103 protein-coding genes, 1 tRNA gene and 1 riboswitch (1 of these 105 running past the window's edge) are annotated in these 113,435 nt (G+C 60.6%); of the genes, 50 read left to right on the top strand and 54 right to left on the bottom strand.

Annotated elements, in window-relative coordinates; genetic code table 11:
- On the top strand, positions 1-311 hold the 3' portion of the coding sequence (locus H6M51_RS10220) for a hypothetical protein (RefSeq protein ID WP_185809760.1). The gene continues 241 nt to the left of window position 1, outside the view; only the last 311 of its 552 coding nucleotides appear in the window; the start codon falls outside the window, past its left edge; the stop codon is at positions 309-311.
- A 27-nt stretch (positions 312-338) separates the two neighbouring features.
- Here H6M51_RS10220 and folK read toward each other — a convergent pair whose 3' ends face one another.
- From folK to folP, 3 genes are read right to left on the bottom strand one after another with little or no spacing between them, the layout of a single operon-like run.
- The gene (gene folK / locus H6M51_RS10215) at positions 339-863 is read right to left on the bottom strand and encodes a 2-amino-4-hydroxy-6-hydroxymethyldihydropteridine diphosphokinase (protein WP_210314790.1); all 525 of its coding nucleotides are present in this window, start codon (positions 861-863) and stop codon (positions 339-341) included.
- Entirely contained in the window at positions 844-1,215 is a 372-nt protein-coding gene (folB, locus tag H6M51_RS10210; RefSeq protein WP_185809758.1) for a dihydroneopterin aldolase, read from the bottom strand. Before folB ends, folK begins: the two co-directional genes overlap by 20 nt.
- Positions 1,215-2,012, bottom strand: coding sequence for a dihydropteroate synthase (gene folP, locus H6M51_RS10205; protein WP_407073575.1), 798 nt, complete (start codon positions 2,010-2,012; stop codon positions 1,215-1,217). Before folP ends, folB begins: the two co-directional genes overlap by 1 nt.
- Before the next feature lie 180 nt (positions 2,013-2,192).
- On the opposite strand from folP, the gene H6M51_RS10200 reads away from it, so the two are divergent.
- A complete protein-coding gene (locus H6M51_RS10200; protein ID WP_185809756.1) occupies positions 2,193-2,819 on the top strand; it encodes a DUF922 domain-containing Zn-dependent protease in 627 nt (208 codons plus the stop codon).
- A 291-nt stretch (positions 2,820-3,110) separates the two neighbouring features.
- Here the strand turns inward: H6M51_RS10200 and H6M51_RS10195 are convergent, their stop codons facing one another.
- Both H6M51_RS10195 and H6M51_RS10190 read right to left on the bottom strand, forming a co-directional pair.
- Positions 3,111-3,431, bottom strand: coding sequence for a 2Fe-2S iron-sulfur cluster-binding protein (locus H6M51_RS10195; RefSeq protein WP_185809755.1), 321 nt, complete (start codon positions 3,429-3,431; stop codon positions 3,111-3,113).
- Between the two features lie 115 nt (positions 3,432-3,546).
- Complete coding sequence (locus H6M51_RS10190; RefSeq protein WP_407073574.1) at positions 3,547-3,930, bottom strand: Hpt domain-containing protein; 384 nt, start codon at positions 3,928-3,930, stop codon at positions 3,547-3,549.
- 466 nt (positions 3,931-4,396) lie between these two features.
- Between H6M51_RS10190 and H6M51_RS10185 the strand changes: the two genes are divergently transcribed.
- On the top strand, positions 4,397-10,231 hold the full coding sequence (locus tag H6M51_RS10185; protein ID WP_185809753.1) for a hypothetical protein: 5,835 nt from the start codon (positions 4,397-4,399) through the stop codon (positions 10,229-10,231).
- 110 nt (positions 10,232-10,341) lie between these two features.
- Here H6M51_RS10185 and H6M51_RS10180 read toward each other — a convergent pair whose 3' ends face one another.
- The 5 genes from H6M51_RS10180 to H6M51_RS10160 form a co-directional block, all read right to left on the bottom strand.
- Positions 10,342-10,971, bottom strand: a complete 630-nt coding sequence (locus H6M51_RS10180) for an ABC-type transport auxiliary lipoprotein family protein (RefSeq protein ID WP_246780485.1) — start codon at positions 10,969-10,971, stop codon at positions 10,342-10,344.
- A gap of 26 nt (positions 10,972-10,997) precedes the next feature.
- Entirely contained in the window at positions 10,998-12,371 is a 1,374-nt protein-coding gene (locus tag H6M51_RS10175; RefSeq protein WP_185809751.1) for an MlaD family protein, read from the bottom strand.
- A 3-nt stretch (positions 12,372-12,374) separates the two neighbouring features.
- Positions 12,375-13,181: an ABC transporter ATP-binding protein gene (locus H6M51_RS10170; protein ID WP_185809750.1), complete on the bottom strand. Its 807-nt coding sequence runs from the start codon at positions 13,179-13,181 to the stop codon at positions 12,375-12,377.
- 11 nt (positions 13,182-13,192) lie between these two features.
- Positions 13,193-14,344: an ABC transporter permease gene (locus H6M51_RS10165; protein ID WP_185809749.1), complete on the bottom strand. Its 1,152-nt coding sequence runs from the start codon at positions 14,342-14,344 to the stop codon at positions 13,193-13,195.
- 172 nt (positions 14,345-14,516) lie between these two features.
- On the bottom strand, positions 14,517-15,371 hold the full coding sequence (locus tag H6M51_RS10160; protein ID WP_185809748.1) for a UDP-2,3-diacylglucosamine diphosphatase: 855 nt from the start codon (positions 15,369-15,371) through the stop codon (positions 14,517-14,519).
- 212 nt (positions 15,372-15,583) lie between these two features.
- On the opposite strand from H6M51_RS10160, the gene H6M51_RS10155 reads away from it, so the two are divergent.
- The 4 genes from H6M51_RS10155 to H6M51_RS10140 all read left to right on the top strand — a co-directional run bounded on the left by H6M51_RS10155 (position 15,584) and on the right by H6M51_RS10140 (position 20,654).
- Positions 15,584-17,899: an NADP-dependent malic enzyme gene (locus tag H6M51_RS10155; RefSeq protein ID WP_185809747.1), complete on the top strand. Its 2,316-nt coding sequence runs from the start codon at positions 15,584-15,586 to the stop codon at positions 17,897-17,899.
- A gap of 115 nt (positions 17,900-18,014) precedes the next feature.
- Complete coding sequence (locus H6M51_RS24840) at positions 18,015-18,728, top strand: helix-turn-helix domain-containing protein (protein WP_210314789.1); 714 nt, start codon at positions 18,015-18,017, stop codon at positions 18,726-18,728.
- Between the two features lie 103 nt (positions 18,729-18,831).
- Positions 18,832-19,473 (top strand): acyl-homoserine-lactone synthase, encoded by a 642-nt coding sequence (locus H6M51_RS10145; RefSeq protein ID WP_185809746.1) that lies wholly within the window; start codon positions 18,832-18,834, stop codon positions 19,471-19,473.
- A gap of 8 nt (positions 19,474-19,481) precedes the next feature.
- Positions 19,482-20,654, top strand: coding sequence for a DUF2865 domain-containing protein (locus H6M51_RS10140; protein WP_185809745.1), 1,173 nt, complete (start codon positions 19,482-19,484; stop codon positions 20,652-20,654).
- Here H6M51_RS10140 and bluB read toward each other — a convergent pair.
- The 4 genes from bluB to H6M51_RS10120 form a co-directional block, all read right to left on the bottom strand.
- Positions 20,611-21,348, bottom strand: coding sequence for a 5,6-dimethylbenzimidazole synthase (bluB, locus tag H6M51_RS10135; RefSeq protein WP_185809744.1), 738 nt, complete (start codon positions 21,346-21,348; stop codon positions 20,611-20,613). The two genes, H6M51_RS10140 and bluB, sit on opposite strands and share 44 nt — an antisense overlap.
- 40 nt (positions 21,349-21,388) lie before the next feature.
- Positions 21,389-21,578: riboswitch (cobalamin riboswitch) on the bottom strand.
- A 39-nt stretch (positions 21,579-21,617) separates the two neighbouring features.
- A complete protein-coding gene (locus H6M51_RS10130; RefSeq protein WP_185809743.1) occupies positions 21,618-22,460 on the bottom strand; it encodes a PD40 domain-containing protein in 843 nt (280 codons plus the stop codon).
- Entirely contained in the window at positions 22,460-23,050 is a 591-nt protein-coding gene (locus H6M51_RS10125; protein WP_185809742.1) for a hypothetical protein, read from the bottom strand. The genes H6M51_RS10130 and H6M51_RS10125 overlap by 1 nt, the downstream gene beginning before the upstream one ends.
- Positions 23,051-23,053: 3 nt before the next feature.
- Positions 23,054-24,733 carry an NAD+ synthase gene (locus tag H6M51_RS10120; RefSeq protein ID WP_185809741.1) on the bottom strand — a complete coding sequence of 560 codons (1,680 nt, stop codon included), beginning with the start codon at positions 24,731-24,733 and terminating at the stop codon, positions 23,054-23,056.
- Positions 24,734-24,903: 170 nt separating this feature from the next.
- Between H6M51_RS10120 and H6M51_RS10115 the strand changes: the two genes are divergently transcribed.
- Both H6M51_RS10115 and H6M51_RS10110 read left to right on the top strand, forming a co-directional pair.
- A complete protein-coding gene (locus H6M51_RS10115) occupies positions 24,904-26,865 on the top strand; it encodes an LTA synthase family protein (protein ID WP_185809740.1) in 1,962 nt (653 codons plus the stop codon).
- Between the two features lie 198 nt (positions 26,866-27,063).
- Positions 27,064-27,954 (top strand): hypothetical protein, encoded by an 891-nt coding sequence (locus H6M51_RS10110; RefSeq protein ID WP_185809739.1) that lies wholly within the window; start codon positions 27,064-27,066, stop codon positions 27,952-27,954.
- A gap of 6 nt (positions 27,955-27,960) precedes the next feature.
- Here the strand turns inward: H6M51_RS10110 and H6M51_RS10105 are convergent, their stop codons facing one another.
- Both H6M51_RS10105 and H6M51_RS10100 read right to left on the bottom strand, forming a co-directional pair.
- Positions 27,961-28,359: a GFA family protein gene (locus H6M51_RS10105; RefSeq protein ID WP_185809738.1), complete on the bottom strand. Its 399-nt coding sequence runs from the start codon at positions 28,357-28,359 to the stop codon at positions 27,961-27,963.
- A gap of 82 nt (positions 28,360-28,441) precedes the next feature.
- Positions 28,442-29,818 carry a class II 3-deoxy-7-phosphoheptulonate synthase gene (locus H6M51_RS10100; RefSeq protein WP_185809737.1) on the bottom strand — a complete coding sequence of 459 codons (1,377 nt, stop codon included), beginning with the start codon at positions 29,816-29,818 and terminating at the stop codon, positions 28,442-28,444.
- Between the two features lie 342 nt (positions 29,819-30,160).
- Between H6M51_RS10100 and H6M51_RS10095 the strand changes: the two genes are divergently transcribed.
- The gene (locus H6M51_RS10095; RefSeq protein WP_246780466.1) at positions 30,161-30,922 is read left to right on the top strand and encodes an alpha/beta fold hydrolase; all 762 of its coding nucleotides are present in this window, start codon (positions 30,161-30,163) and stop codon (positions 30,920-30,922) included.
- 463 nt (positions 30,923-31,385) lie between these two features.
- Here the strand turns inward: H6M51_RS10095 and gor are convergent, their stop codons facing one another.
- From gor to rpiA, 3 genes are all read right to left on the bottom strand, one after another.
- Positions 31,386-32,774 carry a glutathione-disulfide reductase gene (gor, locus tag H6M51_RS10090; protein WP_185809735.1) on the bottom strand — a complete coding sequence of 463 codons (1,389 nt, stop codon included), beginning with the start codon at positions 32,772-32,774 and terminating at the stop codon, positions 31,386-31,388.
- A 115-nt stretch (positions 32,775-32,889) separates the two neighbouring features.
- Positions 32,890-33,426, bottom strand: coding sequence for a DUF2059 domain-containing protein (locus H6M51_RS10085; protein ID WP_185809734.1), 537 nt, complete (start codon positions 33,424-33,426; stop codon positions 32,890-32,892).
- 17 nt (positions 33,427-33,443) lie between these two features.
- Positions 33,444-34,145, bottom strand: coding sequence for a ribose-5-phosphate isomerase RpiA (rpiA, locus tag H6M51_RS10080; RefSeq protein ID WP_185809733.1), 702 nt, complete (start codon positions 34,143-34,145; stop codon positions 33,444-33,446).
- Between the two features lie 146 nt (positions 34,146-34,291).
- Between rpiA and H6M51_RS10075 the strand changes: the two genes are divergently transcribed.
- Positions 34,292-34,963 carry an HAD family hydrolase gene (locus H6M51_RS10075; RefSeq protein WP_185809732.1) on the top strand — a complete coding sequence of 224 codons (672 nt, stop codon included), beginning with the start codon at positions 34,292-34,294 and terminating at the stop codon, positions 34,961-34,963.
- Between the two features lie 68 nt (positions 34,964-35,031).
- Here the strand turns inward: H6M51_RS10075 and H6M51_RS10070 are convergent, their stop codons facing one another.
- Positions 35,032-36,906, bottom strand: coding sequence for a murein L,D-transpeptidase (locus H6M51_RS10070; RefSeq protein WP_185809731.1), 1,875 nt, complete (start codon positions 36,904-36,906; stop codon positions 35,032-35,034).
- A 442-nt stretch (positions 36,907-37,348) separates the two neighbouring features.
- Between H6M51_RS10070 and fumC the strand changes: the two genes are divergently transcribed.
- Entirely contained in the window at positions 37,349-38,737 is a 1,389-nt protein-coding gene (fumC, locus tag H6M51_RS10065) for a class II fumarate hydratase (protein ID WP_185809730.1), read from the top strand.
- Between the two features lie 46 nt (positions 38,738-38,783).
- Here the strand turns inward: fumC and H6M51_RS10060 are convergent, their stop codons facing one another.
- A complete protein-coding gene (locus H6M51_RS10060) occupies positions 38,784-39,656 on the bottom strand; it encodes a diguanylate cyclase domain-containing protein (protein WP_185809729.1) in 873 nt (290 codons plus the stop codon).
- 167 nt (positions 39,657-39,823) lie between these two features.
- On the opposite strand from H6M51_RS10060, the gene H6M51_RS10055 reads away from it, so the two are divergent.
- Both H6M51_RS10055 and H6M51_RS10050 read left to right on the top strand, forming a co-directional pair.
- Entirely contained in the window at positions 39,824-41,431 is a 1,608-nt protein-coding gene (locus H6M51_RS10055; RefSeq protein ID WP_185809728.1) for a fumarate hydratase, read from the top strand.
- A gap of 217 nt (positions 41,432-41,648) precedes the next feature.
- Entirely contained in the window at positions 41,649-42,713 is a 1,065-nt protein-coding gene (locus H6M51_RS10050; protein ID WP_185809727.1) for a GGDEF domain-containing protein, read from the top strand.
- A 12-nt stretch (positions 42,714-42,725) separates the two neighbouring features.
- Here H6M51_RS10050 and H6M51_RS10045 read toward each other — a convergent pair whose 3' ends face one another.
- The gene (locus tag H6M51_RS10045; RefSeq protein WP_185809726.1) at positions 42,726-43,334 is read right to left on the bottom strand and encodes a pyridoxamine 5'-phosphate oxidase family protein; all 609 of its coding nucleotides are present in this window, start codon (positions 43,332-43,334) and stop codon (positions 42,726-42,728) included.
- A 68-nt stretch (positions 43,335-43,402) separates the two neighbouring features.
- Positions 43,403-44,332: an alpha/beta hydrolase gene (locus H6M51_RS10040; protein WP_185809725.1), complete on the bottom strand. Its 930-nt coding sequence runs from the start codon at positions 44,330-44,332 to the stop codon at positions 43,403-43,405.
- A 46-nt stretch (positions 44,333-44,378) separates the two neighbouring features.
- Here H6M51_RS10040 and H6M51_RS10035 point away from each other — a divergent pair, with 46 nt between their 5' ends.
- Positions 44,379-44,870 (top strand): MarR family winged helix-turn-helix transcriptional regulator, encoded by a 492-nt coding sequence (locus H6M51_RS10035; protein WP_185809724.1) that lies wholly within the window; start codon positions 44,379-44,381, stop codon positions 44,868-44,870.
- Here the strand turns inward: H6M51_RS10035 and H6M51_RS10030 are convergent.
- Positions 44,851-45,213: a gamma-butyrobetaine hydroxylase-like domain-containing protein gene (locus H6M51_RS10030; protein WP_185809723.1), complete on the bottom strand. Its 363-nt coding sequence runs from the start codon at positions 45,211-45,213 to the stop codon at positions 44,851-44,853. The genes H6M51_RS10035 and H6M51_RS10030 overlap by 20 nt on opposite strands.
- 312 nt (positions 45,214-45,525) lie before the next feature.
- On the opposite strand from H6M51_RS10030, the gene moaA reads away from it, so the two are divergent.
- Positions 45,526-46,512, top strand: coding sequence for a GTP 3',8-cyclase MoaA (moaA, locus tag H6M51_RS10025; protein WP_246780484.1), 987 nt, complete (start codon positions 45,526-45,528; stop codon positions 46,510-46,512).
- 28 nt (positions 46,513-46,540) lie between these two features.
- On the opposite strand, the gene H6M51_RS10020 is transcribed toward moaA, so the two are convergent.
- Positions 46,541-49,075, bottom strand: coding sequence for a HAMP domain-containing methyl-accepting chemotaxis protein (locus H6M51_RS10020; protein WP_185809935.1), 2,535 nt, complete (start codon positions 49,073-49,075; stop codon positions 46,541-46,543).
- Between the two features lie 229 nt (positions 49,076-49,304).
- Here H6M51_RS10020 and H6M51_RS10015 point away from each other — a divergent pair, with 229 nt between their 5' ends.
- From H6M51_RS10015 to mobB, 4 genes are read left to right on the top strand one after another with little or no spacing between them, the layout of a single operon-like run.
- Entirely contained in the window at positions 49,305-50,210 is a 906-nt protein-coding gene (locus H6M51_RS10015) for a DMT family transporter (protein WP_185809722.1), read from the top strand.
- Between the two features lie 29 nt (positions 50,211-50,239).
- On the top strand, positions 50,240-51,445 hold the full coding sequence (locus tag H6M51_RS10010) for a multidrug effflux MFS transporter (protein WP_348644449.1): 1,206 nt from the start codon (positions 50,240-50,242) through the stop codon (positions 51,443-51,445).
- Positions 51,446-51,449: 4 nt separating this feature from the next.
- A complete protein-coding gene (mobA, locus tag H6M51_RS10005; protein WP_185809720.1) occupies positions 51,450-52,076 on the top strand; it encodes a molybdenum cofactor guanylyltransferase MobA in 627 nt (208 codons plus the stop codon).
- Complete coding sequence (gene mobB / locus H6M51_RS10000) at positions 52,073-52,594, top strand: molybdopterin-guanine dinucleotide biosynthesis protein B (protein WP_185809719.1); 522 nt, start codon at positions 52,073-52,075, stop codon at positions 52,592-52,594. The genes mobA and mobB overlap by 4 nt, the downstream gene beginning before the upstream one ends.
- A 66-nt stretch (positions 52,595-52,660) precedes the next feature.
- On the opposite strand, the gene H6M51_RS09995 is transcribed toward mobB, so the two are convergent.
- Positions 52,661-55,075, bottom strand: a complete 2,415-nt coding sequence (locus H6M51_RS09995; RefSeq protein ID WP_185809718.1) for an OmpA family protein — start codon at positions 55,073-55,075, stop codon at positions 52,661-52,663.
- A gap of 360 nt (positions 55,076-55,435) precedes the next feature.
- Here H6M51_RS09995 and H6M51_RS09990 point away from each other — a divergent pair, with 360 nt between their 5' ends.
- The 4 genes from H6M51_RS09990 (at position 55,436) to H6M51_RS09975 (ending at position 58,390) form a co-directional block, all read left to right on the top strand.
- The gene (locus H6M51_RS09990; protein WP_185809717.1) at positions 55,436-56,209 is read left to right on the top strand and encodes an ABC transporter substrate-binding protein; all 774 of its coding nucleotides are present in this window, start codon (positions 55,436-55,438) and stop codon (positions 56,207-56,209) included.
- A 112-nt stretch (positions 56,210-56,321) separates the two neighbouring features.
- Positions 56,322-57,125, top strand: coding sequence for an ABC transporter permease (locus H6M51_RS09985; RefSeq protein WP_185809716.1), 804 nt, complete (start codon positions 56,322-56,324; stop codon positions 57,123-57,125).
- Positions 57,122-57,952, top strand: coding sequence for an ABC transporter permease (locus tag H6M51_RS09980; RefSeq protein ID WP_185809715.1), 831 nt, complete (start codon positions 57,122-57,124; stop codon positions 57,950-57,952). The genes H6M51_RS09985 and H6M51_RS09980 overlap by 4 nt, the downstream gene beginning before the upstream one ends.
- A gap of 171 nt (positions 57,953-58,123) precedes the next feature.
- The gene (locus H6M51_RS09975) at positions 58,124-58,390 is read left to right on the top strand and encodes an usg protein (RefSeq protein ID WP_136541530.1); all 267 of its coding nucleotides are present in this window, start codon (positions 58,124-58,126) and stop codon (positions 58,388-58,390) included.
- A 2-nt stretch (positions 58,391-58,392) separates the two neighbouring features.
- On the opposite strand, the gene H6M51_RS09970 is transcribed toward H6M51_RS09975, so the two are convergent.
- Positions 58,393-59,130, bottom strand: a complete 738-nt coding sequence (locus H6M51_RS09970; RefSeq protein WP_185809714.1) for a DUF2270 domain-containing protein — start codon at positions 59,128-59,130, stop codon at positions 58,393-58,395.
- A 126-nt stretch (positions 59,131-59,256) separates the two neighbouring features.
- On the opposite strand from H6M51_RS09970, the gene H6M51_RS09965 reads away from it, so the two are divergent.
- The 3 genes from H6M51_RS09965 to H6M51_RS09955 all read left to right on the top strand — a co-directional run bounded on the left by H6M51_RS09965 (position 59,257) and on the right by H6M51_RS09955 (position 62,673).
- Positions 59,257-60,069: a methyltransferase domain-containing protein gene (locus H6M51_RS09965; RefSeq protein WP_185809713.1), complete on the top strand. Its 813-nt coding sequence runs from the start codon at positions 59,257-59,259 to the stop codon at positions 60,067-60,069.
- A gap of 101 nt (positions 60,070-60,170) precedes the next feature.
- Entirely contained in the window at positions 60,171-61,709 is a 1,539-nt protein-coding gene (locus H6M51_RS09960; protein WP_185809712.1) for a hypothetical protein, read from the top strand.
- Between the two features lie 94 nt (positions 61,710-61,803).
- The gene (locus H6M51_RS09955) at positions 61,804-62,673 is read left to right on the top strand and encodes an NAD(P)-dependent oxidoreductase (RefSeq protein WP_185809711.1); all 870 of its coding nucleotides are present in this window, start codon (positions 61,804-61,806) and stop codon (positions 62,671-62,673) included.
- Positions 62,674-62,700: 27 nt separating this feature from the next.
- On the opposite strand, the gene H6M51_RS09950 is transcribed toward H6M51_RS09955, so the two are convergent.
- From H6M51_RS09950 to H6M51_RS09940, 3 genes are all read right to left on the bottom strand, one after another.
- A complete protein-coding gene (locus H6M51_RS09950) occupies positions 62,701-63,189 on the bottom strand; it encodes an Lrp/AsnC family transcriptional regulator (protein WP_185809710.1) in 489 nt (162 codons plus the stop codon).
- Between the two features lie 66 nt (positions 63,190-63,255).
- The gene (locus H6M51_RS09945) at positions 63,256-63,900 is read right to left on the bottom strand and encodes a uracil-DNA glycosylase family protein (RefSeq protein ID WP_246780482.1); all 645 of its coding nucleotides are present in this window, start codon (positions 63,898-63,900) and stop codon (positions 63,256-63,258) included.
- A 38-nt stretch (positions 63,901-63,938) separates the two neighbouring features.
- Entirely contained in the window at positions 63,939-64,511 is a 573-nt protein-coding gene (locus H6M51_RS09940) for a thermonuclease family protein (RefSeq protein WP_185809708.1), read from the bottom strand.
- Between the two features lie 118 nt (positions 64,512-64,629).
- On the opposite strand from H6M51_RS09940, the gene H6M51_RS09935 reads away from it, so the two are divergent.
- Entirely contained in the window at positions 64,630-66,165 is a 1,536-nt protein-coding gene (locus tag H6M51_RS09935) for a HAMP domain-containing sensor histidine kinase (protein WP_185809707.1), read from the top strand.
- Here H6M51_RS09935 and H6M51_RS09930 read toward each other — a convergent pair whose 3' ends face one another.
- Positions 66,166-66,585, bottom strand: coding sequence for a diacylglycerol kinase (locus tag H6M51_RS09930; protein WP_185809706.1), 420 nt, complete (start codon positions 66,583-66,585; stop codon positions 66,166-66,168).
- Entirely contained in the window at positions 66,578-67,600 is a 1,023-nt protein-coding gene (gene cobT / locus H6M51_RS09925; RefSeq protein ID WP_185809705.1) for a nicotinate-nucleotide--dimethylbenzimidazole phosphoribosyltransferase, read from the bottom strand. The genes H6M51_RS09930 and cobT overlap by 8 nt, the downstream gene beginning before the upstream one ends.
- 124 nt (positions 67,601-67,724) lie before the next feature.
- Between cobT and H6M51_RS09920 the strand changes: the two genes are divergently transcribed.
- Genes H6M51_RS09920 through H6M51_RS09910 form a run of 3 tightly spaced genes read left to right on the top strand, consistent with a single transcriptional unit; the run spans position 67,725 to position 69,465 of the window.
- Entirely contained in the window at positions 67,725-68,510 is a 786-nt protein-coding gene (locus H6M51_RS09920; RefSeq protein WP_185809704.1) for an adenosylcobinamide-GDP ribazoletransferase, read from the top strand.
- Positions 68,511-68,545: 35 nt separating this feature from the next.
- Positions 68,546-68,767, top strand: a complete 222-nt coding sequence (locus H6M51_RS09915) for a DUF1289 domain-containing protein (protein WP_185809703.1) — start codon at positions 68,546-68,548, stop codon at positions 68,765-68,767.
- On the top strand, positions 68,764-69,465 hold the full coding sequence (locus tag H6M51_RS09910) for a TIGR02281 family clan AA aspartic protease (RefSeq protein WP_185809934.1): 702 nt from the start codon (positions 68,764-68,766) through the stop codon (positions 69,463-69,465). Before H6M51_RS09915 ends, H6M51_RS09910 begins: the two co-directional genes overlap by 4 nt.
- A gap of 10 nt (positions 69,466-69,475) precedes the next feature.
- On the opposite strand, the gene H6M51_RS09905 is transcribed toward H6M51_RS09910, so the two are convergent.
- The 8 genes from H6M51_RS09905 to H6M51_RS09870 all read right to left on the bottom strand — a co-directional run bounded on the left by H6M51_RS09905 (position 69,476) and on the right by H6M51_RS09870 (position 77,576).
- Positions 69,476-70,237, bottom strand: coding sequence for an ABC transporter permease (locus H6M51_RS09905; RefSeq protein ID WP_185809702.1), 762 nt, complete (start codon positions 70,235-70,237; stop codon positions 69,476-69,478).
- Positions 70,234-71,160 (bottom strand): ABC transporter ATP-binding protein, encoded by a 927-nt coding sequence (locus H6M51_RS09900; RefSeq protein ID WP_185809701.1) that lies wholly within the window; start codon positions 71,158-71,160, stop codon positions 70,234-70,236. The genes H6M51_RS09905 and H6M51_RS09900 overlap by 4 nt, the downstream gene beginning before the upstream one ends.
- Before the next feature lie 78 nt (positions 71,161-71,238).
- Complete coding sequence (locus H6M51_RS09895) at positions 71,239-72,561, bottom strand: diguanylate cyclase (protein WP_185809700.1); 1,323 nt, start codon at positions 72,559-72,561, stop codon at positions 71,239-71,241.
- Between the two features lie 86 nt (positions 72,562-72,647).
- On the bottom strand, positions 72,648-73,472 hold the full coding sequence (locus H6M51_RS09890) for a response regulator (RefSeq protein ID WP_185809699.1): 825 nt from the start codon (positions 73,470-73,472) through the stop codon (positions 72,648-72,650).
- Positions 73,473-73,623: 151 nt separating this feature from the next.
- Positions 73,624-73,896 (bottom strand): hypothetical protein, encoded by a 273-nt coding sequence (locus H6M51_RS09885; RefSeq protein ID WP_185809698.1) that lies wholly within the window; start codon positions 73,894-73,896, stop codon positions 73,624-73,626.
- Positions 73,897-74,005: 109 nt separating this feature from the next.
- Positions 74,006-76,585 (bottom strand): DUF3772 domain-containing protein, encoded by a 2,580-nt coding sequence (locus H6M51_RS09880; RefSeq protein WP_185809697.1) that lies wholly within the window; start codon positions 76,583-76,585, stop codon positions 74,006-74,008.
- Between the two features lie 120 nt (positions 76,586-76,705).
- The gene (gene hutX, locus H6M51_RS09875) at positions 76,706-77,227 is read right to left on the bottom strand and encodes a heme utilization cystosolic carrier protein HutX (RefSeq protein WP_185809696.1); all 522 of its coding nucleotides are present in this window, start codon (positions 77,225-77,227) and stop codon (positions 76,706-76,708) included.
- Positions 77,228-77,231: 4 nt separating this feature from the next.
- Positions 77,232-77,576 (bottom strand): antibiotic biosynthesis monooxygenase, encoded by a 345-nt coding sequence (locus H6M51_RS09870; RefSeq protein WP_185809695.1) that lies wholly within the window; start codon positions 77,574-77,576, stop codon positions 77,232-77,234.
- Between the two features lie 248 nt (positions 77,577-77,824).
- Between H6M51_RS09870 and H6M51_RS09865 the strand changes: the two genes are divergently transcribed.
- The 7 genes from H6M51_RS09865 to H6M51_RS09835 all read left to right on the top strand — a co-directional run bounded on the left by H6M51_RS09865 (position 77,825) and on the right by H6M51_RS09835 (position 84,666).
- Positions 77,825-78,703, top strand: coding sequence for a hemin ABC transporter substrate-binding protein (locus tag H6M51_RS09865; RefSeq protein WP_185809694.1), 879 nt, complete (start codon positions 77,825-77,827; stop codon positions 78,701-78,703).
- Positions 78,704-78,723: 20 nt separating this feature from the next.
- Positions 78,724-79,794 carry an iron ABC transporter permease gene (locus H6M51_RS09860; protein WP_210314799.1) on the top strand — a complete coding sequence of 357 codons (1,071 nt, stop codon included), beginning with the start codon at positions 78,724-78,726 and terminating at the stop codon, positions 79,792-79,794.
- The gene (locus tag H6M51_RS09855) at positions 79,794-80,585 is read left to right on the top strand and encodes a heme ABC transporter ATP-binding protein (protein WP_185809692.1); all 792 of its coding nucleotides are present in this window, start codon (positions 79,794-79,796) and stop codon (positions 80,583-80,585) included. Before H6M51_RS09860 ends, H6M51_RS09855 begins: the two co-directional genes overlap by 1 nt.
- 716 nt (positions 80,586-81,301) lie before the next feature.
- The gene (locus H6M51_RS09850; protein WP_185809691.1) at positions 81,302-82,750 is read left to right on the top strand and encodes an APC family permease; all 1,449 of its coding nucleotides are present in this window, start codon (positions 81,302-81,304) and stop codon (positions 82,748-82,750) included.
- The gene (locus tag H6M51_RS09845) at positions 82,747-83,124 is read left to right on the top strand and encodes a hypothetical protein (protein WP_185809690.1); all 378 of its coding nucleotides are present in this window, start codon (positions 82,747-82,749) and stop codon (positions 83,122-83,124) included. Before H6M51_RS09850 ends, H6M51_RS09845 begins: the two co-directional genes overlap by 4 nt.
- A 7-nt stretch (positions 83,125-83,131) precedes the next feature.
- On the top strand, positions 83,132-84,052 hold the full coding sequence (locus tag H6M51_RS09840) for a carbon-nitrogen hydrolase family protein (protein WP_185809689.1): 921 nt from the start codon (positions 83,132-83,134) through the stop codon (positions 84,050-84,052).
- Between the two features lie 14 nt (positions 84,053-84,066).
- Entirely contained in the window at positions 84,067-84,666 is a 600-nt protein-coding gene (locus tag H6M51_RS09835) for a TetR/AcrR family transcriptional regulator (protein WP_185809688.1), read from the top strand.
- Positions 84,667-85,036: 370 nt separating this feature from the next.
- Here the strand turns inward: H6M51_RS09835 and H6M51_RS09830 are convergent, their stop codons facing one another.
- From H6M51_RS09830 to H6M51_RS09815, 4 genes are all read right to left on the bottom strand, one after another.
- Positions 85,037-86,050, bottom strand: coding sequence for an acyltransferase (locus tag H6M51_RS09830; RefSeq protein WP_281418943.1), 1,014 nt, complete (start codon positions 86,048-86,050; stop codon positions 85,037-85,039).
- Positions 86,047-87,333: an O-antigen ligase gene (locus H6M51_RS09825; protein WP_185809687.1), complete on the bottom strand. Its 1,287-nt coding sequence runs from the start codon at positions 87,331-87,333 to the stop codon at positions 86,047-86,049. Before H6M51_RS09825 ends, H6M51_RS09830 begins: the two co-directional genes overlap by 4 nt.
- 6 nt (positions 87,334-87,339) lie before the next feature.
- Positions 87,340-88,608 (bottom strand): polysaccharide biosynthesis/export family protein, encoded by a 1,269-nt coding sequence (locus H6M51_RS09820; RefSeq protein WP_185809686.1) that lies wholly within the window; start codon positions 88,606-88,608, stop codon positions 87,340-87,342.
- 64 nt (positions 88,609-88,672) lie between these two features.
- The gene (locus H6M51_RS09815) at positions 88,673-89,350 is read right to left on the bottom strand and encodes a sugar transferase (RefSeq protein ID WP_185809685.1); all 678 of its coding nucleotides are present in this window, start codon (positions 89,348-89,350) and stop codon (positions 88,673-88,675) included.
- Positions 89,351-90,089: 739 nt separating this feature from the next.
- Between H6M51_RS09815 and H6M51_RS09810 the strand changes: the two genes are divergently transcribed.
- Both H6M51_RS09810 and H6M51_RS09805 read left to right on the top strand, forming a co-directional pair.
- A complete protein-coding gene (locus H6M51_RS09810; protein ID WP_185809684.1) occupies positions 90,090-90,380 on the top strand; it encodes an exopolysaccharide production repressor protein in 291 nt (96 codons plus the stop codon).
- Between the two features lie 130 nt (positions 90,381-90,510).
- Positions 90,511-91,527 carry a glycosyltransferase family 2 protein gene (locus H6M51_RS09805; protein WP_185809683.1) on the top strand — a complete coding sequence of 339 codons (1,017 nt, stop codon included), beginning with the start codon at positions 90,511-90,513 and terminating at the stop codon, positions 91,525-91,527.
- Here H6M51_RS09805 and H6M51_RS09800 read toward each other — a convergent pair.
- Both H6M51_RS09800 and H6M51_RS09795 read right to left on the bottom strand, forming a co-directional pair.
- Complete coding sequence (locus H6M51_RS09800; RefSeq protein ID WP_185809682.1) at positions 91,518-92,471, bottom strand: polysaccharide pyruvyl transferase family protein; 954 nt, start codon at positions 92,469-92,471, stop codon at positions 91,518-91,520. The genes H6M51_RS09805 and H6M51_RS09800 overlap by 10 nt on opposite strands.
- A 74-nt stretch (positions 92,472-92,545) precedes the next feature.
- A complete protein-coding gene (locus tag H6M51_RS09795; protein WP_185809681.1) occupies positions 92,546-93,511 on the bottom strand; it encodes a glycosyltransferase family A protein in 966 nt (321 codons plus the stop codon).
- A gap of 118 nt (positions 93,512-93,629) precedes the next feature.
- Between H6M51_RS09795 and H6M51_RS09790 the strand changes: the two genes are divergently transcribed.
- The 9 genes from H6M51_RS09790 to H6M51_RS09750 all read left to right on the top strand — a co-directional run bounded on the left by H6M51_RS09790 (position 93,630) and on the right by H6M51_RS09750 (position 105,036).
- The gene (locus H6M51_RS09790; RefSeq protein WP_185809680.1) at positions 93,630-95,108 is read left to right on the top strand and encodes a lipopolysaccharide biosynthesis protein; all 1,479 of its coding nucleotides are present in this window, start codon (positions 93,630-93,632) and stop codon (positions 95,106-95,108) included.
- A gap of 424 nt (positions 95,109-95,532) precedes the next feature.
- Positions 95,533-96,630, top strand: coding sequence for an acyltransferase (locus H6M51_RS09785; RefSeq protein WP_185809679.1), 1,098 nt, complete (start codon positions 95,533-95,535; stop codon positions 96,628-96,630).
- A complete protein-coding gene (locus H6M51_RS09780; protein WP_185809678.1) occupies positions 96,627-97,418 on the top strand; it encodes a glycoside hydrolase family 16 protein in 792 nt (263 codons plus the stop codon). Before H6M51_RS09785 ends, H6M51_RS09780 begins: the two co-directional genes overlap by 4 nt.
- Positions 97,419-97,448: 30 nt before the next feature.
- Positions 97,449-98,663: a glycosyl transferase family 1 gene (locus tag H6M51_RS09775; RefSeq protein ID WP_185809677.1), complete on the top strand. Its 1,215-nt coding sequence runs from the start codon at positions 97,449-97,451 to the stop codon at positions 98,661-98,663.
- Positions 98,653-99,675 (top strand): glycosyltransferase family 2 protein, encoded by a 1,023-nt coding sequence (locus H6M51_RS09770; protein WP_185809676.1) that lies wholly within the window; start codon positions 98,653-98,655, stop codon positions 99,673-99,675. Before H6M51_RS09775 ends, H6M51_RS09770 begins: the two co-directional genes overlap by 11 nt.
- Entirely contained in the window at positions 99,672-100,613 is a 942-nt protein-coding gene (locus tag H6M51_RS09765) for a glycosyltransferase family 2 protein (protein WP_185809675.1), read from the top strand. The genes H6M51_RS09770 and H6M51_RS09765 overlap by 4 nt, the downstream gene beginning before the upstream one ends.
- The gene (locus H6M51_RS09760) at positions 100,610-101,581 is read left to right on the top strand and encodes a glycosyltransferase family 2 protein (RefSeq protein WP_185809674.1); all 972 of its coding nucleotides are present in this window, start codon (positions 100,610-100,612) and stop codon (positions 101,579-101,581) included. Before H6M51_RS09765 ends, H6M51_RS09760 begins: the two co-directional genes overlap by 4 nt.
- Before the next feature lie 36 nt (positions 101,582-101,617).
- Positions 101,618-102,523 (top strand): UTP--glucose-1-phosphate uridylyltransferase, encoded by a 906-nt coding sequence (locus H6M51_RS09755; protein WP_185809673.1) that lies wholly within the window; start codon positions 101,618-101,620, stop codon positions 102,521-102,523.
- A gap of 125 nt (positions 102,524-102,648) precedes the next feature.
- The gene (locus H6M51_RS09750) at positions 102,649-105,036 is read left to right on the top strand and encodes a polysaccharide biosynthesis tyrosine autokinase (protein WP_281418941.1); all 2,388 of its coding nucleotides are present in this window, start codon (positions 102,649-102,651) and stop codon (positions 105,034-105,036) included.
- 220 nt (positions 105,037-105,256) lie between these two features.
- On the opposite strand, the gene H6M51_RS09745 is transcribed toward H6M51_RS09750, so the two are convergent.
- The 6 genes from H6M51_RS09745 to H6M51_RS09720 all read right to left on the bottom strand — a co-directional run bounded on the left by H6M51_RS09745 (position 105,257) and on the right by H6M51_RS09720 (position 109,640).
- A tRNA-Lys gene (locus H6M51_RS09745) sits at positions 105,257-105,332 on the bottom strand.
- Positions 105,327-105,506 carry a hypothetical protein gene (locus tag H6M51_RS09740; RefSeq protein ID WP_185809672.1) on the bottom strand — a complete coding sequence of 60 codons (180 nt, stop codon included), beginning with the start codon at positions 105,504-105,506 and terminating at the stop codon, positions 105,327-105,329. The genes H6M51_RS09745 and H6M51_RS09740 overlap by 6 nt, the downstream gene beginning before the upstream one ends.
- Positions 105,481-106,398, bottom strand: coding sequence for a PhzF family phenazine biosynthesis protein (locus H6M51_RS09735; protein WP_185809671.1), 918 nt, complete (start codon positions 106,396-106,398; stop codon positions 105,481-105,483). The genes H6M51_RS09740 and H6M51_RS09735 overlap by 26 nt, the downstream gene beginning before the upstream one ends.
- A gap of 76 nt (positions 106,399-106,474) precedes the next feature.
- Positions 106,475-107,212 carry an NUDIX hydrolase gene (locus tag H6M51_RS09730; protein ID WP_185809670.1) on the bottom strand — a complete coding sequence of 246 codons (738 nt, stop codon included), beginning with the start codon at positions 107,210-107,212 and terminating at the stop codon, positions 106,475-106,477.
- Positions 107,209-108,318 carry an endonuclease/exonuclease/phosphatase family protein gene (locus H6M51_RS09725; protein WP_185809669.1) on the bottom strand — a complete coding sequence of 370 codons (1,110 nt, stop codon included), beginning with the start codon at positions 108,316-108,318 and terminating at the stop codon, positions 107,209-107,211. Before H6M51_RS09725 ends, H6M51_RS09730 begins: the two co-directional genes overlap by 4 nt.
- 98 nt (positions 108,319-108,416) lie before the next feature.
- Entirely contained in the window at positions 108,417-109,640 is a 1,224-nt protein-coding gene (locus H6M51_RS09720) for a PLP-dependent aminotransferase family protein (protein WP_185809668.1), read from the bottom strand.
- Positions 109,641-109,833: 193 nt separating this feature from the next.
- On the opposite strand from H6M51_RS09720, the gene H6M51_RS09715 reads away from it, so the two are divergent.
- Positions 109,834-111,021, top strand: a complete 1,188-nt coding sequence (locus tag H6M51_RS09715; protein ID WP_185809667.1) for a GGDEF domain-containing protein — start codon at positions 109,834-109,836, stop codon at positions 111,019-111,021.
- 140 nt (positions 111,022-111,161) lie between these two features.
- Here the strand turns inward: H6M51_RS09715 and ilvC are convergent, their stop codons facing one another.
- Both ilvC and H6M51_RS09705 read right to left on the bottom strand, forming a co-directional pair.
- On the bottom strand, positions 111,162-112,181 hold the full coding sequence (ilvC, locus tag H6M51_RS09710) for a ketol-acid reductoisomerase (RefSeq protein ID WP_185809666.1): 1,020 nt from the start codon (positions 112,179-112,181) through the stop codon (positions 111,162-111,164).
- Positions 112,182-112,204: 23 nt separating this feature from the next.
- Positions 112,205-112,891: a TetR/AcrR family transcriptional regulator gene (locus tag H6M51_RS09705; protein WP_185809665.1), complete on the bottom strand. Its 687-nt coding sequence runs from the start codon at positions 112,889-112,891 to the stop codon at positions 112,205-112,207.
- Between the last annotated feature and the right edge of the window lie 544 nt (positions 112,892-113,435).

The following is a 113,435-nucleotide window of genomic DNA, read 5'->3' as shown; positions in this document are numbered from 1 at the left end:
GCCGGGTCGGCGTCTTCAGTCAGCCGATGTCAGCCGTCATTTCTCAGGCTGGTGGCAGCTACAAGGGCCAATTCCTCGACGGCGCAGACGGCAAGGGGCTCGATATCGTCTCCGGTACCGTCACCGGCAACCGCGCCGTCATGGGCATCAATCGCGCCAAGCTCAACGGCGCCATGGTCGCTCGCCTGGAACAGGACGATGCGATGAACATCACCATTTCGGTCAAGGTCGAGGATCGTATGATCCCGGTCATCGGACTGAAGCTCAACCGCCAGGCAACCGCCATGGCCGAGACCGCAGAAAACGACTGAACAAGCAAGACCACGATTGTCTTGACGTCAGCCGCGCCACCAGGCGCGGTTTTCGTTTGCGACTGCAATGCCCGAACGGTCGGCGCTGTCGAGCCACATCGCGACGGTCTCCCCCTTGACGACAAGCAAAGGATCGATGTCAGCCAGCGGCATCAGCACGAAGGCGCGCTCCGTCATGCGCGGATGCGGAACCTTCAAGTGCTCGGCATCAATCGTCCAGTCGGCAAATGTCAGGATATCGATGTCGATGGTGCGCGGCCCCCAGCGTTCAACACGCACCCGCTTCATCGTCCGCTCGATCTCGAGACAGGCCGCCAGCAGTTCCTGCGGCGCAAGCAGCGTCTCGACAGCGGCACAGGCATTATAGAAATCGGCCTGGTCCGTCTTGCCCCAGGGCGGCGTGCGATAGAGGCGAGAGACCGACGTTACGCGACAGTCCACGCGTTCATCGAGGCGACGCAGGGCGTCGGCCATTGCCGCAACGGGATCGCCGATATTGCCGCCAAGTCCAAGCGTTGCCGCCTGCCAGCCCTTAAACGCGGGATTGCTCAACACTCACCTGTACATGGTCGAGAATGCCGGCGATCGGGGCGCTCGGCTTGCGCACCGTGATCCGGCAGCGCAGGATTTCCGGAAACCGGTCGAGAAGCCCCCGGGCGATCGCGAGCGCCAGTGCCTCGATGAGTTGCCGCCGGCTGCCCGTGACGATGTCGCGGATCACCTCGAAGGCAATGCCGTAATGCACCGTTCCTTCCAGAGTGTCCGTCTCGGCAGCCTGGATTGCGTCCACATCGAATTCCGCGTCGACAAAGAAGCGTTGGCCGAGCACGCCCTCTTCAGGGAATACGCCGTGATGGGCGAAGAAGGCGCAGTTCTTCAGGGTGATGGTGAAAACACCGCTCATCAAATCATTTCCTTTGCCGCAGCATGGCGCCGCTCGGCGAGAAGCATAGCATCCGCGACCAGCAGTGCGTCGCGGTTGATCGCGACATTGTGGACGCGGAAAACGGAGGCCCCCTTCAATCGCAGCGCCACGGTCGTCGCGGCGGTCGCGACATCCCGGTCCCGCGCATCGCGACCGGTCAGGGCACCGAGGAAGCGCTTGCGGGACGTGCCCGCAAGCAGCGGCAATCCCAAACAGTGCAACTCTTCGAGACGCGCAATCAGCTCCATGTTTTCCTCCGTGGTTTCCTTGGCGAAACCGAAACCGGGATCGAGCATGATTGTTTCGCGCAAAACACCGGCGCGTTCGGCGATGGCGAGCGAGGTTCCGAGGAAGTACTTCTGGTCGGCGATCGGATCGGCGAGCTTGTCCCGGCCACGACCGGTGTGCATGATGCAGAGCCCGGCACCATGCTCCGCAGCAACCCTGGCAATATCAGGCTCACGCTGCAGCCCATGCACGTCATTGATAATGTGAGCACCCGCCTCGATCGCCGCCCTTGCCGTCGCGGCACGATAGGTATCGATCGAAATCAGCGCATCAGTCTCCTGGCGCAGTTTCGAAATGACCGGGACAACACGACCGATTTCCTCATCCACGCTGACCTCCGCAGCGCCGGGTCGCGTCGACTCGCCACCGATATCGAGGATGACTGCCCCCTCGTCGATGCAGACCAAGGCATGGCGTACGGCCGCATCGACCGTGCCATGCAGGCCTCCGTCGGAGAAGGAATCGGGCGTGACATTGATGATCGCCATGATCGCACCGCGCTCTGTCAGGTCGAGCGCCCGACCCTGACCTACACGCCAAATTGTCTGATCAACTCTGGCCACCTGACCCCTGTATCCCCTCGACGGAAAACCGCGAAGCTGCGATAGTGATGACAGGGTCTGGCTATGCCCGAAGGGCGCGACGAATACAACATTGCGGAAAAAAGAATGAAGCACATCCGCCGTCTTCGGACCGCCATCATTATGGCAGTCTTGACCGGCCTCTCACTGCCGCTCTCGGCAAGCGCCGAAGTCGTCGTGCAGAAATCGACAACCTACTTCAAGATCGGTGGTCGCACGGCCGCAGAACTCGATGCCGAAATGGCCCGCAAGGGACCATTCACCCAGGCAAGCGGCAGCCGTCATCCGGGCGCGACCCAGATCCGCTTCGGCGGTGACCTCACCTATACCCGCCGCGGCAATCGCTGCGCCATCGACGACGTGCGCGTCACCGTCGAGACCAAGCTGATACTTCCTCGCTGGAAGAACCGTAAAACAGCCTCGAAGGACATGGCGCTGCTCTGGGATGCACTGGCGGCCGACATCAAGAGGCACGAGGAGCGGCATGCCGAGATTGCCCGCCAGCATGCCAAACAGCTCGAGCAACGGCTGAAGAAGCTTCGGCCGGCGCGCACCTGCGAGATCCTGCAGGATCAGGTCTCAGTAGTGACCGATGAGGTTACCGTCGCTCACGACCAAGCGCAGATGCGATTCGACCTGGTTGAATCCCAAAACTTCGAGGACCGCATGCTCCGGATCCTCAGATATCGGCGCCAAAGCCTTGAGAACCAGTAGAACTCATCCATGAAACATAGGGGTTCGTGTTGCCCTCTTGCGGCGGCTTGCGTCAGGCTTGTGGCCGCGCCTGTGAATAACCGGCAATTTCTGGGCGTGGCTCTTGATACAAATCTGAAATATAAGTGTCATCGAATACGTTGATTAAGCGTAACCGATTTCCCCGTTCTCCCGGCGCGTCCTGGTGCCACAGGTGCTTCCTCCCTCGCCTGTTTGGCGATGCGCCCCCTTGCCCCGCTTTCGCTAACCCGGAAGCGGGGCTTTTTTGTCCGGTAGCGCTGACAACCGTGATCAGCCCTGGCGTTCGGGGACGTGAACCACGAGCCCTTCGAGGGCGGCGGTCACCTTGATCTGACAGGAAAGCCGAGAAGTTGGTCGAACGTCGACGGCAAAATCCAGCATGTCTTCTTCCATCGCCGATGGCTGACCGACCTTCTCGGTCCAGGCATCGTCGACATAGACATGACAGGTGGCGCAGGCACAGGCGCCACCACATTCTGCATCGATCCCCGGGACCGAGTTGCGCACGGCATTTTCCATGACCGTGGAGCCGTCGGCTGCCGCGATGTCGAAACGTGTGCCGTCGAATGCGATGATGCTGATATTTGCCATGAGTTCCTGTCCAGACTTCGCCTTTGTGGAAAAACCGGCGAAGTCATCCCTTAAATCGGATAGTCAGTCAACTCACGCCGAAGCGACCACCGGGTTTGCCACGCGCCCACCGAGATCAGCGCGCAAGCTTCAAAATGAAGTGCTCGGCTTCAAGGACCGCTGCGGAGATGGAGGCTAGCGTGTCGGCGTTGGCGCCCCTGGTCTCGATGAGATCGGCCGCCGAGGCAACCCTGAGCGCTCCTACGGCCATGGCGGCGTTGCGCAGCCGGTTGGCTGCAGCCTTGGCTTCCACCTTGCTGCGCTGGGCGGCAAGAGCGGCAAGGCAACCGCGCGCCTGCCGGGCGAACATCTGGAGGATCTCGACTTCCAGGGCCTTGTCCCCTTTGGTCTGGGTGGCGAGATGCACCAGATCGATCGGCCGATGCTGCGACGGGGTGAGACCATTCAGATTATCGGGGGCTTCGAATGCGATATTGACTGCAGCAGCCATGACAGTGATCCTTCTTTTCTTGTTCTTGGTGGTTGCAATTTGCGGCGGTGCAGTGGGCATCGCGTTAAAAATGCTGCGGACGGCACGAAAAAGCTCGCACTATGGTTAACGCGAATTAAACCCCGGCGCAGACTGGCTTTTCGGTCGAAACCTTGATTGAAATACTGTTAACAAGAGGCGCGACCCCGAGAGCTCCGGGAGCGCATTAATTGTATCGCATGACCAAATGTGTCAGTACGATACGGTTGATTGGGTCGAGGCGTGTGTACTCCGTCCCGAAGCCAGTCGGTGCGAGGACTTCCGGCGGGAACGCCGGTGGCGCCAGCAGCCGTACTGCAAGAAGAAGAAGACTCGTCTGACGTGGCGGAAGACGGATTTTCAAGTGAACGGCGGGTGCCGGACGAAGCGCAGCGATGAGCGGCATCGCAACTTCAGCCAGACCAGCCGAGAGTAAGCGGTAACGAGGCGTAACCCTATGGCGAACAAGAAGACCGACTCGATTGACGAGAACGCGTTCCAGGCTCTCGAGGCGGCCCTGAGCATCGATTTCGACGGTGAGGAAGCCGCCGCGCCTGTCAAGGCACGGTCTCAAGCGCGCGCCCCGGAGGCACCTGTGTCAGATAGTATCCCGCGTTCCGCCTCGAAGAAGACAATCGAGCGCCGCTCCGCGCGCGCCGGCGAACTCAATCCGGAACCGGCTCCGAAGGCACCGTCCTTCGCACCTGCCAATGACGGCTCCCGTCGCACGCCCTCAGCCATCCTGAAGTCTCTCGACGGCGCCTCCCTCGCATCAGCGCTGCGCAACGCCGCCATCGTCTCCGCACTCTGGGTGCTTGGCGCATTCGGTTTGACGCAACTGCTTTACGGCGGTGCGATCTGGCAGGCGGTTTCGCTCGCAGAGATCGTGTCGATGCCGGGCGTCGTCGCCATCGTGGTCGGCACCTTCCTGCCGATCATGTTGTTCTTTGCGTTCGCCATCATGATGGCGCGTGCCCATGACTTGCGCAACGCTGCGCGCTCCATGGCAGAAGTCGCCCTTCGTCTTGCCGAACCGGAGACCATCGCGTCCGAGCGCATCATGACCGTCGGCCAGGCCGTGCGCCGCGAAGTCTCGGCCATGAACGAAGGCATCGAGCGTACGATCGCGCGAGCGACCGAACTCGAGACGCTGGTCCATTCGGAAGTCACCGCGCTTGAACGCAGCTATACTGACAACGAATTGCGCGTCCGCGGCCTCGTGCACGAGCTTGGCGCAGAACGCGACGCAATCGTCAATCATGCAGAGCGCATCCGTTCATCAATCGTCGGCGCCCATGAGCAACTGAAGGAAGAACTGTCTCTGGCAACAGAGGAAATCTCGGTTCGCCTGCAGACATCGGGTGAAGCGTTCGCCTCGATGATCGACATGCGTGCCGCCACCATCATGGAGAAGTCCGACGCGGCCGTTACGGCCCTGGGCTCATTGCTGGCGCACAAAACCGAAAGCATGGTCCAGACGCTTGCGGCCTCGGGCATCTCTCTGACAAGCGAGTTCGACACCAAGCTGCAGTCGCTGACCTCGACATTGAGCCAGCGCGGCCGCGAACTGCTGGGCGAATTCGAAACCCGCGCCTCGACGCTGGATGCGAACACCGAAAAGCTCAACGCCGCTCTCAACGAACGTGCGCGCCAGTTGAACGAAACGCTGGTCGAGCGTACCCGCGACATCGCCGAGACCCTGAAGGGCAGCGAGAGCGCGATTACCTCCTCACTCGACGACGTGCTGTCGCGCCTCAATAGCTCTCTTGACGAGCGCGGTCGCAGCTTCCGCCAGAGCCTGCAGGCAAGTGCCGATGACGCGATCGTCGATCTCGATCTGCGCTCCGGTCTCTTCGAAGATCGCTTCCAGACGACCATCGGCCAGATCAATGCGACGTTTGACCAGCGCGTGGCGGAATTCGCCAGCGCCTTCGATCAGCGTTCCGGCTCTCTCGATTCGAAGCTGATGGAAAGCCTCGCGCGCATCAACGAGACCGTGAACGGCGGCACCGATTCCATCTCCGGCATCCTCAATTCCAGCATAGAGCGCCTCGGCTCGACATTGACCGACCAGTCGCTCGCGCTCGCGATGACGCTGAGCACCAGCCAGGAAATGCTGGACAGCTCCATGTCGGAACGGGCGCAGGAAATCGCCGATGCGATGTCGGCGCGCGCCGCGGCCCTGACGGAAAGTCTCGAAACCGCACAAAAGCGCATCGACCAGGTCATGGAAGAGCGCAGCGGTTCGCTCTACAATGCACTGTCCGACAACGAGGCTCGCTTTGAGCAGACGCTGTCCAGCCGCGCCGAGCACATCGTAAACGCGTTGGAAGCCAATCAGGATCGTTTCGCCGAAACCCTCGACACCAAGGCGCGCGGCATTGCCACCCTGGTCGAAGGCCAGAGCGAACAATTGATCGATGCGCTCAATACAAAGACTCTGGAACTCGACCTGACGCTCACGGCGCGCACCCAGGATCTCTCTGAGACCTTGAATGACAGCCAGCGCCGCATCGACGAAACGCTGAGCCAGCGCGCATCGGCCATCATCGAGACCGTCGCCGATGCAGACCGCCGCATCGATGCAGCCTTTGCCGAAAAGGCCGAAGCCATCCGCACGGCCTATGGCGACAATCAGGAGCGCCTGGAGCTGTCTCTTGCCAGCCATACGTCGTATCTTTCGTCTACCCTGGAGGATGCGACAGGCGATATCGAACGCAGCCTTGGCCAGCACTCCGGCCGAATTGCAGAAAGCGTGGCCACCGGCATTTCGGATCTCGAAACGCGCCTGGGTGCAAGCCAGCAGCAGCTGGACAGCGTCCTGACGAACGCCTCGAATGCGATCTCGAACACCGTTGCCGACAATGCCAGCCAGATTGCTGAAACGCTGCAGAGCGGGGTCAATGCCATCGACGGGCGCATCGCCGAGACCGGCGCATATCTGCGTTCCAGCCTGGACGCCGCAACCGGCGCGCTGGCAACAACGCTCGGTGAGAATACCGAGCGGATTGCCCAGACCATCGATCAGGGCGTCAGCACCATCGATGACCGTCTGATCACCACCCATGAGCGGATCCGCGCCACACTCGAAGACCGCACACAGGCGATCACCACTGCGATCGGCGATGCACGCGACGCACTGGAAACGAGCCTCTCAGAACACGCGACGTCCATCGGTGCCTCCGTGGCGGCCAGCGCCGGCATGCTCGAAATGAGCCTTGAAGACCACCAGGACAACCTCCGCAAGGCAATCGACGATTCAAGCCGAGCACTGGATGAGCGCCTGCGCGGCACGGCCGGGGCTTTGACCGAACAGATCCGGGAAGCCGCGGATGACATCACCCGTTCGGCCCAAGGCTTCTCCGGCACCGTCGAGCAGTCGGTGACAGGCATGACCAGCCGGCTTGATGAGACAAGCACACGCATCGAGCAGAGCCTCGGCACTCTGGAAGACCGCCTTCGCAATGGTCTTGACGGCGTCGATGCCCGCGTCAACGATGCCGGTGAAAAATTCGCTGCCCGTCTGGACGAAAAGGTCTCGGCGATCGAGCGCGTCAGCGACGAAGCTTCAATGCGAGTGGCCCAGGCTCTCGATGAAGGCACAAACCGGGTTGCCGAGACCTTCGATACCCGCACGCCGGTCATCGAAGAGCGGCTGGCGACCATGGACCGCGCCCTCAACATCGGCCTGGAAAACGTCAACCGCACGATCGAAGGCAAGGCCGCAGGTCTTGCGACGGCACTGAGAAGCGCCGTAACGGAGGCAGCCCGCGATCTCGATGCCGAAGCCCAGCGTTCCGTAGATCGCTTGACCGAAACGACCACGCAGTTCGCAGAACAGATCGGCGAGCGCAGTGCCGAACTCAATCGGACCGTCGAAGAGCGATCGGAGGAACTTGCCAAGCGGATCACCGACACCCAGAACCGGCTCGCCGGCCAGGCGGCATCGATCGCCCAGACCTTCTCTCAGGCTGGCGACGTCATTACCAACCGGGTGACGCAGGCCGAGGCGCTCGTCAGTGCCCAGGTTGCTAACCTGTCCGGGACGCTGTCGGACGTCAGTGCGACCCTCGAGCAGCGCGCAGCCGCCATCCGTGACGCGATCTCCGGCAATACCCAGGAGCTCGCCACCACCATGAATGCGGTGGAAAAGGCGCTCGAAGCGCGCGGCAATTCGATCCGGTCGGTTCTCGATGATCGCACCCGCGAACTGAACTCGATGCTGTCGACACGCTCGGCTGAACTGTCGCGCCTGATCGACGAAAAGGCCGCTCCCGTCGTTAACGCCTATGCGGAAACTGGCCGTGCAGCCGCCGAGCAGATTGCGGCCGCCGCCGAACAGAGCGCAGAACGCCTGCGCAACGAGAATGCCGCGCTGGTCGATGCCATCAGCCAGCGCACGGAGCGCGCTGTCGCCACGCTTGGCGCTGCCGAGCACAACCTTGTTGCCAGCGCCTCGCAGCTCATAGATCGCCTTGGCGACAGCAATGCCGGGCTGTCTTCGATGATCGATCAGGCGGTCCAGAGCATCGGCTCGCTCGACAGCCGCCTCGGTGCAACGGCCAACCGCTTCAGCGAAACGGCCAACCAGGCGACCGACATGCTCTCCACGTCGAACCGACTGCTGGACGACAAGCTCACCCGTTTGACCGCCGTTTCAGGCGAAACCCTGCAGCAGGTCTCTTCGATCGTCAGCCGCTTCGGCGACCACACCCAGGTTCTCGGCAAGGCCTCGGAACTTCTGTCCGCCGCCCAGTCGAACCTGGTCGGCACGCTTGAGGAGCGCCAGCAGGCTCTGCGCGATCTCTCGATCGGTCTCGTGAAGCGTTCCGAAGAAATCGAAACGACGATGCAGGCGCTCGGCAAGATGGTCGAAACGGCCTTTGACCGCGCGGAACAGCGCTCCGGCCAGATGGCTGGCAATCTGCGCCAGAGCGTTCAGGCCTCGTTCTCCGATATCGGGCAGATCCTCGGAGAGACCGAGAAGCGTGCCCAATCGACGGCCGAAAACATGCGCAACAGCGTTCAGGCCTCCATCTCGGATATCGGCCAGATCCTGGGCGAAACCGAAAAGCGTGCCCAGTCCACGGCCGACACCATGCGCAACAGCGTCCAGGCCTCCTTCTCGGATGTCGGGCAGATGCTGGGCGAAACCGAAAAGAAGGCGCAGATTACCGCTGCCAACATGCGCAGTGCCCTGCTTTCTGCAGAACAGGAAGCGCAGACCTCCATCGACAAGACGCTGACAGAGGCCGAGAAACGGTCCGGCGAACTGGCGAACCGTCTGCGCGGTGGCCTGGCAATCTCGCTCAACGACATCGACCACCTGCTCGGCGAAGCCGGTCGCAAGTCGGAAGGCGCTGCCGCGGCACTCCGCCAGGCCATGCAGGAAGCAGTCAACGAAGCTGTTGCGCGCTTCACGGGTGCCACGGACGAGATCCGTCGCTCGGCCGTCGACATCCGCAAGGAACTCGACCTGACACGGACCGAACTGAAGCGTGGCGCTTTCGATCTGCCGGAGGAAGCCAAGGAAAGTGCGGCCCAGATGCGCCGCGCCGTGGCCGAGCAGATAAAGGCACTGCAGGACATCTCGCAGCTCGTCGGCCGCACCAGCCAGACGCTGGAAATCTCCGAACCGGCAGCCCGCCGACTTGCAGAGGCTCAGACCGAGCCGGTTCGCCGCCAGCCGGCAGCTCCGCAGCCTCAACCGGCGGTCCGCCAGACCGAGAGTCTCGGACTGCGCGGAAGCCTCGGAGCGACCGATCCATACGCCCAGTCGACGACAGCAGCCACGCGTGCGGAGGGCGGCGGCTGGATCAGCGACCTCCTGCGCGGCGCGTCGCGAGAAGAGCCTGCGGAAGCCGCCCCGGCACGTCCCGCCCCTGCCCCGCAGCGTCCGGTCGCCGAAAGCCAACCCCCGCGCCAGAGCGACACGCGCAATCCGCGCCACATGGTCGAATCCCTGAACTCGCTCTCGGTCGACATCGCTCGTGCCATCGACCACGACGCTTCGGTGGATCTCTGGCGCCGCTATCAGCGTGGCGAGCGCGACATCTTCACCCGTCGCCTCTATACGCTGAAGGGCCAGCAGACCTTCGACGAGATCAAGCGCAAGTACGATCGCGAACCGGAATTCCGCGTTGCTGTCGATCGCTACATCGCCGATTTCGAGAAGCTGCTGCAGGACGTCGCTCGGACGGACCGTGACAAGTCGATCACCCAGTCCTACCTGACCTCGGACACCGGTAAAGTCTACACGATGCTCGCCCATGCGGCAGGCCGCTTCAGCTGACGAGACCAGGAGAGCCGGGCATCGATCGCGCGGCTATTGAGACAAAGAAAGACCCCGGATCATGAGAGTGATCCGGGGTTTTCTGTTGTCGAAAGGCTGAAGCCTGAAGTTCAGATCGACTGGAGCGTCCAGGCCACGATGTCGGCCGTGACACGAGCAAAAGCGCGATCGAGTGCGGCGACATAAGCGCTGTTACCCGAACCCGAGGAGGGCACCTCCGCGCGGAATACACGTTGCGCTTTGACGGTGCCATTGCGATCATTGAGCAGCTTGGCAGAAATTTCGACCACACCCCGATCACCACCTTCGGCGGAGATTTCGAAGGCTCGCACATCGGTGATGAGCTGGAAGTCGATGGCAAGGCCCTGCCCCGGCTTGCCCACACCGCCCAGTCGGCCGGTGTTCTCAAAAGCTTCGACCAGTTTGGACTGGACAACGCGCGTCAGGCGGTCACTCCATTGCGACTGGGATAGATAACGGATCTCCGCGCCGGAGACACGCACCAGAATCTGCTCGCTGTCGAGTGCCTTGAGCGCCGAAGGGTCTGCCACCAAAAGCTGGCGGTTACGGGCGCTGGCGGTCGTCGTGACCTCGCTGACCGACGCCGTCAGATCGAAGGTGTCATTGACGGCGCCGCTGCCACAGGCGACGAGCCCGAGCCCGAGTGCCGGGGCTACAATCGCAGCCGATATCCACCGCGGAAGCCACGCATGAGAGAGAGGCGCTCCGTACCCTTGCATCCTGTCGTCCTTTCCGGAACCTGTCGTCATCGGCGGGTCCGCCCGTCAAATTCCTTGACCGTGTCGCCGCCGAAGAGCAGGCGCTGCGGATCCTGATCGAAATTGGTGATCGCATCATTGAGGCCGCGAACGGTGTTGCGTGTGTCGTTCACCAGCGTCTGGATGTCACGCAGCCCGGTGGCCGAGAAGCGCTGCAGGTTGGCCGCGATCGGACCGATCTGCGCATTGAGGTTCTCCGCCGTCACGCGGATGGCCTCCAGCGTCTTGCGCGCCTCGACGCTGAGCGAATTCGCGTCACCCGAACCGAGGAAGGAGTCGACCTTCTTGAGGATCCCGTCGACCTGCTGGGACGAGGCATTCAGGCGGTTGGCGAGCTGGGTGAAGTCGTCGATCGCGCGGTCGATGTCGTCCCTGCGGCTAGTGATGCTCGTTGACAGATCCTTGAAGCCCGCGATCGCCTCGCGCGCATCGGCGGAGGCCACCGAGACATCGTCCACGACGCGCCCGATCTTCTGGCTGTCCACGGCATCGATCAGTCGTGATACCTTCGCCAGCGTCTGGTCGGCATTGTTGCCGAAACGCTCGAACGTATCGGCGGTTTCGCGGAAACTGTCGATCGCCGGCCCGATTTTGTCGGATGCATCTGCGAAACTCGCCGTCGCCCGCTCGGTATTGGTCAGGATCTGGTCGATCTTCTCGGAATTCAACGCCCTGAAGAGATCTTCGGCCGCTGCCAGTGTGGAATCCAGGCGACCGGAGAGACCGGAGACGGAATCGGAGAGCGCGCTGACACTCTTGAGAAACTGGTCGATGCCCTCGGCATTATCGGCAAGCGATTTCGAGAAGGTCTCTGCATTGCGAACAGTGTTGGTCAACGGCGCTCGTGCATCTTCGATGAAACCCTGAAGTTCAGCCACGGCCCCATCGGCACGTTGCAGGATGCGGTCGGCAGTTGAAAGCAGGTTCGTCACACTCGACTGCTCGGCCGTCAGGATTGCCGGCTCGCCGGTGTCGATCGCCCGCCTCAGGATGGCGTCACCGGAGCCCGGTCCACCGCCGGACAATTCGATATAGGCAGCCCCTGTCAGACCCTGGATCTCAAGCACTGCCTTCGTGCCGGACGTGACCGGTGCATCGGCACGAACTTCCGTGAAGGCGACCGAAAAATTCGGATCTTCATTGTCGATGTAGAGATTGCGGACCGAGCCGACGGAAATGCCGTTGAAGCGCACCGGCGAGCCGATGCTGAGGCCGTTGGCGGAACCCGGTATGCGGATGGCCAGCGGCGCCATCGGGCCGCCGCGGCCATATTCGGCCATCCAATAGACGAATCCAAAGGCGGCCCCGATGACCAGCATCGTGAAAAAACCGACTATGGCGTAATTGGCTTTGGTTTCCATGGCTCACTCTACCGGATGTCCGACGGAAGGCTCCGCGCGGGGAATGGAACGGGCACGCTTGCCCCTGAAATAGGATTGGACCCACTCGTCATCGAAGGCGAGCATGTCATCCAGCGTACCCTCGACGAGAACCCGCTTCTGCCCCAGGACTGCGATACGGTCGCAGACGGAGAACAGGCTGTCGAGGTCGTGGGTCACCATATAGACGGTCAATCCAAGGGTATCACGCAGTCGCGCGATCAATTCATCGAATTCGGCCGCTCCGATGGGATCGAGGCCGGATGTCGGCTCGTCCAGAAAGACAAGATCGGGGTCAAGGGCCAGCGCACGCGCCAAGGCCGCACGCTTGATCATCCCGCCCGAGAGTTCGGAAGGGTACTTGTCTGCGGCATCTGGCTTCAGACCGACCAAATCGATCTTCAGATAGGCGAGTTCGTCCATCAGCCATTGCGGCAGGTCAAGGTATTCGCGCATCGGCAGCTGGATATTCTCCTTCACGGTCAGTGCAGAAAATAGGGCGCCGTGCTGGAAAAGAACCCCCAGGCGCGTATCAAGCGCCATGCGTTGCGCGTCATCCACCGCATCATAGTCTGCGCCAAGGATTTCGATCGTTCCGGAACGCCGCGGCAAGAGCCTGAGAACCGTACGCATCAGCACGGACTTCCCCGCACCCGAGGCACCGACGAAACCCAGGATCTCGCCGCGATAGATATCGAGGTTGAGCTTGTCGAGAACGATCTTGTCGCCGAAACCGACGGTCAGGTCCTTCACAGACAGAATGGTCTCACGCTCGGTGGGTGGTCTCGTCATCTGCCCTTCCCTTAGAAATTGATGGCCGCGTAGAACATGGCAAACAGCCCGTCCACGAGGATGACGACGAAGATCGATTTGACCACCGACGCGGTGACATGACGCCCGAGCGATTCGGCACTGCCACCGACTTTCATGCCCTCGACCGCCGCGATGATGCCGATGATCAGCGCCATGAACGGCGCCTTGATCATGCCCGTCGCCAATGTCGAATAGTCGACCGCGTCATGCAGGCGGGTGATGAAGACGTCAAAGGTAATTCCGGAATAGGCCCAGGCGACGACGGCGGCACCATAAAGCGCCGAGAAATTCGCGACGATGGTCAGCAGCGGCAGGGCGATGGTCAGCGCCACGAGCCGTGGAAAAACGAGAACACCGATCGGATTGAGCCCGATGACCTTCAGCGCGTCGATCTCCTCGCGCATCTTCATGGAGCCAATTTCAGCGGTGATCGCACTGCCCGAACGGCCGGCGATCATGATCGCGGTCAAGAGGACGCCGATTTCGCGCAGCTGGAGAATACCGACGAGATCGACGACGAAGACTTCAGCGCCAAAGTAACGCAGCTGGAAAGCGCCCTGTTGCGCAATGATCGCCCCGATCAGGAAGGACATCAGAACGATGATCGGCACGGCGCGCACGCCCATGTGGTCGAGCTGGTTGACGACCGAGGCTGGCGAGACACCAGCACCCCGACCAAGCTTGGTCTGCGCGCCCCGCACGGCAGAGCCGAGCACGAACATCATCGCGACGACATCGTCCCAGAGGCTCAGGGTCATGCGACCGACCGGCTCGAAGATGCGTTCGAAGAGATTGCGCCGATCCACAGGCGTCTCGGGGGCTGTTACGGCCTCTGGCAGCGCATTGATCAGCTCGCGCATTTCGGCCGTTCCACCGACAATCTCGATGGACCCGCCGCGCGCACGTCGTTCTGCGACGAATCGGCGGATCAACCAGGCACCGGCCGTATCCATGCCGGACACATCGTCGATGTCGATGGTCTCCTGCCGCCCGTCGGTTGTATCGACCAGCGGACCGGCGGACTTGATCATGTCGCTCAAACTGTTGTTTTTCCAGCGCCCGACAAGCTTGATCAGCCGAACGTTGCCGTCCGGCTGATCCTCGATTTCGATACGGGCGTTTTCGGGCTCAACCGGATTCAATGTGGCGACAACTTCCCCATGCGCGCCCGGGCGATCCGGATCGGCAAATCATCAAACAGATGGCTTCACCCTATAACCATCGGGGTCCGGGAACAAATGCTTTACAAGCGGTTAATTGTTTTTTCCTGCGCGAATGGCGTGCACCATGACCGCTTTGCAACAAATCGTGAGCTCAGGCCGCGCGCACGCCATCGTCCTGTGACGGCTCCGAAAGAGGTTTCGGCAACAGTATCGGCACCAGCTTGCCGGCACGCTTGCCGGTCGGAGCTTCGCTGACCTTGTGTCCCCAGGAAATAAGCTCGAGACGTCCATCCGGGTGTTCGCCGATGGCCGTGCAGCTTTCCACCCAGTCGCCGGTGTTGACGTAATAGATCCCGTCGATGTCCTCCATCACGGCATGGTGGATGTGGCCGCAGATGACCCCGTCGACCTCGGCACGCCGCGCCTCGTCGGCCACGACGCGCTGAAATTCACCGATGAAATTGACCGCATGTTTGACCTGCAGCTTGGCCCAGGCCGAGAACGACCAGTACGGCATGCCGAGACGACGGCGAACGGCAGCAAGCACGACATTGATGGCAATCGCCGTGTCATAGGCCCAGTCGCCGAGATAGGCGAGTAGCCGGGCATTGCGCACGACGACATCGAATTCGTCGCCGTGCAGCACGAGATACTTCTTGCCATCCGCCATCTCGTAGGTGATGCGCTGCTCGACCTCGATGCCGCCGAAATGGATGCCTGGGAAATCCCGCATGAATTCGTCGTGATTGCCGGGAATGTAGATGATGCGGGTGCCCTTGCGGGCCTTGCGCAGCAGTTTCTGCACCACGTCATTGCATTGCTGGGGCCAGTACCAGCTGCGCTTCAGCCGCCAGCCATCGACGATGTCGCCGACCAGGATGATCGTGTCTGCTTCGTGCGTGCGCAGAAAATCGAGGAGAAAGTCCGTCTTGGCGGCCTTCGATCCCAGATGCACGTCCGAGATGAACAGGGTCCTGAAATGGCGTGTTTCGCTGACGTCTTCCACGGCACGGTCCTCTTCGCTGTCTGCCCAGCGCTTAATCAGACTCGTGTATCAGGAAGATGACATGCCCGTGATCAGGCCGATTCCGGCTCGCTGCGCCCTGAAAAGTCGGGGGATCCAGGCTGGGCATTGACGGAACTAAAGTCTACCACTCCCAGTCATTTCGTGTATGACGGGCAGACCAGATTTGATGACCAGAAACTGCCGGTGAGCTGATGAATTCCCAGGACAAGAACACGCCACAAGCTGTAAACCCGACTGCCGATCTCGACGAGCAGGCACTTTTCTATCATCGTTACCCCCGTCCCGGGAAACTGGAGATCCAGGCCACAAAGCCGCTTGGCAACCAGCGCGACCTCGCACTCGCCTATTCTCCCGGCGTTGCAGCGCCCTGCCTTGCCATCAAGGACGATCCCGCAGCCGCCGACGACTACACCGCCCGCTCCAACCTCGTTGCCGTCATCTCCAACGGCACGGCCGTTCTCGGGCTCGGCAATATCGGGCCGCTTGCTTCCAAGCCGGTCATGGAAGGCAAGGCCGTCCTGTTCAAGAAATTTGCCGGGATTGATGTGTTCGACATCGAAATCGATGCCCCGAGCGTTGATCAGATGGTCTCCACCATCTCGGCATTGGAGCCGACCTTCGGCGGTATAAACCTCGAGGACATCAAGGCACCTGAGTGCTTCCAGGTGGAAGACCAGCTGCGCGCCAGGATGAACATTCCGGTCTTCCACGACGACCAGCACGGCACGGCAATCATTGTGGCCGCAGCCATCCTCAACGGACTGGAGCTCGCCGGCAAGCAGATCTATGACGTCAAGATCGTCGCCTCGGGCGCCGGTGCCGCAGCGCTGGCCTGCCTCAATCTGCTCGTCATCCTCGGCGCGAAGCGCGAAAACATCTGGGTCCACGATATCGAAGGTCTTGTCTACAAGGGCCGGAACGAGCTGATGGATCCCTGGAAGGAAGTCTACGCCCAGGAGACCGACAAGCGCGCGCTCTCCGAAAGCATCGACGATGCCGACGTCTTCCTCGGCCTGTCCGCAGCCGGCGTCTTGAAGCCCGAACTGCTCGCACGCATGGCGCCGAAACCGCTGATCATGGCGCTTGCCAATCCGAAACCCGAGATCATGCCGGAGGAAGCGCGTGCCGCCCGTCCGGACGCCATGATCTGCACCGGCCGCTCGGATTTCCCGAACCAGGTCAACAACGTCCTCTGCTTCCCCTACATCTTCCGCGGGGCGCTCGACTGCGGTGCGACCACGATCAACGAAGAGATGAAGATGGCGGCGGTACGCGCGATTGCCGCGCTCGCCCGCGAAGAGGTCTCGGAAGTCGCGGCCAGAGCCTATTCAGGTGAAACGCCGACCTTCGGCCCGGATTACCTGATCCCCTCGCCCTTTGACCCGCGCCTGATCCTGCGCATTGCACCTGCGGTTGCCAAGGCCGCTGCCGAGAGTGGCGTCGCCCGCCGCCCGATCGCCGATTTCGACACCTATCTCGATCAACTGAACCGCTTCGTCTTCCGTTCCGGCTTCGTGATGAAGCCGATCTTCGCAGCCGCGAAGTCAGCGGCGAAGAAGCGGGTGATCTTCTCCGAAGGCGAGGACGAGCGTGTCCTGCGTGCCGCTCAGGTCCTCCTTGAAGACGGCATCGGCCAGCCGATTCTGATCGGCCGCCCGCAGATCATCGAAACACGCCTCAAGCGCTACGGCCTTCGCATTCGTCCGGGTATCGATTTTGAGCTTGTGAACCCTGAAGACGATCCGCGTTATCGGGACTATGTCGACGATTACTTCGCGCTCGTCGGGCGTGCCGGCATCAATCCGGAAGCGGCCAAAACCATCGTGCGCACCAACACAACGGTGATCGGCGCGCTCGCCGTGAAGCGCGGCGAAGCCGACGCGCTGATCTGCGGCGTCGAAGGCCGATTTGACCGCCATGTCCGAGACGTCCGCCAGATCATCGGCAAACGTCCAGGTGTGCGCGACTATTCGGGCCTCAGCCTCCTGATATCCCAGCGGGGCGCGATCTTCTTCACCGACACTTTCGTGACGGATGATCCAAGTGCAGAAGAAATCGCCGAGATGACAATGCTGGCCGCGCAGGAAATCCGCCGTTTCGGCATTACGCCGAAGGCGGCACTCCTGTCACATTCAAACTTCGGCTCTCGTCCGTCAGCCAGCGCATCGAAGATGCGCCAGGCCCTCGACATCATCCGCAAAGCTGCGCCCGACCTTGAAGTGGACGGCGAAATGCAGGGAGGCTCCGCGCTGTCCGAAACACTTCGCAAGCGCGCCATGCCGGACAGCACGCTGACGGGAGAAGCAAACCTCCTCGTTTTCCCGAACCTCGACGCGGCAAACATCTCTCTCGGCATTGTCCGCACGATGATGGACGCGCTGCATGTCGGCCCGATCCTGCTGGGTGCCGCCCTGCCCGCACATGTTTTGTCGACTTCGGTCACCTCGCGTGGTGTCGTGAACATGGCGGCCCTTGCAGTGGTTGAGGCTTCCCAGCCGACAGGCTGACAAGGACGAGCGCAAGCGGCGAACGGCTTCGCCGCTTGCTTCACGAAAGCTGCCCTCTGGACAAGGTGAAGCGCTAACCCCGACACTGCTTCCCTGGAAATCTAGGGCATGGTTAATGGGCGGGTCTGAAGCGTATTACGATCTGTTGGATTGGTTGGACCGACCGGCGGGCCCCGATCCGACATCTGTCATATCAAAGCTCCAGGCAGCGTATAGGACCGGCCCGATCATCTATCTGAATGGAGTGATCGCAGGCGGACGGCTGCGTCCCCACAACGTGTTCCACAGCCAGAGACGGAATTCGCCACAGTTGATCCGGGCGCTGAACCGCAAGCCCGCCCTGGAGCAGATCTCCGGTGTCCTTGCCGCGCTTGAGCCGATCGAATTCATGTCCTTGCACCGAACCGCACACCGCACCGCAAAGATTATCGGCTATCCGCTTGCCGGTCGGCAGAGCTGTCTGCTGGTCGAGATGCCTTTGGGCCAAGATGATCTGTCGGCCTGGCGCCGAACGAACGATAGGGACATTTTGAGCCTTGCTACCGTTCTGAATGCGCGTCTTGCCGGGGCTTCGGTCAGCGACCATCAGGAAAAGGCCCGTGCTCGTCCTTTGACACGTCGCGAACGAGAGACGCTGGCCTGGATCGCCGCTGGCAAGAGCTATTGGGAAACCGCGATCATCCTCGGCATTTCCGAACGCACCATCCGCCACTTCATGGCCAACGCACGCCAGAAGCTCGATGTCGTCAACAATGCCCAGGCCGTCGCAGAGGCGGTGTGGCGGGGTCTCATTCCTCGCCTTGCCGAGCCGTTACAGCAAATCCCCTGATCATATCACAGATTGCAATTGCTGAAGCTGGCGCCACCGTCAGTTTAATCCAGCGCCATTGAACTGCATCTTGCCTGCTCCGTTCTGCAAGAAGGAGCAAAGCATGATCAGGATCATCAATGGTAGCCGCAAAAACCAGTTCCCGGCCGATATCGACGCCATGCACAGACTGCGAAAGCGGGTTTTCCACGACCTCCTTGGGTGGGAGGTCCAGGTACGCGAGAGCTGGGAAATCGACGAGTATGATCGGGCCAATCCGCTCTATGTCCTCTCCTATGGTGACGAGGGAAAGCTGAGGGGATCTCTTCGTCTGCTGCCGACTCTGGGCCCCAACATGCTCGACGACACCTTTCCGATCCTCCTCGGCGATGGGCCACAGATCCGCAGCGCGGCGATCTGGGAGTCGAGCCGTTTCTGCATCGATCCGGAGATTTCGCAGGATCGGGCCAGCAACCAGGTGACGATCGCTGCTGCTGAACTGATGTGCGGCGTGGGTGAGCTCGGCCTCGCCTCCGGCCTCAGCCACATCGTCACCGTCACCGACGTATTTCTGGAACGCATGTTCAAGCGCATGGGTTGCCCGGGAAGTCGGATCGGCGAACCCCGCCGCATCGGCGTCGTCCAGGCCGTCGCGGTATCCTGGGAGGTATCCGAAGACCTGCTCGACAGGATGAAGGCCGTTGCTGCCATCGACGGCAGCGTTCTGGAAAGACCGATGACACTGACGGCTGCACAGGCCGCGTGATTCACCGCATGGCGGATGGCAGCGCGCGCATCCGCCATGCGTCATTTCCATTTCGTCGGCACTCGGTTATTCTGGCCCTCAAGGATTTTGAGTTCGGCCTTGCAAACGACCACTGGGATCCGGATGTGCCGCGCAGGATAATCAGTTCCATCGCTTTGTTGGTTGCGTTCGGTGCGCTCGTGCCGAGCGCCACCGAAGCATCGGCCCTGTGCGAACGTCTGCGCGACCGACTGGTGCTGGTCGAGCAAGGCGGCTCCTCCCCGGAGATCAACAGCTATGCCAGCGCGATTGCCCAGCAGAACATCGAACTGCGCAAGGCACGTCAGGATCAGCGAAGGCTCCGCTGCCTGACTTCGTCGATTGTCCAGATTCGCCCCGATGGCGGCAACGACTGCAGTGATCTGGCGACGGCGATTTCCCGCATGGAGGCCAATCGCGATATCCTGACTGCTCGGCTTGCCGATCTGCGGGAGAACCGGATCGCCGATTCCCGGGCTGCACTGGTAACGGCACTCGAAGAAAACGGCTGCGGTCCGGACGAGGCAGTGCTTCCCGAACAAGACCGACGCATTCCCTATCTCGACACGCTGGCAGAACCCTACCGCCCCGACCGCGCGGCGGAGGCCGCCTATTCCGAAACGCCGCCACCGATCCCGATGCTGCCGAGCGGCAATGTCCGAACGCTCTGTGTGCGCACCTGCGACGGCGGTTTCTTTCCGATTTCGTCTCAGACGTCGGCGATGAACTTTGCCCGCGACGCGGCGCAATGCCAGCAGATGTGTCCGGGGACTGAGACAGAATTGTTCTTCCACGCGCCGGAACGAAGCGAGACCTCGGACATGGTGTCGGCGGCGACCGGGCGGGCCTATCGTGATCTCCCAAATGCCTTCCTCTACCGCAACCGCCGCAGCGATGCGGAGCCCTCCTGCGGCTGCAATCTGCAGCAATACTATCAGCGCATGACCCCGCGACCGGCCGTTCCCGACTACCAGTCGTCAATCATCGATGTGAAGCCGAAAAAGGCGAGGACCGAGGCGGTACCATTGACCGCTTCGGAACGAGAACTGGACGAGGCGAGCCTGAACGTGAGGCAGGTGGGTCCGGTCTTCCTGCCATCGGACAAGGGAACGATCGACCTCACGAACCCCGCAGCGCCGGGACCGCAGCCGCTGCAGGAATGACCGGGGGCTCCGACTTTTCGCCCCAGCGATTTTCGAAAACCAGATCGTCGAGCGACAGGCGCCGGCGCCAGCCCTTCACTTCAAGCTCGGGTGTTGCATAGAGCTCCTCCACATAGCCAAGGCAGAGATAGCCGATGATCGCTATGCGATCCGGTATCCCGAGGATCGCCTTCAACTCCGCCTCATGGAAGATGCTGACCCAGCCGAGGCCCACCCCCTCGGCCCGGGCGGCCAGCCAGAGGTTCTGGATGGCGCAAACGGTCGAAAAGGCATCCATTCGCGGATCATGGGTCCGCCCGAGCACGACCGGCCCCGCACGATCCGGATCGCAGGTGACGCAGATGTTGAGTGGCGCCTTGCGAATGCCCTCGAGCTTGAGTGCCCGATAGGCGCTGCGACGCTCCTGCGGAAACATCGCCTCGGCCTCCTCATTCGCCCGGCTGAACGCCTGCCAGACCGCTTCGCGGGTCTGAGCATCGCGGATCAGCAGGAAACTCCACGGCTGCATGAAGCCGACGGATGGCGCCGCATGGGCGGCTTCGAGAAGCCGGCGGACGAGATCGTCCGGCAGCGGATCGGGAAGGAACTGGTCGCGCACGTCACGGCGCGTGTGGATGGCCCGGTAGACGGCGTCTCTGTCCTGTTCGCCAAAGGGCGCTGTCCGGACGAGAAACTCGTTCGGTCTGTCGTGCATCGTAATCCCCACAATGCGCAACCACCCGCCGTCCACGCGGGTTCGGTCTATCTCGCCAGGCCGGTCTTCTGACTGGGCATCATCCGCAACGCGCGCCTTCCCGGATTGCTCCAGTGGTCGGGTTTCCCCTGCGCATCACGTCCGCCTCACAGCGTTGGGCACGTGCCGGATTTTCACCGGCTTCCCGATTCTCCCACCTTGCGGCGGGCACCTGACGGCTCTGTTCTAGCGTAGGAGCGACCGCAGCGACAGACCCAAAAGCGCCGACCTCAATCCCGTGATGGGAAATAGCGCACGAAGGCGAAAGCTGTACCATCCGGCGCCCAGTTCGGCACATTGATCGATCCCTGCCCGCCGAAGAACTCGATGAGCGTCTCGACATTTCCGCCATCGGCATCCATGAGCCGAAGCCTGACTTGCTTGTCACGCGGATGGCCGGTGACATCAGCATCGTAGGAGAGGAACAGCACCTTCTTCCCGTCTGGTGACGGATGCGGGAACCAGTCGCCGTAGCCGTCCGAAGTCAGCTGCTCAAGGTCGCTCCCGTCCGTACGCATCCGCCAGATCTGCATCGCGCCGGTGCGGCTGGAGTTGAAATAGATCCACTGACCGTCAGGCGAATAGTCGGGACCGTCATTGTGCCCCTCGCCGTTGGTCAGGCGCCGCTCGGGCCCGCCTTTCGTGGAGATCGTGTAGATGTCGAAGATACCGCCGCGATCACCGCAATAGGCAAGTTCCTTTCCGTCCGGCGACCAGCCATGCCAGTAGGACGGCATCTTGTCGGTAACCTGACGTGGCTCATCATCGCCATCGCCCAGCATGTAGATGCAGGACTTGCCGTAGAGCGTATGGTCAGAAAAGGCGATCGAGGCACCGTCGGGTGAAATGCCGTGGTCATTGTTCAGCCGGACGGCAAAGCCGGTATCGATCAGTTCCGGCTCGGGTTCATCCTCGTCGAGCGGCAGCGCGTAGAGCAGCCCATCACCGTTCACGACGAGAAACGCGCCGTCCCGCGACCAGTTCGGCGCCTCGACGAGGTCTTCCGTCTGCCAGACGACCTCGCATTCGCGGGTCGTCATATCGTAGATTTCGACTGAACTGCGCTTAGTCATCACACTCTACTTTCGCTTGCGTCGAGAACATCTTGGAATGCGACGCGAATCAGCTGACGCAAAAAAAGATGTCGGCCTGGCTCAATTTCATCGAGACTTACATCGATTCCGTCAAAGTCTGGGTTGGTAGGAAGCTCTATGTTCTTGATCCACCACCGCTCGATTTTGACGGATAGAGACAAGGCTTGTATCAGCATTTCCAGATCAAGTTCGGGCTCGTTATCGTCTAGCATTATCCAATACAAACGATGAGCCACCTCACCTCTATAGCTTATGAACTTGACTATAAATTCTTCGTCCTCTGAAGAGGTAGCACCAAACTCGCGAAGAAAATCACGACAAGCCTTAAACTTCGACTTACCCCGAAGAAGAGTTCGATATTCTTCAGAAAGCTCAGTCGGCAGCAGTTTTCCATCGACTAGTTCCCAATCATTCGCAAAGAACCCGGTTACACGCTGCTCGATGGTATCCCTCAGATCCTCATATATAATCATATACATGGAGGCCACACGTAGCTGCAATGAGATGTGCAGGTGATCTCCCTCAAGAAGCTTTTTTAGCTTTTTGAATGGAAGATCATCCGATTCCATCCTCTACCGATCCCGGAACCGGTTCGTGATCGGATAGCGACGATCGCGTCCGAAATTCTTCTTGGTAATCTTCACGCCCGGCGCCGACTGGCGGCGCTTGTATTCGGCGAGATAGAGCAGATGCTCGACCCGATGCACGGTCGCGATGTCGTGCCCGCGCGCAACGATCTCGTCCACGCCCATCTCCTTCTCGACCAGGCATTCGAGAATGTCGTCGAGAACCGGATAGGGCGGCAGCGAATCCTGGTCGGTCTGGTTCGGCCGAAGCTCCGCCGAGGGGGCCTTCGACAGGATGTTCGCCGGGATGACCTCACCCGAGGGCCCAAGCGCACCCGGCGGCACATTTGCATTGCGCCAGGCCGAGAGCGCATAGACCTGCATCTTGTAGAGGTCCTTGATCGGATTGAAGCCACCGTTCATGTCACCATAGAGCGTGGCATAACCGACCGACATTTCCGACTTGTTGCCGGTTGTCACCACCATCGAGCCGAACTTGTTGGAGATCGCCATGAGGATCGTACCGCGCGTACGGCTCTGCAGGTTCTCCTCGGTGATCCCGCTCTCGGTGCCCTCGAACATGTCCGAGAGCGAAGACAGAAAGCCCTCGACCGGTTCCTGGATCGGCACGATGTCATAGTGGCAGCCGAGCGCCTTTGCGCAGGCCTCGGCATCGGCAAAGCTTTCCTGCGAGGTGTAGCGGTAGGGCAGCATGATCGTACGCACCCGCTCCTCGCCGAGCGCATCCACCGCAATCGCTGCGCAGATGGCGGAATCGATACCGCCGGAGAGACCGAGCACGACGCTCTTGAAACCGTTCTTGTTGACGTAATCGCGGAAGCCGAGCACGCAGGCGCGGTAGTCGGCCTCTTCCTTTTCCGGGATACGCGACATCGGTCCCTCGCCGCAGCGCCAGCCATCGGCCGTACGTCGCCAGGTCGTGACCGACAGCGTCTCCTCGAACTGGCTCATCTGGAACGCGAGCGACTTGTCGCCGTTGAAGGCGAAGCTTGCGCCGTCGAAGACCAGCTCGTCCTGACCGCCCAGCTGATTGGCGAAGATCAGCGGCAGCCCGGTTTCGATGACCTGACGCAGCGCCACCTGATGGCGGACATCCACCTTGCCGCGATAGTAGGGAGAGCCATTCGGCACAAGCAGGATCTCGGCCCCCGTCTCGGCCAGCGTCTCGCAAACGCCGAGATCGTTCCAGATCTCCTCGCAGATCGGCACGCCGATGCGGACACCACGAAAGTTCACGGGTCCCGGCATATCGCCTTCGACGAAGACGCGCTTCTCATCGAACTCGCCATAGTTCGGCAGATCGAGCTTGTCGCGGAAGGCGAGGATCTTGCCGCCATCCAGGATCGCCACGGAATTGTGCCGCCCCTTCTCGCCCTGACGCGGGAAACCGACGATCACCCCCGGGCCACCATCGGTGGTGTCGGCGGCAAGCGCCTCGACGGCCTGCAGACAAGCTTTGAGAAAGGCGGGTTTGAGCACCAGATCTTCCGGCGGATAACCGGAAATGAAGAGTTCCGTCAGAAGCAGGAGATCAGCGCCCTGCCCGGCTGCCTCGGCGCGCGCAGCGCGTGCTTTAGCAAGGTTGCCGCTGACGTCGCCAACCGTCGGATTGAACTGTGCCACCGCTATGCGCAGGACGTCGGAGATCTTCTTTGCTTCGCTCATGACACCGATTTAGCCGCTCGTCAGCACTATCGCAACGCCGCTTCTATGGCATGCGCTTCATATGGTGCGCCTGCGCTAACCAAACCACCGGAATTTCTGGGAACAAAGGTTCTCGGGCATCGGTTCATGTAGCATTCATGACACTTATGTGACACCTATGCGAAACTTTCATGATACCTGCACATGACCTGGAGTTCGACGTGGTCCAGACCAGCCCGAAATCGCTAGTCGCGAACATTTTTACCGCCTTCGGCGCGGGGCGCGAGCGCGAGCTTGGCGGGTCCTCTCTCGTCCAGTTCCTGGTTCAAGCGGCCAACACGGCGCTCATTGCTGCGGCGATCGTTCTTCTGAGCGAGGTCCTGGCCCGCGGAAGCATGGTCGATGTGGTGGAATACGTGACCTCGACAAGTCGTCCGGGCCTCGTGGCAATCGGTATCGTGTTCCTCATCCTCGCCTTCGCAGACGCGATCATCGGCAAGGCCTATCAGTCGACGTTGCTCGTCGGCCCTTTGCTGCTGCTGCCGGCATTCTTTTCCGGGCAAAAGCAGCTCTTCCTGTCAGATCCGCTTTTCCCGAGCGACCTGCTTTTCGGTCGTCAGATCATGCAGCTCATGCCGGCCATGGTTGCGGCCGAGCCGTTGAAGGCGATCGGGCTTGCAGTCGGGGGCATCGTCTTCATCCTCGGCTTCATCACGCTGCTGTGGAAGAGCCGCAAGGTCTTCCCACGTATCAACCTGGCCGGTCGCGGTGTCCGTCTGGCGATTTCGTTCCCGCTTCTGGCCGGATTCGTGACACTGATGGATCCCATGGCGTTCTCTGCGTTCCGCGACCGCCTGAACATCGTGCCCATGATGTGGGACCAGAATGAAAACTATCGCCACAACGGCTTTCTCCTGGCGTTCGCATTCAACGTGCCGATGGCCAACGTGGCGGCGCCCGACGGATACAGCAATGTCGCAGTCACTGACATCCAGACCGATCTGCTGCCGGCCTCCTTCTTTTCCGGTCGCCAGGCCGACGTGATTGTCGTCATGAGCGAGTCTCTCTGGGATCCCACTCGCATGAAGAGCGTCGGATTTTCCGCAGATCCCATGCCGACCATCCGTGTGAGCCAGTCAGGCAACGTGTTCTCACCGGAATTCGGCGGCATGACGGCCAATGTCGAATTTGAGGCCCTGACCGGATTCTCGAATGCCTTCCTGCCCTACGGCAGCATTCCATATCAGCAATACATCCGCCGCCCGGTGCCATCTCTTGCCACCTTCTTTGAATCGAAGGGCTACGTGACCCAGGCCTTCCACCCCTTCCAGGGCTGGTTCTGGAACCGCAACAATGTCTATCAGTCGCTCGGCTTCCAGCAGTTCCATTCGGAAGAGAACATGCCCGCGATGGACAAGCGCGGCATCTTCGCCTCCGATGAAGCCTTGACGCGCTACATCATCAAGCAGGCAGACAACACCGAAAAGCCCTTCTTCTTCTTCGCCGTCACGCTGCAGGGCCATGGCCCCTACGAGCGCAACCGTTACGTCAAGAACACGATCGAAATCGACGCTCCGGCCTTGTCGGATGCCAGCGCAAGCGCACTTGCGACCTATGCCCAGGGCGTCAAGGAATCGGATCAGAGCCTGAAGGCGCTGATGGACTGGGCGAAGAAGCGCCGTCGCGAAACCATCATCGTGCTGTTCGGCGACCACCTGCCGCCGCTGAACGAAGTCTATACCGAGAGCGGCTACATGGCCAATGTCGTCGCCACGCGCAAGGCATCGGTCACGACCATGAAGCGCGAACACGAGACACCGCTGGTCGTCTGGTCGTCCAAGCGCGGCGGCCAGAAGGATATCGGCTCGGTCAGTCCCTCGCAGCTTCCCTATTACATCGTCCGCATGGCGGGCTACCGTCACCCCTACTATACGGGCATGCTGGGTCGCGTTTCGGAACGCTACTCCGTGATTGACCGTCATCTGCTGATTGGCCGTAACAACAAGGCACAGGCCGACTGGGCCCTGTCGGGACGCATTGACCCGCTGATCCGCGACTATCGCCTGCTGCAGCACGATGTCATGTTCGGCGAAGGTTACGGACTCGAACGCTTCTTTCCGGAGCAAGCGAACAGACTTCAGCCAAGCAGTTGAAGCAGAAGTCACCTCGCGCGGTTAAACATCGGCAGCTTTTGGACTGGGGGCACACTTGCGGTGACCCCAATTTTCCGTCATAGACTTTTTTTGTTCGACAATCCGTGATGCTTGACAGTCAGTGCGACAATCGTTCTCACGACTGTATCCCTCGCAACCATTATGTAATATTTCAGAGTTCACATCAGAGCTATTGCCATGCTGCCCATGACGCGCGCTGAAATACTTGCACATCCGCTTTATCCGGCCATCGAAAAGCAGATAGCCCAACATCTGATCGGCATCCACATACGCACGCCGCGCATGTCGCGTCTGAAGGCATCGCATCGAAAATGGCTGATGACTCAGTCCCTGTTCTCTCTCGCCCTCAGACGCACGCCTGATGATCCGTTATCGGGGCTGACGGCGACGCGCTTCGTGGAAACGGTGATGAAGCTGGGTGCGGCAAGCCGCAACACGGCGACAGGCTTCCTGGCCGAATTGGTAGCCTACAAGTTTCTGCGCGACGTTCCTGACGTGCCTGACAAACGGGTCCGTGTTCTCGAACCCACCGAACTCAGCCTGAACGGCATGCGCAGCTGGTTTCATGGGCATCTCGCCTGCCTTGATCGTCTGGACGGCGGAAACCGCGAAATGACGTCCCTGGCGGATGACCGGATCTTCATGATGGCCCAGCCGATCGGCGCAGACATCATGCTGAACGACAGGATTTGGCGCGACCCTGTGGACACTATTGGACACTTCCTGTGGTCCGATCTTGGCGGCATTGTCCTGCATGACCTGATGGCGAGAGTGGAGGAGATCGACCGCAGCGCAGCCTTTCATTCCTGTGGCCCCGTCAGTCTGACCGATCTCAGCGAAACCTATCAGGTTTCAACGACCAACCTGAAGCGCATGTTCAAGAAGGCAGAGACCGACGAACTCCTGCATTGGGACCTGCCGCGCCGCCGCGGGAACCTGCTGCTCACCAGCCGCTTCGTCGAGGACTATTTCAGTTGGCAATCTGCAAAGTTTGCAGCCGTCGACCAAGCCTTTCACCAGGCACTGGCAACGCTCGGGCTTAAGACAGGCAAGGCCGAAGCGGCCTGAAACTCGTCAACCGCTACTGGCAGCGTATTGCGGAAGTCCATCATTGATCGCATAGAAGTCGCCTTTGTCGGCACAGAAGATGTGATACGCGGCCCTCAGACCCGTGGGGTTTGGGAACAGCCCCGCCATGATGGAGATGCGTTCGCCATCGTCCTGCTTCCAGTAGAGCGGCGATCCGCAGTCGCGGCAAAAGGCGCGTTCAGCCTCGGGGCTAGCACGAAAAGTGCCGATGCTCTCCCGTCCGTCGATCACGACGTCGTCAACCGCTGCATCTGTCGTTGCATAATAAAGTCCGGTCTGACGCCGACACTGCGAGCAATGGCAGAAGCTGACAGGCCCGAGCTTGCCCCTCACCGTGATCGTCACCGCGCCGCACAGGCAGCGCCCCGTCTTTTCCTCATTCATCTCAACAATCTCCCAAACGAGAACCGGGCGAGCCTCACAGAGGCCCGCCCGGTCGTCAAACTCGCAATGCTGAACTTAAGTTTCAGCCGTTTGCAACAAGCATCCGCTTCTCGTCGCGGCCGCTCTTCATGCGCTCCGCAAGGAGGAAGGCAAGTTCGAGCGCCTGGTCGGCATTGAGGCGCGGGTCGCAATGGGTGTGGTAACGGTCGGCAAGATCATTGCCGGTCACCGCGCGCGCGCCGCCCGTGCACTCGGTCACGTCCTTGCCGGTCATCTCGATATGGATGCCGCCCGGATGTGAGCCTTCCGCGCGATGGATCTGGAAGAAGCTTTCGACTTCCGACAGGATCCGCTCGAACGGACGGGTCTTGTAGTTGTTGAGCGTGATCGTATTGCCATGCATCGGATCGCAGGACCAGACCACCTTGCGGCCTTCGCGCTCCACGGCACGAACGAGACGCGGCAGGTGCTCGGCAACCTTGTCGTGACCGAAGCGGCAGATCAGCGTCAGGCGGCCGGCTTCGTTCTGCGGGTTCAGGATGTCGATCAGGTTCAACAGATCGTCAGCCTGCAGCGACGGGCCGCATTTCAGACCGATCGGGTTCTTGATACCGCGGCAGTATTCCAGATGCGCATGGTCGGCCTGACGCGTCCGGTCGCCGATCCAGATCATATGGCCGGACGTGGCATACCAGTCACCCGAGGTGGAATCGACGCGCGTCAGCGCCTCTTCATAGCCGAGAAGCAGAGCCTCATGGCTGGTGAAGAAATCCGTCTCGCGCAGGCTCGGATTGTTGTCCGAGGTAATGCCTACGGCCTTCATGAAGTCCATGGTTTCGGAGATGCGGTCGGCGAGCTTGCGATAACGCTCGGCCTGCGGGCTGTCCTTGACGAAGCCCAGCATCCACTGGTGCACGTTCTCGAGGTTGGCATAGCCACCCATGGCGAAGGCGCGCAGCAGGTTGAGCGTCGCAGCCGACTGGCGATAGGCCATCAGCTGGCGTTCCGGGTTCGGAATGCGGGCTTCCTCGGTGAACTCGATGCCATTGATGATGTCGCCACGGTAGCTCGGCAGCTCGACGTCACCGATCTTCTCGATGTCTGACGAACGCGGCTTGGCGAACTGGCCGGCGATACGACCGACCTTGACGACCGGCAGTTGCGCTCCGAAGGTCAGGACGACGGCCATCTGCAGGAAGGCACGGAAGAAGTCGCGGATATTGTCGGCGCCATGCTCGGCAAAGCTCTCGGCGCAATCGCCACCCTGCAGCAGGAATGCATTGCCTTCCGCGACCTGGGCCAGCGACTTCTTCAGGCGACGGGCTTCACCGGCAAAGACCAGCGGCGGATAGGTCGAAAGCTGCTGCTCGGCAGCCTTCAATGCGTCGAGGTCCGGATACGCCGGAACCTGCTTGATCGGCTTCTGTCTCCAGCTGCTCGGGGTCCAATTCTGCGCCATGGTCGTCACCTGTTTTACACTAGTTGCGGCAACCTCCCGGCCGCATCGGATGGGGGCTTATAAACGGTTAATCACCGCTTGGAAAGCCGAAGTTTAGGGACTTTAGGAGCTGCAACGGACATGCGGCAAAGACGCTCCGTCACGCAACAGACGACTGCAAGACCGGCGAGCGAACCACCATGCTTGATATGACCTGCACGTAAACGTAAGATCTAGTCCGGGATCCGGAACGGGAGGTTCGGTTTGGCGCTGTATGAGATCGAAAAATCGGAGATCCACTTCGAAACGGCGGATCACTTTCCATTGCACGGGACATTGATCCGCGGCCTGGGACAAGGCCCTATGGCACTGATCTCATCCGCAGCAGCCGTCCCTCGTGGCTTTTATGCCCGCTTTGCCGAGCACTTGGTCAGCCATCACGGCTTTCGTGCCGCCCTCACCTACGACTATCGCGGCGTGGCCTCGTCTCAAGCGCCCCGGACGTGGAAGCGACCTATGCTGATGCGCGACTGGGCGCATTTCGACATGCCGGCGGCCTTGCATCGGCTGGAACAGGAAGGCCGGGACCACCCGATCGTCGGCATTGGCCAATCCTTCGGCGGGCAGGTCCTGGCGCTCGGCGGCCGGTCCGAGCGCTTCAGCCGCTACATGATGGTGGCAACCATGACCGGCTACTGGGGCAATACAAAACCGCGCTACCGCGTCTTCAGCCAGATGAACCTGGTGGGAGTACCCCTCGCCGTTCTGCTCGGCAAGGTGCCGGGGCAGATCGGTCTCGGGCAAACCTTGCCCGGCAGCATATTCCGCGAATGGGCCCGCTGGGGTCGGCACCCCGAATACTTCTTCGCCGATCCTACGATGGATGCCGCCCGCCGCTTTGCGGAAGTCCGCACGCCGATCCTCGCTATCGGTTTGACCGACGACCCCTGGGGAACGCCGCTGGCTCAGCACGCACTGCTGAAATACTACAATCGCGCCCCCACGGAGATCCGGTGGATTTCACCTGAGGAGGCAGGCGCTCCCGTAGGGCACCTCGGTTTCTTCCGGTCCGCCTTCAGGGACACACTCTGGAAGCCCGCTATCGAATGGCTGCGGCAAGGCTGAGTTGTTGCACCGCATCGGAATTACCCACAGAATTCACAGGATCCGGAGCCGGGACAAATAAGCTTCCCCTTGAAAAGAAAAATGTTGGTGCCAGCATGAATAGGCTTCGAGGAAACGAGGAGACAATCATGGATCCGGCTGACGGCAAGCTTCGCGCAAGCCACGGCCTCTACCCCGCCAGGCGGGGGCGTAGCGTGGAGTCTGGGAAGTTTTGGCTTCCCACTTGATCATGAGGATCGTGTGATGGCGTATGATTGGACCGGAGTACAAACCCGCAAAACCCGACGAGTTCGAATTGCCGTTCTCACTCTTCTGACGCTGGCGGCGCTTTCGGCGCCCGTTCTAGGCTTCGACCTGTTGTCAGGTTTCTGAGCAAAGCTTATGCCTCGTCACCCCTGCGGACCTGATGATCCGCAGGTGCTTTCAACAAGTTCGTGGTCTAAGCGGAGGGCTAGGCAGCCCCTCACACCCGCTCGCCATTCCGGATCCGGTAGCTCGGAGTGTACATCGTCACCAGTTCCTCCGCTGCGGTCGGATGGACGGCCATGGTACGGTCGAAGTCATCCTTGGTGCAGCCGGCCTTCAGCGTGATCCCGAGCAGCTGCGCCATTTCGCCTACATCGTGACCGAGAATATGGGCGCCCACCACCTTGCGGTCTGCCGCATTGACGATCAGCTTCATGATCATCTTCTCCGCGCGCCCGGACAGCGTCGCCTTCATCGGGCGGAACTGCGCGCGGTAGACCTCGATCTCCTCGAACTTCTTGGCCGCCGCCTCTTCCGAGAGACCGACAGTGCCGATTTCCGGCTGCGAGAAGACGGCGGTAGCGATCAGGTCGTGATCCGGAGCGATCGGATTGTTCTTGTACTCCGTCTCGATGAAGCACATCGCTTCATGGATTGCGACAGGCGTCAGTTGCACGCGGTCCGTGACATCACCGAGAGCAAAGATGCTCGGCACATTGGTTCGAGAATATTGGTCGACGATGATGGCACCACGCTCATTGGTCTGAACACCGGCGGCTTCCAGACCGAGCCCGGTCGTGTTCGGATCCCGCCCGAGCGCCAGCATCACCTGCTCGACGACGAGGCGGCCGTTGTTCATGGTCTCGACGTCAAGATTGCCGGCCGCCGACCTGCTGACCTTCTGGATATGGTCATGGCAGAGAATCCGGATGCCCTTGGCTTCCATCGCCTCATGCAGGCCACGGCGCATGTCCTGATCGAAGCGACTGAGGATTTCCGCCCCCCGATAGATCAGCGTCGTCTCGACACCGAGTCCATGGAAGATATTGGCGAACTCCACCGCGATATAGCCGCCTCCGGCGATCAGGATCGACCGGGGAAGGCTCTCCAGATGGAAGGCCTCGTTTGAGGAGATGCACAGTTCATGGCCCGGCAGGGCGGCGTGCGGATTGGCTGCGCCACCGACCGCCACCACGATCCGCTCGGCGGTCACTTCCTTGCCGCTGGCGACCAGGCGCACACTGTTCGGTCCGGTCAGGACAGCGCGTGTTTCGAGGATCTCGGCGCCGGCATTCTCCAGCCCCTTGCGATAGAGCCCTTCAAGCCGCGCGATCTCCTTGTCCTTCGCCGCAATCAGCGACGGCCAGTCGAACCGGCTTTCGCCGACAGTCCAGCCATAGCCAGCGGCGTCCTCGAAATGCTCGTGATACTGAGAGGCATAGACGAAGAGCTTCTTCGGCACGCAACCGCGGATGACGCAGGTCCCGCCGAAACGATATTCCTCGGCGATCGCCACCTTCTTTCCGAGTGACGCCGCGACCCGCGCGCTGCGCACCCCGCCGGACCCGCCACCGATGACGAAGAGGTCATAATCGAACTGGCTCATGGCAATCTCCTGCGCGGTTGGGCTCTCGCTGAAACTGCGCCTGATATAGGTGGCGCAACGACCAAAAGAAAAGCCCGGTACGATGACCGGGCTCAACAATTCAAAACAGATCGGCTTACGGCTTCGGCGCTTCGGCTGGAGCGGCCGGCTGGACCTCGGCGAGCAGCGCGTCATTGGCCTGCTTTTCCAGGTCGCGCGCGATACCGGCAGTCCAGATATCGGCAGCCTTCAGCAATTCGCGCGTCGCAATCGGTCCATCCTTCAGCAACTTCTTGCCGGTTTCGCTGGTGTAGAATGCGGTCATCTGCTTCAGCTCATCGGCGGTGAACGCCTTGGCGTAGACAACGGCGGCTTCCCGCTCGAGATCGGCGCGGCGGGCCGCAAGCTTCAGGGCTTCTGCCTCGACCTTGGCGGAGATGGTGTCCTGCAGGTTCGGATAGGCCTGGATGAGCTGGGAGGTCAGACGGTCCATGATGTTCGGCAGGATTGCGTCGAATCGATCGGTCACGCCAAGCGCCGTGATCGCCTCACGCGCCGCCTGGAGGTGTTCTGCCGGCACATCCTGCGCCTTGGCGGAAACAGCACCCAGCACGAGGCTGCCGGCGATGACGGCGATCGAGGCGAAACGGCCCATACCCGTAAAGCTGATCATGAAATTCTAAGCTCCTGTTAGTTCTTCGGGTCCATCACCCGCGCACCAGCCTGTCCGGCGATGATTGCGAGCGACGCCAAGTTTATGAAAAGGCCGTGTTCCACCACGCCGGGGATCTGGTTGAGCCGGCTCGCCAGTGCGTCTGCATCAGGAATGCGGCCAAAAGATGCGTCGAGGATGAGATGTCCGCCATCCGTCGTGAACAGGCTATCGTCGGAATAAGTCCTGAGCTTCATCGCCCCGGTAAGGCCGAGTTCCGACGCTAAGCGCTCGATGGCGATACGCGTCGAGGCCTGCCCGAACGGGTTGATCTCGATCGGCAGCGGGAAGGCCCCGAGGGTCTCGACCAGCTTGGTCTCGTCTGCAATCACGATCATGCGCTTTGAAGCCGCAGCCACGATCTTTTCACGCAGCAACGCACCGCCACCACCCTTGATCAGCCGGAATTGCGGATCGATTTCGTCAGCGCCGTCAATGGTCAGGTCAAGTTCGGGCAACTCGTCGAGCGACTTCAAGGGCACTCCGAGTTCGAGGCAAAGCCGCGCCGTGCGCTCCGAGGTGGGCACACCCTGAACCTTCAGGCCTCCCGCAACCTTCTCCGCCAGCAAGCGGACGAATTCTTCTGCAGTCGAACCAGTTCCGATCCCAAGTCGCATGCCATCTTCGACATGCTCCAGTGCCGCGGCGGCGGCCTTGATCTTCATTTCGCGGGCGTCCATGCGCCGTGAGCTCCCATCTGTTTCGTCGCAAGCTGTTTACACGCCTCCTCGGCGGAGTGAAAGCCCTGCGCCGTCCTGCAAGATTGCCTTTTCAGAGGATTTCCCCTACCCCCGGCACGCCACAGATCTTGCAAGGGAGTCCCGTCTTGAGTGCCACGACCATCGTCTTCGACCTTGACGGAACACTGATCGATACCGCACCCGACCTCGTCGAGAGCCTGAACCACACGATCGCCGCACGCGATCTGGCACCGGTCAGCTATGAAGATCTCACCCATCTGGTCGGCCAGGGGGCGCGCGTGATGATCCAGCGCGCCTTTGCCCTGCGCGGTGCGCCGCTGGCCGAAGACGAGGTCCCCGCCCTGCTCGACCGTTTCATCGACCACTACGAGGCCGGCATGCCCGGCAAGAGCCGCCCCTATCCAGGCCTGATCGAGGCACTCGATCGGCTGAAGGATGCCAGCTTCACGCTTGCCGTCTGCACCAACAAGATGGAACGGCTCGCCGTACCCCTGCTCAATCGGCTGGAGCTCGCCTCCTACTTCGCGACGATTGCCGGCGGCGACACCTTCGCTTTCCGCAAGCCGGACCCGGCACATATCCTCGCCACCGTCGAGCGCGCCGGTGGGAGTCCAGACAAAGTGCTGATGGTCGGTGACAGCATCAATGACATCCTGGCAGCCCGCAACGGCAGCATTCCCTCAATCGCGGTGCCCTTCGGCTATTCGGATGTATCCGTCGAGACGTTAGGTGCCTCGCATGTCATCAGCCATTTCGACGAATTGACCGTAGACCTGGTCCAGCGCTTGATCGACTGAGACCGTATCGGAACGAAAATGGCGGACCGGGGCCCGCCATCTGTCATTTCGGAATTGGGTTTCAAAACTCAGGCGCGCGGTGCGCGCGCATCCGTTGTCGCCTTGAAGGCCTTGGCCGTATGATCGTCACGGCCATACACATCGTCGAAATACTCGATGACGCCGTCCTTGTTCGGCCAGGCGGTGAAATAGGACACGTAGACCGGGATCTTTTGCGGAACCTGAACCGCACGGTTCTGACCCGAGGCGATCTGCTTGCCGATCTCCTCGACCGTCGTTCCCATCACCGCGGCGGCCATGACACGCGGCTCGGCGAGACGAACGCAACCATGGCTCAAGGCGCGCATGTCTCGGCTGAAATAGCTCTTCGACGGCGTGTCATGCATGTAGATGGCATGCTCGTTCGGGAACAGAATCTTCAACTCGCCGAGCGCATTGTCACCGCCGGGCGGCTGGCGCACATCGACGGAGTGGGTGACGTTCCAGTCAACTTGGCTCGACGCCACCTTGCGGCCGCCATACGACACCTCATAGCCGAGGCGATCGAGATAGGACGGGTCGGCGCGGAGCTTTGGCAGCATTTCGTTGACGATGATCGACTTCGGCACGCCCCAATAGGGATTGAACTCCACCGTCTCGATCTGGTCCTGGAAGAAATAGGTCTGGTTCGCCCTCGAGCCGACCACGACGCGCATCGACAGCTGTTCCTTGCCGTCATTGACATAAGTGGCCTTGAAGGCCGGGGCGTTGATGAAGACGTGACGCGCGCCAAGATCGGCCGGAAGCCAACGGATCGCCTCCATGGCCACCTGCAGCTTGGCAATCTTCTCTGCATTGCTGTGGCCCGTCATTGCACGGATTGTCGCCGGACCGACAACGCCATCCGGCTTCAGACCCTTTTCCTTCTGAAAGGCTTCGACCAGGGCGACCAGGTCAGGGGTATATTCGGGCGTTCCGGCGTAAACGGCAAGCGTTGCCGAATGCTGGGTCAGGATCGCCTCCGATGCGACTTGCTTCAGCGCACCGATCACCTGCGCAACCTCGGGCTTGCTCTGGCCAGGCTTGAGCAACGTGCCGGGAGCGATCGTGATCGGCTTCGTCTCGGCCTTGGCATCCTCGGCCTTCAGGCGCGCAAGCTCGTCCCGCAATGCGATGAATTGAGGGCTCTTCGGGTCCCGGTTGCGCAGATAGGCCGCGACGTCGGGGCTCATGCGCAGCATGTCGAGCACCGGGGCTATGTTCACGCCCTTGCGCTTGAAATCATAGTAACCGGAGATCTTGTTGGGATCGATGCGACCGCGGACCGTGTCCTGGACATAGGTAAGAACCTTGGCGGACAGTGCCACTTCGAAAGCCATCAGCTCGCGCTGGCGCTTCTCCGGATCGGCCGGATCAGCCGTTTCCGCCGGCATAGGCACCAGATAGTCGTCTGGGGACAGGCCGACCGTATCGGCTGAGGACAGCGCCGAGATCATCGCACGGCCACGTTCGGAAATACCCTGATCATCGGTCCAGATCAGCGGCTTGTTCAGATTGCCATAGTAACCTTCGATGCTCTTGGCCACCTCGTCGGTCGCGCGGACACTGACCTCAGAGAGAAAACGGCGGGCACCGAGCACTTCCGGGGTCGCCTGAGCCTCGGCCGAACCGGCGACGGGCTCCGAGACCGGCAGCTTGATCTTGATCGCGCGCTGGGCCTCCGGCTTGTATGTGTAGTAACGCGGGCCGGTGACCTTCGGCAGCGGCTCCGGGTCACCCATTTCGAGTCCACCCTGGGCCTGGCTCTCCAGTGCGGCCGGTGCCGCCTGCTGCTTGACCTGGCGACCCGGTCCGCCGCGGAGAAGATCGAGAAGCGTGGTGGCGGCAGCCTCGCCCGGCAGGGTTCCGGCCGCTGTAGTCGCAGCAAGCATTGCGGTGACTACGAATTTCCTGTTTCTCGTCATTCTCTGTTCCATTTCCCGGTCCAAATCCGCTGGGGGATTTGCAGCACGTATTTGTCTTGCGCGGATCACTAGCGGATCGCCATTTCATTGAAAAGTTGGACAATGCGCTACGGGTTCGTCTGCCAGCCTCAACTTTGTGTGACTCGCGAGCCACCCACCACGTCCGCTCCAGCGCAAACTAAATGGAAATATTCGTTAAATTTTGATTGACGTTAACAAATTGTACAAAGCCGCGCCTGTCGATCGCGATCAAGCCACACACAAATAGTCGTGAGACGTGCTGCAAAGGACACAGGGCCACTCTTCAGGAGTGGCTGACAGACAGAATATACTTGACTGTCTTTATCATCTTATATTGATCGGCTTGCATCGGTTGCACCGCTCCCTAAATCAGACCAAGCCCTCCCACCGCCACGGCAAACGTCAAAAGGCAGGAAATTCCATGACCCATCGCACAGAAACCGACACCTTCGGACCGATTGAGGTTGCCTCCGACCGCTATTGGGGCGCCCAGGCCCAGCGATCCCTCGGAAACTTCAAGATCGGCTGGGAAAAGCAACCTCTGCCGGTGGTGCGGGCACTCGGCATCGTCAAGCAGGCAGCAGCCCGCGCCAACATGGCGCTCGGCAAACTCGACGCTGAGCTTGGCGAGGCGATCGTCGCAGCTGCGCAGGAAGTGATCGACGGCAAGCTCAACGACCATTTCCCGCTGGTCGTCTGGCAGACGGGCTCCGGCACCCAGTCGAACATGAATGCCAACGAGGTGATTTCGAACCGCGCCATTGAAATGCTCGGCGGAGAAATGGGCTCGAAAAAGCCCGTCCACCCGAACGATCACGTCAACATGAGCCAGTCGTCGAACGATACCTACCCGACTGCCATGCATATCGCCGCAGCCGAACATGTGGTGCTGCATCTGCTTCCGGCGCTCAAGCATTTGCATGCGGCTCTCGATGCGAAGGCGAATGTCTTTGCCCATATCATCAAGATCGGCCGCACCCATACCCAGGACGCGACACCGCTCACCCTCGGCCAGGAATTCTCCGGCTATGCAGCGCAGGTCGCCTCGTCGATCAAGCGGATCGAAATCACCCTGCCCGGCCTCTACGAACTCGCCCAGGGCGGCACCGCTGTCGGCACGGGTCTGAACGCGCCGATCGGCTTTGCCGAAAAGGTCGCGGAGGAAATCTCCAAGATCACCGGCCTGCCCTTCATCACCGCGCCGAACAAATTCGAGGCCCTGGCCGCCCATGACGCCATGGTCTTTGCCCATGGCGCGATCAACGCGGCAGCCGCGGCCCTCTTCAAGATTGCCAACGACATCCGTTTCCTCGGCTCAGGACCCCGCGCCGGCCTTGGCGAATTGGCGCTGCCGGAAAATGAACCTGGCTCGTCGATCATGCCGGGCAAGGTCAATCCGACGCAATCAGAGGCTCTGACCCAGGTCTGCGCCCATATCTTCGGCAACCATGCGGCGATCACCTTCGCTGGCAGCCAGGGCCATTTCGAGCTCAACGTCTACAATCCGATGATGGCCTACAACTTCCTGCAGTCGGTGCAGTTGCTCGGCGATGCCGCCGTCTCCTTCACCGACAATTGCGTCGTCGGCATCGAGGCCCGCGAAGAGAACATTCGCAAGGGCGTGGAGAATTCGCTGATGCTGGTGACGGCGCTGAATGGAAAGCTCGGTTACGACCTCTGCGCCAAGATCGCCAAGACCGCCCACAAGAACGGCACGACGCTGCGCGAAGAAGCCGTCGGCGGCGGTTACCTCACCAATGAGGAGTTCGACCAGTATGTGCGGCCCGAGCTTATGATCGGTCCGCAGTGACGGCTGAACGGCTGGAGAGTGCGGGCGCCGCTTGCGCGGAGCCCGTTCAGGCCTTGAGAGTTTCGAGACCCGTACGGTTCATGTCTTTGGCCCTGAAAAGAGCCATATCGGCCTTGTGCAACAGATCTGCCATCGGCTCGCTTGCCTGACGCTGGGCGAGACCGAACGTGACACGCAGACTGCCCGCCGCCAATGGGCCAATTTCGAGCGCGGCGACGCTCTGACGGATCGCGTCACAGCAGGCAAGCACGACATCCGGGGGATCGCCGCTAAACAGAAGCACGAACGTCGTGCCCGACACCCGCGCCGCAATCTGGCGCGGCAGGAAATGCCGCCGCACGAGATCTCCGACCGCGACCAACGCCAGGTCGGTGATGTCCCGCATCTGGCTGCCGCCGAGCGCTTCGCTGGCCTGCAGCTCAAAAAGCGCAACCATGATGTTGAGACCATTCTCGGTCGGCTTCGGCGGCCGCTCGAGCTGTAGGCGATGCACAGCGCTGCCGTTCAGGAGACCGGTCAAAGGGTCAAGTCCGGGTTGGCCGTCTGCACGCTCTGCAAGCGCCGTGATTTCGCTGACCATGCCGCAAACCGCGCGGGAAACGACAGCAATCTCGTCCACGCCATGCTTGTTGAGTTGCTCTTCGGCAAAGGCACCGCCCTCTCTATAGCGACTGATCACGCGTGCGAGATTGCGCAGCGGAAGCGTCAGCCACCACATTGTGGCCAGACAGGCGATGGTTCCGATGAGGGTTGCGACCAAAACCACCAGGCCGACGGACCACGCGTCGGAACCTCTCCCGGTACCATAATTCAGCACCAGCGCGATCAGCGGGACATGGATGCAGACAAAGCAGACGACGAATATCTTGGAGACGATCGAATGGCGCAGACCTACTTCCTCGGACAGATTGAACGCCATAACGGATCTCCAAATCGGTCTCAACAGAGACAATAAAGGAGTAGAGCTTTTCCAGATTGATACCGCGCGTGTCAACGCTCGACACTTCGGCTTTCGGCGGATTGAAATATTAAGATCGACCGCTTAAACCACCGGCAATTCCAGCTTTTGCCGCGAAAGGCTCCGTGATGGCAGACGATCTGTTCCCAATTGGCGAAGATACGACCCCCTACCGCAAGATCACCTCTGACTTCGTTTCGGTCGAGAGCTTCAAGGGCCAGGAGATACTGACGGTCGAGCCAGAGGGGTTGCGCCTGCTCGCCGAAACGGCGCTGTCCGATATCAACCACCTCCTGCGCCCCGGGCACCTGAAACAGCTCGCCTCGATCCTCGAAGACCCCGAAGCCACCGACAATGACCGTTTCGTTGCCTTCGACCTTCTGAAAAACGCCAATATTGCCGCCGGCGGTGTCCTGCCGATGTGCCAGGACACCGGCACCGCGATCGTCATGGGCAAGAAGGGCCGCCGTGTCTGGACCGACGGCCATGACTACGAAGCGCTCGCCGAAGGCGTGCGCGATGCCTACGAGCGCCGCAACCTGCGCTATTCGCAGCTCGCCCCGATCAAGATGTTCGAGGAAAAGAACACCAAGACCAACCTGCCCGCCCAGATCGACCTCTACGAAGAGGGTGAGGATGCCTACAAGTTCCTCTTCATGGCCAAGGGCGGCGGCTCGGCCAACAAGACTTTCCTCTATCAGGGAACACCCTCGCTTCTGACCCACGACCGGATGATCGACTTCCTTAAGGAGAAGATCCTGACTTTGGGTACGGCAGCCTGTCCCCCCTACCATCTGGCAATCGTCATCGGCGGCCTCTCGGCCGAGATGACGCTGAAGACGGTGAAGCTTGCTTCGGCGCGTTATCTTGATGACCTTCCGACCGAAGGATCGGAGAGCGGCCACGCCTTCCGCGATCTGGAGATGGAAAAGGAAATCCACAAGCTCACCCAGTCGATGGGTGTCGGCGCCCAGTTTGGCGGCAAGTACTTCTGTCATGACGTGCGGGTCATCCGACTGCCACGCCATGGCGCCTCGCTGCCGATCGGGCTGGGTGTCAGCTGTTCCGCCGACCGCCAGGCCAAGGGCAAGATCACCAGGGACGGGATCTATATCGAACAGCTGGAAACCGATCCGTCGAAATACATGCCCGATATCGACGAAACAGCCCTTTCCTCGTCGGTGGTCAAGATTGACCTCAACCAGCCGATGTCCGCGATCCTCGCGGAATTGACCAAGCACCCGGTCAAGACCCGCCTGTCGCTGACCGGCACCATCATCGTTGCCCGCGACCTTGCCCACTCCAAGATCCGCGATCGCCTCGAAAAAGGCGAAGGCATGCCGGAATACATGAAGAACCATCCGGTCTACTACGCAGGCCCCGCCAAGACCCCGACAGGCTATGCCTCGGGCTCCTTTGGTCCGACGACCGCTGGCCGCATGGACAGTTACGTCGACCAGTTCCAGTCTTTCGGTGGTTCGATGGTGATGCTCGCCAAGGGCAACCGGTCGCGGGCAGTCCGCGAAGCCTGCAAGAAGCATGGCGGGTTCTATCTGGGCTCAATCGGCGGCCCGGCCGCTCGCCTTGCCCAGGACTGTATCAAGAAGGTCGAGGTGCTGGAATATCCGGAACTCGGCATGGAAGCCGTGTGGAAGATCGAAGTCGAGGACTTCCCGGCCTTCATCGTCACAGACGACAAGGGCAACGACTTTTTCCAGGAATTCAATCTCGGCTGAACTTTTTTCTGGACGAAACTGATGCCGTTGCGGAATCGACAATCTGCAACGGCAAATTTCTATTTGTTTTACAAGGCTTTGCGAATGTGAACGCGAACCGCTCATTTTGCGCCCGTCACTTCTCGCTGCGTGAAGATTAAACATTTTCCAATCATTTGACGCTAATTCTTTCATTGGACCTTTAATGTCTCGAGTGACGACCACTGGAGTTCGCCGAATGAGCACGGCAACACCGCCAAAGGCGCAGACCCCTGACGTCGCGGCACAGATCACATACGCCATGCGCTCCATGGGGGTTGCCCCCATCCCGCGCAATTACGAGCTGTTCTATGAAGCCTATATCGGCTCGAACCCGTCACTGACCCGCGAACTGGCGGCGCTTGGCAGCCGCGCGACCCAGGACGAACTGGATGCTCTGGGCGAGCAGTATTTCGGCAGTCACCAGACCAGGGCCATCGAAAACGCGCACGCCAAGCTGATCGGCGAGCTCGACGGCCTGCTACGCCTCCTGCAGCAGGAGCAGACCTCGCTGCAGAGCTATAACCGGCTCCTCGGAGAGACCTATCACCGCATCAATTCCAAGAGCACCAACAGCGCCGACATCCTGCGCAGTGCCATCAATATCCTGACCGAGGCCACCGGCTCCACCATGGCACATGGTGAAGAGACGGTCGTGCAGATGTCCGAGCGCTCGAAGGAAATGGACGAGGTCCGCCGCGAGCTCGACGAATACAAGCGGATTGCCAATACCGACTCGCTGACACGCATCGCCAATCGCCGTGCGTTCGACGAGAAGCTTGCCGCCGTTTACACGAGCGGCACGAAGCCGCTGGCCGGACTGGTGCTGGCCGACATCGATAATTTCAAGAAGGTCAACGACGCCTACGGCCACCCTGTCGGCGACAAGATCCTCGCGACGGTCGCGACCGTCATTCGCAACAATGTCCGCAAGGACTGCTTCGTCGCGCGCACCGGCGGTGAGGAATTCGCGATCATCATCGAGGGCAACACAGCCGAGGAGATCTTCCAGATCTGCGAACGCACCCGCACTGCGCTGGAGGCGACGCCGTTCAAGAATTCCAAGACTGGCGTAAACTATGGCCCGATCACCATTTCACTCGGTTTTGCCATGGCAAGTGACGCCGAAGACGCCGGCGAGCTTTATGCCAAGTCCGATATCGCCCTTTATTGCGCAAAGAATGCGGGCCGAAATCGCACCAAACACTACGAAGACGGAATGAAGAAGGACTTCACCAAGAGCTGGCTCATCTATAAGCGATGACCCCTTATCGGCTCACCACATCGTCTTCGCAGCCCGCGCTGGCCATTCGCGGTCATATGTCTCCTGGTCGAAACTCTCCTTGGCCGCCTTGAGCATCTCGCCCGGCGTCGGCAGGTCGTCTGCTGCAACCTGCCGCTTGACGTTCCACAACTCCGCCCGCATGACGGCGCGTGCACACTGGAAATAGGCCTCCTGGATCGAAACGATGATAACGCTTCGCGGGTGGCGCCCCTCCATCTCGAAGCTTTCGAGCAGATCCGGCGCGATCGAGACCACGGCCCGACCGTTGATCCGCATCACGCTGTTGGAGCCGGGGATCAGAAACATCAGCGCCACGCGCGGATCGCGGACGATATTCAGGAGCGAATCGACGCGGTTGTTGCCGCGCCAGTCCGGTAGCGCGAGCGTCCTGTTATCCTCGATCCGGACAACAGCGCCGAGATCGCCGCGCGGCGAGCAATCGAGCCCTTCCGGACCCACCGTGGCAAGCGCCACAAACGGAGAGCATTCGATCATCTGCCGATAGGCCGGCGTCAGCGACGTCGTGACCTTGGCCGTCGATGCCTCGGAGACCTCGCCGTAAATCGCCTTGAGGTCTCCAACCGTGGTGATGACAGTCATGCTTTTTGCTCCCGCTTCTACATCCGACACTAAACACCGGTCCGAGGTAGGCAAGAGCGATGACGCGACTATGACACCCGGCGCTCATCGGACTGTCCCGCCAGCTCCGCGCCAGTCAGGAAGGATGCAACCGCGGCAATGACGTCGGGTGCGCTGACGATTCGCCGATGTCCGTGGCCATTGGCCCAAAGATGCCGGACATGCGGCGAGACCCCGATGTAGCGCTGCGCGTGCCCAACATTCACCTCCTTGTCGTCCTCTGCGTGAACGACCAGCAGCGGCCGGTCGATCCGGCGGGCAACGCTGACACCATCGAGGTCCTCCACCCGTGCGCCGGCAATCTCCACAGCCCTGTTGCGCATTGCGCCGACGCTGCTCCGGCCGAGACCGACCATGGTTGCAAAGCCGTTGAATACCTCGCCCATGCTGGAGGGAGAACCAATCAGCGCGATCCGGGCCGCCTTCAGGCTCTGCAGATCCGAAAACACGCCGCCTGCCGCCATCATCACGGCGGCGCCGCCAAAGGAATGACCGACCACGCCGTCCAAACGTCCGAAATGCCGTTCTGCGGCAACGATGGCTTCTGCCGCGATCTTCAGATCGAGCCGCCGCCCGCTGGAGGCACCGTGCCCGGGCAGGTCGAGCACGATCACGTCTGCGCCGGTCTGCCGAAGGCCCCAGGCGAGGTCGGACAGATATTCGGCGCGGGAGCCCCAGCCATGCACGACAAGGATCCTGGGCCTGCCCGCTTCGCCGCTGCCATCCACCGGCAGATGATGCGCCGCCGCCATGCCCCGAGACAGAGCGAGCCGCACCAGCGAAGCCTGCCGCAGACGATTGCGGCCAACCATGAAAACCTCCCGCGCCTTTGCACCCTTGGGCCTGCGGCTCGGTGTTCGGCAGAAGAGTTCAAACGCAAGCCGCCCCGCCATCCCAGGGGACAGCTTTTCCAGCTGCGCGAAAGCCAGGCGGGTGACCTTGAGCGGAAACGATGGCATAGTCGGATTCCCTAGACTGTTCAATGCTGAACAATAAAGTACAAGAATGAACGAAAAGCAAGCCTTCCCCTGGGATCATCCTCGATTTCGCAGCTGGATTTCTGTTGCCCGCGCCTGCCAGCTGATGCAGCAAGCCCTCGGCCGCGCGCTCGCACCGCTCGACATCAAGCCACCGCATCTCGATATCCTGGTGAACCTCTACCGCTTTGAGGGAATTTCACAGCAGGAACTCGCCCGCAAACTGCTGGTAGGCCGTTCCAATATGAGCATGCTCCTTCCACAGATGGAGAAGCGCGGGTTGCTGGAACGGCGCCCCGATCACCGGGACAAGCGCGTATTGCGGCTGTTCCTCACGGCAGACGGACGCGCCTTGAGCGAAAAGGCCATGGGAATTCAAACCGATCTCATCGAGCGTACGCTGTCGGCGACACCCATCGCCGAATGCCAGCGTCTCGCCGAAAACATGGACCTGCTGATCCAGCGCATGCTGGCGGCCGATGGCTTGATCGATGCCGAACTCAGCGAGGATCGCGACTGAGCCGCTTTTCTGCAAGCTCGGCCTCGTAGGCCGCGAACTTCTCCGCACCGGTTTCGCCCAATTCGCGCAGATAGAGCCAGGTAAAAATGCCGGTGTCGTGCCCATCGTCGAAGCCGATTCGAACGGCATAATTGCCCGTCGGGGTCATCTGGCGGATTGCCACATGTCTCTTGCCCGGCACCGTTACCTTTTGGCCCGGACCGTGCCCCTGAACCTCTGCCGATGGCGACAGCACTCTCAGCATTTCGGCCGGAAGCGAGGCAACGACACCGTCGTTGAAGCTGACGGTCAAGAGCCGTCGGTCCTTCGACACCTTGAGTTCGGTCGGCCAGATCTCGCTCATGTTATCCTCGGATGGGCTTTGTTTTCAGATGCAGCAGATCCAGATCATGTCCGGTGAAAACTGGATCATCTGAAATGCTCAATCTGTTTGCTTTTACGCAGTCCGGACGCAAAACCGCTGACGCACTTTTGCTGGACCTGCTCTAGGGCCAAGTGCTGAGCTTTGCAATCCGTCTTGATGAAGTCGTCGCCTGTCAGCTTGACGCTTCAAGGGCTTGGCCCCACATTGGACGAAACGGACAGGAGAGATCTGTTGGACCAGACCCCCGCCGATTGGCGCCATGCAGAACCGCTCGGCGAGCGGACGAACCCGATGATCGACCCCTTCGGACGGGCCGTGACCTATCTGCGTGTCTCCGTCACCGACCGTTGCGACTTCCGCTGCACCTATTGCATGGCGGAGAACATGACCTTCCTGCCGAAGAAGGATCTCCTGACGCTGGAGGAACTCGACCGGCTCTGTTCCGCCTTCATTGCCAAGGGCGTTCGCAAGCTGCGCTTGACGGGCGGCGAACCGCTTGTGCGCAAGAACATCATGCATCTGGTGCGCGGCCTGTCCCGGCATATCGGCCAGGGCCTGGATGAGCTGACGCTGACCACCAACGGGTCTCAGCTCGCCCGCCATGCCCAGGAACTTGCCGATTGCGGCGTCAGACGCATCAACGTGTCCCTCGACACGTTGGACCCGGACAAGTTCAAGAATATCACCCGCTGGGGCGAATTCGACAAGGTGATGGAAGGCATACGCGCAGCCCAGGCCGCCGGCATCCGCATCAAGCTCAATGCTGTCGCTCTCAAGGATTTCAACGAGCACGAGATCCCGGACCTCCTGCGCTTTGCCCATGGCGAGGGCATGGACCTCACCCTGATCGAGACCATGCCAATGGGCGAGACCGGCGAGGATCGTACGGACCAGTATCTCCCGCTATCGAAGGTACGCAAGATGCTCGAAGAGCAGTTCACGCTCGACGACATCCCCTACCGGACCGGTGGACCGGCACGCTATGTCGAGATACGCGAGACCGGCGGCCGTCTCGGCTTCATCACACCCCTCACCCATAACTTCTGTGAAAGCTGCAATCGTGTGCGCCTGACGTGCACGGGCACGCTCTACATGTGCCTTGGGCAGGATGATGCAGCCGACCTGCGTACTGCTCTTCGGGCGTCCGATGACGATGCCTTTCTGTCGGCGGCCATCGATGAGGCGATTTCACGCAAGCCCAAGGGTCACGATTTCATCATCGACCGTGCCCATCGCAAACCGGCTGTCGCGCGCCACATGAGCGTCACCGGCGGCTGAGCGCCGCCGGCTTTCGTCTCAGTAGTCCTCAAGCCGAACGGCGATAGACCTGCTGGATTGCGCGCTGGCTGTCGGTGCGGAAGCGCGAGATCTTGTGCATCAGGATATCGACGCGCTGGCGCAGGCCCTGGATCTCGGCATTGTTTTCCTCGACCATGGCAGCGTTCTGCTGGGTGATCAGCTCGACATCGCGCACGGCCGAGGTGACTTCGCTGATACCCGTCGACTGTTCGCGGGTGGCGGCCGAAATGCCCTCGACCAGTGACTGCACTTCCTCGACCTGATCGATGATCGCCTGCAGTGCGACGCCCGTGTTTTCGACAAGTTCGACACCCGATTTGACTTGGCTGCCACTGACAGAGATCAGCGTCTTGATCTCCTTTGCCGCATTGGCGCAGCGCTGAGCGAGATCACGCACTTCCTGTGCAACGACTGCAAAGCCACGACCGGCTTCTCCGGCACGGGCCGCTTCGACCCCGGCATTCAGTGCCAGCAGGTTTGTCTGGAAGGCGATCTCGTCGATGACGCCGATGATGGTCGAGATCTTCTCCGAGGATCGGTTGATCTCGGCCATGGCCTCCACTGCTCTCTTGACCACTACGCCGGACTGGCGGGCGTGATCGCGGGCCGACTGGACGGACTGGGCAGTGCGCCCTGCCCCATCGGCCGTCGTCCGCACGACATCGCTCAGGTGCGAGAGCGCACGTACGCTTTCTTCCAGCGCTGCCGCCTGCTGTTCGGTGCGGCGTGCAAGATCATCGGCAGATACGGCGAGATTTTCTGTGCCCGCATTGATGTCGACACTCGCGGCCCGAACCTCTTCGAGCGTGGCACGCAACGCCTCAACGGCCTGGTTGTAGGTCGATGCCATCGCGACAAAATCTGCCGGCAGATCATCGCGCATGGAAACGTCGAGTTGACCGTTGGCGAGCGCTTCGAGCACGGACGACAGGGCTTCAAGTGCTGATCGCTGGTCAGCTTCAACACGGGCGCGTTCCTGTTGACGCTGCGCGCTTTCTTGCTCGGACCGGGCACGGGCGGCCTCCGCCTCTTCCTCAAGGCGCCGGTTTTCCAGCGCCGCATCACGAAACACGGTGACCGAACGAACCATGTCGCCGATCTCGTCACCTCGGTTGCGACCTTCGATCGGAACCGAGAGATCGCCGCTGGCCAGACGCGCCATGACGCTTGTGATGCGTTTCAGCGGCGCCCGCAGCGTTTCAATGAGCATCAAGCCTCCGATGATCGCAAGCAGCGTGCCGACCACCATGGTGATGACGGAGATCGTCGCCGAGCGCTCGCTATCCTCGCGGCCGATTTCCTGGGCCTGGGAGACGAAGTTGCGCAGCGACCCCATGCCCGCGGAAACGGCGGCACCGGCTGCCAGACGCTGCTTTTCCCAGTCCTGCCCGGCATCGAGGCGCGCCTGCGACATCTCGGTAATGGCGGTGAGCTGTGGTGCAATCTTCTGCGGAAAGTCGCGCAGCGCGCTGTTCTTGGCGCCGAGCTCGGATATGCGGGCCGCCATGGTCTGGAGGGCCTCGATCTCCTTCACGACCACGGCGCGGCTCTCGTCGTTAAGGGCACCGAGCATCTGCTGTACCCGCAGTTCCACCGTGGCGACGTTCAAGGCGGCCTGATCAACGAGCGCCATGAGTTCTTTCTGTTCAGCAACCAGCTTGTCGAGCTTCACGAAGCGGTCGGCGGCAATGTCGCTGTTCTTGGCAGCCTGCAGCGTGATCTTCTGTTCGATTTCGACCAATTCGGCGAGAACCCGACCGAGCTCCTGAGCCTTGGCGTCATCGGATGACGACTGTGCAAGGATCGCTTCGATCTTTCCGATCGCCGTCCCGACCTCTGCGACCAGCCCCTTGCCCTTCTCGGAGGCGATCGCATTGGCGTTCTTCAGATCCTTCTGCATCGGCCCCAGATAGAGCTTCGCCTCCGCAAGCTGCTCTTCCGGCGTAAACGCCATTTGCACGCCAACCCGCAGCTTGCCGAGTCGGTCGATCAGCGACTTGAACGCGGACGCATCGAAGAGCAGCTCCTTGGCGAAGCGCTCCTTGCCCGAGAGATCTTCGCGGACGAAATCGACCTGCTTGACGATCTGCTGGCTTTCAGCCTGAAGGGCGGCAACGGCGGAGTTCAATCCGGCGTCCAGCTCGTCACGCTTCGTCTTGTTGTCCCAGAGAGCGGCAGTTTGGGTGCGCATCTCTGCCGGAAGCTGCGTCAGCGCGGAGAGATCCGCCGACTGCGCCTGTTTGGCAAGGACGCCATTGAGAACATCGAGTCCCTTCTCCTGGCCATCGATGGCAGCGAGCAGTGCCTGCCTGCTCTCCTCGCTTGGGTTGAGACTGAACTCCTGCAATCCCTGCTGAAGCGTCTCGAGGTCGCTGATATTGCCAATCGTGGCGCGGGTGACCGTCATATGCCCGTTCAGCGTGGTGGCGGTCCAATAACCCAAGAGACCCACCCCAGCCATCAGAAAGACCAGAGGGACGACAAACAACAAAACTTTGGTGACGATCCTGCGGCTTTGCAGGAGGCGATCGATAAAACTCATCAGACCCTCGAGAAGGTCGAAACCCCGCGACATCATCGCGCGGGATTGCAATGGCGGATCCGCCTCATGCAGTTCCATGGGCGAGCTTCGCCCCGGGAGTTTGAGCAAAGGTTAATTGCGCACCAAGTTTTTGGCACTGCGGCATCGTTAAAGGAGGGCAACAGGGGAAATTCAGTTTGTCGTGCCTGCCGCTTGGTTTAGAACCATCCGATACGCATGGGAATCGAGCATGGCATTATCCGAGAACACCCGAGGCGCCCTGTTGATGGCGATCTCGATGGCGGGCTTTACTTTCAATGACGCTCTGACGAAATCGGTGACTGCGGAGCTGACCGTTGCCCAGATCATGTTCGTGCGCGGTGCGTTCACGGCGCTTCTGGTCTATGCGGTCGCTCGGCGCATGGGAGCGCTCGACCATATCGCCAACATCCTGCAGCCATTGATCCTGCTGCGCATTGCCTTTGAGACGGTGGCAGCCGTGGCCTTCCTAGCTGCCCTCGGCCAGGTGCCGCTCGCCAATGCCTCGGCGATTCTGCAATCGCTGCCGCTCGCCGTCACATTGGGTGCTGCGATCTTCTACAAGGAGCCTGTCGGATGGCGCCGCTGGACGGCGATCGGCCTTGGCTTCATGGGCGTGCTGGTGATTATCCAACCAGGGCCGGAGGGTTTTACGCTTGCCTCGCTTTACATTGTGCTCTGCGTGATCACCGCAGCCGGACGCGATCTCGTGACACGTCGGATCGATCCGAATGTCTCGTCACTGACGGTCACGCTCTTTACGGCCGCCTCGATTTCCTTTGCAGGCCTGCTGCTTGTCCCGGCCTTCGGAGGCTGGCAACCGCTCTCGGGCAGTGCGCTCGGCAGGCTCGCTTTCGCCTCTGTTTTTCTCTTTGCGGGTTATCAGGCGATCATCATGGCCATGCGCACAGGGGAAATCTCCTTTATTGCGCCGTTCCGCTACACGAGCCTGCTCTGGGCCGTACTGCTCGGCATGATCTTCTTCGGTGAGACACCTGATATCTGGATGATCGTCGGCTCGGCCATTGTCATCGGCTCGGGGCTCTACACATTCTATCGCGAGAGCAAGCGCAAAGCCGCCCTCGCCCGCCGCGCCGACCCTGCGTCACCCGGCTGATCGCTTCATTCATGCAAGGACAACCGAGCGTGCAGCAGCAGTCCCGCTTTCTGGACAGAACGACGGCACCCCATATCGTCAGCCTCGTGGCGATTGCGGGTCTCTCGGCGCTGACGATGAACATCTTCCTTCCTGCACTCCCGGCAATGGCCTCGGATTTGCGGGTCGACTACGACCGGGTGCAGGTCCTTGTCTCGGGCTACATTGCAATGACAGCCGTCGTGCAACTGGTGATCGGTCCGCTCTCCGACCGCTACGGCCGCCGCCCCGTGATGATCGGCGCGCTGCTGATCCTGATTGTCTCCTCCATGGTCTGCATGATCGCGACATCGATCGAGCTCCTGACGTTCGCCCGCATGGTCCAGACCGCCGTGGTTGCTGGACTGGTCCTCTCCCGTGCGATCATCCGTGATATGGTGCCCATGGACGAAGCCGCCTCGATGATCGGCTATGTGACCATGGGCATGACGCTGATGCCGATGATTGGACCGACGCTTGGAGGCGTGTTGAGCGACACCTTCGGCTGGCGCTCGAACTTCGCCGCGATCCTTGTTGCAGCGCTCGCGGTGCTTCTGCTTGTTTATCGGGACCTCGGCGAGACCAACCGCTACAAAATCGGAAGCTTCTCCGAGCAGTTCCGTGCGTGGCCACGGCTTCTCGCCTCCCCGCGATTCTGGGGCTACACTCTGGCGGCCACCTTCACATCAGGCGCCTTCTTCGCGTTTCTCGGTGGCGCCCCTTTCGTCGGCGGAACACTGATGGGCCTCACGCCCAGCGTGCTCGGCCTGCAGTTCATGTTCATCGCAGCCGGTTACATCGCCGGGAACTATCTCTCTGGCCGGTTCGCCCGTCGCCTGGGGATCGATATGATGATGCTGATCGGCGGCGTGGTCGCCCTTGTGGGTGCCGCAATTCCCATGCTTTTCCTTTCCCTGGGCTATGTTTCGCACATCGCATTCTTCGGGCCGCAGATCGTCGTCGGCTTCGGCAACGGATTGTCGCTGCCAAGCACCAATGCCGGCATCGTCAGCGTCCGACCGGAACTCGCTGGCTCCGCCTCCGGCCTCGGAGGGGCGATCACCATGGGCGGCGGCGCTTTTCTCTCCTGGCTCGCGTCCCGAATTCTCTCGATGGAAACGGGCCCCCTGCCGCTGGTGCTCGTGATGGTCGCCTGCTGTGTTCTGGCGCTTGTTGCGCTGATTTTCCTGCGCTTTGCGCCCGGTGATGAGCGATGAAGGCATGAGCGATCAGATCCGCCCTCCCGCCGTCATTCTTGCAGGCGGACAATCACGCCGGATGGGCCTCGACAAGGCCGGTTTGAAACTGGGAGCAGAGCCGCTCGCCCTCCAGATTGCCGAGCGATTGAAGCCTCAGGTCTCCGCAGTCTATCTCAACGCCCCGGAGCGGCACCCGCTGGGGAACCGTATCCCCCTCCTCTCCGATGCCCACCCGGACCGGCCTGGTCCGCTCGCTGGCGTGCTTGCAGGACTGAAGCGGTTTGCCGAAGGAGCTGGCGGCGTCACGCATGTCCTCACCACTCCCTGCGACACGCCCTTTCTGCCCTCGGATCTGGTTGAACGCCTCGTTGCAAGCGCCGAACGCGGTACCATCGTGATGGCAAGCTCCGGCGGTCGCACCCATCCGACCACCGCGTTATGGCCTCTCACGCTTTCGGATGACCTGGAAGAGTGGCTCGCCGATCCGGCCCACCGCCGGGTGTTCGACTTCGCGGCCCGGCATCCGGCAAGAGCCGTGGACTTCCCGCCCTTCGAAGGTCCTCTCGGGCTTGTCGATCCATTCTTCAACATCAACACGCCGGAGGATCTTGCAACCGCGCAAGCCATCCTCGGATCAGGTACAGCATGACGGAAAGCCCACGCATCTTCGGCATTGCCGGCTGGAAAAACTCCGGCAAGACGGGTCTGGCGGTACGCCTGGTCGAGGAATTCACAAGACGTGGCTACAGGATCTCGACGATCAAGCACGCTCACCACGACTTTGACATCGACAAGGTTGGAGCCGACAGCTATCGCCACCGCGAGGCTGGCGCTCATGAAGTCGTCATCGTATCCGGGACACGCTACGCCATCATGCACGAGTTGCGCGGGAACCCAGAGCCTAGCTTTGAGGACATACTCGCCCGCATTGGCCCCTGCGATCTCGTCCTCATCGAGGGTTACAAGCGCGAACCCGTACCCAAGATCGAAGCCCGGCGGGAGGCAGCGGCAAAACGGGAGCCGCTTGCACCGACCGATCCGCATATCCGGGCGATTGCTGCCGACCACCGGGTCGAGGACACGTCCCTTCCGGTCTTTGATCTCGACGACACCACGGCGATTGCCGATTTCATTGCATCAGTGACAGAACTTCCGCCCCGCCGCTGAGACACGCAAAAAAGAAGGCCGCCGGAGTGATCCGGCGGCCTTCGTCATTGTCTGGTTCGCAGCCAATCAGTCGTTGCTGGCGACCCCTGCCGGGCGAACCAGAGTGGTCACGCGGCGGATGGCAACACGACGGTTCTGCTGCTCGGCGGCTTCCGTGCGGATCTTCAGGAAGCGCTCGCCATAGCCCTGTACCGACATGTTTTCCGGCGGGATGCCGTAAACTTCGGTCAAGAGGTTGGCGACCGTCTCGGCGCGCTTGTCGGAAAGCACGAGGTTGGACCGATCTGAACCGACGGCGTCCGTATGGCCTTCGATCAGGAACACTTCACCCGGATCCTTCTCCAGGAGTTTGCTCATCGCCTGGGCCACCTTGCGCAGGGTGCGGGCCTGCTCCAGCGGCACCTCGGCCGAACCGGACGGGAAGGTGATCGTATCGAGGTCGATACGACGGACCTTGTCGCGGATACGGGCAGACGACTTCACCTCGTCGATTGAATAGACGCGTTCGACGCGCTCGACCGGCGGACGGGCGAGGAAGTCGTAGTAGTCACGATCAGGCGAACGGGTGGTGCTGACGATGTAGTCGTCGACCGGGATGGTCAGACGCATCGGCGGCAAGGACAGACCAACGTCAACGAATACGCGCGGACGTTCGCTGTCGGCTTCCGGCGAGTAGAGGAGCACATATTCCCGACCGCTCGGGGAAATGCGCGAACGGATGATGATGTCGCCATAACGGTTGTAGACCGTCACCAGCTTGCTGCCATCAGCGCGTTCGATGGTCTCACGCGTGCGGCCACGCGGGAGCTGCTCGTAATAGGTCTCGTCCGCATCCCAACGCAGGCGCGGCCGGTCGTCGCTACGAACCACGATCTGGTCGCCGACATTGATGACGGTGCGGTTGTCCACCTGCTCGATGACCCGGATCTCGGTGACCTGGTTGACCACGTTGTTCTGGATAATCGTGTTGTTCGTCACATTATTGGTCACGTTATTGTTCGTCACGTTGTTGGTGACGTTGTTCGTGACGCTGCTGTTGGTGACATTGGTGACGCTGGTCGGCACGTCGAAGGTCGGTGCAGCATCGAGCGTCGTTCCTTGCTCGGCAATCGTCGCCTGGATGGTCTGCGGATCCACGACAACGCTGTCGGCCTGTGCCTCGGCATCGGTTTCCGGCGGAGGAGCCACGTCTTCCTGCGCTCTCAGCAGTGTGCGCTGTTCGCGAGCATCCTGCCCGCCGGCATTGTCGGCGTCCTTGTCGCTGTCGAGTACGGCAGCCCCATTGTCCACCGGAAGAACCACGGTTTCAGATGTCTGGGCCGGATCTTCAGCGATCGCCTCTCTTTCCTCCGCAGAACGGGTATCGGTGATTTCTTCGACAGGCTGATCGACCGGCGGCTCGACGGCAGGCACGAGAACCTGCTCGCCCTCCGGCTGCTGCGCGTCGGCCGGAACCTCTTCACCGGTTGCCTGCTCATCCGCCGGCTGCTCGCTTGGCGGTGCAACAGCGCATTCGGCCTCAGTCGCGGCCTGCGAACCATCGGCGCAAGTTACGCCCTCGGCCGGCTGCTCCTCAGCGGGCTGTTCGGCCGGCTGGGCTTGGCCATCTGCGGGAGCCTGTTCCTCAGTCTGTTCAGGAGCGGCCTGCTCCTCAGCTGGCTGTTCTTCCGCTGGCTGTTCTTCAGTTGGCTGCTCCTCGGTCGGCTGCTCAGCTGGCTGCTCCTCGGCCGGCTGCTCTTCCGCTGGCTGTTCTTCAGCGGGCTGTTCCTCGACAGGCTGCTCTTCCGGGGTTGCCGGAACGGGGCACTCCGCTTCCGATGCCGCCTGGGAACCGTCGGCGCACGTCACGGCAGCCTGCTGAGCCTCCTCGGCGGCGCGCTGAGCTTCCGCTTCAGCTTCTGCCTGGGCCTGGGCCTCTGCTTCAGCCTGGCGCTGGGCTTCCGCCTCGGCCTCGGCCTGAGCCTGCGCTTCTGCTTCGGCCTGGGCCTGCGCCTCGGCCTCTGCCTGGCGTTGGGCTTCCGCTTCGGCCTCGGCCTGAGCCTGCGCTTCTGCTTCCGCCTGGGCCTGCGCTTCGGCCTCTGCCTGGCGCTGGGCTTCCGCTTCGGCCTCGGCCTGAGCCTGCGCTTCTGCTTCCGCCTGGGCCTGCGCTTCGGCCTCGGCCTGGCGCTGGGCTTCCGCTTCGGCCTCGGCCTGAGCCCGTGCTTCTGCTTCCGCCTGGGCCTGCGCCTCGGCTTCCGCCTGGCGCCGGGCCTCTTCTTCGGCCGCCTGCGCCGCCCGTGCGGCGCATGTCTCGGCATCCGGTGCCTCGGATCCATCTTGGCAGGTCACGGCCTGTGCAAGCTGGATGAGTTGTTCCTCGGCCTGCCGGGTTTGAACCTGTCGTTCGGGGTGTCCGGTAATCGAAGCCGCGACCGGCTTTGCCAGCACCGCGACGGACAGGACCGGGATTGCCACCGTATTGAGCAATCTCTTCTTGAACATGCCTTGCGTTTCCTTCCCTGCGCATGGACCGGTGAGAGACACCCACGCCGCCATGCTGTTGAATGCGTGCTCGATTACGCGAACCGAAGCTTCTGCCAAGCTAGTTTTCGCATAATTAACCGTGGCTGAACGAGTTAGAAGGAGTTTTGCTCCACTCAACCAGACCAGATGGAACAAAAAAACTTGGCGTGATGCGTCCACCGTTTTTAAAGTGGCAAATTTGACCGGTCACGCCTTTTGTTGTTGATTTCAGCCAGAAAAACAGACGATTATTGGGTCCAAGTGTGGTCGATCGCGCCACACGATCACGGACAGCCGCCTTACAACAACAAACGGCATCCACCCAACAGAGAGGATCCTATGCGTATTCCGACACGTTTTCTGGCCGCAGCATCGATCGCTGCCCTGTCGCTCTTTGCCGGTTCGGCCATGGCGCAGGAAAAGCTGATCATCGGCACCGAAGGCGCCTACCCGCCCTTCAACAACCTCGAAGCCGATGGCTCGCTGGTTGGCTTCGACATCGACATCGCCAAGGCACTTTGCGAAGAGATGAAGGTAACCTGCGAATTCGTGACGCAGGATTGGGACGGCATCATTCCGGCCCTCCAGGCCAAGAAATTCGATGCCATCATCGCTTCCATGTCGATTACCCCTGAGCGTCTGGAGAAGGTCGACTTCTCCAAGAAGTACTACAACACCCCGCCGGCCGTCGCCGTGCCCAAGGATTCGACGATTACCGATGTGGCTGGCCTTGCCGGCAAGACCATCGGCGCTCAATCGTCGACGACGCATGCCAACTATGCCGAAAAGCACATGGCCGACAGCGAGCTTAAGCTCTATCCGACGGCCGACGAATACAAGCTGGACCTCGAAGGCGGCCGCGTTGACGCCGTAGTCGACGATATCGTCGTGCTTTCGGAATGGCTGAAAACCGACGCCGGCGCCTGCTGCAAGATCCTGACGCCGCTGCCGGTCGACGTCGAAATCAACGGCCAGGGTGCAGGCATTGCCGTCCGCAAGGGCGAAACCGCGCTGGCCGACAAGTTCACGGCCGCCATCGAGGCGATCCGTGCCAGCGGCAAATACGCAGAAATCAACAAGAAATATTTTGATTTCGACGTTTACGGCAACTGAGACAGGGATATCCTGATGAAATCGAGTGGCGGAAGTCGAACACTTCCGCCATTTTGCATTTGAACGGCATGAACATCAAAAATGGCGGGAGAAACCGCCAAGGGGGAATGGCATGGGCGGATTCTCTTCCGCACTTGGCTCGCTCTGGGCCTGGATCAGTTACACCTTGGATCCATTCTGCGGGCCGGTCGGGATCTTCAACCTGCTCGCATCCGACACGCTGGTGGGCTGTGGCGATCAAGGCTGGGGCGATGAGATCGCGTTCGGCGTGAAGGTCACCCTCACCCTGTCCCTTGCAACGCTGCCAGTCGGCCTAGCTCTCGGCTTTCTCATCGCGCTGGCGAGACAGTCCGGCGAATGGAGCCTGCGTGCCGCAACCGGCGTCTACACCACGATTTTTCGCGGCCTCCCTGAACTGCTGACCCTCTTCATCGTCTATTTCGGATTCCAGATACTGGTTCAGTCCGTACTGTCCTGGTTCGGCATCGATCAGCGGGTCGAGATCAACGCCTTCCTGGCAGGCATGATCGCCCTGTCCGTTGTCTTTTCATCCTATGCGTCCGAGGTGCTTCTCTCAGCCTTCCAGGCCATACCCAGGGGCCAGTATGAGGCGGGAAGTGCTGTCGGCCTCAGCCGGCGCAAGACCATGTGGCTGATCATCGTGCCGCAATTGGTCCGCATCGCACTGCCCGGCCTCAGCAATCTCTGGCTCGTGCTCCTCAAGGATACGGCCCTTGTCTCCGTCATCGGCCTCGCCGATATCGTGCGCCAGACCGGTGTGGCAGCACGCGTCACCAAGGAGGCCTTCCTTTTCTATGGCATTGCTTGCCTTCTCTATCTCTTGCTCGCAACCCTGTCTTCGATCGGTCTCAACGCCATCGCGCGTTGGGCCAATCGCGCGGAGGTCAGCCGATGAGCCATGCCGTTGAGATGATCCCTCCCCGGCCTGCACCGCCGGTCAAGGCGCGCCGCATCAGCGGCGCACGGATTGCCGGTTATGCCATTCTCACCCTCTGGGCCGTGCTCGGGCTGGCTCTCACATGGTACTTGGCTTCGAGCTGGGATCCGGAAAAGATTGAGCGCTATGGCTGGCGCTATCTCGACGGGCTCGCCACGACCCTCATCCTGACATTCGGATCGATCACCCTCGGCGCCGTGCTGTCGTTTCCCGTCACCTTCGCACGCATGGCGAAGAACCGGTTGCTCAACGCCGTCGCCTATGGCTACGTCTATGTCTTCCGCAGCACGCCGATGCTCTTGCAGATCTTCCTGATCTATTATGGTCTCGGCTCGTTCCGGCCGCAGATCGAAGCGGTTGGTCTGTGGTGGTTCTTTCGTGAAGCCTGGTACTGCGCCCTCTTCGCCATGACGCTCAACACCGCCGCCTATCAGGCCGAGATCCTGCGTGGCGCGATCGAAAGCGTGCCGCGCGGCCAGACGGAGGGTGCAAAGTCGCTCGGGCTTCCGGCCTCGGTCACCTTTTGGAAAATCATCCTGCCCCAGGCCCTGATTGTCGCCCTGCGCCCTTACGGCAACGAGATCATCTTCATGATCAAGGGTTCGGCCGTCGTCGCCGTCGTCACCGTATTGGATCTGATGGGTCAGACGCGCTACGCCTTCTCGCGCACCTTCGACTACCAGACCTATCTCTGGGCAGCGATCTTCTATCTCGCCATCGTCGAGGCGTTGCGCCACACCTGGGGAGCGATCGAAGCGCGGCTGACCCGACATCTGAAACGATGATCGCGAGTGGGGCGGCGGCTGCACGGCTCCGCGCCTCATTAGAACTTCCTTTACCACACGGTGTTTCCATCGTCTCAGGGCCCGCGTCGGTCGCGGCCCCGGTCGGTCGCGGAAGCGATGACACCGTCCGCGTCGATCCGTCTTCAACGAGAACACGGGGAACGCTGGCACATGAACAGCGAAATGGAACTGATGCTGAAGGGTTACGGGCTGACCACCGCCCAGATCCTCTACCGCCTGCCCGATCATCCCTCGCTGCTGCAGACCTACATCTGGCAGCACTACGATCTCGCACCTGACTTCCCGGAAATGCGCGGCTTTCTGCGCTTCTGGCAGGACAAGATCGAGGGCCCGATCCATTCTGTCACCTACGTGCACAAGAAGATGATCGCGGCCAGCGAATGGCGGTCCTTGAAGGGCGAGTTCATCCTGCACTGACGTCAGACATGCACCTCCCCATGGGCGAATTCGCCGTCGTCCGGCTCCCGGTGCAGACAGGCGAGCAGCAGCGCTACATGGAAGGCACAAACCAGGGCCAGAACGAAGCCGCCGGGGAGCGGGCCGAGGTCGGCATTGCCGATGACCTGCCAAAAGCTCCCGACAAATTCGACGGGTGCCTCCCCCTGCTGCAGTTTCGGGCTTGAAATCTTCAGCGCCCAGGCCAGGAGCAGGATCAGATACATCCAGCCATAGTTCCTGCGGATACGCCGGAAAAGCGCCGCACGATAGCTGATCAGGAACACCGGCTTTCTCAGGCTCGCGGCAATCGCCTCGGCCCAGTCCGGTTTCAGTTCCGCCTGCGGGAAAAGCGCCTGGGCGAAGTAATGCCGTTCGAGTTGACGCACACGTGCCCGGTATACATCGAAGAAGCGATAGCGCCGCGCCTCGATCAGCAAGAAGACGGAAATCAGGAGCATCGCGAACAACACCACCCCATGGTGGGAGGTCGGCGTTGACAGGGACACGGACAGCAGACCGGCAACCACTGTCATCGACCAGTTCGACGTTCGATCGATCCGGTCACGCCAGCTCGTCATGCGTCCGATCTCTCCACGATAGTAGTGGATGATCATATTGGCCTTCTCGGCCGAATTCGCCGGCAAGGCCGGCGCGAGCCGCGCGGGCCTGTCGCTGTCCAGTGGCAGAATGCCAGCCTTCTCCTGTGCGGTCCGTTCCATGCTTTGCTCCATGTGCCCAAAACAGGAATGCGCAGCACCGGGTTCCCTTTTCATTGCCAATCCGGGCCCGACCCGCTAGACGACCGGCAAAGGCCGCTCGACCGGCCGCAAGAACAGGAGGCCAGTATGGCCAAGATCGACGAAGAAGCCCTGGCGGAAGCCTATAACCGTGCACTGGCGCTCGAAAAGGCAGGCGACATCGACGCCGCCGTCCAGGCCTATGAGGAAGTGCTGGCCATTGATCCGGACGATCACGGTGGTGCCTCCGTCCGCATTGCAGCGCTTGGCCGTGGCGAGGCCCCGCCCCGGGCGCCCGACGCCTATGTCGAGACCCTCTTCGACCAACATGCCGAGGCTTTCGAGGACATCCTCGTCGAACAGCTCGGCTACAGCGTGCCGATGATGGTGCGCCAGCGGCTGCAGGCCCTCGGGCTCGGCCCGTTCAAGCGGCTGCTCGACCTCGGCTGCGGCACCGGCCTCACCGGCGGCGCGCTGCGCGACATGGTGGACGACATGACCGGCATCGACATCTCCGAAAAGATGGTCGAGATCGCCCACGAGAAGGATCTCTACGAGACCCTCTATGTCGCCGAACTCGAGGACTTTCTGGAAGACAACGACGACGAGCCCTTCGACCTCGTCACCGCCACCGACGTTCTGCCCTATCTAGGCGCGCTCGAACCTTTGTTCTTCGGCGCCGCCGAAAACATGACCGACGGCGGGATCTTCATTTTCTCTTCCGAGACCATGGCGGACGAGGTCATGAACGGTCGTCCGTTCATCGTCGGCCCGCACCAGCGCTTCGTCCATGCCGAGACTTACGTGCGTGAGCGCCTGACCGAGACCGGTTTCGAACTCATCGAGATCACCGACATCAATGTCCGCATGCAGGATGGAAATCCGTCGCCGGGCCATCTGGTCGTCGCGAAAAAGCGATAATTTTTCTCGCATAGATTGCATTTGCAATCTATGCGCGCAGACGATTTGTAGTCATCGCCGGCTCCTCCTGCTCTTCTTCCCGACAGGCAGGGGGCGCCAAGATGGAAATCAGCAATATCGTGAATTGCCTGCAGATCTGGCTCGGAATCGGGGGCATCGAGGGATGCGCTCCCAATGGTTATGCGCTGGCGCTCGCGGTACTGACGCCCGTCCTGTTCATCTACGCACGAAACGAGATGCGACAGAGGCGCCTGCTCGTCATAAGAGATTTCCTCACCTCGTATCCCGAAACGGCGAAACCGCCGCAGGATCGGTCCGGCGAAAACAGCTACATCAACCCATCCGTCGAATTCGTGCGCTCCAAATATGTCCAGGGCATTTCCAGACCCAAGAAGAAGGATCCAACCGCAACCAGGCAGACTCCCATCGAGGAGATTGACGACTTCATCGCCAGCACGAAGCTGTTGGATTGGAGCGATCTTCGCCTGCTGATCACGTCCTCCGGCATGATGATCGTGACCTACTACGGGGCGGATGCGCTTCTGCGCGGATTGTCTCATAAGACTTCGTCGCCCTGCCTTATCGCTTGTGGCACGACCTTATCCTCCACGATGACGGCAGATCTCTATCTGATCGCCGGCCTTGCCTTCGCCGGAGCCTATCTGGCAGCCATTCGTGGCTTTATGCGTGGGTTGGCGGCCTTCGACCTCTCTCCGATCACGTTTCTCCGCTACGCCGTGGAAACGATCGTATCCGTTGTGTTCATCGTCGCAGCTTACCGCGCCATTCCGGATCCCACATTGGGGATTCGCATCGTGGCCGACACAGGGGGCGACGCAGCACTTCCCCGGGCGCCGACACCCACACAGCTCCCGGAGGTGTCACATATCTGGCTCCTTCTCGCGCCGGTACTGGGCTATCTCCCCGACAGCGCATCGAAGTTCGTGATCTTGCGCCTGCAATCCCTGATCTCATGGGTGAAAATGGATGATGACCGCTTCAACAAGGTCACGCGGATCACGCCGCTCGACGCCCTCGACGGTATCGACTATGCCACGCGTTTTCGCCTGCAGGAGTCTGGAATTTACGACGTCCAGGGCCTCGCCACCTACAACCCCATCATGCTGCATATCGAAACACCCTACGGCATCTACCAGGCCGTCGACTGGATTGCACAAGCCCAGCTCTGTCACCTTGTCGGGCTCGAAAAGTTCCTCGTTCTTCGTGAACTTCAGATCCGCACGATTTTTGATCTCGAGAGAGCGATCGACTTTCGCAAGACCGGATCGGAGACCAGCGACAGCCCCGATGAGTTCGACCTGCTTCTGGCAGGCGTGCTGATTGCACCAACCCAGAATCTGCGTGATGTCTGCACCACTGGCGGCGTTCAACTGCTGATGGTCGATCAACAATCGATCAAGCCGGCAGCGAATCCCGACGAATTCTGCCGCTGGTTCCGCGAGAAGCTCGGCATCGAGCCAGCAAACGTGAAGGCGCGAGTAGAGCACATGCTGGGCTGGATCGCCGACGATTTGCATGTGCGCCGGCTGCGACGCATCTGGCAGGATATTTCCGACTCGCTCGGCGAGCGGTCCAAACGTCTGGATGGTGAGCTGCCGAAACCTCCAGGCCTGGGCTAGCGGTGCCCGCTCGAAGCAGGAGCCAGCGACCTTTCCCCGAAGCGCAACCTGCTTTATGCCTGTGGCCTCGGCGAAATCTCAAAGGCAGGACGAAATGGCAAAGGTCGCATTCATCGGTTTGGGGGTCATGGGTTTTCCCATGGCAGGTCACCTGAAGGTCAAGGGTGGCCACGAGGTGAAGGTCTACAACCGGACGACCGCCAAGGCTGAAGCTTGGGTCGCCAAGTTCGGCGGCAGCCATGGTCTGACACCGGCTGAGGCCGCTGAAGGGGCCGATTTTGTCTTCACCTGCGTCGGCAATGACGACGACCTGCGCTCGGTGACAACGGGCGAAAACGGTGTGATTGCCGCCATGAAGGCAGGCGCAATCCTGATCGACAACACCACTGCCTCGGCCGAGGTCGCGCGCGAACTGGCCGAAGCAACGGCCGCCCGGGGCTGCGGCTTCATCGACGCGCCCGTCTCCGGCGGCCAGGCCGGCGCCGAAAACGGCGTGCTGACAGTCATGTGCGGCGGCGACGAAGCCACCTTCGAGAAGGCCCGCCCGGTGATCGACGCCTATGCCCGCATGGTCGGCCTGATGGGTCCGGCTGGCGCCGGCCAGCTGACCAAAATGGTCAACCAGATTTGCATCGCGGGCCTCGTCCAGGGACTGGCCGAAGGGGTGCATTTCGGCAAGAAGGCCGGGCTGGACATCGAGAAGGTGGTGGAAGTGATCTCCAAGGGCGCCGCTGGCTCCTGGCAGATGGAAAACCGCCACAAGACCATGAACCAGGGCAAGTACGATTTCGGCTTCGCCGTCGACTGGATGCGCAAGGACCTCGACATTGTCCTGACCGAGGCGCGGCGCAACGGCGCCAACCTGCCGGTCACCGCACTGGTCGATCAGTTCTATGGCGAAGTACAGAAACTCGGCGGCAACCGCTGGGACACGTCGTCGCTGCTGGCGCGCCTCGAGAAGTAAAAATGAAAAGGGGCGCTACGGCGCCCCTCAGTCTTCCTGGGACTTCTGGTTGTCGAGCACCATGTAGTCGAGCGGAAGCTCCGTCGTGTACTTGATCTGCTCCATCGCAAAGGCAGAGGAGACGTCGCGGATCTCGATCTTGGCGATCATCCGCTTGTAGAAGGCGTCATAGGCCGCGATGTCGGGAACCACCACACGCAGCAGGTAATCGACGTCGCCGCTCATGCGGTAGAACTCGACCACTTCCGGAAACTCGGAGACAACCTCCGAAAAGCGCTTCAGCCATTCGATCGAATGGCTGGACGTGCGGATCGAGACAAACACCGTCACCTTGGTGTTGACCTTGGCTGGATCGAGAAGCGCGACGCGCCGGCGGATCACGCCATCCTCTTCCATTTTCTGGATGCGGCGCCAGCACGGCGTGGTCGAGAGACCGACCTTCTTGGCGAGATCGGCTACAGCCAGCGTTGAGTCTTCCTGGAGGATACGGAGAATTTTACGGTCGAGGCGGTCCATGGCACATCCTGAGAAAACTGATTTTTCTTGATATAGCCGATCCGGTAAAAATTATGGAAAATCATTTCAACCTATCAACAAGGAAACTTCTCTGCGCAGCACCGGAAGCACTTCGGCTTCAAACCAGGGATGGCGCTTCAGCCATCCCGTGTTGCGCCAGCTCGGATGCGGAAGCGGCAGCACCCGAGGCCCCTCACGGTTGGCGAGCAAAGACTCACGCCAGTTCGCAACGGTTTCGGTCATGGTCTTGCGTCGCAATCGCCCAAGATGCCAGGCCTGCGCATACTGACCGATCGCCAGGATAAGCTGCACCTGCGGCATCGCATCCATAACAGTCTGCCGCCAGTGCGGGGCGCATTCCCGGCGCGGCGGCAGGTCGTGGCCGTTCTCGTCGTAACCGGGAAAGCAGAAGCCCATCGGAGCAATGGCCAGCCTGCTGCGGTCGTAGAAGGTCTCTCGATCGATACCCAGCCATTGCCGCAAGCGATCGCCGGAGGCATCGTTGAACGGAATCCCGGTCTCATGCACCCTAAGGCCCGGCGCCTGCCCGGCCACAAGAACGCGCGCGGTGGCCGAGAGCCAGGCAACAGGTCGTGGTTCGTGTGGCATCCGCCGTTCGGGTCCGCCATCAGGACAGTCGCGACAGATGCGACAACGGGCGATCGCCAAGGAGAGTGTATCAATTGTCGGCGGCAGGTCGCCCCGCGGCATCATCGGCGGACCGGGGATTTCAGGTGTCATTCTATTCTTCAGTCCTCGAACCACTGCGTCAGCCAATGCGGTAGAAACGCACCGAACCGACCAATCGGTTCCGTTTCCTGGATCTGGCGATGTCTCCGCCAGTCCGAAGGACGCTCGAAGTGCCCACTCCAGATGCCTTCGCCTGCCTGGCGCGCGCCGGCCTCGGCAGCAAGATAACGTCCGTCCGCCACCGCAACACCGGAGGCCACGAGCATTTCACCGAGATCCGTCAGGCCACGCCTGCACACGACGAGCAGACGACCATAGCGATCACGCCGCGTCCCGCTGCATTCCCAGCCCTTCTGGGAGACGAATGATCGCAGGGCATCCCGTGCCGCTTCGCCACAGGGATACGGGGCTTCATTTCCCCTCTGGCAGGACTGAGCAAGTTCGGGCGCATCAATCCCCTCAAGCCGCAATCGCTCCCCCGCGAAGCCCAGCGTATCCCCGTCAATGGCAAAGAAGGGACCCGAAAACCTGCGCGCCTGTTCATTCTCGAGCTTCGCAATGATGAGCAGGGCGAGCGCCAGGATGGCGAGCCCAAGCCCAAGATCACGCAGGCGCCGAAGGCTGCCGGTCACATTCCCACCCATTTCAACAACAGATCCTTTTCACACATGGCAAACAAATCCTTCCACGACAGGATCTTCTTAAGAATTCGGCGCTAGGGTTCCTCAAGGCGCGGAAGACTGCAACGCAATGAGTAACGGCGTAGACACATCGGCGGACAAAAACGTTCTCGACCTGACGCGGACCAGTCGCAACAGGGCAACGACGCGCGCTGTCCGTACGACGCGTGAGCGCCTTCAGACCGGTCAGGGTACCTCGCCTGCCTTTGACGCCGAAATCCTGGCAATGCATGTCGCCGCCTGCCTGCAGGGTGCAGCGGTCATCCCGATCATCATTCTGTTGATTGCCGCCTCCGGCGCCTACTTCATGTCCCAGCCCCAGTTCCTGATTTGGGGCCTGTTCGCATTGACCATGCATGCCATCGGCATCTTTGTTGTCAAGCGTGCATCCGGAACGGAAATCACGGCCGAAAACCAGAACAGGTGGCGCCGCATCCTGCTCCTCTCCCAGATGGCCATGGGCCTGTCCTCGGCAATCTTCGCATTGCAAGACTGCGCGAGCTGCGACCCGACCGCGTTCACCTTCTACAAGGGCGCCGTCCTGCTCGTGGCGCTCTCCATCTCAGCCATGGCCAGCATGCTGCTGCGTCAGGCGGTACTGTTCGGCTTCCTGCCAGCCGTGGTCGCACTGTCTTACCTGTCGATCGATAGCCGCAACGTTCTTGACCTGGGTCTGACCGCCGTCTTCAGCACAGCTCTCATCTTCTTCATCTACATCACCAGCCGATTGCACCAGGCCAACGTCAAGCTCCTGTCATTCCAGACGGAAAAGGACGATCTGATCGCCGAGCTCGAGGTGGCCAAGTCCCTGTCGGACGAGGCAAGGCGCCGCGCGGAAGAGGCCAATATGGCAAAGTCGCGCTTTCTGGCCTCCATGTCCCATGAGCTTCGCACACCGCTCAACGCCATCCTCGGCTTCTCCGAGGTCATGGCGACGGAAGTCCTCGGACCGCTCAACAACCCGCTCTACAAGGAATACGCGGGCGACATTCACCGCTCTGGGAGCCATCTGCTCGAACTGATCAACGAGATCCTCGACCTCTCGCGCATCGAAGCCGGCAAATACGAGCTGAGCGAGGAAAGCGTCTCCCTGCTGGAGATCGCCGAGGACTGCATCGGCATGATCCAACTGCGCGCCAAATCGAAGAATATCCGAATCGAACAGCAGTTCGAGCGGGATCTGCCCTCGCTCTGGGCCGACGAGAAGGCGCTGCGCCAGGTAATCCTCAATCTTCTGTCGAATGCCGTGAAATTCACGCCCCAGGGCGGCGAGATCATGGTCAAGGCCGGCTGGACGGCCGGCGGCGGTCAATACATCTCGATCCGCGACAACGGCCCGGGCATCCCGGAAAACGAAATCCCCGTCGTGCTCTCCGCCTTCGGCCAGGGATCGATTGCGATCAAGAGCGCCGAACAGGGCACGGGCCTTGGCCTGCCGATCGTCCAGGCGATCCTCGCCAAGCATGGTGGCGAGTTCAAGCTCAAATCCAAGCTGCGCGAAGGCACGGAAGTGATCGCCATCCTGCCATCGAGCCGCGTGCTCGAGAGCCTGCCGGCTGTTTCCGAGGTCAAGGCGGTGGAACCGCGCCGCCGCCAGTTCGCCTGATCAGGCGAAGAACAGCCGGCTGATCACCACATAGGCCGCAAAGGCGCCATTGGCCACGATCAGGCAGAAGACAGCGAAGGACCCAAGATCCTTGGCATTGCGCCCAACCGTCGAAATTTCAGGCGAAATGCGGTCGACCAATTCCTCGATCGCCGTATTCAGCGCCTCCACACAGAACATCAACATCATCAGCACGATGAAGCCGAGGAATTCGACAAAGCTCGCCCCGACAAGACCGAAGATGACAAGGCCGGCAACGAAGGCGAGAAGCTCGTGCCGGAAGGCCGCCTCCTGGATCAGGCGTTTGAAACCCTGTGCCGAATACTGGCCGGCCGCAAACAGATGTGCGATGCCAGTTTTCTTCTGTATGACAGCCGATGCGAGCGGTTCCGTCCCGCCGTTCTTCTTGCGATCACTCATGGGACTTGTTGGATACCCCGGCCTGTTCGAAGGTCGCCATGCCCGAATGGCAGGCAGCCGCAGCCTTGACGATCCCGGCGGCAAGTGCGGCGCCGGTGCCTTCCCCCAGACGCATGCCGAGCGCAAGCAACGGCGTCTTGCCAAGCCGCTCGATCGCCCTCAGATGGCCGGGCTCGCCCGAGACATGGCCGATCAGGCAATGGTCGAGCGCCGACGGATTGGCCGCCTTCAGGATGGACGCGGCCGCCGTCGCGACATAACCGTCGATCAGCACCGGAATCTTCTCCATGCGGGCAGCCAGAATGGCGCCGGCCATGGCGGCGATTTCACGACCGCCGAGGCGGCGCAGCACTTCCAGCGGATCGGAGAGGTGCTCGCGATGGAAGGCAACCGCCTGCTTCACCGCAGCGACCTTGCGGGCAAGGATATCCCCCTCGGAACCCGTGCCGGGACCAACCCAGTCTTCCGCTTCGCCGCCATAGAGGGCGAGATTGATGGCCGCGGCAATGGTCGTGTTGCCGATCCCCATCTCGCCGATGCAGAGCAAATCCGTGCCACCGGCAATCGCCTCCATGCCAAACGCCATGGTGGCCGCGCAATCGCGCTCGGAAAGGGCCGCCTCGCAGGTGATGTCGCCCGTCGGGTAATCGAGCGCGAGATCGAAGATCTTGAGGCCGAGATCGTGGGTCACGCAGATCTGGTTGATCGCGGCGCCACCGGCTGCAAAATTCTCTACCATCTGCTGGGTCACCGAAGACGGAAACGGTGTGATCCCGTGCTTGGTGACACCATGATTGCCGGCAAAAATGGCAACGAGCGGCCGGTTCACGGCCGGTGCCCGTCCACTCCAGGCAGCAAGCCACATCGCGATCTCTTCCAGTCGCCCAAGGGCGCCCGGCGGCTTGGTCAGCTGCTTGTCGCGTTCCCGAGCCGCCACCAGCGCCGCCGTATTGGGTCCCGGCAGGTCGCGCAACAGAGCGCGAAAATCATCGAATGGCAGGCCGGTAACGCTCATGGATCGGGCTTCCTTGTATTCTTCCAGCAAATCAGGCTTTGTGGCCTCTCTCATAATGACCGGACCCGTGCCGCTCAACTTAAAAAAGCGACGCGGGCGGTCGAGAACGAAACGGAAAGGACCCATGCAGGTCTTAGACAACCTCATCACGGAAACGGCGCGTGCCATTTCCTTCCTGAGCCGCCTGCCGGTGCCCAACCGCTTCTTTGCCAGCTATGACGGCAGCCTGAGACGCACGGTGGCCGCCTTTCCTCTCGCCGGCCTAGTCATCGCCCTGCCGGCCGCGCTGATCCTTGGGCTGCTGTCGGTGGCAGGGGTGGAACCGGTCCTGGTCGCGCTGGTCACCATTTCCCTGCAGATCGTGCTGACCGGCGCCTTGCACGAAGATGGTCTTTCGGATACGGCCGACGGCCTGGGCGGCGGTCGTAGCCGTGAGAAGGCGCTCGCCATCATGAAGGACAGCCGCATCGGCACCTATGGCGCCCTTGCGCTCATTCTCGGCGTTGCGCTGCGTGTCGCCTCTCTTGCCATCGTTGTCGAGGCCCTGCCCGGCTGGGCCGCGGCCCTCGCCCTCCTCGCGACTGCCACCTTTAGCCGTGCACTTCTGGTCTGGCATTGGTCGTCCCTTCCCCCGGCGCGGACCGATGGCGTCGCGGCGGCTGCCGGAACTCCAGATCCTGACGCAGTGCGTACGGCGCTTGTTCTCGGCACCGTTCTCGCGGCTGTCTTGGGCCTGCTGGCTCTTCCCTTTCACGGCTGGTTCGCCGCGGGCCTCATCGCGGCCGCCACCGTCTCAGCCTTCACCCGGCATGTCGAAAAGCGGCTCGGCGGCCACACGGGCGACACGATCGGCGCCAGTCAACAACTCTGCGAGATCGCGTTCCTGCTGACCCTTGCCATCGCAATCTAGGAAGCCGATATAGAAGCGAAACCAAAGGGCTCGCGATGGAATCCCCCTGCATTCTCGTCTGTTCGATCGATGACAAGACCGGCTACTGTTTCGGTTGCGGACGAACGCGCGAGGAGATCGGTCTCTGGACCAGCTATTCGAGCCTTGAGCGTCGCACGATCATGGCTGAACTTCCTGCCCGCCTTGAAAACGTCGAGCGCAAGCCGCGTCGCGAAACGCGTCGGGCCCGCATGGTCCGCGAGCGAGAGGGCGGCTGATGCGCTTCGTCATCGGCCTTGCCATTCTGGGCCTCGGGCTTGTCGTCCTGATCGTCAATCACGACAGCGGCCAAAGCTTTGGCATCGACAACGAAGATTTCGGCCGGCTGGTCGTAACACTGCCGATCCTGCTGATGATATCCGCTGGTATTGTTCTCGGCCGCCGGCAGCTCGGACAGAGCATGCGCCAGATGGCGATCTGGGTTCTGATCGCCCTCGCCCTCGTCACGGCCTATCTCTATCGCAACGATTTCCGCAGCGTCGGCGAACGGGTGCTCGCCGGACTGATGCCGGGACGTGCCGTCACCGTCTCGACTGCGGACGGTCGCGCCGAAGTCGTGCTGCACAAGGTTCTCGGTGGCCATTTCGAAACCGAAGTCGGCATCGGTCCGGTTACCGTACCCGTCCTGATCGATACCGGCGCAAGCTCGGTCGCCCTTCGCTACGAAGACGCCATGCGCATCGGCATCAACCCGGGCGACCTCAGCTTTACCCGCACCGTGCTGACGGCCAATGGACGGGGCTCGGCGGCGCCGCTGCGCATTCCGGAAATCCGGCTTGGGCCAATCGTCCGACAAAACGTCGATGCCGTCGTCCTGGAAGAAGGGCGCCTGGATCAAAGCCTCCTCGGCATGAGTTTCCTGTCGACCCTGAGTTCCATGCAGATGCAGACAGACGAACTGCGGCTGCGGGACTGAGCGATTGGGCTCAGGGTCTCAGCTTGTAACCGGTCCTGAAGATCCAGGCGAGAAAGCCGAGGCAGCCGCCGAGGAAGATCCCGATCATGGCGAGGCTGATCGCCGGATGCACGTCTGAAATCTCGAAAAAACTCCACCGGAAACCGGAGACCAGATAAAGCACCGGGTTCAGATGGCTCACCGCCTGCCAGAAGGGCGGCAGCATGTCGATCGAGTAGAAGGTCCCGCCGAGGAAGGTCAGCGGCGGCACGACCAGGGACGGCACGAGGCTCAGCTGTTCGAAATTCTTCGCCAGAATGCCGATGATGAAGCCCGCCAGGCTGAAGGTGATCGAGGTCAGCACCATGAAGAACAGCATCAGCACCGGATGGGCGATGTGCAATTCGACGAAGAACATTGCCGTCGCGAGAATGATAAGCCCGATCATCATGCCCTTGGTGGCGGCAGCTCCGACGTAGCCGATCAGGATCTCGGTCATGGCAATCGGAGCGGACAGGATCTCGTAGATCGTCCCGGTAAACTTCGGGAAATAGATGCCTGCCGAACCATTGGAGACACACTGCGTGATCAGCGCCAGCATGATCAGACCTGGTGTAATGAAGCCACCATAGGACACCCCGCCGATCTCTTCCATGCGGGAGCCGACGGCAGCCCCGAAAACGATAAAATAGAGCGCCGTCGAAAGGACCGGAGAGATGACACTTTGCAGCAACGTGCGGCGGGTGCGTGCCATCTCATAGACATAGATGGACTTGATCGCCTCAATGTTCATGCGGCCTCTCCGATCAGCGAAACAAAGATGTCTTCGAGCGAGGTCTGGCGCGTGGAGACATCGCCAAACGTCAAACCCGCCGCGTCGATTGCCAGCAGCAGCCGGGCAATCTCGCCGTCTTCGCTTCCCAGTTCATAATCGTAGACGAGTTCACGACCGCCCTCTGCGAGCGTCATTTCATAGCCGGCAAGGCTTTCGGGGATCGCCTGGATTGGCGCCGTGAGCGTGATCGTCAGCTGCTTGCGTCCGAGCTTGCGCATAAGCTCCGCCTTCTCCTCGACCAGAAGCAGCTTTCCGCGATTGATGACGCCGACGCGATCGGCGATTTCCTGCGCTTCTTCGATGTAATGCGTCGTCAGGATAATCGTCACGCCCGTCTTTCTCAGACGCTCGACCAGTTGCCACATGTCCTTGCGAAGCGCGACATCTACGCCGGCCGTGGGCTCGTCGAGAAAGAGAATGCGCGGCTCGTGCGACAGGGCCTTGGCGATCAGTACGCGGCGCTTCATGCCGCCGGACAGTTCGCGCAAGGCATTGTTGCGCTTCTCGTAAAGGCTGAGATCCTTCAGGACCTGCTCGATATAGGCAGGATCAGGACTCTTGCCATGCAGGCCTCGGGAAAAACTCACGGTGTTGAAGACCGTCTCGAACATGTCGGTCGTCAGTTCCTGCGGAACGAGGCCGATCTCGGCGCGGGTCTTGCGAAAATCCTTGACCACGTCATGGCCCGATACGGTCACCTGCCCGCCGCTGGGATTGGTCATGCCGCAGACAATGGAGATCAGTGTCGTCTTGCCGGCCCCGTTGGGACCAAGCAAGGCAAGGATCTCGCCTTCCTCGATGTCGAAGCTGACATCGTCGAGCGCCCTGAAACCGTTCGAATAGGTTTTGGAAAGAGATTTGATTGAAATGATTGGCGGCATAGGCCACTCCGAGGCTGCGGGAGGTCGCACACATATAGGCACCCGCCTCGGGCGGGACCAGTGTAGCATCGTTCCAATTCAGGAGAGCATGGTTTCGGAATAGACCCGGTTCCGACCGTAGCTTTTGGCCAGATAGAGCAACTGATCGGCAGCGGCGAGATAGTTACTGAAGCTTTCGTGGCCAGCGATTTCCGCAAGCCCGATCGACATGGTGACACTCAGGTCCTGATCGTCGAGTGCGACACGCAGGCTCTCGACATCCTGCCTCAGGGTTTCGCAGAGCGCGCTCCCCGCCTCCACATCGAGACCCAACATCAGCACGCTGAACTCTTCGCCGCCAAGCCGAGCGAGAAGATGGCCGCTGCCGTCGAGCCGCCGCGCCAGCCTTGCGCCCACGGCCTGCAAGACCCTGTCGCCAATCTCGTGTCCGTAGGTATCGTTGAGCTTCTTGAAATGGTCGATGTCAAGCATCGCGATGCAGCAGGCCTCGCCCCGCTCCAGCCGACCCGCCACCTGTGCCGGCCCGTCGTCAAAGAAGAAGCGGCGATTGGGCAGACCGGTGAGATAGTCGCTGAACGCAGCCACCCGCAACTGCCTGAGCTGCGCAAGCGTCTCGATATTGTGCTGGATACGGCATTGAAGTTCTTCAACCACATAGGGCCGATAAACGAAGTCATTCGCACCGGCCTTGAGAAAACTCGCCGAAAGAAGGCGGTCTGACGACGAAGAAATTCCGATGATCCGCAACCGGTCGCTGTTGTGATCCCGACGGATGCGGCATGTCAGCTCGTATCCATCCATGTCTGGCATGTTGTAGTCGGTGATGACCAGCTCGACATGCGGCTGCCTGGCCAGGATGTCCATGGCACTATGGCCAGTCGATGCCTCGTAGACCTGAAACTTCTGCACGCGCAACAGGTCGGCCAGCATCGTACGGGCCGACGGAACGTCATCGACGACCAGGACACCGACATCACGATTGCCGAGCAGCCGCAGGACCGAAGACACGACCATGTCGATGGCACCCTCGTTGTTCTTCACGTGATAGTCGGCGACCCCCTTCCGAAGGAGCCTTTCACGCAGATCACGATTGAAATCGGCCGTGAATACGATGGCTGGGATATCATGGGCGATCACGGCGTCGAGGACTTCGCCATCCAGTGCACCCGGCAGATTGAGATCGACGATGGCAACGTCGAATGTGCCGCCACCGCGCATCACCTCGCGGAATACCTCGGCCGAGGCGCATTCGGTCACTCGGCAAAGGCCCTCCCCTTCGAGTCGGTGGCGCATGACCGACGACACTGCGCGGGAATCTTCGATAATCAGAACGCGGCCCTGTCTGGCGCGTCCCAGGCCTGAAGCGGCGTGCTTCTGGCCCCTCTCCTCTGAAAAATACATAAAAATATCCACCGCTCATGCGAAGTCGCCGGATAGCGACCTCCTTCCAACGGCAGAAGATTAGCGACGTTAGTTATAAGTCGCACCTATTTTTTGCGGGCTTGCGCAGCTTTAATCTGGACCAGGGTATCCAGGTTCTGATTGACGCGGCAGTAGAATTCTTCATCGATGAACGGACGCAGCATGAAGTCATTGCCGCCCACCTTCAGGAAGCGGGCTGAAAGCAACCGGTTGGTCGATGAGGAGACGCCGATGATTCTCAGTTCGTGCGAGCCACGCACGGAGCGAATGCGGCGCGTGAGTTCGAAGCCGTCGATGTCAGGCATATTGTAATCGGTGACGACAAGACCGATATCCGAATTCGCCTTCAGGATCTCGATGGCCTTGGCCCCGCTTTCGGCCAGGCTGACGCGGAAATTGTAGCGACGCAGCCGGCTCGAAAGCAGCGCGCGCGCCGTCGGACTGTCATCGACGATCAGAACATGGTGGCGATGGTTGGTAAGGAAGCGATAGACCGATTCCGCCAGCATCTCCACGGCGAAAACGTTGTCCTTGAGGATGTAGTCGACGATGTCCTTGGAGAGCAGCTTTTCGCGCATCTCGTCCTGGAATGTGCCCGTGAAGACGACCGTGGGGATGTTACAGTCGATCAGGTATTCCAGTGCTTCGCCGTTCTCGGCCCCCGGCAGGTTGATGTTCGAGATTGCGAGTTTGACCGGCTCCTGCGACAGCTCGTTGGCCATCTGCAGATCCTCGAAGGTCCTGCAGATTTCAACATCGACACCCATAAGCTCGTTCAGGCGCTGACTGATCATCTGGGTGAAGACGTTTGAATCTTCGCCGAGGATAATCCGGACCTCCGGAAAGGTTTCTCCCGAATACTGCATTCCAGAAACGCCGAGAACAGCCATGGCTCGCCTTTATGTGTGTCTTGTTCGTAAGCAAGACATATATCGTCCGGCCTTTGCGGAAGCGTTAACCGAGGGGCTGCATGGGCACTGGCGCTGCCTTATAGTTAAATTATTCGAAATATCAGAATAAAAGGATGAACGGCACCTGCCGCTACCGGACCGTAGCGACGCCATCCTTGATTTCGACGGTCTCACCACCGCTCAGCCCGATCCGATCGCCGTTGGGCAGCGTGAGAAAGCACCCCGATACGCAGATCGTATCCGAGCCACCGGCATCGAGGGACACTTCCATGCGGGTTCCGTCCTCGACCACCACCAGTGTGACGGCGGAAGAGCCGGTATTGGTAACCGAAGCCGCAAGTCCGGGACCTGCAGCCAATACACTGCCCGCCACGACGACCAACTGCGCGTAAAACTGCTTCATGCCGACAGCGGAGCCCAGGCCCCGTCCTCTCAACCGCGCTCGGCACACTCCCGATCGCTTCTGCCCCCTCTATGCCGCATTTCGCCTGAATGGCGGCTGAATGCGGCGTTCATGGCAGGAGTTTGTCATCATCCGGCTCCGCTGACAATTCCTCACCTGCCTGTGGGCGGGCCGGCGCTTCACGGACCTTGCGTCGCAACAGCGCCTGGCGATCATGCTCCTGGATATGCAGCATGACGTCCTGATGAGGATAGGGCATGACGATACCCCTGGCGCGGAAGCGGCGCAGGATCTCCATCCGCACCTGGTTTCGCACGTTCAGCCCTTCACCGATATCCGCCAGGTGGAAACGGAGTTCGAAATCCAGCGACGATGCGCCAAAGCGCAGGAACTCCACGTGCGGCTCCGGGTTGCGCAACACGTCCGACCGTTCGTTGACCACCTCCAAGAGCAGATCGATGACCTCCTGGGGGTCGGTATCATAGGCAACGCTGACGGGCACTTCCGATCGCTGCATGCGATTGCGATGCGTCCAGTTCCCGAGCGGCGAGTTGATCAGCTCCGAATTGGGCACGATGATCGACTGCCTGCGGAAGGTCTCGATCTCCGTGGCACGCACTGAGATACGCTTGACGATACCTTCGTTCGCGCCCGTGATCACATGGTCGCCGACCTTGAACGGCCGCTCGACCAGAAGGATCAGGCCGGAGACGAAGTTGGAGACGATGTTCTGCAGACCGAAACCGATACCGAGCGAGAGAGCGCCGGCAACCAGCGCAAGGCTGGACAGGTTGATACCGGCGGCCGAGATGCCGATGATGGCGGCAATACCTGTGCCAAGGTAACCGATACCGGTCTTCACCGAATTGCGCACCCCGCCATCGACATGGCTGCGTTCCATGACGTTTCCGTCCAGCCATTTCTGGAACCAGCGGGTGACGACGAGGCCACCGGCAAACAGCAGCAAGCCGCCGAGAATACCAAAGATCGAAATCCGGATCGTGCCGATGTTGATCTCGGTGAACAGGTTGAAGAGCCACAGCTGCAAGTCGCGCAGTTGGAAGCCCCAGGACATCAGAATAAGCGGAACACCCGTCGCGAGTGCAAAGACATAGATGAAGAGACCGGCCGCAATCCCGCTCTGGTCGAGCCCTACGGCCGACAGCCGGAACCGCCTGGCGACGAACTGTCCGACCCGCGTTTCGCCGAACTGGTTCGGCGCCGAGATCGCCTTGCCCGTGAGAATGCCGATATACATGGTCGCAAGGACGGCACCCGTGAGCACGATCTGCGTTGCAAGGAAGCGCGCCAGACCGACATAGCCGATGGCGGCGGCCAGAATGAGCACGGCACCCACCACCCGCAATGTGATCGTCACGGCTCGAGGCAGTGGCCGGCCGGGTGCGCCTGGCTCACCGGTCTGGGACAGTACGGGCCTGAGGAAGGACACGAAGAAGAGCAGCAGCCCGACGATAACCGACGAAGTAAAGCTCTTCATGACGGTGAGAACCACAGGCGAGCTGTAGGTCTCGCTGATCACGGAAAGCACGTAATCAAGCCCGTTGACGAGCGCCATCAGGAAGATGGCGATGCTCATATCCCGCGCACCCTTGTTCGAAAGCTTCACCAGACGCCAGTTGGGCGCAGCAGGTGCGAGCACGGCACGGGAGATTGCAGTGACGAAGAACACAAGTCCGATCAGACCAAACACCGACGCAACGATCGGCGATATGTCGGCCCGCAGCACATTGAACGTGTCGAGCAGGAAGTAGGTCGAGGCGAGAAAGAAGCTCAGCGCCAGGGATGGCAGGATGGTCGAGAAAAAGGCGACCGAGAAACGGCTGAGATAGGAGGGGTCCTCAATCGAGGGATCGCGGCGATTGATCCGCCCGAACAGCCGGTATTCGACGAACAGGATCAGCGAGGCGAGTGCCATCGACAGGATCACGGCGATCGCCAGCGGCAATGCCTTGAACTTGAAGACGAACGTCAGCCAGCTCATGATGCTCCGCTGAACCCGGTCAGCGTCTGCGGAGAAAGACTGCACAGCCTCTTCCAGAACGCTACCGTCGATTTCCGTGTGTTCGAAAAGCTGGCTGGTGAAGAGCGCACGACGCGTGTTGGAAATCCGGTCCGACAGAGCCTTTGCCTCGATTGACAGATCTTCTGCCTGGCCGGTCAGGGCATTCACTTCGGCGCGCTCGGCGTTGAGCCTTGCCCGCTCGTCCGCCACGCTCGGGCTCTCGGCCGGTTGACCATCTGCCGGGGGCTCGCCGAGTTCCTTCAGCCGAACCTGGATGCTGTCGATTCGCGGGCGCAATTCCACGCTGATGGCGAGGACTTCGCGGACCAGCGCGTCGACCTTGACCTTGAGATCGGCCAAGACGCCGTCCTGCTGCAGGTTGCTCTCGACTTGCTCGCTGAGAGCTGCAAGCCGGGAGCCGGCATCCTCGATTTTCTTTTCGGCATCCACCAAGCCGCCTTCGCGGACGGGTTCGACGGCGGGATCGCGCTCAACGGGTGCAGGCTGCGCAGAAGGAGCTGCAGGCGCTGCGGACGTGGCAGGCGCGGCGGGCGCAGGCGTCTGAGCATTCTGCGCCAGGACTGGTTGCGACTGAAGGAAGAAGATGGAACCCGCTGCAGACAGGCTCAATGCAACGGCAAGCGAAATCGAACGGAATCGGATCAAGACAATGTCCAGTGCGCAAATGGGATCGCAGCGACAATAGAACCGATTAAAGGCAAAAGAAAGAACGGCTTAATCCAAGCTGCCGCCAGCCCCGGTGACCGGCGGCATCGCTTTTGCTTGTCACACGATCGAGGCGCGAAGCGCTTCGAAACGGGCCACCTGGCCCTCCAGAAGATTGCGCTCCTTGTCGCGACGGACAAACACCTTGAACATGGCCTTGCCGTCCGCATTCATGAACCACACGGAGCAGGAGCGGCGGCCGTGGAAGCCACGATCGACAAAGGCGATCGAGACACAGCGTTCCTTGCGAATGTGACCGCCGATCGGGCTGTCGCCATGGATGTTGAACCAGCCGTGACCTTCGCTGCCGTCCGGCAGGCTGCCCTCGACCTCGAGCACGATGTCGTCGGTGTGCACGATCATCAGGATCTCGCCCCAGGACGTCAGGTCCTTCCAGATCGGCTCCCATTTCTCGGAGGGCACCACCACGGCTGCGCCTTCCGGAAGGATGGCGAGCACATCAGCCGGCGTAACCTCGGCCTTTGCCGCGATCTGCTCGATGACCCCATCGGGCTTTTCAGCCAGGGCTGCGAGCGCCCGCTCGCGCCGGTCACTGCTGGTTTGCGTCAGCGTGTCCATCATGACCTCACGCGGCTTCGGGGGCGGAACGCTTACCCGAACGGTCCTCGTGGATGATGACGTCGAAGCCTTCGAAATGCGGGCCGGAGAGATACTGCACCTTGCTCTCGCCAGCGCGGGCATGGGCGGCACGGAACTGCTCCGACTTCGTCCAGGCGACGAAATGCGCGTAGGTCTCCCAGACGGTGTGCGACGCATAAAGCGTGTGATCTTCTGCCTTCGGTCCCTTCAGCATGTGAAATTCGACGTAACCCGGCATCTCCGCGAGGCGACCCTCACGAGCTTTCCACTGGTTCTCGAAAGCTTCTTCAAAGCCGGGGATGACGCGAAAACGGTTCATGGCGATGTACATGGGTCTGCTTCCCTCTTTGCAGGACAAGATAGGTTCGTCGCGGCCGGGCATGCGATGGGCTCGGGAAGTCTACCCCGAAATCCGGCGCTTTGGAACGACCGCGCTCTGTTGCCTTCCTATTTAAACTTGTGTAGCACAGTCAAGTTAAATGTCGGGCCCACCCGGCACTTGACATTCTCATCATTGGCGATCGGCACGGGGCGAGAAAGCCTCATTCCGCGCGCCCGAGCATAGGTTTGAGCACATCCATGTTGTCCTATAGTCCATCGCGCCGCACAGCCCTCTGCGCCCTAGCCCTTGCCGTCTCGTTCCAGCTCTTGCCCCCGCATTCGGCATGGGCACAGGATGCCAAGCGGATCGTCGCGATCGGAGGAACCGTAACTGAGATCATCTACGCGCTGGGCGAAGGAGACCGGGTGGTCGCCGTAGACACGACGAGCCTTTATCCGCCGGAAGCATCTTCCAAACCGAATATCGGCTACGTTCGCCAGGTATCGGCGGAAGGTGTTCTCTCGCAAAAGCCAGACCTCATCATTGCCGAGGCCAGCGCCGGCCCGGTGGATGCCGTCAACATATTGAAGGCGAGCGGGCTCAACTACGTCAGCATCCCGTCTCCGCCGGAGACAGCAGCAATCCCCGACAAGATCCGCGCTGTCGGCCAGGCAATCGGAAGCGCCGACAAGGCAGATGAACTGGCAAAGTCGGTCGAGGCAAGCCTCAAGGCTGTCGAAGACAAGGTGAAGTCAGCGACCGGACCGAAGAAGAAGGTTCTCTTCGCTTTGTCGCTGGCCAATGGCCGCGTCATGGCCGCCGGCAGCCAGAGCTCCGCCGATGCGATGATCCGACTGGCCGGTGGCGAAAACGCGGTATCGAGCGTCACCGGCTACAAGCCCTTGACCGATGAAGCCGTGATCGCTGCAGCACCGGACGTCGTGCTCGTCATGAGCGGCGGCGCCCAGCATCTGACGGCCGATCAGGCCTTCGAACTTCCGGCCCTTGCTGCGACCCCCGCAGGCCGCAACAAGGCCTTCCTGACGATGGACGGACTCTATCTGCTCGGGCTCGGACCGCGTGCGGCCGACGCCGCCCGCGACCTCAATGGCATGCTCTATCCGGAAGGACAGTAACCGTGAACACGCTCGCCCTGATGTCGACCCTCGGCAGGCGTGATGGAGACCGATCCGCGATCGGTCTCCTCGTTCTGGTGTTGCTGGCCGTCCTCCTGGCGGTTGCGGTCTTCGTTTCGATCGTGGTCGGCCCGACGGGCGTCGGTCTGCCGCATCTCATCGCCTATCTGACGGGCGATCAGGCGAGCATGGACCAGCAGAACCTGATCATCCTGGAGGCCGTCCGCCTGCCGCGCACCGGCATGGGCCTGCTGATCGGTGCCGCGCTCGGCGTGTCAGGTGCCATGATGCAGGGCCTGTTCCGCAATCCGCTCGCCGATCCGGGCATTGTCGGCGTGACCTCGGGCGCAGCGCTTGCAGCCGTCATCGCCATCGTGCTGGGCCCGACGCTGCTTTTTCCGCTTCAATCGCTGTTCGGCGAACAGTTCCTGCCCCTGATGGCCTTCCTCGGTGGCCTTGCAAACACCTTCCTTCTCTATGTGATCGCAACTCGCAACGGCCAGACCTCGACGACGGCGCTGATCCTCTCCGGGATCGCCATTGCCGCGATGACGGGGGCTGCCACCGGTCTCCTGATCTTCATCGCCGACGACAGGGCCCTGCGCGACATCACCTTCTGGTCCCTCGGTTCGCTGAGCGGCGCCACCACGGCAAAGATCATGGCAATCCTGCCCTTCGTGCTCTTCGTGCTCGCCATCATCCCCTTTGTCGCACGCGGCCTTGACGCCTTGATTCTGGGTGACGCCGCAGCCTTCCACATGGGCGTGCCGGTCCAGCGGCTGAAGCGCTTGACGATCCTCGCCGTGGCCGCCGCCTGCGGTGCAACCGTGGCCGCAGCCGGCTCGATCGGTTTCATCGGCATCGTCGTGCCACATCTGTTGCGGCTGGCAATCGGTCCGTCGCACCGCTTCCTCTTGCCGGCATCCGCCCTCGGCGGAGCCGCATTGCTTCTGCTGGCTGATACGGTCGCCCGGACGATCGCCGCCCCGGCAGAACTCCCGATCGGCATCATCACGGCAATCCTCGGTGCCCCTGTCTTCCTGATGCTGCTGCTCGGCAGGCAGGGACGCCAGGCCATGGAGGGCTTGTGATGATCCGCGCACAAGACATTACCATCCGCCGCGGCGGGCGCACCCTTCTCGACAAGGTTAGTCTGCATCTTGAAGCCGGCAAGGTCACCGTGATCATCGGCCCGAATGGCGCTGGCAAGTCCACTCTTCTGAAGACACTCTCCGGCGAGATGCGCGCCGATTCTGGCGACGTGCTGTATCGCGACCAGCGGATAGCGACACTCAGCCCCCTCGATCTCGCCCGCGAACGGGCGGTGCTGCCACAATCCACCGCCCTCTCCTTCCCGTTCACGGCTCTCGAAGTGGTGCGCATGGGCGCGGTCGCCCATGGCAGCCGGGACCCCAACTTTGCGGCACGCCAGGCCCTGGCCCGCGTCGGTCTCGGAGGCTTTGAAGGGCGCAGCTACAACGCGCTGTCGGGCGGCGAGCAACAGCGTGTCCAGCTGGCGCGTGTGCTGGCGCAGATGCCGGATCCGGTGCTGGAGGGTCGCCCGCGCGCGATCTTCCTCGACGAACCGACCGCAAGCCTCGATATCGGCCACCAGATCTCGGTTCTGGAACTCGCCCGCGACTTCGCCCGACGCGGCGGCGCCGTCCTCGCCATCCTGCACGATCTCAACCTTGCTGCCGAATTTGCCGATCATCTGGCCGTTCTGCACCACGGCAAACTGATCCGAGAGGGGCATCCCAAGGAGACAATCGACGACGAGACGATCGCCCATGTCTACGGCATTGCCGGCAGCGTCGGACGCCTGCCGAGCGCAACTATTCCGTATGTCTTGCCCCAGGCCCGGTTCAGCGCAACACGCTGAGCCGGCTACCTCTTTTATCCACAGTTATCCACAGGGTAAACCCTCTGATTTCTTGGGAATTTCCGATACAAAACAAGAACATGCGCGACAGTTCGAGAGAACCAAAATAGAACAAACGCGAATGGACAACCGCGATCCGCGCGCGTTGCGACCAATGAGAATCCGCAGCCGACTAACGGTACTCGCCGCGAACATATAGACTTACGTTAACGGCAGCCCAGGGTTGAATCGAAACTGGATGATCCATCCTCCCCGGCAAGAAGATCCCTCACGCAAGCGGCGACAAAACTCGAACAAGCATCTGACAAGGATCGAGGATCTTTCGCGCGATGCGGCGCTGGAACCTACGGCCCGCTGATTGGCAGAAACGGTCCACAATCCTGGCAATACCACTGAGCCAGCGCTTGTTGCTCGGATCCCCACAAACTGGACCGTGCCTAACCGGGGTTTTTGGCTTCGTCACAGTCGCGGCGGTCGAAGCACTGGTCCCAGAGCACAAAGAGATGTGCTCAACGTCCGAATGGAAGGCTCCTTCGGGCACCAACACGAGCAGCTGTTCATGCCGGCCCTTCCCTTAACACAGAACACGTCCTGTTTCTGTTTCGCTCCCTCTCGAGACCTCTTTTGCCAGGGGGCGACACGCCCCAACGACCGCAATTGACAAGCCGCCGATACTCTCACATAGTCGCCCTATCAAATGATAGGGAGGCTTTGAAATGGGAGACAATGCTGTCACGCCAGCGTCGCGGAACGATTCCGGACAGTTGGAGGGACTTGGTTACAAACAGGAACTGAAACGGGATATTGGCCTGTTTTCAGTATTCTCTATTGGCGTAGCGACTGTTGCGCCGGTCGTCGGGCTCTACGCAATCTTCTCGCTTGGCATCCAGCTGACGGGCCCTGCTTGGATCCTCATGCTGGTTCTGTCCCTGGCGGGTCAGCTGACAGTTGCGGTTGTCTATTCGGAGCTGGCTTCGCAGTTTCCCGTCGCTGGCGGTCCATATCACTGGACCGGGCGCCTTGCGGGCAAAGGTTACGGATTGGTGACCGGGATCATCTATGCGCTTGCAGTCACTGCCGCACTGGCCACGGTTGCCTATCTCGCCGCCCCGTGGGTGAGTTTGCTCATCGCAGGGGTCGAACCTGTGGGCATAAATCGAGCGGCCATCGCCATGGCACTTCTTCTGATAGCCCTGTTCATCAATGCGCGAGGCATCCGGATCGCGGCTCTCCTGGTCAATCTGGGAATTGTGGCTGAAGTCATCGGATCGCTGGTCATAGGACTTGTCCTGCTCTTCTTCTTCCAGAGCCAGCCTGTGGGCGTCCTCTTCGACAGCTTCGGGACGGACCCGACACTTGCGACCTACCTGACGGCCCTCGCCGTCTGCGGCTGGGCCTTTGTCGGCTTCGATGCCAGCGCCTCGGTCGCCGAAGAAACCGCTGGCGCGGGAAGCAACATTCCCAAAGCGATCATCAGCGCGACAGCTTTCGTTGGCGCACTTGTGGTGCTTGTGGCAGCCGCAATTACGCTGGCCAGTACCAACATGCAGGCACTCGTCAGCGGCCAGATCGCTGACCCCGTCACAGCGGCCGTCACCGAACACCTCGGCGCCTGGGCGGAGCGGCCGTTTTACGCCGTCGTCGTGACCACCTTCTTTGCCTGTATCATCTCGATGCAGGCCTATACCGGACGCATCGTCTTCGGCCTCGCAAGGGATGGTGCCCTGCCCGGTTCCATCCGTCTTTCAAAAGTAAGCGAGCGAAACAAGGTCCCCCTCGCAGCCATGATGCTTGTGACAGCGGTGGCCGGTCTGGCACTCCTCCTCGGGTTAAACGACAAGGCGATCGGTACCATGATCTCGTTCGGCACCTTGGGCCTCTATGCCACATTCTTCTTGGTCGTCTGTGCTGCGCTCTATGCCCGGCTCGCAGGCCGCTGGAAACCCGCTGGCGCATTCAGCACCGGTGCTTTCGGGACAGCCTTGAACCTTGTCGCCTTCCTCTGGCTCGCCTTCGAAACCGCCAATATCGCCTGGCCCCGCGCTGCGCTTGCGCCACCAGGCGCCTCTAGCCTCCTGGTCGCAGCGCCTGTGCTGATTTTTGCTGCTGTTGTGGTTTTCGCCGTCGTCTACGCCGCCTCTCGCCATCGCAAGGAAGCATCATGAACTTCATCTCACAGGCCGGCCTGGTTTTGTTGGCTCTCGGCGGGATTTCCGGAATGGTGCTGTCGCTAGCGCTTGAAAAGCCCAAGGGCTGGCTCGCGATCAAGCAGGTCTCCCGTCTTCGCCAAGGTCATGTCGATGCGTTGATCATCGGCACGATCCTGCTGGCTCTGGGCTATGGCATGGCACAAATCCACCCCGTCACCGGCTGGTTGCTGATTGTCAGCGGGTTCTACACCGCTATCGCGACTGGCGCATTGGCCTGGTGGCCGGACTGGCCGACACGGACCCGCCTGATCTGGTGGTTGGACTTCGCCTCGCTTTCCGCTTTCGCGCTTGGCTTAACGGCCGCAGCCATCACATCTTTCCTTCATTGAGGTTATCATGACGAAAATCCACATCGTCCAGGACACCCCACCGCTTCTTGATCTCAAGGCCGCGATCTCCATGGCGCAAGAAAAAATCCGCGTTGCGGCTGCTGATGGCGCAGATCTCGTGATTTTTCCCGAAACCTGGCTGGGCGGATATCCCTCTTGGGTTTTCGGCATGGCAGGCTGGGATCATGCCGAGGCGCGCCATTGGTTTGGCCGGCTTGTGGAAGCCAGTCTGGCTTTGCACAGTCCGGAGGCAAAAGCCCTGTGCGACGCAGCCCGTGAAAACGCAATCACGGTCGTTATGGGAATCAATGAACGGGCTCGATCATCGGCTGCGATCATCTTTAACAGTCTGATCACCATTGGGCCGGACGGCTCGGTCTTGAACGTGCACCGCAAGCTCCTGCCCACGCATACGGAGCGCATTGTCTGGACGCCAGGCGATGCAGCCGGACTGGTCGCGGTTGAGACCCCCGCAGGCCGACTTGGTGGTCTCGTCTGCTGGGAGCATTGGCATCCGCTCGCGAGACATGCGCTCCACGCTGCCGATGAGCAAATCCATATCGCCGCCTGGCCCGACATGCCTGAGGTCCATCAGCTTGCTTGCCGAAACTATGCGTTTGAGGGGCGCTGCTTTGTCGCCAGTGCAGCGACATACCTTCCGCTCGCACGTGTGCCTGACGCCCTCCGCGACGCCTTCATCATCGGGCTTGGTGGAGAGGATGGCCTGAAAGGCGGGTCCGGTATCGTCGGCCCGGATGGCCAGTATCGTGTTGGTCCGGTCTTTGGTGGCGAGACCGTGGTAGGCACGATTGATCTTGCCGAGACGATCCGCTTTAAGCACGATCTCGATATCGTCGGTCACTATGACCGCCGAGACGTCTTCACCCTGACCGTAAACAGGCACAGGGAGATCGCAGACCGGGCGTAATGAGGAGAAGATGAGTGGAAGAAGTCGACACAAGACAGGAAATCTTGATCCAGGCATCTAGACTGTTCAAACGGCTGGGATATCGCGCGACGACAACGCGTGAGATTGCGAAGGCTGTGAACATAAAGCAGCCCTCGCTCTTCCACCACTTCCCCAACAAGAAGGCCATTGTTGAGGAGATCTTCGCGCTCAGTCTCAATGAGGCGGCCGTCCGCATTGAGGAGGCATGTCGAGCAGCTGGATCGGTATCCGAACGGCTGCACAACTATCTCGTTTGGGATCTTTCGAGCCTGCACCGGATGCCGATGGCCATGTCAGGCATATACACCGGTGATGCACTCAAAAGTCCCGAACTGGCGGATCTGGCTGCCAAGCTCGAAGCCTTCTACCGGTCACTGGAGGACCTGATTGTACAGGGGATACGCAATGGCGAGTTCGTCAAGATCGATCCAAGGCTCGGTCGACTGATGGTATCGAGCATTACGATCGCGCACCTCGAATACGCGGAAGAGGCCGTCATCGACGATCCAGACAGGCTGGCCCAAGAAGGAGCCGACTTCGTGCTACGCGCCTTTCAGGCCCGTCCACCGCAGTTGGCGGCACCCTTGACCTAAGGGCAGCCGGAACACCTTTCGCGCTTTGGCGCAAGATCCGACGCATTAGTGCGTCGATCGCTTTGATCCCGGCCACAATACGAGATCAAGCGCACCACCGATTGCCGCCACCAGCATCACGCCTCAGCCCTCCCGCTCATCGGTAGCCGAGATCAGCGACTTGATATTCGCGGGACCTGGGCACACTGCTGAGTGAATTCCCTAATTTCCTGAGCGACGACCGCCAGCCCCGTGCTTGCTTCGCCATCCGTGCGGGCCGGGCGCCAGACTCCAACGCGCGAAAGCTCGTCTGGAACGCATTCCCCTCGATCACTTCCTTGTTTGGGCGGGGCTTGCGCCAGCTTTCCTCGATCCTCTCCAAGGAGAACTTTCAGCTTAACGGCGCTTTCGCGGAGCGTTGCCTTTTCCAAGCATGCGACAAGAGACCCCTTTCAAGCAGATAATGGCACGCAACTCCGAACAGAATGCCAGCTGAGGCCGCGGCGATGAAGGAGATTGCCGTGTGAACTCCGACCGAGGCACCGACTTTAGCGACCACGGCAATAGCGAAACTGTGCCAGAGGTAGATGGAATACGACGCATCCCCGAGAAACGCGAACACCGGAATTCTGCGAGGTCTCCACTCTCTTTCGATTGCGAGGATCCCGACGACGAGCCCTGCGGCAAGAGGGCCGCACAGGAGAGTGTCGAACGGCATACGGGCAGCTTGAAGATAGATAAACCCGCCCAGCGTTGCAGCCACCAACGCAACTCCCAGAGCGGCAGAAGGAAATCTGCCCTTGATCCAGAATTCGCCGATGACCATCCCTGCCAGGAATTCCAGGATAATGGGGCGCGTGAACGTCACCAGTGCCACGTTTTCAGTGTCGCTTACCGCGCCATAGAGAACGAGAAGGATCAGAAGTGCCGATATGAGGGGCAGTCGCCAGCGGCGGGTCAGATAGAGCGAGCTCCCAAAGATCAGGTAGAAGAACATCTCATAGTTCAATGTCCAGCCCTGAACGAGGACCGGCCAGATTTCTCCATTGCTCGGCGAACGGGCCGGGATGAAAAGAAGCGAGGCAACGACATGTTCGAGCGTGAGTACGAGGTTCGGAAAAAGGCCGCCCAGCCCACCAATTATCATGACGGCGGTAGCGAGCCAGTAGAGCGGCACGATCCGACGGATGCGTGCGCGCATGAATTGCAGTGGCGTCGGCTCTCGGCGGAAGGTGATGACCCACATGATAAAACCGCTGATGACGAAAAAGACGTCGACGCCCGCCGCACCGATGGCGAAGTGGTAACCTGTCCTTTCCGCCGCATGAAACAGAACCACAGCGATCGCCGCCGCGCCGCGCAGGTACTGAATGCCATAGAGGGTTTCCTCAGATGGGGACATCATCGACGTACCCAACTATCGCTGGCCACAGATTGACCGGCCCGCCCCCGATAGCCTGCCGGTTGAAGTTGCGGCACCCGTCTTCTGTCCGCAAGAACGCCGGCGGCGTAGTACAGCAGGAACGAACCGGCATGATAAGGCGCCAGGATATCGACCTCGACAAAACCGCGTATGGTCAGCAGCACGGCAAGTCCAAACAGAACGGCAGCCTCTGGATCCACGGCGTTTTTCACCCAGCGGCCAAAATGCCCGGTAACTGTCACAACGAGCACGATGCAGAGGAGCACGAGCCCGATGAGGCCCGTCTCGACCGCAGTCTCGATGAACGTGTTGTGAAAGTGGAACCCTGAGCGGGACCCGATGTAGAATTCATCCCAGAGGCGTTCGGCTTCCGAAAGCCCCTGGACCCAGTAGGCCTGATAACCGACACCGAAAAAGAGGTTGGCGCGAGCTGCCTCGACACCCTGCTGCCAAAGATAGGTGCGCCCCGTCAGGGTGGAATCCTTGCCGAAAGCGCCAAGCACGATATCGGCGCCACCGGCATTCAGAAACACAAAGCTTCCGGCAATTGCCAGGATGCCGCCGACGACCAGCAATTTGCGCCGGCTCGATGGCCTGAGTGCCTGGAAGAGACGAAGACCGATCGCCATGGCCACGACTGCAAACGTCGTGAGAATGGACGTCGCCGACTGCGAGGCCATCAGCGAATAGGCAGCAAGCAGCGACACGCCAGCGCTGATCAAAAGCCACTGCCTTCGCTCGCTCAGGATGAAAATGGCGCAAAAGGAGAAATAGACGGCAAGAGAGGCGTAAAACCCGAGTTGGTTTTTCGAGGCGAAAGCCCCGACAAAACTGTACCCCCCGTCAAGCGGATCAAGATGGTAGACGCCGAACAGCAGCGAATACATGAGGACCAGCCCCGCTCCGATCACCGCACCACGCGAAAGGGTGCGTATGTTGATGGTTCGCATGGCGATCAGGGCGCAAACGACGTGGGTTAGATATTGCAATGCCGTACGCGCCGTCGCCGAGGGAGCGGCCGACCAGAACACCGAGAGGCAGGCGAATGCGGCGAAGGCAAAGATCCAGGAATAGCGGACATAATCCCCAAGCACACGACGGTAGTCGACCAGGACCAGTGGCAGCCAAAGGGCATAGTAGAAGAGGATCGAGACCTGGCCGAACCGCACCGAATAGGCGAAGACGAACAGCGACAGCGCAATCGCAGCTGTGCCGTAGATCTCGTTTTGCCCCCGGTCGATCAGTCTGGCCTTGGCGATCTTCATCTGCGCTCACCGCATCGCCAGACCGGCAGCGACCTTGACCACGTCGCCAGGCAGGATTTTCGTATTCTCGTCGGCTGGTATCTCACTCGTCTTGCCGCCCGCCTCCCGGACGATCGAGTAGCTGACGCTTGCTGAAGTCTGCTTGGCAAGTACGGCGTCTGCTGTCGATTGCATCATGGCCTCAGCCATCAGATCGCGGCTCGTGGCGAGCTTGAGCGCGATCGTATCCAGTTCCCGCTCGGTATTCTGCAATTCCTGCGCGAGCTGCGCATCCCGATCATTTCTAAGATCGGTTTCGTCCTGAGTAGCCTTGCTGATATCCTGCCGCGCCTTCAGGGAGGCTGTGTCAATGTCGAGAAGCGCCGCTTGCAGGTCAGCCACTTGTTGTTCGATGGCCAGCCGCCGCGAGCTGACCGTCAGGCCCTGCTCCGTCAGATTGTAGACCTTTTCACGGTCGCTCTCGACCAGCTTGAGCTGGCGCGACTGTGTTTCGCTCTTTTTGGCCAGGGATTCGATTTCCCGGCTCAACAGCGTCTTGAGGTCGGCTAAAGCGGTGAGCTGCAGGTTCAGCCGCTTGTCCCGGGTCTGCATCAACGCGGTCTCGCTCGCCAAGAGTTCAGCACCATCCGGCATGTTCTTGAGCTCTTCCGGCATGGAGATCGTCGTACTTCCGGCTATCTCGGCCTGCAGGCGTGCTCGACGCGCCAGAAGGCGATACCGTTCCGCTACCAGCACGGATGTGTCACCCTCGGCGCGAATGAAATCTCGGGCAAAACGTTGGCCGGTATCACCACGTCTGAGGCCCCCACCGAGACTGACAGCCTTGAGAACGGTCATGTTCGGCGCATAGGGATATTCGCCGGGGGTCTGCACCTCTCCGGCCAGATAGATTGGACGATACTGCGCCAGCTCCACCGAGGCCGACGGTCTGTCCCTCAGTCCGAAGAGCTGTTGCATCTTCGCACCGACCTCGTCTGCGACCTCGGCGGTCGTTTTCCCTGAGACTGCCAATTCGCCGAGGAATGGCAGAGAGACCGTCCCAGATGCACCCACGGTGTAGTCACCGCTGACAGTCGACCAGTCCCTCACCTGCCCTTCCGCCGTGCGCCACTCGGCGACCCGGATCCGAAGCTTGTCCATCACGTCCAACCGGTAGGCGTCGGCATGTGCCGAAACCAACGGAATGGCAATCATGATCAGACAAAGAACCAGCCTGGTGACAGGCGTGCGAGAGTAAGAGCGCCGCTGTGAGCTGGCGCTGCCGATGAAAGACATGGTTTATCCTCGTTTGGCTGTTTTCGGACCAGTCATGTCCGCCCGCGAGCTGTCAGGCAGGCGTTCAGTAGCTACCGCGCGTTGAACAAACGGCCGGTATGGTCAGACCGATGATCTTGAGATCCGTCATCAGCGACCAGTTCTGTACGTAGTGCGAATCCAGCGCGACGCGGGACTCATACGTGACGTCGCTTCTCCCGCTGACTTGCCAGAGCCCTGTCAGGCCAGGACGGCTGCGCAGATAGTACTGGGCTGCGACGTCGTAGAATTCGAGCTCATCCTCCACAACCGGACGTGGACCGACCACACTCATTTCGCCACGGATGATGTTGATGAGCTGGGGGAGCTCATCGAGGCTGAGCTTTCGCAGCACCCCGCCCACTGCCGTGACCCGCGGGTCGTTCTGCAGTTTACGAGAGGCGTGCCATTCCGCATAGGCGGACGGGTTCTTCTCCAGATATTCCCTCAAGACTCGGTCACCATCTTCCCGCATCGTGCGGAACTTCAGACAGCGGAATGTTCGGCCGCCATGGCCTATGCGGCTGTGCCCGTAGAAGATCCGACCTCCATCGGAAAATTTCACAAGAGCCATCAGCATCAGGAACAGTGGGCTGAGCGCAATCAGGGCCGATACAGCGAGTAGGATATCGAATCCGCGCTTGGGGATTCCTCCGACCGGCGACATCGGGACGGTATGCGTAGGGAGAAACGGCGAACTGGCCGATCGGGTCGCGGACTTCATAGAGGTAACTCCATTTACGTTTTGCGATTGGTCGGGTCCCTCGGGACGCAAAGTGCTATCCAAGGTCCACTGTGTGGTGACAATTTGTCCGCGCAAATCAAAGTTGCCTACCAGCGCCAGAGCCCGGCCGAGCGGTCACGGCAGCCATCGGGCGACGCAAGTGCAGGTTTATTTCAACCCGCAGGCTTTGCAGGCTTGTTAAGTGTCAACTGCGACATTTTAGCCGTGTTTCACGTATCGCGCGTCGTTCTACTGCACCGCGGCATCGCGGTTTTTTAGATTTATACAATGCAGGTCTTCCCCCCGACATCGTACTGCATTGCAACCAGTGAGATGTTCTCGACTCAAAATCGATTTTGCGCCGCACAATTATGCTGCGCTGCACTTTTTGCAACGCGGCGGAAAACGCAACTTGTAACAAAAAGTGATCGTCTACAGTACACCAGAGGGTAAAGCGCGCAGACGGCGCGGACAAAACCAAACCCAAAATGTGGCCGTTGCACGTCACCGCCTTTGATTCGCAGCCTCTGGGGCAACGGAAACCCACCGGATAACAACCCAGAGTTCCCATAGTTTTCGGCGCTAACGGATCTTAAAGGCTCAGCTGATAACTGAAAAACCACTGCTTTCGCACAGGCTCGGGCGTTGCACTCTGCCATAATGATAACATATCTATGTAAATGCCTTTGAGGAGAAGGCGAACCGCCATGAGAACGCATCGCAGAATGGAGGGCGCGTAATGTATGCGCCTCGAATCCTTATAAGTATGACGGGTGCACTGATCGCTTTTGCGATCGGAACATACATGCTGACGGGTTCTATCGGTACTACGATTTGGCAGACAGCAGTCTCTGCCGTTCTGCTGCAACTCGGATACTTCATCGGCGTGCTCGTGCTTGTTTATCGATCAGCGCGCGACAAGGCAAAAGAGGCATCTGGCGGAGATGGCGTCAAATCAGAGAACACGGACGCTAAGTCAGCTGCCGTGAGGGTGGCACCATTAAACGCGCCTGAACGTCCCCACCCGTAGACGCATCGGGTTGCCGCTGCACAAGGCGCTCAGTCCGCCCCGTTTGTGTCACGATCACACTTCATTCTTTCCTCATTGGCTGATCCCTGCGGGGCAGTGATTGATTACTTGCCGAACCGAGGAGAGAGGCGTGACGAGCACCCCATCGATCTGCGTCATCATTGCCGCGAAAAACGCATCGGCCACAATCTCTCGTGCGGTGACATCAGCCCTGGCCGAGCCGGAAGTCGCCGAGGTGATCGTCATCGACGACGGCTCTACAGACCATACCAGCCGCGCGGCCCAAGGCGCTGATGACGGCAGCGAACGGTTGCAGATCATTCGGTTTGACGAGAACCGCGGACCGGCTGCAGCGCGCAATCACGCAATAGACATCTCCTCGTCCCCATGCATCGCGGTGCTTGACGCTGATGATTTCTTCCTGCCGGGACGGTTCGCGAACCTGCTCGCACTTCCCGACTGGGACTTTGTTGCCGATAACATCGTGTTCATCGACGAGAGCCATGCAAACACGGCGAGTGTCGAGGTGCCGGCATTCCAGCCCACCTCCAGCTTGATCGATCTTGAAAACTTCGTCGCCGGGAATATCTCGCGGCGAGGCAAGAGCAGGGCCGAGACCGGATTTTTGAAGCCGGTCATGCGGCGAGCTTTCCTGGATGCCTTCGACCTGCGTTACCGCCAGGAACTGCGACTGGGCGAAGACTATGACCTGTATGTCAGGGCACTGGCCAAGGGTGCCCGCTATCGTGTGAGCAATGTCTGCGGCTATGGCGCCGTGGTCCGGCACAACTCGCTAAGCGGTCAGCACCGCACCGAAGATCTGAGACGGCTTTACGAAGCTGACCGCGCCATCTTGCAGTCGGGCGACCTCACATCCGAAGCAGCAAAGGTGATCCGCCAGCATGAGCGCCACATTCGGGAACGCTACGAGCTCCGTCATTTCCTAGACCTAAAGAGGAACGAGGGCCCGGCAGCGGCTCTGCGCTACGCGCTCTTACATCCGTTGGCGCTGCCCGCCATCGCCGGCGGCATTCTCGCTGACAAGGCCGAGCGTTTCCGCAGCCCGGCACTCGAGAGTGCAAATCAGGGCAGCGGACCTGCGCTCCGCTACCTCCTGCCAATCACGGCGGCACCCGCTCAGAAGTAATCGCGACGAACGTCGTCCATCACGGCAAGCAGACGCGCCTTGCGGTCAGCGAGGACATGATCGACGCTGAGCTGTGGTTCGGCGCGGCTTGCTTGCCAGAGCGCCAGGACTGACGGCAGAGCGAGCGCCTGTTTGGCAGCCCCCCGCAGTTTGGTCTGCTGACGTTCCGCAGTCGCGACCAAAGGCCCGCCATCGTTCGACAATCCACTTGGTGCGGCGGCGGACGGAATACCGTCATCCTTGAAATCGACGCCCCAGAAACGCGCGCCCTTCAGCACAGCCTCTGCACGGGTCGAGACCGGTACCCTCCGCGGAGAATAGGACACGCCCACCGTTTTCGCCCAGTCGTTCCATTTGAAGCTGTTGATACTCTGCGAGGTCGTTACGGCAACCCACGGCACACGAAAGGCATCGGCGAGGATGGCACCGTGCATCGACTCCGCAATGATCGTTTCCGACTGGGCAATGGCCTTGATGACCTCCTTGGCGTCTCCACGCGGATCGATGTAGTGGAGACCGACCGTCTCGCAAATCGTCGACCAGATCCCGGCGGTCGCCGTTTCCCAGTGCGGAACGAAGCTCTTGCGATGGAGTTTCGGGAGCGTCTTGAACTCCGGCATGTCGGCGACCATGACCGCCGGATCTACGATGCCCATGTCAGCGGGGAGGCCCGCCCGTTCGGCCGTCAGGGGTCCGCGCACGCAGCGCACATCCCATGTTGTACGATCGGCCATGTCCGGAAGGGCGCCATACCCATAGCCGCTTCCAAGCACCAGCTTGCGCCCATCCGCCGGGAGGAGCGCTGTGTTGAGAACAGTCCCCACCCCCACGAGAAGAACCTCCGGATGGACGTCGCGAAAGCCGGGAAGCAGAAAGTCCCAAAGCCAGAGATTGAGGTCGTCGCCGAAATTGCCGTGCTGTGATTCCCAGTAATATGGATTCATCGGTCACTCCTGATTTACGGCCGAATTGATCAAACGATGGACACCGCCACCGATGCGGAGGCAATCACCAAGCCTCAAGCCTGACGCGATAACTTGGCGGCCGCCAGCGCGACAGCGCTGCCCAAGAGACGCGGATCGCGCCAGATCCACTGCGCCAGAAGGTCGACCTGCGGCAGCTTGCGCCGTTTGACGAGCCGCGCCTGGCTCCACAGCGCCTGACGACGTGCCGTCTGCTTGTAGCTGCGGATGGACGCCACTTCCTGCCCGCGCCCGTCGAAGCGGTGCTCGAGCCTGTCGAGCGCCACCCATGTGTTGAACTGCTGTTCAAGGAACTGCGGTGAATCGTTGTCGACACCGTGGAAGATGTTGAGGCCCTCCCCGCGTTCGGCGCCTGCCGCGTCGCACAGGATGACACGATCGGCCGCGAGCACGCAGTCGCAGAAAAACAGGACATCTTCCGCCGCGAGCCTGAGTTCCGCCTCAAAGCGGATCGACCGGAACAGCCGCCGACCAAGCACCATGCAGGAGAGATGCAGGAAGCTCCAGTTCCGCAGCATCACGCTCGACATTTCCGGCAGTTCAACGATCAGTGGAGAGTTCTGAAGCCGGACGACCTGCTCTGTCGACTCCAGCTCAGCAACGCCGAAATGGTAGTAGAAGGCCTCGCCGCCGCTGATCGACGCCCAGTAGCAATCGGCGTTGAAGCGCGTCATGCCGAGATAGGCGTTGGCGAGGTGGTCAGCAGTCCATACATCGTCGGAGTCGAGAAAAGCGACGAATTCGGTGTCAGGCTTCACGGCGTCGAGGCCGGTATTGCGCGCTCCGCCAGGGCCAGCGTTCAATTGGCGGATTACGGTGATCCGTTCGACCTCGTCCTTCGGCAGGCACGCAAGCTCTTCGTCGATCGGAAAAGGCGACTGATCGTCGACAACAATCACGTCGAAGTCGGAAAAGGTCTGGGCAAAGACAGAGCTCAATGCGCGCCGAAGGATGCCCGGCTCTTTCTGGTAAAACGGAATTATAACTGTCAGCTTCGCCATCTTTTCGCCCCTGCGGTTTATCTAAAAGAGGTTTACGCGGTCTTCGCCTACTGTTTGCCCTTGTGGGGCACATTGTTTTTATTGCCGTTTTTCCTCCCAAACCCGCCAGGATTTCGCCATGTCGCCAGCAGTGAACGCGAAGTCGGTGACACGGAACGTCGGCTGGAGTGTCCTATCCAAGACAGGCACATTCGGGCTTAAGTTTGTCACCGTCCCGATTTTGGCCCGTATCCTCTCGCCCGAGGAATTCGGCGCCGTGGCCGTAGCACTGGCCCTCGTGCAGTTTCTGGCGATGATCGGCGGGGCAGGTTTTGCCTCTGGACTGGTCATCCAGCCGGATGAGGACATGGAGACCGTGCACTCGGTTTTCTGGACCAATCTGGCGATATCCCTGGGTATGGCACTCTTCGTATTTCTGACCGCCGATCAACTTGCCGCTCTGCTCGGGGCACCAGAGGCCGGGGATCTGCTGAGGATCATGAGCCCGCTGATTCCGCTTCAGTTGACGGGGGACGTCGCCTATGCCCTCCTGGCCCGGCGCATGCAGTTCTCTCAAGACGCCTTGTGGAGCATGATTTCGGAGGCGGCTGGAGCCTTGATCGCCGTCGCATTGGCTCTCCTCGGATTCGGCGTATGGGCACTGGTCGCCCAGCTCTTTTCCTCCGCACTTATCAGATTGGCCGGCCTGTACGCCGTCTCGCGATACATGCCCCGTTTCGTCCTTCGCCCACGCAAGGTGCTGGTGCTCGGGCGCTTCAGCGTGAGCATGATGGGATCGGAGATTGCCAATTTCATCACCTTCCAATCCCCCATGGTCATCATTTCCCGCTATCTCGGCCTTGCCGACGCGGGCGCCTATTCGGCGGCAAATCGGTTTGCCAGCATCCCAAACCAGGTGGTGCTGTCTGCCGTCATGGGCGTGCTTTTTCCGGCTTTCAGCAGCATGATGCAGGATCGGGAACGCCGGCTGCAGGCGCTCGTACTTTCCACGCAGGTGACAACCGTCCTTTTGGCGCCAATGATGTTTGGCCTATGGGCACTTGCCGAACCCGGGATGCTCGTTCTCTTCGGTCCACAATGGGCCCATGCCTGGCCCGTGCTTGCCTTGTTGTCCCTGTCGAAGGGCATCCTTACCCCCTGCAGCACCTATATCCCCTATCTGAAGGGTATCGGTCGCGGTGGCATGCTGTTTTGGTGGGCCGTGATCCGCGCCATCGCCACGACAGGTGCCGTCGCCTATGCGGCGATCCATGGCAGCCTGACGGATGCGATGATCGCCCTCTGCATTGTCAATGCCATCGTCCTGGTTGGCTATTCCTGGGTGGTGCATCAGGGAGATCGCGCCCCCCTCACCGGCTTCCTTCTCGCCGGTCGCCCCATGGCATCGGCGATCGCCATGGCGCTTGTCCTGCGTTATCTGCTCAACGACTACGGGCATCTTCTGCCCAATCCCCTTCTTCAGCTTGTCGTTGGCATCGGCATCGGCGGTGTCCTTTACGGCGCACTGACCCTCTTGCTGGAACGTCGGCTGCTGAAGAAGATGACGGAGTTGTTCCGCAAGCGCACCGTCGCCCCGACGGAATCATCAGGATCGTGACAATCGGCGGCCGAAGCGGCGTAGAGGCCGCCCCATTTCCGCCACAAACCGCCTGAGCAGCGCACCCGATCTGCCTCTCAAGCCGTTCGATTGAGAAAATTTCGCTTGGGTTTCCGCGGCTGAAACGCTCATCGGGTAAAGCCTCATGAGTTTCGATAGGCCGATGAAAAGCAGCGTGTTTCGTGATCTGACGCAAAGCTGTGCGTTCAGGTCCGACCGCGTAGACGCTCAAGTTTTTGCTGCGCCGCAGCAGGCAACACCTCGTTTTTCGCTGCAATGCCACATTTTACCCCCTTCCCGAACCTAACCTAGGGATGCGGGCTGAAGTCTGCTCTGGTTTGAACGGTCGCGATTTGCGGCGTCCACAATAGGAGTGACTGACATCGTGAACGTTGGCGCGAACGTATCATCACGGATCAACCTGATGCGGGTCCTGCTCATCGCTGGGATCGTGTTTGTGCACATTCCCTATGATCCGGCCACAAGCCCCTATCTCGGCACCCACGGCATCGGGGACTGGATCCGCATCTATCTCGGAGACAGCCTGTTTCGCATCGGCGTGCCGTGCCTCAGCGCGATTTCCGGTTATTTGCTGTTTCGTAGGGGGCTCTCGGACTTCGACTACCAGAAGGTCATGCGCACAAAAGCCAGGACTGTGCTCCTGCCATTCCTCCTCTGGAACTTGTCCTTCCTTCTGCTGGTTCTGGTCGCGCAGAGCCTTGGCATTGGTCATGGTTATCTGCCCAACGTGGCCGATGCGACACCCCGGGAAGTGACAAGTCACGCACTGGCGCTGGAGGCCTGGCCCGTCAACCTCCCGCTGTACTTCCTGCGGGATCTTCTGCTCTGCCTCGCCCTGTCACCGGTGATCGGACACTTGGTGGCACGCTATCCGCGCACGACGCTGCTCCTTTTTCTCGCCTATGCGGTGCTGCCGGTGCCCAGCGGCATATTTCTGAAGAAGTCCATCCTGTTCGGCTTCAGCCTCGGAGCCTTTGCCGCTCTGCATCAGGTCGACGTGCAGCGGCTGGACGCCCATGCAAGGCCCGTGATCACGGTGGTCGGCCTAGCATCGGTGATGCTCGCTGCCGGTCTTTATGCCACCGGTCCGCAATACCCGCAGTGGCTCGATGTCTCGCGCGACCTCGTTTCCATGTCGGGCATTTTTGGCGCCTGGGCCTTGTCAGGACTGCTGATCCAGACGCGCCTCGGCAGCCGGCTCGGCACCGGCAGCGGCCTGAGCTTCTGGATCTTCTGTGCCCATTACCCGCTCCTGGTGGCCCTCTGGATGATCTGGAACCGCACGGAAGGCGTGCCCTATCTCGCTTTTTACATCCTCGCACCGATTGTCACGATCGCCGTGCTTCTTGCCTCGCATGCCCTGCTGAATCATCTGGCGCCGGGCATTCTTGCCATCCTCACCGGCAACCGGGTCCGATCACCCGTGACGTGCCCAAGTGTGCGAGCGCAAGCGCAGGGTCGTCCTGCCAATTTGCCTCTCAGCAAAGGTGACCGCCTATGACAAAAAAAACCACGGCACATGCCTATCGTCTCGCCCTTTTCACCACGCTGGGGATTGCACTGAGCAGCACCGCCGGCGCGCAGCCGAACGCAAGCGGAAAGTCCTTTGTCGACAATTTCGACCGGCTGGACAGCGGCCTCTGGTACGTCTCGGACGGCTGGAACAACGGACCGCATCAGAATTGCACCTGGTCTAAGACACAGGTCACCGTCTCCAACGGCGTGCTGGAACTTGGCTTCGACAAGCGTCGGATCGGTGAGCGGGAATACGTTTGCGGCGAGATCCAAACGCGCAGCCGGTTCGGTTATGGCACCTATGAGGTGCGGATGAAGAGTGCTGAGCCGCCGGGCCTGAACTCCGCGTTCTTCACCTATATCGGACCGACCGACAAGAAGCCGCATGACGAAATCGACTTCGAGGTTCTGGGTAAGGACACCTCCCAGGTTCAGGTCAACCAATACATTTCCGGCAAGGGTGGCAACGAAGCACTCGCCGATGTTCCGGGCGGCGCCAGTACAGCCTTCAACGACTACGCTTTTGTCTGGGAGAAGGAGCGCCTGCGCTATTTCGTCAACGGCGAGCTCGTGCACGAGGTGACCGACCCGACCAAGATCCCGACAAATGCCCAGAAAATCTTCCTGAGCCTTTGGGGCACCGACACGCTCACGAACTGGATGGGCCCCTTCTCCTTTTCCTCGCCGTCGAGAATGCAGGTCGACCGTCTCGCGTTCACCGCCCCCGGCGACGCCTGCCAGTTCGATCAATCGCTGGTCTGCAAGCTGAAGTGACATTGCATTGCCACTGAGAATGGATGTCTCATGCTGAAGATACTCTATCTGGTCCATGACCTCGCCGATCCCGCCGTGCGTCGGCGTGTGCTGATGTTTCAGAGCGGCGGCGCTGAGGTGACGCTTGCCGGCTTTCGCCGCAGCGAGAACGCCCTGACGACGGTCAAGGGCATCGCACCGATCGAACTCGGCAAGACGGCCGACGGACGCTTCGCCCAGCGCATCGGCGCGGTCGCCAGGTCCTGCCTGGCGATCGGAGCGAGGCTCGGCAAGGTGGCAAGGCCGGATGTCATCGTCGCACGCAACCTCGAAATGCTTGCAGTGGCCAATCGGGCCACGTCCCACTTCGGCGGCGATGTGCCGATCGTTTACGAGTGCCTGGACATTCATCGCCTTCTGCTGCGCAACGATGTTGTTGGCAAGGTCTTGCGCGCGGCGGAAACGAGACTAGGGCGAAATGCCGGACTGCTGATCACCAGTTCTCCCGCTTTTATCGAGCAGTATTTCCGGACAATATCCGGTCTCGACCTGCCGACGCTCCTGCTGCAAAATCAGGTTCTCGACCTTAACGAGGATGACCCGGCAAAAGTGGCGCTCGCAACTCCGCCAAGTCCGGGGCTGCCCTGGCGCATCGGCTGGTTCGGCGCGCTGCGCTGCGCCAAATCGCTCGCATTGCTGTCGCAATTCTCCCGCGCCATGGCTGGGCGTGTTGAGATTGTCCTGCGTGGCCGGCCGGCCTACTCGGAATTCAACGATTTCGATGGGTTTGTGCGCAATGAGCCCTTCATGTCCTTCCATGGCTCCTACCGCAACCCGGAGGATCTCGCCCGCCTCTATTCCGACGTCCATTTCTCCTGGGCGATCGACTTCTTCGAGGAAGGGCAGAATTCGTCCTGGCTGCTGCCGAACCGGCTCTACGAAAGCTGCCGCCACGGCACGGTGCCGATCGCCCTCGCAGGCACCGAAACCGCTCGCTTCCTCGCGGCGCGAAACCTCGGCTTTATCTTGCCGGATGCGTCGACCGACCGGCTGACAGACCTCTTCACCTCCATGAAAGATGAAACCTATGGCGCGGCAGTCGAGCGCATCCATTCGCTCGGACCGGCCCCGTGGACGTTCAGCAGGGCCGACTGCAAGCAGTTGGTGAAACGTCTTTCAACGCTGGCCGCCGGCCGACCGGCTGTGCATTCCGCCGATCTTCTTGCCCCACCTCTAGCCGCCAAGGAAGCACCCTATGATGAATGAAAGAGGCAGACCCGCCCGCTGCTTGATCGTCATTCCCTGCCTTAACGAGGCAGCCCATATCGAGGGGGTGATCGATAACCTCGGAAGCGCGCTTGACGAACTCGATGCGCGCATCGTGGTGGCCGATGGAGGCAGCACCGACGGCACACGCCCGATCGTGGCGCGGATCGCGGCCGAAAACCCGAAAATCTTGCTTCTCGACAATCCGAAACGCATCCAGAGCGCCGCGGTCAATCTGGCCGTTGCCCATTACGGCAACGACTGCGAGTTTTTAATCCGCATCGACGCCCATGGCGACTATCCCCCGGATTATTGTCAGACGCTGATGGAGGAGGCGCTCGTGAGCGGCGCCGATTCCGTTGTGGTCGGCATGCAGACGGTCGGCATTGGCTTTTTCCAGAAAGCCACCGCGCTCGCGCAGAATTCCAAGCTCGGAAATGGCGGGTCGCGTCATCGATCCGGGGCGGCAAGTCACTGGACGAACCACGGGCATCACGCGCTGATGCGCATCGCGAGCTTCCGCCAGGTCGGCGGCTATGACGAGAACTTCCAGCACAATGAAGACGCGGAACTGGACTATCGGCTGGTCAACGCCGGCTTTCGCATCTGGATGACCAACAAAACAAAGATGGTCTATTATCCACGTTCGAGCGTGAGACCGCTGTTTCGACAGTATTTCGGCTACGGTCGTGGCCGCGCACGCAACTTCCTCAAGCATCGCGCGCTCCCGAGCCTACGGCAGCTCATTCCGCTTGGAGTGGCGCCCGTGACACTCGGCGCATTCTTCGCCATCATAAACTGGGCGGCGGCGATCCCCTTTGCCATATGGGTCGGGGCCTGTGTCAGCTACGGCGTGTGGCTGGGAGTCAAGGAACGCACAGCACATGCACCGCTTGCCGCCGTGTCGGCCATGGTGATGCATTTCGCCTGGTCAGCCGGTTTCTGGCGCGAAGTGATGAGCAGCGCTTCGCGGCCTCCCCTCAAGGTGGCACGGAGGGAGCCTTCGTTATGAGCACCTTCGCCATCACCCCACTGACCCGCGTCGACATAGGCGTCTGCACCTTCCGGCGCCCGGAGCTGGAGCAAACACTGCGATCGCTGGCAGGCCTTGTTTTGCCCGAAGGTGTTTGCGTCCGCGTCATCGTTGCGGACAATGATGCGTCGCCCTCAGCCCGCCCCTTGGTGGACCGGCTCTGCCCGTTGCTGCCGTTCCAGCTTCTCTATGTGCACTGCCCGGTCGCCAACATATCGATCGCGCGCAACGCGTGTCTTCAAAACAGCGACGCGGACTTCCTGGCCTTCATAGACGACGATGAGGAGGCTTCCACCGATTGGCTGCTGCTGTTGCTCAAGACCGCAGAGGCGACAGGCGCCGATGCGGTGCTCGGACCGGTCAGGGCGCGCTATGGGCATGACGCTCCTCATTGGATGCGGAGCGGCGACTTTCATTCGACAGCGCCGGTTTGGGTCGGGGGAGAGATCCGCACTGGTTATACCTGTAACGTCCTGCTGCGCCGGGGATCGCCGGCCGTCGCCGGCCGCAGATTCAGTCTTGCCCTTGGTAAGAGCGGCGGGGAGGATACCGACTACTTCACCCACCTTCATCGGTCCGGCGGCAAGATTGCCTACGCCGCGGAGGCCTTTGTCGAAGAGCCCGTGCCGCCGGCGCGCGCGCGGCTGTCCTGGCTCGCCAAACGCCGCTTTCGCATGGGCCAGACCCACGGCCGCCTGCGTGCGTCAGAAGCGCCCTTGGCGAAGCGGCCGATACAAATCGCTCTCGCTGCTGCCAAGGCGGGCTTTTGTCTTCTGGCAGGCTTGGTGTGTACGCCTTTTGCGATCAAGCGCAACCGTTATGCATTGCGCGCCATGCTGCATATCGGCGCGGTCAGCGGCCTGATCGGCTTGCGCGAAATTCGGCAATACGGCGACCTGGAGGCCATTTCCCGATGATTCAGCCGCAGCCCGACGTCAGCATTGTCATCGCCGCGTTCAATGCCGCTCAGACGATCGACCGCGCGATATCAAGCGCCTTGGCGCAACAAGGTGTCTCCCTGGAAGTCGTCGTCAGTGACGATTGCTCGACCGACGCCACCCTTGCGGCCGTTCGCGCGATCGCCGATCCGCGCATACGGGTCGTTGCTCTGCCGGAGAACCGGGGACCGGGAGCTGCACGCAACGCCGCGATCGATGCGGCTCGGGGTTGCTGGATCGCCGTACTCGATGCAGACGACACCCTTCTTCCAGAGCGCCTCGCTCGAATGATCGCAAAGGCGGAAGCCGCCAATGCCCAGATCGCCGTCGACAACCTGACCGTGGTCACGGTGGATGGCCAGACCAAGGCCATGTTCGACGCGCGCCACCTGGCAGACAATCAGGAACTCACCCTGCCCACCTTCATTCAGTCCAACAGGCTTTTCCACTCCCAGCATAACTTTGGCTACATGAAGCCGGTCTTCAAACGACAATTCCTGTCAGAGCGGGGGCTGCGCTTCAGCGAGAGCCTGAGAATTGGTGAAGACTACATCCTTTTGGCGTCCGCGCTGGCAGCCGGCGGACGATGTGTCGTCGACCCAAGTGTCGGCTATTGCTATCATATCACAGAGGGATCGATATCGCGCGAGCTCCGGCTGGACCATGTCGAGGCCATGATCGCCGCAGACGCCGATTTCCTTCGCCGTTATCGGCTGGACGCCCCAGCCTTGTCCGCGCAAAGTCGCCGCCGACGCAGCCTTATTCATGGGCACGCCTTCCTGACAATGATCGACTGCCTGAAGCGACGGTCTTACGGTCAAGCCCTCGTCACCGCTCTGCACAATCCCGCAGCGCTTCGCCATTTCAGGATGCCTGTTGCCGAGCGGATCCGGCGACTTCGAAATTTCAGCAGACAACCAAACGGCTCGGTGATGCAGCAGCCCTGAAGGGCAAAGCCTCTGTTTTAAGAAGGATTTTTGGGCATGTCACACGCAAAACCTGTTCGAAAAGCAGTCATTCCCGTAGCGGGAAACGGGACACGTTTTCTGCCCGCTACCAAGGCGATGCCGAAAGAAATGCTTCCGATCGTGGACAGACCTGTCGTTCAGTATGCCGTTGATGAGGCGCGTCAGGCCGGTATCGAGCATATCATCTTCGTAACCGGTCGGAACAAGCAGATCATAGAAGATCATTTCGACATTGCTCCAGAGCTCATGAGTTCTCTTTCGCGCGCGGGGAAGACCGCACAGTTGTCAGAACTGGCCGACATGCTTCCGACCGCAGGCTCCGTCAGTTTTACAAGGCAGCAAGCGCCTCTCGGCCTGGGCCACGCTGTCTGGTGTGCCCGGGAGATGGTGGGGGACGAACCCTTTGCTTTGCTCTTGCCCGATATGGTCTCGCACGGAAAACGCGGCTGCATGGCCGGTCTCGTTGAGTTATACGCTGAAACGGGCGGGAATATCCTGGGAGTCGAGCAGTGTGCACTCGAAGACGTATCGAAATACGGCATCGTGGGCGTTGGCGACACTGTGAACCATGGATTTGCCGTCACTACGATGGTGGAAAAACCTCACCCTGACGACGCTCCGTCAAATCTCTTTCTCAATGGTCGATACATCCTGCAACCCAGCATCTTCGATAAGTTGGCTGACCAGCCACGCGGCGCCGGCGATGATGTCCAGCTGACAGATGCAATGGTGACCTTGAGCAAAACCGAAACATTCCATGCGCACCCTTATCAAGGTCGAATGTTCGACTGTGGTTGCAAGCATGGTTTCCTTGAAGCGAACGTGGCCTTTGCACTTGCCAGGGCGGACATCAACGCGCTGGTTTTTGATTCATTGAAATCGATGATTGCCTCCCACGAACGTGGCTTTGGAAGCCCCTGAAGCACTGGTTGCAACCTCGCACAAGGTTGCGGCACGCGATGACGACGGCGGAGAGAACCTCCAGACGAAACCTTTCGAAGCGGAATAAGAATATGAGCCTCCCCCTCCCCAGCCACAATGCCGCAATGCGCGCGAACAAGGATGACAGTGACTCATTCATAGACCTTGACCGGCTCTTGGCATCGGCTTGGCGCAGGCGAGTGATGATTGCCTTGACGACAGCAGCCTTTCTGCTGCTGGGCGTTGCCTACCTCGTGGCGACAGTCCCGGTCTACACGTCGATGACGCAGATCCTGCTGGACGAGGAGATGGCCCGGTACACCCAGGAGGAACTCGCGCCAGCGCAGAGCAGGCAGCAGGTTGACACCCAAATCTCGAGCGCGGTGGAAATCCTGAAGTCGAACAAATTGGCCCTGAGGGTTGTCGATGAGGCCGCGCTAGCCGACAACGACACGATCCTCAATCCGCCAAAGAGCGTGCTTGAAACCGCGAAGTCGCTCCCGCGCAGCATAACTGGCCTCTTTACGGACGAGGTTTCCGAGGCAAGCTCGACAGAGGCCAAGAGGCAGAAGGCGGCAGCCATGCTGCAGCAATCCATCACGGTGGAACGTGTCGGGCGAAGTGCAGTCGTTGCCCTGTCATACCGCTCACCGGATGCTCGATTGGCGGCGAAGGTCGCCAATGCATATGCGGCTGCCTATAAAGCCGATCAACTCAACGCCAATTTCGACGCAGCAGAGGGCGCTTCGATCTGGCTGAAGGAAAGATTGGACGACCTGGGAGGACGCGCCCAGACGGCCGCGCTCGAGGTTGAACGTTTCAAGGCGGAAAACGGCCTGACCTCGACGCGCGGCGAGTTGATGTCAGAACAGCAGCTGACCGATCTCAACAGCCAGTTGACCATCGCTCAGACTGACGTAGCAAGGGCCTCGGCTCGCTACGAACAGTTCAAGTCGATCGTCGACCAGGGAGCAAGTTCAGTTGCCAGGAACGCAACGGTCGGAACGAGCGATGCGGGCAATTCAGTCCTTCAAGATCTGCGCGCACGTTACCTCACAATTGAACAGCGGGAGCGAGAGGTCACCGGAAGCTTCGGGACAGACCACCCACAGGCCGTGGCGCTGAAGGCGGAGAAAGACGAAATCGCTCAGCAGATCTATTCAGAATTCCAGCGGCTTACGGAAAGTTACAGAAACGAATATGAAGTGGCCCGTTCCAGAGAAGAGGCGCTGCGCCAACGCATGGAAGGGGTCACTGGTACGAATTCTATTGCAACGCAGTCCCTCGTACATTTGCGAGAACTTGAGCAAAAGGCGACCTCGCTAAGAACCCTGTATCAATCTTACCTGGAACGCTTCGAGCAAGCGAACCAGAACCAGACGTCAACGATACCCTCAGCCCGGGTGATTTCGGATGCGGGTGTTCCTGTCTCGCCGTCCAGTCCGAAGAAAACCATGGTACTGGCCCTATCGACAGTGCTCGGCTTGATGGCTGGCAGTGCGCTCGCTTTCGCGAAGGAGGTGCAGGACCGTAGTTTCAGACTTGTGCGTGCGATTTCTTCGGAACTAGGTAAAACCTCTCTTGGCTATCTTCCGCTTGTCGGCACCAAGCCGATGACGGCTTTTGAACGCTTGCGACGGCTGGTCAAGCAAGGCGGCAAAAACTCTCCCAGACCGTTACCTGCACCACCGCTCGAGCGGATGACAAGGCTGGTGCTCGAAGCGCCACACTCGGCCTTCGCCGAAACGCTGCGCAACGTGAAGCTCGTCAGCGATATGAACCTCAAGGCAGGTCAGAACAAGGTCATCGGTGTGGTCTCGTCACTGCCCGGCGAAGGTAAGACGACCGTCGCGACTAATTTTGCCATGCTGCTTGCAGCGAGCGGCAAGCGAACTCTGTTGATCGACGCTGATCTTCGCAAGCCCCGGCTCAGCCGGATGCTGAAGCCGGCGCCAAAGGCAGGCCTTGTCGAGGCAATTGCCAGTGACGTCGCCTGGACCAGTCTTGTTCGGGTCGACGCACAGTCAAAGCTTGCGATTCTACCCATAGCCCCTCGAGCCGCGGGCGAGCAGATGCCCTCGTCCACCGAGCTTCTGGCATCCCCGCGCATGGTGAGCCTCATCGATGGCGCCCGCCAGCATTTCGAATATGTGATTGTCGATCTCGCTCCGCTTGGGCCCGTGATGGATGCCAACGTACTTTCCAGTCAGCTGGACGGCTTCATTTTCGTCGTCGAATGGGGAAAGACCCCTGTACAGCTGGTTACCGATCTTCTGGATGCACAGCCGCTCGTCGCCTCGAAGATCCTCGGCGTACTCCTCAACAAGACTGACATGGACCTGGTATCACAATATGGCCCGTCAGGCGGACCCGAGAAATATTACGGTCGATATGACGGCTATTATCAGCAACCGATAATGACGGCGCCCGCAAGCACGGTCGGTCGATCAAACCCTTCGGTCAACACAAGCCCTGCGCCAAAGGGTGAACCGGTTTCCCCGGCTACAGCATGATGAAAGCATCACTGTGCGTCACGGCTTGGCGCACTCGGGTGCGCATGGCGGGGCACGTGTCTTGTCGCGAGGGCGTGTCCATACCGGCTTGCGGGGAGCTCGAAGTCACGGGAGAGATAGAGCCCGACAATAGGCTCACCGCCAGCGCAATCCGACAACCTGCCATGCTCAGAGTTCTGACTAAGGGAACAGCACAACGACTTGATTTATCGGAAGAATTTGGTGGGTGATGTAGGGCTCGAACCTACGACCCGCTGATTAAGAGTCAGCTGCTCTACCAACTGAGCTAATCACCCGCCTGCACCGGTTTCAGTGCTGTCCGCCCCGTTTCCGGTGGCGTGACCGGGCGTATAAACAGGATCGGGGACCTTGTCCAGCGCCGCCACCAAAAATCTTGGCTCTTTGGTCAAAAAAATTTCAAAAACCAAAAAAAATGCAATCTTTTCAGATGTCCAGCGTTCCAGAAGCAAGGCGAACGGCCTGACCGCCGATCCTCGCCCGCGAGACAGCGCCATCTTTGACGTCGATATGAAGATGGATGTAGGACGGCCGCCCCATCTCCACACCTTGCTCGATCATCATCGGGTGGTGCCCGTCCGGCAGGCCGTCGAAGTGGTGGATAGCCCCCGAAAGCGCTGCCACCGCGGACCCCGTCGCCGGATCCTCTATTATGCCCATGTCGGGCGAAAACATGCGGGCATGGAATTTCGCGGCATGATGAACGCCTCCGCGACAGTAGACATAGGCCGATGTCAATCGTCCCTCGCTCATCGGCGCCACGCGCTCCCACAACTGCGTATCGAAATCGACACTCTCGACCGTCGCGACATCATGCAGGGGAACCAGGAGAAACGGCACGCCGGCACTCCAGACCATCGGCTGGTGGTTTTCGAAGCCGATGGCGGTGGCTTTGACCGAAAGGGCATCGGCAAGCCCCTGCCGATCCAGCTGATGATCGTGACGGCTCGACAGACGGGGCAAATCGAACTCGGCGAAACTTGCCTCGTCCGGCCTCACCCTGACGGCGCATCGAACCGGCCCGATTGTTTCCTCCAGGACGGAGACGAGATCCATATTGGCAGTGGCGCCGTTATAGGTGCGCTCTGCCAGCGCAATCGCCGTCCCGACCGTTGGATGTCCCGCAAAGGGCAGCTCCCGTCCCGGCGTGAAGATGCGGATCCGAGCAGTATGAGACGCATGGTCGGCCGGCCGTACAAACACGGTCTCCGACAGGTTCATTTCGCTGGCGATTGTCTGCATCATGTCGTCAGAAAGACCAGCGCCATCGAAGATCACTGCCAGCGGATTGCCCGCCAGCTTCCGGTCGGTGAACACGTCGTAAATGGCATATTGTCTCGCCACGGGCCTGTCTCCGTTGAAGGTCACGCTCGCGGCACACACTGCCCGACGCGAAACGGCAAGGCAAGCCGAGCGCTGATCACTGCCTGTGGCCGTAGTACCAGGCGAGAATCGGCAACATCGCGACGCCGTAGCGATGCGCGGCCGGATCACCACCGCGGATCGCCACCGCCCGGGTGATCTCCGGTTCGGCGCAATCACGGGCAAAGGCATCGATCCGCTGCACCAGTTCCTCTGCGGTCTGTTCGAACGTAAAAAGCCGCACCAGTGTCAGGCGCCGCGAACGATAGCTGGCGTAAAGCACCGGATCGGCGACAGCCTGATCGAGATCGAGGCCTGTCTCTTCCATCACCTCTCGCCGCATATTGCCTTCGATATCGCAAACACCATCGACGATATCGGACATATCCAGCGATCCGGCCGCAAAGTAGACCTGTCCGGGATTGGCGGTATGGGGCGCCATCTCGACGGCAATCAGCGCGCCGTCGGAGGACACGATGACCGGATAGCCGAACAGGTGGCAGGCCCCTGCGAACTCCGGCTGCCGCCGCCACCAAAGGAAAGTGGCAAAATTCGAGACATGGCCGCGCGCTTCGAGATGGCCGTCGCTGTAACGGATCTCCCGCTGCAGGATCAGATTTCCGTTGAACAGTGCCGGGTTTGCACTCACCTCGCGCTCCCAGTTCTCTGAGATCGCCGCAACCTGAGTGGTATCCAGAGGATGGGGACCAGGCGAAATCCTGAGCGCCAGCGAATGAACCGGGTGCAGGCTGCCATCGGCTGGCAGTCCAACGTCATCAGGAGAAAAATGGCTCATGGAAGATGCAGCGTAATGGCAATTGGGCAGTGGTCGGACGCCTTGGGCCGGTCCCATCCGATACGCGGATAGCGCTCGACCTCCTGCCCCGGTGGAAACGGCGTGCGGAATGGCTGGCCGTTGCGGATGACCTCGGGCAAGGCCTGCGCATTGGCCTGTGCGAGCCCCTTAGAAAGCCAGATATAGTCCAGTTGGCACAGGTGCTGCTCTTCGGGCCCACGCGCATGATAGAGCGTCCAGCGATCAATTGCGTCCCGTCTCAGCATGGGGTTTTCTGCAAAACCGTCATGCGAGAACACATCGAGCGCACTCGGCAGATCCGGCCGGTGGACATAATCATAGCCTGAACGCCGGTCCCCGATCACGTCGATGCGCTCCTGATAATCGTTCATATCGCCGCAGATCACGAAGTTACGCCGTGATGCATGCTCGCGCCCGAAACGATTTTCGATGATGTGACGTACGGCCTTCGCCTCGGCCTCACGGATCGGCATGGTGGAGGTGCGCCCGTCCATACCGTCGCGACCGTTGGTCATCGACTTGAAGTGGACCACATAGACTGTCAGCGGCCGGCCGCCGACACGCAAATCGAGTTCCAGGCAGTCGCGCTTGAAAATGCGGTCATCTGGCTGGATCCGCTCCCCGAGGCCCGGATGATAAAGACCGAGATCGTGATAGGTGAGTGCGGCGTGGCTGGTGACATCACGCACTTCGATCGGCTGGCCGTCCCGGGTCTCCTCCCGCATAAGGACGGCCACGTCGATGCCGCGACTGTCATTGCCTTCGACCAGATATTTTTGCCGATACCCTGACCCGATCATCCGGAAGAGATACCCATATTCGAAGGCCTTGAGCGCCTCCATGTTGTCGACCTCCTGCAGGCACAGGATGTCGGCATTGGTGTCGGCAATCGCCAATGCGGAAAGCTGCCGGGTGTCGTCGGCAGAGGACACGATCCGCGCGGCCTCGAGCCGCTGATAGTCGGCTTCCGACTTGATATCGAACAGCTTTAGCACGCGGTCAGACTTCAGCTGGTTGCGATAGCCGGTGAAATCGAAGCGGGTGATCAGGTTTTCGATGTTGAAGGTCGCGATGCGAAGAGACATGAACATCTGACAGAGGGTCGGTTGCAGAAGCGGTGGACGGACTGCACTCAACCACGCCCGTGGCGCATCCGCAACCCGAGGCCGGCGTGCCTAGGCTGTCAGGCAGCCTGCGCGAGCGCCTGTCCCACCAAGCGGCCCAAACGCCGAATGCCTTCCTCGATCATAGCCTCGTTGGCGCAGGAATAGGACAACCTGATGGTATTGGCACCGGAGCGATCGGCGAAGAACGCCTGCCCCGGTACAAAAGCCACCTTTTCCGTCTCGACGGACCGGGCAAGCAGATGAGCGCCGTCCATGCCCCGGGGCAACGTGACCCAGATGAACATGCCGCCCTCCGGGCGCGTCCACTCGGTTCCCTCGGGCATATGGTTCTGGAGCGCCGCCAGCATCGCATCGCGACGGGCGGCATAGGCTGACCGGATCTTTCCGATCTGGGCTGCGAAATGCTTTGCGGCCACCTCGGCAACGACCATCTGGTTGATGGTCGAGGAATGCAGGTCTGCGGCCTGTTTCATCAGCACAAGTTTTTGGATGACGGGCTTGGCCGCCACGACATAGCCCACACGCAGACCCGGCGCGAGGGTCTTGGAAAAGCTTCCGCAATAGATCGTGCGGCAGGAATCGATGCCGCCACTGCGGGCAATGTCCAGCGCAAGAATCGGTGGAATGGCCTCGCCATCGTAACGCAGATGCTGATAAGCCGCGTCTTCCAGCACAGGGATGTCGAGCGCATCAGCCAGAGCCAGGATCCGACGTCGCTCCTCGAGACTGACCGTCTGGCCCGTCGGGTTGGCAAAATCGGTCGAGAGATAGGCAAACTTTACGGCACTCCCCTGCCCGTCAGCGACCGCCCTGTAGCTCTCAGGTGTTCGATTGCCGATCGACAGCTGGTCATAGAGCGGTTCGTAAGCGTTGAAGGCCTGCAATGCACCAAGATAGGTCGGCCAGGTGACGAGGGCCGTGTCGCCGGGGGACAGGAGCAGTTTGCCGAGATAGTCGAGCGCCTGTTGCGAGCCCGAGGTAATGAAGATGTTGTCGAGTTCGCAGGCGATCCCCAGCCGCCCCATTTCATCCTTCAGCCATGAGCGCAGCGGCAGATACCCTTCCGAGACGGAATACTGCAGAGCGCCGCCAGCCTTTCCACCGGCAAAGAGGTCCGCATATGCCTCGGCAAACTCCCGTTCGGGAAAAAGCGCTGGGTCGGGAATGCCGCCAGCAAACGAGATGATGTCCGGCTTGTCGAGCAATTTCAACAATTCGCGGATCTCGGAGGCGCGCATGCGTGACGAGCGCGTGGCGAAAACGTGGTCCCAGTTCAGCATGGTGTTTCCTCGTAGGTGGTCTTCTTTGAACAGCAGAACATGAAAAACACGATAGGTCAACAATGCTGACCTATCATGGACGCCCGCATTCACCGGAAGGAAACCATTTAAAGTCTCTTTTTGAGCGACCACTAAAATTTGAAGGACTTGTGTCTATACTTGCCGGCACGTCAGAAGGAACCGTCCTTTGCAAATGCACAAACTGACCTTACCCATGATTGGGATCGACGACGAGACGAACCCGCCATGGGAGCATCTGTCCGTCCTGTTCCACATCCTTCCCCATATCGTGGCGGCAATCGCGATACTGTGTGCTGCGATCTTCCCGCTGCTCGAGGGACGCACGTTCGAGGTGGCTGCGGTGGCCGCGATCCTGGCGGCGCAGGTCACGATGCGCGGCATGGCGGACGCCCGATTTCGCAAACGGGATTCGTCAGATCAGATTCGCCCCTGGCTGAGGCTGTTCACGGTCGTTTCGATGCTCTCAGGGCTCGCCTGGGGCATCGCACTCGCCATTCTCTACAGCGGTGGCAGTGCGGACACCCAGGTCGTGGTTCTCGCGATTGGTTGCGGAATTCTGCAATCCAGTGCGGCCCGCGCCTATCTCGCCCCCCGCTCGACGCTGGTGGTCATTCTCACCATTACCCTCTTCGTCAACATCGCGGCCATCCGGGAGGGAAACTGGATCATGGTGCCGATCTGTCTCGCCTATGTCGGTTTCCTGGCAAGCTACATGGTCCGCCTGATCGCCATGGACGAAAAACGCCTGGCTGCCGAAAGGAAGACCCAGATCCTCGTCAGGGCCCTGGCGGACAGCAATGACAAGCTGATGCATGCGAATGAGCAGCTTCGCCGCCATGCACGCACTGATGCGCTGACCGGCCTCGACAACCGCGGCAGCTTCGACGAAGAACTGCGCCGCCATCTTCTCCTGACGCGCAACGGCGGCAACGCTCTGGCACTGCTCCTGATCGATGTCGATCACTTCAAGCGCTTCAACGACACCCACGGCCACCAGGCGGGCGACCAGGCTCTTCGCGTATTCGCCGACCTTCTTCTCGTCCGGATCCGCAAATGCGACGGTATCGCGGCACGTTACGGCGGTGAAGAATTCGCCGTCCTGCTGCACGGTGATCATGCGCATTCCGCCTTGAGCATTGCTGAAGACTTGCGTCTTAGCGTTGGCAACCTTCTGCTCACACTCGACGATGGGAATTCGGCTCGACTGACCGTCAGCATCGGCGTCGCCCTTGCCGAGGTGGCAGATGACGAACACACCCTGGTGGCCCGGGCGGATCGACGCCTGTACCAAGCCAAGGCGGCCGGGCGGGACAGGGTCTGCGACAGCGATCAGGCACATCGTCTGGCGGGCTCTGCCTGACCTCCGACCTCCATGGACACGCTCCGGGACAATGAAAAATGGCCGGGAAGCGATATCTTCCCGGCCATTCGACCTTTTCCTCGGCACGTCCAGCACCGCTGCAGATCATGAGTCGCAGGGTGCATGGATGACGCACCAGATTAGTTGCGGGCCTTGTCGACCAGCTTGTTCTTGCCGATCCAGGGCATCATGCCGCGCAGCTTGGCACCGACTTCTTCGATCTGGTGGGCGTCGTTCATGCGGCGGATACCCTTGAAGCGGGCCGCACCGGCACGGTATTCCTGCATCCAGTCCGAGGTGAACTTGCCGGTCTGGATGTCGTGCAGCACGCGCTTCATTTCAGCCTTGGTTTCAGCCGTGATGATGCGCGGACCGGTGACGTATTCGCCCCACTCGGCGGTGTTCGAGATAGAGTAGTTCATGTTGGCGATGCCGCCTTCATAGATCAGGTCGACGATCAGCTTCACTTCGTGCAGGCACTCGAAATAGGCCATTTCCGGAGCGTAACCGGCTTCGACCAGGGTTTCGAAACCGGCGCGGATCAGCTCGACGAGACCGCCGCAGAGAACGACCTGTTCGCCGAAGAGGTCGGTTTCGCACTCTTCCTTGAAGGAGGTTTCGATGATGCCCGAACGGCCGCCACCAACGCCACAGGCGTAGGAGAGAGCGAGCTCAAGGGCGTTGCCCGAGGCATTGTGATGGATGGCAACGAGGCAGGGAACGCCGCCGCCCTTCTGGTATTCGCCACGAACCGTGTGGCCCGGGCCCTTCGGCGCGATCATGACGACGTCGACGGTCGACTTCGGCTCGATCAGGCCAAAGTGGACATTGAGGCCGTGGGCGAAGGCGATGGCGGCGCCGTCACGGATGTTCGGAGCGATGTCGGCCTTGTAGATGTCGGCCTGCAGTTCGTCCGGGGTCGCCATCATCATCAGGTCAGCCCAGCCGGCAGCTTCGGCAACAGTCATGACCTTGAAGCCGTCGGCTTCGGCCTTCTTGACCGTCGCAGAGCCGGCCTTGAGCGCGATCACGACGTTCTGGGCGCCAGAGTCCTTCAGGTTGAGCGCATGCGCGCGACCCTGGGAACCATAGCCGATGATGGCAACCTTCTTCGACTTGATCAGGTTCAAGTCGGCATCACGATCGTAGTAGACGCGCATTGTAGTGTCCTTCCCTATGCTTGTCAGTTGTGGTGGATATTGGTGTTCGGAGAGCCCGAACGGGATGCCCCGTCAAGGCCCGCCAAGACTCGATCCGTGCCATAGAGCGCCAGGAAGGCGGATACCGCCTTTGACGCCCGGGCACCGAATTTGTGGCTCTGTGGCACTTCGCCGAGCAACATGCGCACATGCAGGTCGCTGACGATCAGGCCGTACAGGGTACGATAGGCTTCCTCGCCGTCGCCAAAACGCAGCAAGCCGTCGCGCTGACCGGCATCAAGCAGCGCCCTCGCCCGACGATCGATCTGGCGGCGTCCACGCTCAAGAAGCAGCGTGCCGAGCTTCGACCCGTCGCGGCTCGACTGCCCGATGGCAAGCCGGTTGAGTGCCAGAGACACATCGCCGGCGAGGACTTCAAGAAGATCCCGGGCGAAAATTTCGAGGTGATCGGTCAGGCTTGCGACGGTCAGGCGCTCGCCCGGGCGCTCGAATGTCCGGACCTTGCTCGCCTGATAGGAGATCATCGCCGAAAGCAAACCGTCACGGTCGCCGAACCACTTGTAGAGGCTTTCCTTGGAGCAGTTGGCAGCACGCGCGAGACCGGCCGTCGTCACAGCCTTGTCGCCTCCTTCCACGAGCAGACGCAAGGCCTCGGCGAGAACAGCGTTCTGTCGCGGGGTAAACTCTGCGGTCTGGTTGTCGATGGACATGCGCGCCTCCGGGTACCGTACGGTACGGTTCGCCATTCTTATGTCCGGGCGTCGGCTGGAGGTCAAGCCCGATTCTCGAGAAAATGAAAAGCCAAGCAGGCGGCATGTTCCGAATTGCCGTCGTCGTTTTCGTCCGACCACGGGCGGGTTCAAAGCGCTCACGGCCTGTCGGCGATGGGGAGGCTGACCGCGCCTCAGACGCCTCCGCAAGCCTCTGCCCCATCTCCCGATCCCCTCACCCGCTGTCACAAAAGGGTGAAAGCATTAAAAAATAATCGTTGTATGTAATAGTTAAATGACGGCCCGCTTGGCCCCTAACCCTCTGTTTTTCCTCAACCCCAACGTCAAGTATCCTTTCGGATACCGGGTACCTTGACCGAACCAATCAGTTCGATTGTGCGCAATGGGGTATTGAATTCTCCACCGCCATACGCCAAATCATACTCATCGAACCGCACAGTTCGATCAAGCAAGGTTCACAGGTTCAAGACAATGAAGACCATCGCAGCAGCACTCCTGACCACCATCGCAGCCGCTTCGGCCG

The organism is Rhizobium sp. AQ_MP (genome assembly GCF_014237835.1).
In the GTDB taxonomy this organism is placed as follows: domain Bacteria; phylum Pseudomonadota; class Alphaproteobacteria; order Rhizobiales; family Rhizobiaceae; genus Allorhizobium.
This window is presented reverse-complemented; position numbering and strand designations above follow the sequence as displayed.

What these genes read in the sequence shown, in the direction of transcription:
- H6M51_RS09955 (WP_185809711.1), top strand. Translation starts at nt 61,804, where the DNA reads ATGGCAAAGGTCGCATTCATCGGTTTGGGGGTCATGGGTTTTCCCATG.
- H6M51_RS10020 (WP_185809935.1), bottom strand. Translation starts at nt 49,075, where the DNA reads ATGAGTTTTATCGATCGCCTCCTGCAAAGCCGCAGGATCGTCACCAAA.
- folB (WP_185809758.1), bottom strand. Translation starts at nt 1,215, where the DNA reads ATGAGCGGTGTTTTCACCATCACCCTGAAGAACTGCGCCTTCTTCGCC.
- H6M51_RS10050 (WP_185809727.1), top strand. Translation starts at nt 41,649, where the DNA reads ATGAGCACGGCAACACCGCCAAAGGCGCAGACCCCTGACGTCGCGGCA.
- H6M51_RS10095 (WP_246780466.1), top strand. Translation starts at nt 30,161, where the DNA reads ATGGCACTGATCTCATCCGCAGCAGCCGTCCCTCGTGGCTTTTATGCC.
- H6M51_RS09850 (WP_185809691.1), top strand. Translation starts at nt 81,302, where the DNA reads ATGGGAGACAATGCTGTCACGCCAGCGTCGCGGAACGATTCCGGACAG.
- H6M51_RS10200 (WP_185809756.1), top strand. Translation starts at nt 2,193, where the DNA reads ATGAAGCACATCCGCCGTCTTCGGACCGCCATCATTATGGCAGTCTTG.
- H6M51_RS09920 (WP_185809704.1), top strand. Translation starts at nt 67,725, where the DNA reads ATGCAGGTCTTAGACAACCTCATCACGGAAACGGCGCGTGCCATTTCC.
- H6M51_RS10185 (WP_185809753.1), top strand. Translation starts at nt 4,397, where the DNA reads ATGGCGAACAAGAAGACCGACTCGATTGACGAGAACGCGTTCCAGGCT.
- mobB (WP_185809719.1), top strand. Translation starts at nt 52,073, where the DNA reads ATGACGGAAAGCCCACGCATCTTCGGCATTGCCGGCTGGAAAAACTCC.
- H6M51_RS10100 (WP_185809737.1), bottom strand. Translation starts at nt 29,818, where the DNA reads ATGGCGCAGAATTGGACCCCGAGCAGCTGGAGACAGAAGCCGATCAAG.
- rpiA (WP_185809733.1), bottom strand. Translation starts at nt 34,145, where the DNA reads ATGGACGCCCGCGAAATGAAGATCAAGGCCGCCGCCGCGGCACTGGAG.
- H6M51_RS09830 (WP_281418943.1), bottom strand. Translation starts at nt 86,050, where the DNA reads ATGATGTCCCCATCTGAGGAAACCCTCTATGGCATTCAGTACCTGCGC.
- H6M51_RS09915 (WP_185809703.1), top strand. Translation starts at nt 68,546, where the DNA reads ATGGAATCCCCCTGCATTCTCGTCTGTTCGATCGATGACAAGACCGGC.
- H6M51_RS09855 (WP_185809692.1), top strand. Translation starts at nt 79,794, where the DNA reads ATGATCCGCGCACAAGACATTACCATCCGCCGCGGCGGGCGCACCCTT.
- H6M51_RS24840 (WP_210314789.1), top strand. Translation starts at nt 18,015, where the DNA reads ATGGGCGGGTCTGAAGCGTATTACGATCTGTTGGATTGGTTGGACCGA.
- H6M51_RS09775 (WP_185809677.1), top strand. Translation starts at nt 97,449, where the DNA reads ATGCTGAAGATACTCTATCTGGTCCATGACCTCGCCGATCCCGCCGTG.
- H6M51_RS10195 (WP_185809755.1), bottom strand. Translation starts at nt 3,431, where the DNA reads ATGGCAAATATCAGCATCATCGCATTCGACGGCACACGTTTCGACATC.
- H6M51_RS10175 (WP_185809751.1), bottom strand. Translation starts at nt 12,371, where the DNA reads ATGGAAACCAAAGCCAATTACGCCATAGTCGGTTTTTTCACGATGCTG.
- H6M51_RS09840 (WP_185809689.1), top strand. Translation starts at nt 83,132, where the DNA reads ATGACGAAAATCCACATCGTCCAGGACACCCCACCGCTTCTTGATCTC.
- H6M51_RS09945 (WP_246780482.1), bottom strand. Translation starts at nt 63,900, where the DNA reads ATGCCGCGGGGCGACCTGCCGCCGACAATTGATACACTCTCCTTGGCG.
- H6M51_RS09895 (WP_185809700.1), bottom strand. Translation starts at nt 72,561, where the DNA reads ATGTATTTTTCAGAGGAGAGGGGCCAGAAGCACGCCGCTTCAGGCCTG.
- moaA (WP_246780484.1), top strand. Translation starts at nt 45,526, where the DNA reads ATGATCGACCCCTTCGGACGGGCCGTGACCTATCTGCGTGTCTCCGTC.
- H6M51_RS09825 (WP_185809687.1), bottom strand. Translation starts at nt 87,333, where the DNA reads ATGAAGATCGCCAAGGCCAGACTGATCGACCGGGGGCAAAACGAGATC.
- H6M51_RS09865 (WP_185809694.1), top strand. Translation starts at nt 77,825, where the DNA reads ATGTTGTCCTATAGTCCATCGCGCCGCACAGCCCTCTGCGCCCTAGCC.
- H6M51_RS09760 (WP_185809674.1), top strand. Translation starts at nt 100,610, where the DNA reads ATGATTCAGCCGCAGCCCGACGTCAGCATTGTCATCGCCGCGTTCAAT.
- H6M51_RS10060 (WP_185809729.1), bottom strand. Translation starts at nt 39,656, where the DNA reads ATGGCGTTCAATCTGTCCGAGGAAGTAGGTCTGCGCCATTCGATCGTC.
- bluB (WP_185809744.1), bottom strand. Translation starts at nt 21,348, where the DNA reads ATGCACGACAGACCGAACGAGTTTCTCGTCCGGACAGCGCCCTTTGGC.
- H6M51_RS09755 (WP_185809673.1), top strand. Translation starts at nt 101,618, where the DNA reads ATGTCACACGCAAAACCTGTTCGAAAAGCAGTCATTCCCGTAGCGGGA.
- H6M51_RS09975 (WP_136541530.1), top strand. Translation starts at nt 58,124, where the DNA reads ATGAACAGCGAAATGGAACTGATGCTGAAGGGTTACGGGCTGACCACC.
- H6M51_RS09845 (WP_185809690.1), top strand. Translation starts at nt 82,747, where the DNA reads ATGAACTTCATCTCACAGGCCGGCCTGGTTTTGTTGGCTCTCGGCGGG.
- mobA (WP_185809720.1), top strand. Translation starts at nt 51,450, where the DNA reads ATGAGCGATCAGATCCGCCCTCCCGCCGTCATTCTTGCAGGCGGACAA.
- H6M51_RS09935 (WP_185809707.1), top strand. Translation starts at nt 64,630, where the DNA reads ATGAGTAACGGCGTAGACACATCGGCGGACAAAAACGTTCTCGACCTG.
- H6M51_RS09990 (WP_185809717.1), top strand. Translation starts at nt 55,436, where the DNA reads ATGCGTATTCCGACACGTTTTCTGGCCGCAGCATCGATCGCTGCCCTG.
- H6M51_RS09705 (WP_185809665.1), bottom strand. Translation starts at nt 112,891, where the DNA reads ATGTCCATCGACAACCAGACCGCAGAGTTTACCCCGCGACAGAACGCT.
- H6M51_RS09785 (WP_185809679.1), top strand. Translation starts at nt 95,533, where the DNA reads ATGCGGGTCCTGCTCATCGCTGGGATCGTGTTTGTGCACATTCCCTAT.
- H6M51_RS10125 (WP_185809742.1), bottom strand. Translation starts at nt 23,050, where the DNA reads ATGGAATCGGATGATCTTCCATTCAAAAAGCTAAAAAAGCTTCTTGAG.
- H6M51_RS09800 (WP_185809682.1), bottom strand. Translation starts at nt 92,471, where the DNA reads ATGAATCCATATTACTGGGAATCACAGCACGGCAATTTCGGCGACGAC.
- H6M51_RS09960 (WP_185809712.1), top strand. Translation starts at nt 60,171, where the DNA reads ATGGAAATCAGCAATATCGTGAATTGCCTGCAGATCTGGCTCGGAATC.
- hutX (WP_185809696.1), bottom strand. Translation starts at nt 77,227, where the DNA reads ATGATGGACACGCTGACGCAAACCAGCAGTGACCGGCGCGAGCGGGCG.
- ilvC (WP_185809666.1), bottom strand. Translation starts at nt 112,181, where the DNA reads ATGCGCGTCTACTACGATCGTGATGCCGACTTGAACCTGATCAAGTCG.
- H6M51_RS09965 (WP_185809713.1), top strand. Translation starts at nt 59,257, where the DNA reads ATGGCCAAGATCGACGAAGAAGCCCTGGCGGAAGCCTATAACCGTGCA.
- H6M51_RS09870 (WP_185809695.1), bottom strand. Translation starts at nt 77,576, where the DNA reads ATGTACATCGCCATGAACCGTTTTCGCGTCATCCCCGGCTTTGAAGAA.
- H6M51_RS10105 (WP_185809738.1), bottom strand. Translation starts at nt 28,359, where the DNA reads ATGAATGAGGAAAAGACGGGGCGCTGCCTGTGCGGCGCGGTGACGATC.
- H6M51_RS10130 (WP_185809743.1), bottom strand. Translation starts at nt 22,460, where the DNA reads ATGACTAAGCGCAGTTCAGTCGAAATCTACGATATGACGACCCGCGAA.
- H6M51_RS10180 (WP_246780485.1), bottom strand. Translation starts at nt 10,971, where the DNA reads ATGCAAGGGTACGGAGCGCCTCTCTCTCATGCGTGGCTTCCGCGGTGG.
- H6M51_RS10045 (WP_185809726.1), bottom strand. Translation starts at nt 43,334, where the DNA reads ATGACTGTCATCACCACGGTTGGAGACCTCAAGGCGATTTACGGCGAG.
- H6M51_RS09905 (WP_185809702.1), bottom strand. Translation starts at nt 70,237, where the DNA reads ATGAACATTGAGGCGATCAAGTCCATCTATGTCTATGAGATGGCACGC.
- cobT (WP_185809705.1), bottom strand. Translation starts at nt 67,600, where the DNA reads ATGAGCGTTACCGGCCTGCCATTCGATGATTTTCGCGCTCTGTTGCGC.
- H6M51_RS09750 (WP_281418941.1), top strand. Translation starts at nt 102,649, where the DNA reads ATGCGCGCGAACAAGGATGACAGTGACTCATTCATAGACCTTGACCGG.
- gor (WP_185809735.1), bottom strand. Translation starts at nt 32,774, where the DNA reads ATGAGCCAGTTCGATTATGACCTCTTCGTCATCGGTGGCGGGTCCGGC.
- H6M51_RS09815 (WP_185809685.1), bottom strand. Translation starts at nt 89,350, where the DNA reads ATGAAGTCCGCGACCCGATCGGCCAGTTCGCCGTTTCTCCCTACGCAT.
- H6M51_RS09725 (WP_185809669.1), bottom strand. Translation starts at nt 108,318, where the DNA reads ATGTCTCTTCGCATCGCGACCTTCAACATCGAAAACCTGATCACCCGC.
- H6M51_RS09820 (WP_185809686.1), bottom strand. Translation starts at nt 88,608, where the DNA reads ATGTCTTTCATCGGCAGCGCCAGCTCACAGCGGCGCTCTTACTCTCGC.
- H6M51_RS10070 (WP_185809731.1), bottom strand. Translation starts at nt 36,906, where the DNA reads ATGACGAGAAACAGGAAATTCGTAGTCACCGCAATGCTTGCTGCGACT.
- folP (WP_407073575.1), bottom strand. Translation starts at nt 2,012, where the DNA reads ATGGCGATCATCAATGTCACGCCCGATTCCTTCTCCGACGGAGGCCTG.
- H6M51_RS09980 (WP_185809715.1), top strand. Translation starts at nt 57,122, where the DNA reads ATGAGCCATGCCGTTGAGATGATCCCTCCCCGGCCTGCACCGCCGGTC.
- H6M51_RS09950 (WP_185809710.1), bottom strand. Translation starts at nt 63,189, where the DNA reads ATGGACCGCCTCGACCGTAAAATTCTCCGTATCCTCCAGGAAGACTCA.
- H6M51_RS10030 (WP_185809723.1), bottom strand. Translation starts at nt 45,213, where the DNA reads ATGAGCGAGATCTGGCCGACCGAACTCAAGGTGTCGAAGGACCGACGG.
- H6M51_RS10120 (WP_185809741.1), bottom strand. Translation starts at nt 24,733, where the DNA reads ATGAGCGAAGCAAAGAAGATCTCCGACGTCCTGCGCATAGCGGTGGCA.
- H6M51_RS09770 (WP_185809676.1), top strand. Translation starts at nt 98,653, where the DNA reads ATGATGAATGAAAGAGGCAGACCCGCCCGCTGCTTGATCGTCATTCCC.
- H6M51_RS09790 (WP_185809680.1), top strand. Translation starts at nt 93,630, where the DNA reads ATGTCGCCAGCAGTGAACGCGAAGTCGGTGACACGGAACGTCGGCTGG.
- H6M51_RS09795 (WP_185809681.1), bottom strand. Translation starts at nt 93,511, where the DNA reads ATGGCGAAGCTGACAGTTATAATTCCGTTTTACCAGAAAGAGCCGGGC.
- H6M51_RS10140 (WP_185809745.1), top strand. Translation starts at nt 19,482, where the DNA reads ATGGCGGATGGCAGCGCGCGCATCCGCCATGCGTCATTTCCATTTCGT.
- H6M51_RS09985 (WP_185809716.1), top strand. Translation starts at nt 56,322, where the DNA reads ATGGGCGGATTCTCTTCCGCACTTGGCTCGCTCTGGGCCTGGATCAGT.
- H6M51_RS09730 (WP_185809670.1), bottom strand. Translation starts at nt 107,212, where the DNA reads ATGAGCCATTTTTCTCCTGATGACGTTGGACTGCCAGCCGATGGCAGC.
- H6M51_RS09970 (WP_185809714.1), bottom strand. Translation starts at nt 59,130, where the DNA reads ATGGAACGGACCGCACAGGAGAAGGCTGGCATTCTGCCACTGGACAGC.
- H6M51_RS09720 (WP_185809668.1), bottom strand. Translation starts at nt 109,640, where the DNA reads ATGCTGAACTGGGACCACGTTTTCGCCACGCGCTCGTCACGCATGCGC.
- H6M51_RS10015 (WP_185809722.1), top strand. Translation starts at nt 49,305, where the DNA reads ATGGCATTATCCGAGAACACCCGAGGCGCCCTGTTGATGGCGATCTCG.
- H6M51_RS09885 (WP_185809698.1), bottom strand. Translation starts at nt 73,896, where the DNA reads ATGAAGCAGTTTTACGCGCAGTTGGTCGTCGTGGCGGGCAGTGTATTG.
- H6M51_RS10085 (WP_185809734.1), bottom strand. Translation starts at nt 33,426, where the DNA reads ATGATCAGCTTTACGGGTATGGGCCGTTTCGCCTCGATCGCCGTCATC.
- H6M51_RS09860 (WP_210314799.1), top strand. Translation starts at nt 78,724, where the DNA reads ATGTCGACCCTCGGCAGGCGTGATGGAGACCGATCCGCGATCGGTCTC.
- H6M51_RS09765 (WP_185809675.1), top strand. Translation starts at nt 99,672, where the DNA reads ATGAGCACCTTCGCCATCACCCCACTGACCCGCGTCGACATAGGCGTC.
- H6M51_RS10110 (WP_185809739.1), top strand. Translation starts at nt 27,064, where the DNA reads ATGCTGCCCATGACGCGCGCTGAAATACTTGCACATCCGCTTTATCCG.
- H6M51_RS10040 (WP_185809725.1), bottom strand. Translation starts at nt 44,332, where the DNA reads ATGCCATCGTTTCCGCTCAAGGTCACCCGCCTGGCTTTCGCGCAGCTG.
- H6M51_RS10170 (WP_185809750.1), bottom strand. Translation starts at nt 13,181, where the DNA reads ATGACGAGACCACCCACCGAGCGTGAGACCATTCTGTCTGTGAAGGAC.
- H6M51_RS10055 (WP_185809728.1), top strand. Translation starts at nt 39,824, where the DNA reads ATGGCAGACGATCTGTTCCCAATTGGCGAAGATACGACCCCCTACCGC.
- fumC (WP_185809730.1), top strand. Translation starts at nt 37,349, where the DNA reads ATGACCCATCGCACAGAAACCGACACCTTCGGACCGATTGAGGTTGCC.
- H6M51_RS09780 (WP_185809678.1), top strand. Translation starts at nt 96,627, where the DNA reads ATGACAAAAAAAACCACGGCACATGCCTATCGTCTCGCCCTTTTCACC.
- H6M51_RS10145 (WP_185809746.1), top strand. Translation starts at nt 18,832, where the DNA reads ATGATCAGGATCATCAATGGTAGCCGCAAAAACCAGTTCCCGGCCGAT.
- H6M51_RS09900 (WP_185809701.1), bottom strand. Translation starts at nt 71,160, where the DNA reads ATGCCGCCAATCATTTCAATCAAATCTCTTTCCAAAACCTATTCGAAC.
- H6M51_RS09890 (WP_185809699.1), bottom strand. Translation starts at nt 73,472, where the DNA reads ATGGCTGTTCTCGGCGTTTCTGGAATGCAGTATTCGGGAGAAACCTTT.
- H6M51_RS10155 (WP_185809747.1), top strand. Translation starts at nt 15,584, where the DNA reads ATGAATTCCCAGGACAAGAACACGCCACAAGCTGTAAACCCGACTGCC.
- H6M51_RS10115 (WP_185809740.1), top strand. Translation starts at nt 24,904, where the DNA reads ATGATACCTGCACATGACCTGGAGTTCGACGTGGTCCAGACCAGCCCG.
- H6M51_RS09715 (WP_185809667.1), top strand. Translation starts at nt 109,834, where the DNA reads ATGCACAAACTGACCTTACCCATGATTGGGATCGACGACGAGACGAAC.
- H6M51_RS09995 (WP_185809718.1), bottom strand. Translation starts at nt 55,075, where the DNA reads ATGTTCAAGAAGAGATTGCTCAATACGGTGGCAATCCCGGTCCTGTCC.
- H6M51_RS09810 (WP_185809684.1), top strand. Translation starts at nt 90,090, where the DNA reads ATGTATGCGCCTCGAATCCTTATAAGTATGACGGGTGCACTGATCGCT.
- H6M51_RS10035 (WP_185809724.1), top strand. Translation starts at nt 44,379, where the DNA reads ATGAACGAAAAGCAAGCCTTCCCCTGGGATCATCCTCGATTTCGCAGC.
- H6M51_RS09930 (WP_185809706.1), bottom strand. Translation starts at nt 66,585, where the DNA reads ATGAGTGATCGCAAGAAGAACGGCGGGACGGAACCGCTCGCATCGGCT.